Raw genomic sequence first — 113,603 nt, forward strand, 5'->3', positions numbered from 1 at the left:
GACAAAATTGGCCGGCACATGCAGCTTCATCCACCAGCTTTGCAGCGCAGGCACCAGCGGTTGGATCTCATGGGCCTGGCGCGCGACGGTGTACCACAGCAAAAAGCCCACCGAGGCGCTGACCACCAGCATCACAAAGCCGCCCAACGCCCGGGTCTGGTAGTGCGCTTCAAAGTAGAGGTAGAAAAGCGCCGTCATCCAGGCGAACAGCACAAACACTTCATACAGGTTGCTGACGGGGATATGGCCAATGTCCGGCCCCATCAGGTAGCTCTCATACCAGCGCGCCATCGTGCCCACCAGGGCCATCACAATGGCCAGCCAGGTCAGGCGGCTGCCGACGGCCGTCAGCGCCGATCCCTCGCCCTTGGAGAGCAGACCGATCCAGTAGAACACCGTGCTCATGAAGAACAGCACGCTCATCCACAGGATGGCCGACTGGCTGGAGAGGAAGTACTTGAGGCCAAACACCGTCTCCGAGCGGGCAATCTGGCCTGCGCCATCGACCCGGTAAAGGCCAATGGCCAGCAGCGACAGCGCGGCTACCGCCACCATCAACAGCTGCAGTGGCCGCCAGAACCAGCCCAGCCAGATAAAAAACGGCACCGAGGCGATCAGAATGCCTTTTTCATAGCCATCCATATGGTGGCCATACAAAAACAGGGCAAAACCGCCGCCAACGGCCAGTGCCAATGCAAACAGCCAGTCCCAGACCGAGCGGCTGCTGAAATAGCCGGGGTTGAGTTGCACCGTTTGGACCACGGTGCCCGCCTGGGCAGGCGGCAGGTTGGTGGAAGCAGTATTCATCGTTGTTCTCCGCTGGGGCTGGTACCCAGAAGCTTTTGACTCAGGCCCTCAAAATCACGGTCCACATCCAGGGTGCGGCGGTTGGTGGACAAGGCCATGCGCGCATCGGCACTGCCATCGGCGCGCGGCGCCAGCCAGACCCACAGGCGCCGGTCACGCACATAGAGCATCGCAAACACCCCCAGAATCAGGAACAGGCAGCCCAGGTACACGACCAGCTTGCCAGGGGCCTTGGCCACCTGGAAGACGCTGGCCTGCACCTGGTCAAACTGGGTCAGCTCAAACACCAGGGGCTCGGGGTACAGCAGCGCATCGCTGAGCGACAGCACCGACTGGGTCATGAAGCGCTGCGTCTGCTCATTGGGCTCCAGAGGTGCCAGGCCCTCGTCGGCCCGCGCCACCTGCATCAGCTCAAACAGCACACCATTCAGAATGCGCACCAGCACTTCACCCGCCTTGGCGCGTTCACCTTCGGGCACATTCTGCTCCATGAAGGCCGAAATCGCCTGCAAACCGGTGACGCTGCTCGCGCCCGTCTGGCCATCGCCGGCAAAAATCACCAGCGCCTTGAGGGCCGAGGCATAGAGTTGCTCGCGCAGCGCCGGGCGGCTTGCCTCCACGGCGCCTGCCACATACTGCTGCACGGCCCGCTCGCGCATCGCTGGCGTCTGCAGCGCTGCCTTCAAACGCAAAAAGCCCCGGTAGCTGGATTGGTCGTCCGCCGGAATGCGCAGGTAGCGGAACTGGTCGGCCAGGGTCTCGCGCACGCCCCAGAGGTAGACGGGCTGGCCATCACCCATGTCGACGGGCAGCATGTAGTTGTTGAACTCGCGCGCCTGGCCCGAGGCGTCGCGCAGCTTATAGCTGACGCTGGGGCCTACGTTGCGCAGATCGCGCGGCGTGGTCACCTTGTTGCCGGCGCCCAGGTGGTTGTCCAGGCTGGATCTCAAATCCACCTTGCGCACATCGGTGCCGCCTGGCGCCCCATCGCCCGGGTTGGCGCCCATGTTCTCCACATTGATGGTGCGCAGGCCGGTGAATTCCATCTCCAGCGGCGGCTGGCCTTCGCCCAGCTTGATCTGCGTGGAGGCACCCACTTCGCCCTGCACCTCAAAGCTCTTCATGCCCGGCACCAGCGGCACGGCGCGCAGCTGCAGGCGCGATCCGCCGTCTTCAAAGCTCGATTGGTAGATCTCGATGCCCTGGTAGCTCGCGGGATGGTTCACCTCGATGCGCTTTTCCACCGCAGCGCCGGTTTTCTTGTCATGCAACACCACCTCGCTGGCAAACAGCCGGGGCATGCCGGTGGAGTAGTACTCGACGATGAATTTCTTCAGCTCCACCGAAAACGGCAAGTCCTGCAGCAGGATGCCGTCTGACTGGTTGAGGATGGCCGTGCCCGACTGCGCGCCCTCGGCCACGATCAGGTTGCCACGGAAGGTCGGGTTGCTGGCGGATAACCGGTGCTGCTCGGGCACATCGGAAATCATGCCGCCGCCGCTGAAGGTGGTCTTGCCGCCCAGCAGCATTTGCGCGCGCACAATCAGATCGCCATCGAGCAGCCCGCCCAGGCAGATCAGCACAATGGCGCTGTGCGCTGCCAGATAGCCGATTTTGTGGGCGGCACCGGCCTTGGCCGCCACCATCCAGCCATCGCTGCGCTCTTGCAAGCGCACCTTCCAGCCGCTGCCGGCCAGCTGCGCGCCCACCCGCTGCGCGGCCTGGGCCGGGGTTTCTGCCAAATGGGCACTGGCCTGGTGGTGGAAGGCCTGCAGGCTTTGCACGCGCAAGTTCTCTTTGTACTGGCGCAAATCGGCCAGGTACTTGGGCGCATGCTTGGCAATGCACAGGCTGGTGCTGGTCACCAAAAACGCCAGGATCAGCAGGAACCACCAGGCGCTGTAGACCGCATTGAGCTTGAGTGACAGAAACAGCTGCGCCCAGAAAGGGCCAAACTGGTTGACGTAGTTGACGGCCGGCTCATGCTGGCGCAGTACCGTGCCGATGACCGAGGCAATGCAGATGATGGACAGCAGCGCAATGGCAAAGCGCATCGACGACAGCATCTCATAGACGGCACGGGTGCCCAACTGAGGCTGCAGCTGCGTTGGCGGGGGAGAAGATTCAGACATGGTACGACGCTATCGGTGAAAAGCAGGAGCAGGACCGCTGCTGCGCTGCCAGTCCGCACCCCATGGAGTCGCCACCAGAGTACAAGTTCGCAGAACGCCAAGTTTAGTCTGCAACCCTAGGGATAGCCCGGGGGCCCGCGAAATGCCCAGCAACACGCTCCATGTATTGGCGCGGGGGCATTGCCCGTAACGGTGGAGCGCAAACGCCCCAGCCACCCGCCTAGCGCAGGCCCGCAATATAGTCCGACACCGCCTTGATTTCCTTGTCGTTCATCTTGGCGGTGACGCCGGTCATCTGCAGGCTGTTGCCACGCTTGCCATCGCGGAAGTCATGCAAGGTCTTGCTGACGTAGTCAGCGTTCTGGCCAGACAGGCGCGGGTACTGGGCCGGAATGCCCGCACCATTGGGGCTGTGGCAGCCCGCGCAGGCGGCAATCTGGCGGTCGGGCAGGCCGCCGCGGTAGATGCGCTCGCCCAGGGCAACGGCGTCCTTGTCCTTGGCAAAACCCAGCTTGCCCGGTTTGCTGGCCAGCCAGGCCGAGATATTGAGCATGTCCGCATCCGACAGGCCGGCAACCATGCCCTGCATCACCGGGTCCTTGCGCTTGCCGGATTTGAACTCCTGCAGCTGCTTGAGCAGGTACTCAGGATGCTGCTGCGAGAGTTTGGGGTTGATGGCGATGGACGCATTGCCATCGGCATTGTGGCAGGCGACGCAGACGGCGGTGTAGCTGGCCTCCCCCTTGGCCAGGTCCGGCTTGGGCGAACGGTTGGGCGTCTCGGACGCCGAATACACAGAAACGGAAGAAAAAGCCAGTACAGCCGTTGTCAGCAAAGGGGCGATCAACTTCATATCGTGGGTCTTTGTCTGGTTTATGGGTATAAGGCCAAAGCGGCCAGATTCTACAATGATGCCTTAGATAGACTCGAACGCACATGACGACAACACCTAGTACCCCCCAAGCCGTTGCAGACACGCCAAGCCCAGGCATTGATGGCAAGGCGGCTTTGGGCTGGATGCACACCGCCCGCTTTTTCACCACCGCTGCGCAGTTGCACCAATTGCCTGTCGTCGATGTGCCCGAGTTCGCCTTTGTGGGCCGCTCCAATGCGGGCAAGTCCACATCGATCAATACGCTCACCCAGCAGAACCAGCTGGCCTTTGCCTCGAAAAAGCCCGGCCGCACCCAGCACATCAACCTGTTTTCGCTGGGCAAGAAGGGCGTGACCGATGCCGTGCTGGCCGACCTGCCCGGTTACGGCTATGCCGCCGTCTCGCGTGAAGACAAGAAGCGCTGGCAGCAAGTCATGGTGAACTACCTCGTCAGCCGCCCCAGCCTGACAGGTATTGTGCTGCTCTGCGACCCGCGCCTGGGCCTGACCGAGCTGGACGAAGCCCTGCTCGACATCATCCGCCCCCGCGTGGAGCAAGGTCTCAAGTTCTTGATTTTGCTCACCAAGGCCGACAAGTTGACCCGCGTCGAGCAGGCCAAGATCCTGTCCATCACCAAACTCAATGCCGGCGGCGGAGAGGTGATGCTGTTCAGCGCGTTAAAGAAGCAGAATGTGGACAAGGTCGCTCAGCTGCTGTGGCAGTGGTCGCACCCGGAAGGACTGGTCAGCCTGGAGGCCGCGCCTGCAGCGCCAGACGCCGCTGCAGACAAGCAATAAACTGCACGAACGCCAGCCAAGGCGCTCAACAACAAAGGCCCGAAAGGGCCTTTGTTGTTTATGCTTAGTTGTTTATGAATAGAGCGAAGGCTCGCCTTCGGGCCGGGTCTTGAAGCGCTTGTGCACCCAGTAGTACTGGGGCACCATGGTGCGGATTCGGGCTTCCAACTCACGATTCTGGCGCGTGGTATCAGCCACTACATCGTCAGTGGGAAAATCCTGCCAGGCCGGAGAGATGGTGACTTCGTAACCCTCCGGCGTCAGCCGCGTATACATGCCGATCACCTTGGCCTTGCCCAGCCGCGCAAAGCGCGACAGCGACGGAATGGTCGCTGCCACCTGGCCAAAATATGGCACAAACAGCGAGTCGCTCGGGCCAAAGTCCATGTCCGGCAACAGGTACAACAGCCCATGGTCCTTGCGCAGGCTGGCAATGATGGGCTTGATGCCGTCGTCGCGGTTGAGCATGCGCACATCGCCAAAGCGCTGGCGGCCCTTGCGGATCCAGGCATCGACATCGGCATTGGGCTGGGTCGAAAAGATCGACGTGAAGGGCCGGCTGCAGTAGATGGTGAGCGCCGTGCCCCCGGCATCCATGCTGTAGAAATGCGGCGCAAAGATGATGGTCGGCGTATCGCCTTCCAGCTCTTCGAGCGCCCCCGTCATGCGGGTGCGTTTCTCCAGCGTTTTTTGTGGTGCAAACCACAGCCAGCTGCGGTCCAGCCAGGTTTGGCAGAACACCACAAAACTCTGCTTGGCCCATGCCCGACGCTGCTCAGCGCTGGCTTCGGGAAAGCACAGCTCCAGATTGCGCAGCGCAATGCGGCGGCGCGATGGCACCAGATAGAACAGCACCCGACCCATCAACCAGCCCAGACCGCGCAAGACCGACAAAGGCAGGTGCGACATCAGCCACATCCACCCGATAAACAACTTACCCATGCTTTTGACCTTCCGAGGGAGCGGCAGCGAGGCTGCGCGGCTGCTTGTAGCGCGCATAGCCCCAGAGGTACTGCTCGGGACTGTCGCGGATCAAGCGCTCCATTTCCTGGTTGATCTGCAGCACGGCGGCCTCGGCCTCCTGGGCCAGCGGGGTCTGCAGGCCGCGCACATACAGATCAAAGCCCCGGCCCAGGGGCCGGCGCACACAGCGCGCCAATATAACAGCCGCGCCGGTCTGCTGGGCCAACTTGGCGGCCAAGGTCATCGAGTAGGCGGGCTTGCCAAAAAACGGCACCCACATGCCCTGGCCGTCGGGTGGCACCTGGTCGGGCAGCAGCCCCACGCTATGGCCTTGGCGCAGGGCCTTGATCATCTGCCGCACCCCCGCCATCGTCGTTGGTGCCGAGGCCAGACCGGGGCGCGCGCGCGCCGTCTCCATCAGCTTGGCCAGCCAGGCCTGGCGAGCCGGGCGGTACAGCACCGTGATGGGGCCGTGCACCACACCCCAGCGCCGCGCCATGTACTGGGCTGACAGCTCAAAGCAGCCCATGTGCGGGGTCAAAAACACAATGCCCCGGCCATCGGCCAACGCCTGCTCGATGACATCAGCCCCATGGATATCGCAGGGCAGCGGCGCGCCAAACCACAGGCGTGGCACCTCAGCTACCATGCGGCCGGCATGGGCTACGGCCTTTTTCACATCGGCAAAGCGGTAACCCGCCTGTTGGGCATTGGCCAGAAAGCGCCGGCGGTAGGTGGGCGAGGCCACGAAAGTGAGCCAGCCCAGGCCAGCGCCCAGGCCATGCAATAGCCACAACGGCAGCGCAGCAAATAGTCGAAACAAGAAAGGCATTAGAATGTGTCGGTCGCTGAGTTAAAGAGCAACTTGCAGGGCGACGTTAAAAACAAACTGCTAAAGCGTTCGCCAGGCTCCTTCAAGGCTCGGGCAACGCAATTGCCCAAGCTTTGAAGGAGTTTTTTGTTTATGGCAAACAGCGATTTTCTGTTTACCTCGGAATCAGTGTCCGAAGGCCATCCCGATAAAGTAGCCGACCAGATCTCTGATGCGATTTTGGACGCTATTTTCACCCAAGATCCACACAGCCGCGTGGCGGCAGAGACACTGACCAACACCGGCTTGGTGGTATTGGCAGGCGAGATCACCACCGGCGCCAACGTGGACTACATCCAGGTGGCCCGCGACACCATCAAGCGCATCGGCTACGACAACACCGACTACGGCATCGACTACAAGGGCTGCGCGGTGCTGGTGGCCTATGACAAGCAAAGCCAGGACATCGCCCAGGGCGTGGACAAGGCCAGCGATGACGAGCTGAACACCGGCGCTGGCGACCAGGGCCTGATGTTTGGCTATGCATGCGACGAAACGCCCGAGCTGATGCCCGCGCCGATCTACTACGCCCACCGCCTGGTCGAGCGCCAGGCCCAGCTGCGCAAGGATGGCCGCCTGCCTTTCCTGCGCCCTGACGCCAAGAGCCAGGTCACCATGCGCTATGTGGACGGCAAGCCCCACAGCATCGACACCGTAGTGCTGTCCACCCAGCACAGCCCCGACCAGTCGGAAACCGCCACCAAGATGAAGGCCAGCTTCACCGAAGCCATCATCGAAGAGATCATCAAGCCCGTGCTGCCGTCGGAATGGCTGCAGGACACCAAGTACCTGATCAACCCCACGGGCCGCTTCGTCGTCGGTGGCCCGCAGGGCGACTGTGGCCTGACCGGTCGCAAGATCATTGTGGACACCTACGGCGGTGCCTGCCCCCACGGCGGCGGTGCGTTCTCCGGCAAGGATCCAACCAAGGTGGACCGCTCTGCCGCCTACGCTGCCCGCTACGTCGCCAAGAACGTGGTCGCTGCCGGTCTGGCGCGCCAGTGCCAGGTGCAGGTGGCCTATGCGATCGGCGTGGCCCGCCCGATGAACATCACCGTCTACACCGAAGGCACCGGCGTGATCCCCGATGCCGACATCGCCAAGCTGGTGGCCGCGCACTTTGACCTGCGCCCCAAGGGCATCATCCAAATGCTGGATCTGCTGCGCCCGATCTACAGCAAGACGGCGGCGTATGGCCACTTTGGCCGTGAGGAGCCGGAGTTTACTTGGGAAAGAACCGACAAGGCAGCAGTGCTGCGCGCTGCTGCGGGCCTGTAAGGCCCCGAGCACAGCGAGTTTGTCGGTTCTTCGGCAAAGGCTCACATCGCTTGCGATGTGAAGGGCCGCCAGGCCCGGCCGAAGCCAAAGACCGCTGACAGCCAGCAGTGCTGCGCGCTGCTGCGGGCCTGTAAGGCCCCGAGCGCAGCGAGTTCGTCGGTTCTTCGGCGCAGGCTCACATCGCTCGCGATGTGAAGGGCCGCCAGGCCCGGCCGAAGCCAAAGACCGCTGACAGCCAGCAGTGCTGCGCGCTGCTGCGGGCCTGTAAGGCCCCGAGCGCAGCGAGTTTGTCGGTTCTTCGGCGCAGGCTCACATCGCTTGCGATGTGAAGGGCCGCCAGACCCGGCCGAAGCCAAAAAACCGACAAGGCTGCGCTGCTTCGTGCTGCTGCCGGTCTGAAGTAATTCAGGTCAGTCTTCGCAAGAAATCCGCTCGGAGTGATCCAGCGGATTTTTTCATGGGTGCTCGTCAGTCCAGCCAACGCATTCACAGCCCCCGCGCACTCAGCGCCAGCTGCAGCCTGAACTCCGGCCGCACCCGGTGCAGTTGCGCCGGCCGATGCGCGCCTCCGGCCTGCATTTGGCCCGGCACGGGCTCGAGCATGCCCAGCTCGTCCATCTTGCGGCGAAAGCTCACCTTGTTCAGCGGCTCGCCCAGAATGCTTTCATAGACCTGCTGCAGCTGCGGCAGGGTAAAGCTCTCGCCAAAGAAATGCACCGGCAGCGAGGAGTACTGGCTCTTGCTGCGCACCCGCGCCAGCGCTGCCTGCAGGATCTGCCCATGGTCAAACGGCAGCTGGCCGGTGGCAGCGACCGGCACCATCTTCAGCCCCTGCCTTGGCGTGGGGAGCTTTTGCTGCGGGATCAGCGCGCAATAGCTGATGGCGACCGACCAGCCGCGTGGGTCACGCGCCGGCCCGCTAAAAGTGGCCAGCTGCTCCAGGTACGCGTCTTCAATCCCCGCCTTGCTGCGCAGTACGCGGGCGGCACTGGCATGGGCGTCGGCGTCTTCTTGCGCATGGATGTAGCCGCCCGGCAAAGCCCATACCCCGGCAAACGGCGCGCGCTCGCGCTGCACCAGCACGACGCTCAGCACCCCGTCCACCAAGGTCAGCACCACCACGTCCACCGTGGTCAGCACCTGGATGGAGGCGGTTTCACTTTGCATCATTTCTGTACCAAGTCCTTTTCATGAAGGGCAGTATGCCGCTGCAGCTACCCAGAATCAATAAAAACATAGGCTTCATGCAAAAGATTTCCTGCAAGCCCTCTTCATTAGTTAGTTGCAAAAATATTTTAACAAGCGTAGACTGCCTCACATCGAAGGAGAAAGACATGCGCCAACGCACACAGCTGCTCATCATCGACCCGCAAAATGACTTTTGCGACCTGCCGCCAGCCTGGCTCCCCAGCAACGCGGCAAGCCCCGCGCCTTATGCCCCCAGCCTGCCGGTGGCGGGCGCCCATGCGGACATGCGACGCCTGGCGCAGTGGCTGCTGCAGCATGCCTCGCAGCTCGATGGAATCACCGTCACGCTCGACTCCCACCAGGCCTACGACATTGCCCACCCCGCCTTCTGGCAGCAAGGCGATGGCAGCCCGGTGCAGCCTTTTACCGCCATCACCGCTGCGCAGCTGCGCGAAGGCAGTTTCAGGCCTCGCAACCCGGACGAGCTGGCCCGTACCCTCGCCTACCTCAATGCGCTGGAAGCCCAGGGCCGCTACACCTTGATGGTCTGGCCGCTGCACTGCGAAATCGGCAGCATTGGCCATGGCGTGCATGCCGACATCCTGACCGCCTGCCGCCAATGGCAAAGCCAGCGCCAGCGCGCGGTGCGCCATGTGTTCAAGGGCATGAATCCGTTGACCGAGCACTACAGCGCCATCTGCGCCGAGGTACCCGATGCGCAAGACCCGGAAACCCAGTTGAACACCGCCTTGCTGCAGCAGCTGGCGCAGGCCGATACTTTGGTGATCGCCGGGGAAGCGGGCAGCCACTGCGTGCGCGCCACCACCGAGCACATCGTGCAGCATATGGCGCCGCTGTGGGGCGCGGAGGATTTCTCGCGCATTGTCCTGCTGACCGACTGCATGAGCCCTGTGGCCGGCTTTGAAGCGGCACAAGACACCTTTTTGCAGCAGATGCGCGCCCTCGGTGTACGCTGCTGCACCAGCACGGCTTTCAGCTTATAAGCCGTTTGGCCATTGGTGCTTGAGGGACAAGCGCTGATGGATCGTATTTTTGACAGAGAAAGACGCGGTATGCAGCCCATTATCACCAGCCTGCTCGACACCGATTTGTACAAATTCACGATGTGGCAGGCCATGCTCCATCGCCACCCGCAAACCCAGTCCACCTACCGCTTTGTCTGCCGCTCGCAGACCGAGTTTCCGCTGGTAGATCTGCTGGCCGAAGTGCGCGCCGAGATCGACGCGCTGTGCGCGCTGAAATTCAAGAAGGACGAGCTCGACTACCTGGCCAGCCTGCGCTTCATGAAAAGCGATTTCATCGACTTTCTGCGCATCTTCCAGTTCCAGCGTGATTTCATCGAGGTCGAGCCCGATGGTGACGGCCTGCACATCGTTGCCCATGGCCCCCAGGTGCATGTGATGGGCTTTGAGATCTTTGTGCTGTCCATCGTCAACGAGCTGTACTTCCGCCGCTTTGAGCAGGCCAGCGCGCTGGCCGAGGGGCGAAAGCGCCTGGGGGCAAAAATAGTGCGTCTGCAGGAGCTGGCACAAGAGGCCAAGCACCGCCACCCCTTTGAGCTGTTTGATTTTGGCGTGCGCCGGCGCTTTTCCGCCCCCTGGCAGCGCGAGGTGGTTCAGGCCTTTGCCACGCAGACCGCGCAGTGGTTCAAGGGCACCTCCAACGTGCTGCTGGCGCGCGACCTGAACCTGGTGCCCATTGGTACCATGGCCCATGAGTACCTGCAAAGCTACCAGGCCCATGGCGTGCGCCTGCGTGATTTTCAGATCGCCGCGCTGGAAGACTGGGTGCAGGAATACCGGGGCGACCTGGGCATTGCGCTGACCGACACCGTCGGCATGGACGCCTTCCTCGCCGATTTCGACATGTACTTTGCCAAGCTGTTCGACGGCTTGCGCCATGACTCGGGCGACCCCTACGAATGGGGCGAAAAGGCACTGGCCCACTATGCCAAGCTGCGTATCAATGCGCATGCCAAGCGCCTGGTGTTCTCCGATGGCCTGACCCTGGACAGCGCGCTGGCGCTCTACCAGCACTTTGCCGATCGTATCCAGTGCGGCTTTGGCATTGGCACCCAGCTGGCCAACGACATGGGCCTCAAGCAGCTCAACATCGTGATGAAGCTCACCCACGCCAATGGCCAGCCAGTGGCCAAGCTCAGCGACAGCCCAGGCAAGACCCTGTGCGACGACGAGACCTACCTGGCCTACCTCAAGCAAGTGTTCCATGTGACGCAGTAAGGAGCCGCGATGCTCAAGATCACCCTGGCCCAGCTCAACCCCACCGTGGGCGATATGGACGGCAACATCGACCAGATGCTGGCCGCCGCCCGCCAGGCGCAGGCTGAAGGCGCGCAACTGGTCGTGTTTGCCGAGCTGTCGCTGACCTCCTACTACCCCGGCGACCTGCTCGACGAGCCCGATTTTCTGGCCCGCGTCGATGCCGGCATTGCCCGCCTGTTGCAAGAGAGCCAGCAACTGCCCGATCTGCACTGGGTGCTGGGTGCGCCCACCCGCGCCGCCGGCCCCGGCAAGCATCTGCACAACAGCCTCTTGGTGCTGCACAACGGCGCCATCCGCCTGCAGTACGACAAGCAGCTGCTGCCCACCTACAACATCTTTGACGAGCGCCGCCACTTCGAGCCCGGCCGCGACGTGGCCAAGGTGCTGCGTATCGGCCAGATGCAGGTCGGCTTTCTGATCTGCGAGGACGGCTGGAACGACAGCGGCGCCGACTACGCCACCAACCCCTTCGAGCGCATGGCCGATGCTGCGCCCGATGTGGTGGTCAGCATCAATGCCAGCCCCAGCCACCTGGGCAAGCGCGAGGAGCGCCACCAGATCTTCAGCCATGCTGCGCGCCGCCATGGCCTGCCGATTCTGTATGTCAACCAGATCGGGGGCCAGGACCAGATCGTGTTCGATGGCGCATCGTTTGCGGTACAGCCCGAGCGCGGCATTGTCTGGGAGGCGCCGCGCTTTGTGCAAACCGTCTGCACGCTGGGCTTTGACAACGGCGACTTCTGCCTGCCCGATGGCACACGGCCCGCCACCCCTCCGGCAGAAGGCCTGCCGACGATGGAGTTCTACCGCCAGCAGACCATTCTGGGCCTGCGCGACTATGCGCGCCGCTGCGGCTTTCGCCAGGTGGTGGTCGGCAGCTCCGGCGGTATCGATTCGGCGCTGACCCTGGCCTTGGCGGCCGAGGCGCTCGGCCCCGAGAACGTGGTCGGCATCACCATGCCCTCGCGTTACTCCTCCAGCGGCTCGGTGGACGATTCGGTGGCGCTGTGCCGCAACCTGGGCATTGCGCTGCACACGCACCCGATTGCCGACTTGGTACAGGGCTATGCCCAGCAGTTCGAGACCAGCTTTGGCGCGCCCTTGCAAGGCCTGCCGCTGGAGAACGTCCAGGCCCGCATTCGCGGCACCATCCTGATGGAGTACAGCAATGCTTTTGGCCACCTGCTGCTGACCACGGGCAACAAGTCCGAGATCTCGGTGGGCTACTGCACCTTGTATGGCGACACCAACGGCGGCCTGGGCCTGATCGGCGACCTGTACAAGACGGAGGTGTTCGCGCTCGCGCGCCATATCAACGCCAGCGCCGGGCGCGAGATCATCCCCCGGGCCATCATTGACAAGCCGCCGTCGGCCGAGCTGGCCCCCGACCAGAAGGACGAGGACAGCCTGCCGCCCTATGCCGTGCTCGACGAGATCCTCAAGATCCTCATTGAAGGCCAGCGCCTGTCGAGCCTGGAGTACGACGCCGCGCGCCTCTTTGTCGATCGCTTTGTACAGACCGAGGCAGGACGCCAGACCCTCGCCAAGGTGCAGCGCATGGTCCACCGCAGTGAGTACAAGCGCCGCCAGGCGCCGCCCATCCTGCGCCTGCGCCCACGCGCCTTTGGCACCGGCCGGCAAATGCCGATTGCGGCCTACTACCCGTAAGACCCCTTTGCAAAACCGCCTGCCGTGCTCTGAACCTGGGCCCGGGCGATCCGCCTCCATCCCATTCGGCGCGGGTCTTGCAGAGGATCCTCAAAGGCAAAGGGCGGCGACCCGGCACATCCACAGCGCATAATCCCCAACCAGCACCCCAGCAGGCACCAAGACAACGAGACATGACCGCAGCTACCGAGCACTATGACCTGGCCGTACTGATTGGCCGCTTCCAGCCTCCGCACCTGGGCCATCTGGCCTTGCTGCAGCAGGCGCTTGCCCGCGCCAGCAGGGTGGTGGTGGTATTGGGATCTGCGCTGCAGGCCCGCAGCCCCAAGAACCCCTTCACCTGGCAAGAGCGCGCGCAGATGTTTGCTGCAGCGCTCAGCCCCGCCGATGCGGCGCGCCTGGTGTTTGTGCCCATCCGCGATTACTACGACGAGCCGCGCTGGGTGACCGCCGTGCGCGAGGCCGTCACCAGCCACAGCACGCCGGGCGCCCGCATTGGCCTGGTGGGCCATTTCAAGGACGAGAGCAGCAGCTACCTGGCCCACTTCCCCGGCTGGGAGCTGGTGAGCCTGCCGCGCCAGAACAGCATCGACGCCACCCCCATCCGCGACGCCTACTTTGGCACGCAAGGCGATGGCTCTGCAGCAAGCCTCGCCGCCTTGGCCGATATGCTGCCAGCCAGCTCGCTGCAGTTTCTGCAGCAGTTCCGCACCAGCGCAGAATACGCCGCGCTGCACACCGAATGGCAGATGCTGCGCCGCTACCATGCCTCCTGGGCGGCAGCGCCCTACCCGCCCATCTTTGTCACCGTCGATGCATTGCTGCGCTGCGGCAACGAGGTGCTGCTGATCCGCCGTGGCCATGCACCGGGCAAGGGCTTGCTGGCCCTGCCCGGCGGCTTTGTCGAGCCGCGCGACAGCCTGTGGCAATCCTGCCTGCGTGAGCTGCAGGAAGAGACGCATTGCGCGCTGGACGAGTCGCAACTGCAGGCCAGCCTGCAATCGGTGACCGTGTTCGACCACCCCGACCGCAGCCAGCGTGGCCGCACCATCACCCATGTGCACTATTTCGACCTGCAGCGCAGCCCCAAGCCTGCGGTGCGTGCCGACGATGATGCAGCCGAGGCCTTTTGGCTCAGCATCGATGCGATACGCGCCCGCGAGGCCGAGTTTTTTGAGGACCATTTCCAGATTCTGCAAAAACTGGTGGCAGCCTCACATTGATGGGCAACGTCAACGCAACGCTGGTGCAGCCTTCCTCCCCCAACAGCCAACCATGTAGGCCGCCCACAGTGCGGCCTGCATACACAGACTCACCAGGCTAACCCCCTGGCCATTGATCCATGACGACAGCGCTCCACATCCGCCCCGCCACCATCGACGACACCGACACCATCCTGCGCTTTGTGCGCGATCTGGCCGTCTATGAAAATGCCGAGCACGAGGTGCTCGCGACCCCCGCCCATGTGCACAAGACCATGTTCAGCGAGGGTGCCACGGCGCATGGCCTTATCTGCGAGCAGGAGGGCCAGGCCATTGGCTTTGCCGTGTATTTTTTCAACTACTCCACCTGGCAGGGGCGCAATGGCCTCTACCTGGAAGACCTGTACGTCGACCCCAGCCACCGTGGCAGCGGCGCGGGCAAGGCCTTGCTGCGCCATCTGGCGCGCATTGCCGTGGACAAGGACTGCGGGCGCTTCGAGTGGAGCGTGCTGGACTGGAACACGCCATCGATCCAGTTCTATGACAGCCTGGGCGCCAAGCCGCAGAGCGAATGGATTCGCTACCGGATGACCGGCGAGGCGCTGGAGGCCTTTGCCAAAGGGTGATGCATCACAGCGGCTAGCGCCGTGCACCATTCAGACCCCGCCAGGATGAGATGAAGCCAAGGCCCGCCCGGAGGCCCGGAGAGGCCGAGCCACCGCCTCAGACCGCTGCGGGGTCAAAATCCAGCTGGTAGTTTTGCGGGCCGCGTGCTGCGATCTTCAAGGCGCCCATGCGGTTGCCCAGTTCCACACAGGTGCGCAGCGGGCGGCCCTGCTCCAGGCCCCAGAGCAGACCACCGCGCCAGGCATCGCCGCAGCCGGTCGGGTCGACCACGGCCGTGGCCTGGATGCCAGGCACATGCATGCGCTCGCCGTTTTCCCACAGATCGCAGCCTTCGGCACCCAAGGTCACCATCAGGCCCTGCACCTGGGTAGAGATCTCGGCAAACGACAGGCCGGTGCGCTCGCTCAGCATCTTGCCTTCGTAGTCGTTCACCGTCACCCAGGTGGCCAGGCTGATGAAATGGCGCAGGTCATTGCCATCGAACATCGGCAGGCCCTGGCCAGGGTCAAACACAAAGGGAATGCCAGCGGCATGCAGCTGCTCGGCGTGCTGCAGCATGGCGTCACGCCCATCGGGCGCGACGATGCCAATGGCCGCGCCGCAGTCCTTGGTGATGGTGTTTTCATGGGCCTGCATCATCGCACCGGGGTGGAAGGCGGTGATCTGGTTGTTGTCCATGTCGGTGGTGATCATGCACTGGGCGGTGTAGTGGTCGTCGAGCTTTTTGATAAAGCGCGTATCGATACCCAGCTGCTTGAAATGCGCGACATAGCCGTCGCCATCATGGCCCACCACGGCCATTGGCAGCGCCTGGCCGCCCAGCAGGTGCAGCGCATAGGCAATATTGCCGGCGCAGCCGCCAAAATCGCGGCGCAAGGTCGGCACGAGAAAGGACACGTTCAGGATATGGATCTGATCGGGCATGATCTGGTCGGCAAAGCGGCCCGAAAATGTCATGATGTTGTCAAATGCGAGCGAGCCGCAGATCAGCGAAGCCATGAAGCTATTCTTTCTGTTATCAAAAATTCAAGGGTAGAACGCCAGCACGCGGTAGCCCACGACATCACCTGCCGCCTCTGCCACCTGGATGACCATCTCTGCCGTCCACTCGCCATGCGCGTCCAGCGCGGCAGGCGCCTGCAGCTCCTGCGGAGTCAGCACACGGCGCAGCACCAGTTTTTCTGCCGCGTCATTGAGGCTCAGCTCCAGCGCAGGGACCGCCACCGGATTGTCGGCACCATTGCGCAAGACCACGCGCAGCCGGAACTGGCGCGGCCCCACGGCGTTGAAGCTGGTGCTGTCGATAGACACGGCCTGCAGTTGCCTAGGCGGCGCAATCTCGCAGCCCGCGAGGCGGCAAGCGGCTTGCAATGCCGGGCGCCATTGGGGTTGGGCCAGGGCCAGGCGGTCACGCTGGGTCAGCGCGATCTGCAGCAGCAAGGCCGCCAACAGCAGCAGGCTGAGCAACAGCGACAGCACGACGACCCAGGGCTTGCGCCAGAAGGCCTTGCGCTTGGCGGCGCGCACAAAACCTGGCTCGGCCACGGCATCCATGCCGGCAGAAGCGGCTGCATCGGCCGCCGCAACGGCCTCATCCATCTGCGCCACATAGTTGGTCGGTGCAGCCAGCGAGGGCTCCCGCTTGCCGGCATCCAGGGTTCTGCCAGCCATCTCGGGCGCCAGCAGCAGCCCATCCTCTTGCCGCGCCGCCGGGCCGGGGGCGGACAGATCATGGGCGCTGCTCTGCCTCAAATACGGCGGAGGTGAAGCCGGCTCCTGGACCTGCAGCTCTTTTGCAGCAGGGGCAGCGGCAGCTGCCACCACATCCTCCACGACCAGCGGTGCGGCCTCATCCAGCAGCGCGGGCTGCGCTGGCTCTGGCGGCACAGGCGCTGGTACGGGCTTTTGGCGCTCGGCAATGGCCTCCAGCAGACGGCCCTCGCGGGCTTGCAGTTCCGCCAGGTCATCCGTCGCCGAAAAGTCCACCCGGCTGCTGCGCAGCGATTCCGGGCGCTGGTCCGCCATCGGCTGCCATTCGCTCTCCAGACCGCTGCGGTCCTGGCCTGCGGGTGGCGCGACAGGGGTCTGCGCCTGGGCCTCTTCCTCATAGGCCTGCATCCAGGACGAATCCACATAGCCCGAATCCCCGCTCGCATTGGCGCGGCGCGGAAACACCAGCACCGACAGCTCGGGCACCTGGGCGTTGGGGTTCACCTGCAGCGAGTTCTCCGTCCGCAGCACTGCAGCCCCCGCCTGCGCCGGCTCTGGGCTGGGCGTAGGGACAGCAGGCGAGGCCACCTGCGATGGAGCCACCACCGGGGCCTGCGTGGCGACAGCGGGATGCTCAGCCGGCGCCTGCGTGCCTGCGGGCGCTGCCGCCGGTGCACTGGCCGCCAGGTGTGTCAGCGCATCAAACACCGCCTTGCACTTGCCACAGCGCACCCAGCCATCGGAGATGCGCAATTGGTCATCCACCACCTTGAAGCGGGTCTGGCACTGGGGGCAACGCGTTATCTGGCTCATCGCAGTGGATTGTAGGGTCAGAAGTTCAGCGGCCTGTCCCGGTGGCGGAATCTGCTGCGCGCCGTGCTGTCATCAGCACCCAGCCGTCTTCGGTATCGGCCACGTCCAGCTGCAGATAAGGGGCGTAAGCGGCTTTCAGCTCATCGGTCTGGCGCTCCAGGATACCGGCCAGCACCAGGTGGCCACCCTGGGCCACATGGGCGCAGAGCAAGGGGGCCAGCACCTTCAGCGGCGTAGCCAGGATATTGGCCAGCACCGTCTGGTACTCGCCTTGCGCTGCATCAGGCAAGCCGGCGCGCAGCTGCACATGGTTGGCCTGGGCGTTGTATTCGGTCGATTCCACGGCAGCGGTGTCAATGTCCACCGCATCAATGTCCACCGCACCAAACTTGGCGGCGCCAATGGCCAAAATGCCGGAGCCGCAGCCGTAGTCCAGCACACGGCCCAGATCCTGGCCTTGCGCGCCGCGCTGCGCAATCCAGCGCAGACACATGCGGGTGGTGGGGTGGGTGCCGGTGCCAAAGGCCAGGCCCGGGTCCAGGCGGATGCTGCGGGTCGCGGCCGCTGGCAGCTCATGCCAGGTGGGCACAATCCAGAATTCCGGCGTGATATCCACCGGGGCGAACTGCGATTGGGTCAGGCGCACCCAGTCCTGCTCGGCCACCTCACGGATGCCCAGCAGGCTGCAGCCGGCAAAGAAATCCTGCAGCTGCAGCAAGCTCTGCGCCTCTTCGGCCGCAGCGCGCTGCGGGAACAGCGCCACGATGCGGCTGCGCTGCCAGCCATCCTTGGGCGGCGGCATGCCGGGCTCGCCAAACAGTGCCTGCTCGGCATCGGTCTGGGCATCGGCATCTTCGACCGAGACGCTGAGCGCATCGAGCGCATCCAGCGCTTCGCTCACGCTCTCGACCCGGTCTTCCGGGCACATCAGGCACAGTTCGTACATGACAGGGTTTCCTTAATGCAAAAAGCTGGCATTCCCTTGGAAATGCCAGCATCTATCACGATGAAAGGGGGCGCATCAACGCTTGCGCGCAGCCAGCCACTCTTCCAGATAGTGGATATTGGTGCCGCCGGCATTGAACTTGGCATCGACCATCAGCTCCGAATGCAGCGGGATATTGGTCGAAATCCCTTCGACCGCCGTCTCCAGCAGCGCAGTGCGCATGCGGGCGATGGCCTGCTCACGGGTGTCGCCATAGACGATCAGCTTGCCGATCATCGAGTCGTAGTTCGGTGGCACGAAGTAGTTCGCATACACGTGCGAGTCCACGCGCACACCCGGGCCGCCCGGCATGTGCCAGGTGGTGACCCGGCCAGGCGATGGCGTGAACTTGTAGGCATCTTCGGCGTTGATCCGGCATTCGATCGCATGACCGCGCATCTGCGCGTTGATCTGGCGCTGCGTGAACGGCAGTTTCTCGCCAGCGGCCACCATGATCTGGGTGCCGACGATATCCACGCCAGTGATCCATTCGGTCACCGGGTGCTCGACCTGCACACGGGTGTTCATCTCGATGAAGTAGAACTCGCCGTTTTCGTACAGAAACTCGAAGGTACCCGCACCGCGGTAGCCGATCTTCTTGCAGGCGGCCACGCAGCGGTCGCCGATCTTCTCAATCAGGCGGCGTGGAATGCCAGGGGCCGGCGCCTCTTCAATCACCTTCTGATGGCGGCGCTGCATGGAGCAATCGCGCTCGCCCAGGTAGACGGCGTTCTTGAACTTGTCGGCCATTACCTGGATTTCGATGTGGCGCGGGTTCTGCAGGTACTTTTCCATGTACACCGCAGGATTGCCGAACGCAGCACCAGCTTCGGCCTTGGTCATCTGCACGGCATTGACCAGCGCAGCCTCGGTATGCACCACGCGCATGCCACGGCCACCGCCGCCGCCTGCGGCCTTGATGATCACCGGGTAGCCGATGGCCTTGGCAATGCGGCGGATCAGCGCGGGGTCATCCGGCAATTCGCCATCGGAGCCAGGCACGCAAGGCACGCCAGCCTTGATCATCGCCTGCTTGGCCGAGACCTTGTCACCCATGATGCGGATGGACTCGGGCGTCGGGCCAATGAACTGGAAGCCGCTCTTTTCCACGCGCTCGGCAAAGTCGGCGTTCTCGGACAGAAAGCCGTAGCCAGGGTGGATGGCCTCGGCGTCGGTCACTTCGGCCGCCGAGATGATGGCCGGCATGTTCAGATAGCTTTGGGCCGACGGCGCCGGGCCAATGCAGACGGCCTCATCGGCCAGCTTCACATACTTGGCGTCGCGGTCCGCCTCGGAATAGACCATCACGGCCTTGATGCCCAGCTCGCGGCAAGCGCGCTGCACACGCAGTGCGATCTCTCCGCGGTTGGCAACCAGAATTTTCTTGAACATGGGCGAGGCCTTATTCAATGATGAACAACGGCTGACCAAATTCCACGGCCTGGCCGTTTTCGCCCAGGATCTGCTTGATCGTGCCGGACTTGTCGGCTTCGATCTCATTGAGGATCTTCATCGCTTCAATGATGCACACGGTGTCGCCTTCCTTGACCTGGCTGCCGACCTCAACAAAGGCCTTGGCGCCGGGAGCGGACGAGCGGTAGAACGTGCCCACCATCGGTGACTTGACCGTATGGCCTTGCGCCGCAGCGGGAGCAGCTTCTGCCGGCGCAGCGGCAGCAGCGGGGGCTGCTGCAGGGGCCGCAGCGGGCAACACGGGCGCCGCCATCACTTGCTGCACCACAGCGCCGCCGCCCTTCACAATGCGAACCTTGCCTTCTGCTTCGGTGATTTCCAACTCCGAGACATTCGATTCGGACACGAGATCGATCAGGGTTTTCAGCTTGCGTAAATCCATGGGAGCTCCAACGGCTAAAAAATCAAACAGGGCGCAAATTTACTCCAATTTCGCCCTATTTGACTCAATATCTTTGATTTTTGATCAACGGCACTACTGCCGTCCCGGCTTGCACACCTTATAGACTTGCCCAATTTTGCAAGTCAGATGCAAGAAGTTGCCCCATTTTACGATGTTGAACGTCACCTTGCCTACCAAATACCACTGTGAACGGTAGGCCGCCTGCGGAATTGCCCAGGTCGCGCGTCAGCTGCGTGCCACCCATGCCGGCAATCCCCACAGGGAAGGCCAGCGGCGTGCGCTGCAAAAAACGCTGCACCGCCGCATCCTGGTCCACCGCCAAACCCACCACCTGCCAGCCCTTGGCGCGCTGCGCTTCGTAGAACTGGTTGAGCATCGGCAGCTCTTCAACACAAGGCGGGCACCAGGTGGCCCAAAAATTCAGCAGCAAAGGCTTGCCCTGGAAGGCCTGCATGCGCACTTCGGTCTGCCCGCCAGGCGCAGCAAAGGCCTGGCTCCACAGCCCGTCCATCGCCGGGCCATTGGGCTCGGCCAAGCGGTGGCGCCACCAAGCCCAGCCCGCTCCGGCAGCCAAAGCGGCAGCCGCCACGCCACCGGTCAGCAGGCGCCGACGGCTGGCGGCGGCCTGCGGTGGCAAGGTTTGCGCTGCATCAACAGGTGCGCGTTCAGGTGTCGGCATGGGGCATCACTCCGTGGGTGGGGTCAGCAGGCGGCGCACCGCCTCCAGCGAGCCGCGCGGCGTGCGGCCCTGGGCATCGGGCTTCAAGGCGCCGCGCAGGTCATTCAGGTCGTAGACCAGGTAGTGCACACCAATGCTCTCATTGAGCGGTTTGCAAAAGCTGCTGATCGACAAGGCATCCACCGTCTCACCGTGGAAACCGTTGATCGACGATACCTCATAGCGCACGCCATGGTCAATCAGCGCAATCTCAGCCGATTTGGAGTCATCGCAGAACAACTGAATGTATATATCAGACAGGCGCGTGGCCGTACCATTCCAGACGGCACCTACCAGATAGGGCCGGAAAGCCTCCATGCGCTCCATCCACAGCACGGCCATCTCGCGCAATGCCCGCAACTCGGCGGGCTGGGTGTCGGCGCAGAACAGCTCCAGGTACTCGCGCACCGCCGCTTCCAGTACCTCGTTATCGGGCAGAGCGGTGCGGCCCGGCAGCCCCAGCTGCTTGACGGCGCGCTTCTTGGCCGGCCCCCACTCCAGGCCTTCCTCCACCACCATGCGTGCGGCGGTGTTGGCGATTTCCCAGCTTGCATCAGTCTTCATGCATTCCATTGTGTCGGATTTGCATGGCCCCTGCGGCACTTGCTTGCAATTACAGCCGCCCAGAGCGCGGCTTATATCCGGACGCGCCGTAGAATCGACGTCCATGCACATTCATATTCTGGGTATCTGTGGCACCTTTATGGGTGGCGTGGCCGCACTGGCACGCGAGGCTGGGCACAAGGTGACGGGCTGCGACAGCGGCGTCTACCCGCCGATGAGCGACCAGCTCCGCGCGCTGGGCATCGAGCTGATCGAAGGCTTTGGCGCCGACCAGCTCGCGCTGCAGCCCGATATGTACGTGGTCGGCAACGTCGTCAGCCGGGCGCGCCTGGACGATGGCTCGCCCAAGTTTCCGCTGATGGAGGCCATCCTCGACACCGGCGCTCCCTACACCAGCGGCCCCCAATGGCTGGCCGAGCATGTGCTGCAGGGCCGCCATGTGCTGGCCGTGGCCGGCACCCATGGCAAAACCACGACGACCTCGATGCTCACCTGGATTCTGGAGGCCGCCGGCCTGCAGCCGGGCTTTCTGGTCGGTGGCGTGCCACTCGATTTTGGCGTCTCTGCCCGCCTGGGTGCGCCCACCCGGCCCGGCGGTGGCGACCAGCGCCCCGTGTTTGTGATCGAGGCCGACGAATACGACACCGCCTTTTTCGACAAGCGCAGCAAGTTTGTGCACTACCGCCCCCGCACCGCCGTGCTGAACAACCTGGAGTTCGACCATGCCGACATCTTTGATGACCTGGCAGCGATTGAGCGCCAGTTCCACCACCTGGTGCGCACCGTGCCCGCCAGCGGCCGCGTGGTGGCCAATGGTGTTGAAGAGAGCCTGACCCGTGTGCTGCACCAAGGCTGCTGGAGCGAAGTGGTGCGCTTTGGCGCTGCCATCGACGACATGCGCGCCGAAGGCGACCCGTCGAACTTTGAAGTGTTCTATAAAGATGCGCCCGCCGGCAAGGTGCAATGGGGCCTGAGCGGCGTGCACAACCAGATGAATGCGCTCGCTGCCATCGCTGCGGCCCAGCATGTGGGTGTGGCGCCCGCAGAAGCGGCCCAAGCCTTGTCGCGCTTTCAGAACGTCAAACGCCGCATGGAATTGCGCGGCACCGCTGCCGGCATCCAGGTCTACGACGATTTTGCCCACCACCCCACTGCCATCCGCACTACCCTGGATGGCCTGCGCCAGCAGGTGGGCGCGCAAACCCGCATCCTTGCAGTGTTTGAGCCGCGCAGCAACACGATGAAGCTGGGCACGATGAAGTCACAGCTGCCCTGGTCGCTGGAATCGGCCGACCTGGCCTTTTGCCACACGGCCGGCCTGGACTGGGACGCCGCCCAGGCGCTGGCCCCCATGGGTGCCCGCGCCCAGACCGCAGGCAATATCGACAGCCTGATCGCCCAGGTGCTGCAGGCGGCCATGGCCGGAGACGTGATTGTCTGCATGAGCAATGGCGGCTTTGGTGGTATCCACGACAAATTGCTGCAGGCGCTTGCGGTCCGGGGTTGATAGGCCCGCCAACATCAAGAAAAAGGCGAGCCCCCAGCTCGCCTTTTTGCTGACAGAGACCTCAACATTAGGCCAGCGGCACCAGCATCATGGAGCCGTTTCCTGCGCACGCCTGCGTTTGGCCAGCTGACGGTAACCCATGGGTCCCAGCACCACGGCAGCTGCCAGCACCCATAGGATGGTGCAGACCGTGCTGGCCCAGAGGATGGTGACATCGCCATTGGTGATGGACAGCGCACGCCGCAGGTTTTGCTCCATCATCGTGCCCAGCACAACGCCCAGCACCATCGGCGCCATGGGCATCTGGAGTTTGCGCAGCAGGTAGCCGATCACGCCGATGGCGACGACCGCCATCAGGTCAAAGGTGGTGGCACTGATGGCATAGACACCGATAAAGCTGATGGCCAGGATACCCGGCACCAGCAGCCAGCCCGGGATGGACAGCATCGAGGCAAACACCCGCACCATCGGGATGTTCATCACCAGCAGCATCATATTGGCAATCAGCAGCGAGGCGATCAAGCCCCAGACCAGCGCGGGTTGCTGCTCAAACAGCACCGGGCCGGGAGTGATGTTGTAGAGCGTGAGCGCGCCCATCATCACGGCCGTCGTCCCCGAGCCAGGGATGCCCAAGGTCAGCATGGGGATGAACGAGCCGGTAGCGGCACTGTTGTTCGCCGCCTCAGGCGCGGCCAAGCCACGCATGTCTCCCTGGCCAAATTTGGCATCCGGGTCTTTGTCTTCTATATAGCGCTTCTCGTTGGCATAGGCCACGGCCGACGCCACGCTGGCGCCCGCCCCTGGCAATACGCCCATCACAAACCCGAGCAGGCTGCCACGGATGGTGCTGCCGGAGGTTAAGCGCAGCTCGCGCAGATTGAAGAGCTTGCGTTGGCTGGGCGGCACTTCCACGCTTTGGCCCGAGAGCTTGTTCTCCAGCATTTGCAGCATTTCCGCGACGGCAAACAAGCCAATGACAACGACGACAAAATCCAGACCATCGGCCAAGTGTGGGATATCGAAGGTATAGCGGTAAACGCCGGAGTTGGCATCCACCCCGATTGTCGCAATCGACAGCCCGATGGCCGCCGCCAGAACCCCTTTAATGGGTTGCTCCCCCAACAAGCTGGTGAGCGCACAGAAGGCAAACACCATCAGCACAAAGTATTCCGCCGGGCCAAACGCCAAGGCCCACTGCGCCAGAAAGGGCGCAAACGCGGCGATACCGACAATGGCGATGAGGGAGCCGACAAAGGAGGACCAGGCCGACAGGGACAGCGCCACGCTCCCCAGCCCCTGGCGCGCCAGCGGGTAGCCATCCAGCGTGGTCATCACCGCAGCCGCCTCGCCGGGCACATTGATCAGGATCGAGGTGATCCGGCCCCCGTATTCGGCACCCACATAGACAGCGGCCAGCAAGATCAAGGCGGTATCGGGCGGCAAGCCCATCGCAAAGGCGATCGGCACCAGCATGGCGACCCCGTTCGTCGGGCCCAGGCCCGGCAGCACACCGACGATGGTGCCAAAGAACGAGCCAATCAGCGCCACGAGCAAGTTGGTGCCCGAGAAGGCAACACCAAAACCCAGGGAGAGGTTATCCAGCATCGCGCTCATAGCAGCCCCTCCAGCCAGCCCAATGGCAGCACCACGTCCAGCAAGCGGTCAAAAAGAACATAAAACAGCACGCTCAGGCTGGTGCCGCCAATCCCGCACTGCAGCCAGCTGCCACCAAAGAGCCGGCCCACGCAGGCGGAAACCACGGCCGTGGCCAGCACAAAGCCGGCCCACTGGAACAGCCCGGCGTACACCAGCAACAGCGCCACCATCAGCGCAATGCGGCTGTTGGCCCCGGGCGGGTTGGGCGCAGCCGGGTTGCCGCCTTTCACGACAAGGCGCAGGCCACACAAGCCAATCACCGTGGCCAGCAACAAAGGAAAGGCGCGCGGACCCACCGGCTCGTAGGTAAATGCTGCCTCCAGCCCGTGTCCAAACCACGCCAGAAAGGCCGATAGCAGCAGCGCCGCCACGCCCAGGGTGCGATCATTGAGAACCATAGATATCTTTCCGCAAGATGTGCGAGTGCGGCGGACCAGGGTATCTGGCCGCCTTGTTCAAGCCCCATGGGCCATGGCTGGCAGGTGCCATGCCCAGGCAGGCCTTACTTGACCAGGTCCTACTTGACCAGGTCAAAGGACGTGGCCAGCTCGGTGTAGTGCCGGGTACGGGCCTTGATGTAGTGGTCGAGCTCGGGCCCCGTCTTGTTGAAGGGCATGAGACCCAGTTGCGCCTGGGCCTTGCGGAACTCCGGCGTGGCCATGGCTTTGTCAAACGCCTGCTGCCACCAGCGGTAGTCGGCATCCGATACCTTGGGCCCCACGTAGAAACCCCGGATGATCGGCCATTCGATATTGAAGCCCTGCTCGGCAGCGGTCGGCACGTCGGCCAGCTTGCCCGGCAAGCGTTCGGAGTGGAAGACCGCCAGCACGCGGATGGGCGCACCGCCTTCGAGCATGGTGACCGCCTCGGCCGCATCCCCCATGAAAGCCTGGACATGGCCGCCGCGCAGCGCCGTGACGGCTTCGCCACCGCCCTCAAAGGCAACGAAGCGCATTTTCTTGTAGTCCACGCCGGCGGCGCGCGCGGTCAGCGCTGCCTTCATCCAGTCCTGGCTGCCAATGGAGCCGCCCGCGCCCAGCACCACCTGGCTCGGATCTTCCTTGAACGCCGCCATCAGGCCCTTGAGATCCTGGTAGGGCGAATCCGCCCGCACCACGGCCACACCGTAATCCGCACCGACGGTGGCCAGCCAGCGCACATCATCGGCGCTGTACTTACCAAACTTACCCTGGGCCAGATTGAGCAGCGAGCCACTGGAGAAGGCAGCAATGGCGCTGCCATCTGCCGGGCGCTGGGTGATGATGCTGTTGTAGGCCACCGCACCAATGCCGCCAGGCATGTAGACGATGCGCATGGGTTTCTCGAGCGCCTTGGACTCGCGCATGCCCGTCTGGGCCAGGCGGCAGGTCAGGTCAAACCCGCCGCCAGGCTGGGCCGGGGCAATGCACTCCGGGCGGCGGGGCTCTGCCTGCGCCATCGCTGGCACCCAGGTGCTCGCTGCGATGACCGTGCTGATGAAAAGGCCTGAGGCCTGGCCTGATAAACGGCTTGCAAACATAGGCTTTGTCTCCTTTTTGGGCATGGGCGCTTTGGCCAAGGGGCAGCTGGCCAGAACCTGGCTGGCAGCGCTGGCCAAGCGTGGAACCTGGTCGGGCGAAGGATTGCCACCAAGGTAGGCAAAGACTAAACGTTTGCGGCTTTCAATAGCCTTTCAATTCGGGGTTATTCCCAGGTCAGCGGTGGTATGCGGCATGCGGAAGCTGCCGTGCAAACCCAGTTGCCCCTGCGCATCACGGCCATTGGCCAGCTTGAACTCGGCACCATGCATCTGGGCAATGGTCTGCACAATGGCCAGGCCCAGGCCCGCGCCCTGCTGGCGCTTGCCCGCAGCACCACGCCGAAACCGGCTGCCCGCCTGTGCCATGTCGTGCTCGCTCATGCCCCCGCCGCTGTCGATCGCCACCAGCGCGATGGACGACACGCTGGCCCGCAGCTGCACGGTGACCTGGCCACCGGCAGGCGTATAGCGGATGGCGTTGTCCACCAGGTTGCTGATCGCCTCGCGCAGCAGCCACCCCAGGGCCTGCACCTGCCACGCTCGGGAGTCATCGCCCAACCCCACCACATCCAGCCCCAGGTCAATTTGCTTGGCGCGCGCCAGCGGCCACAAAGTGGTGACCACCTGCTCCGCCAGCGCCCGCAGATCGACCTCGGCAAATTGCGATCGGATACTGGCAGCGGCCCCGGCATCTCGGGCGCGGGCCAGTGCCAGCATCTGCTGGGTCAGGCGCTCGGCCCGCCCCAGACCGTCTTGCATCGCATGCAGTGCAGCCCGCATCTGGGCCGGGTCCCGCTCACGCAATGCATAGCCTATCTGGGTACGCAGCAAGGCCAGCGGCGTGCGCAGTTGGTGGGAGGCGTCATCAAGAAACTGCCGCTGGGCCTGGGCGCTGTGGGCATAGCGTTCCACCAAGTGGTTCAACGACTGCACCAGTGGCTGCACTTCTGCAGGCAGGCTAGCCGCATCGATGGGCGAGAGGTCATCCCAGGCGCGCGCATCCAGGTGCTGGCGCAGCCGCTTCAATGGCCTGAGCGCACGCACCACGCCCGCCACCAGCAACACCACGCTGATACCGACCAGCAGCACATCGCGCAAGATGGCGCGCGTGACCATATGCCGCTGCACCAGCGCACGCTCCTGAAGATTCTCTGCCACCTGCACCACGATGCGGCTGTGCGGATTGCCCGCAACGGGCGGGTCCGCCAGCCGCGCCCAAGCGGCCACTCGGATGGGCTCGTTCAGGTACACCGCGTCATAGAACTGCGGCACGCCGAGTTCGAACTCGCCCTCGGGCAAAGGAAGCCCCGGGTTTCCGATTTCAACCAGTCCGTCCTCGGTCGCGACCCGGAAGTAGACCCTGCCGTTGACCGTCAACTCGAAGAATTCCAGCAGCAGATACGGCTGCTCCACACTCAAGCCGCCGCTGGCCGTGGCGATGTTGTAGTGGATCGCGCGCAACGCACCCGCCAGTGCCCGGTCATAGGCCTCGTCTACCTGGGAACGCAGGCTGTAGGTGGACCACAGCAAGCTGCTGCCCATGCCCAGCAGCAAACCCGGCACCAGCCACACCAGCAGCGCAGCCTTCAAAGAGCGGGCCCTATCACGCCAGCGGTGGCGCCACACAGCGCGGCCATTCAGAGCGGCGCTCCGCCAGATCATGGGTCTTGCAATGCAGCGCTGGTCACGCCACTGTCCTGCGTTTCTTCCAGGCAGTAGCCCAGACCGCGCAAGGTGACAATCTGCACGCCACGGCCCAAGAGCTTCTTGCGCAGGCGAAACACCAGTACCTCAATGACCTGAAGGTTCACATCCCGGTCTCCCAGGAAGACCCGGTCCAAAATACTTTGCTTGTTCACTGGCTCGCCGCTGCGCTGGATGAGCGCCAGCAACACCGCATGCTCTCGGGGTGTCACCGGCAAGGCATCGCCCGCCATCGAAAAGCGCTGCGCAGCGACATCAAACTGCAGCGGCCCGCAGGACAGCCGAGGGTGCTCGCGCCCGCGGCTGCGGCGAACCAGGGCCTGCAGGCGCGCCTCCAACTCATCGAGCAAGAAGGGTTTGGCCAGAAAGTCGTCAGCACCATTTTTGAGCGTGCCGACGCGCTCAGCCAGGGAGTCCCGCGCGGTCAGCACCAGGACGGGTGTGCGGTCATCGCGCTCGCGCATGCGCTCCAGCACGGTGCGGCCATCGATGCCAGGCAGACCCAGGTCCAGCACTACCGCATCAAAGTCTTCCTGCTGCAGGCGCAGATCTGCCATCTGCCCATCGCCCACCCAGTCCACGACGATGCCCGACTGCTGCGCCAACGTTCGGGCCATCCAGTGCGCCAGATCTTGTTCATCCTCCACCAACAGGATTCGCATCCACCCTCCCTCCCGAGATATCTGCCAGATGCACCCACGGTTGGAGAAACATCCTATTCAGCCTGCATTCATAGCCACTGGTTAACGATATATTCTCCACAATAGAAAAACCCACTCATTGGCGAGCGGGTTTTTGGCGTGGTGTGCGAACCCAGCGGTTCGCGCTTCGAGGTCAGGCAGGCAGTGAGAAAGGCGCTTAGAACGAAGCCGTCATGGCCTTGGTGTTCACCACCACCGTGGGCCGGCCCACCGCGCCTACGCTGGCACGGGCAAACTGCGCCAGCCATTGGGCATCGCCCAGCAGCGGGGCGCCAGCGGCCTTGGCAACGACGACGACCTTGTCGACGATCAGCACCTTGCCGCTGGCGCGCAGCGGCTCGCAGTCCATGCGCAGAAATTCCTGGTCCAGCCAGCGGCGCCCGTCCTCGTTGGACATGGCCTCCGCACTGTCAAAGCCATGGACAAACTCTTGGCCATCCTCGAGCAGAACCCGTACTTCATTGCGCATGACAATCCCTTATTGGTGGTGCAAACGGGGCAGGCAGCGGCCGCCCCAAAGCCGCCAGCTTACACCGTTGCAGCGGCGGTCTCCTCGGTATTTGCGCGCACGCGGCGGGCCTGCACCGCGTCGGACAGCTCGGCCAGCGTCTCCAGCGAGTCGTCCCAGCCCAGGCAGGCATCGGTGATGCTCTTGCCGTACTCCAGGCTGTCCGGGTCGTTCTTGCCCGGGGTGAACTTTTGCGCACCGGCTTGCAAGTGGCTCTCGATCATCACGCCGAAGACACTGCGCGAGCCGCCTTCGATCTGCTGGGCGATATCGCGCGCCACCTCTTTTTGCTTCTCGTGCTGCTTGCTGCTGTTGGCATGGCTGCAGTCCACCATCAAGGTGGCGGGCAGGTGCGCGGCCTCCAGGTCCTTGCAGGCAGCGGCCACATGGGCGGCGTCGTAGTTGGGGGTCTTGCCGCCGCGCAGAATCACGTGGCAGTTGGTATTGCCCTTGGTGTGCACGATGGCGACCTGGCCGTTCTTGTGCACCGACAGGAAATGGTGCGGGCGGCTGGCCGACTGGATCGCGTCAGTGGCGATGCGGATATTGCCATCGGTGCCGTTCTTGAAGCCCACCGGCGCCGAGATGCCCGAGGCCAGTTCGCGGTGCACCTGGCTCTCCGTCGTGCGCGCGCCAATCGCGCCCCAGCTGATCAGGTCGCCAATGTACTGGGGCGAGATCATGTCCAGGAACTCGCTGCCAGCGGGCACACCCTGGCGGTTGATCTCGATCAGCAGCTGGCGGGCAATGCGCAGGCCTTCGTCGATGCGGTAGCTCTCATCGAGGTAGGGGTCGTTGATCAGGCCCTTCCAGCCCACCGTGGTGCGCGGCTTTTCGAAGTAGACGCGCATGACGATCTCCAAGGAGCCTTCGTACTGCTTGCGCACAGCCTTGAGGCGGCGGGCATATTCCAGCGCGGCTTGCGGATCATGGATCGAGCAGGGGCCGATGATGACCAGCAGGCGGTCATCCGTGCCGGACATGATGTTGTGGATGTTTTGGCGGGTGTTGCTGATCAGCGCTTCAACGGGTGTGCCGTTGATGGGGAAAAAGCGAATCAGATGCTCGGGTGGCGGCAGCACAGTAATGTCCTTGATACGTTGGTCGTCGGTTTGGCTTGTTTTCTCGACACCGCGATACCAAGCATCGCTTGTGGGTTGGGCTTGCTGAGTCATCTGAGGATCCTGAATGTGTGGGTGGTTTATGCAACAAAAAACCGCCGGGCTTTTCAGCTTCGGCGGTTGTCTGGAGGTTTAGGTGCTCGCGCGCTTTTAGACCTCTCGTCCGCCTTGGACAGAGAACCAAAAGTAAAAGGTAAAAGCGCTACGTGCTTGCATGTTTTTCAATGTACCACATCTGCGGGCAGCGGAATCCATCATTCTGTATAAAACGCACAAAAATTGCAAAAAATAAGATTTCAAAGTTGAAATCACACCATTGCCTTGTCAATTTGTTTCTATACGCATTTTTATTGCGCAATAGAGAAATTCACACTGCAGAAAGATGTCTAAAAACAAACGCCTGCGCGGCAGAAACCGCGCAGGCGTTTGGTTGATTCTGGCGTTAGCCGCCGCCTAAGCAGCGGCTATTTGGGATGCTCAGGCCGTACCGCCCACCGTCAAACCATCGATACAAATGGTCGGCTGGCCCACGCCCACTGGCACGCTCTGGCCTTCCTTGCCACAGGTGCCCACGCCGCTGTCCAGGCGCATGTCATTGCCGATCATGCTGACGTGCTTGAGGCACTCAGGGCCGCTGCCCACGATGGTGGCGCCCTTGACGGGGTACTGGATCTTGCCGTTTTCCACCCAGTAGGCCTCACTGGCCGAGAACACGAACTTGCCGCTGGTGATATCAACCTGGCCGCCACCAAAGTTGGTCGCGTACAAGCCCTTCTTGATCGAGGCAATGATCTCCTGCGGATCCTTGTCGCCACCCAGCATGTAGGTGTTGGTCATGCGTGGCATGGGGATGTGGGCATAGCTCTCGCGCCGGCCATTGCCGGTGGGCTTGACCTTCATCAGCCGCGCATTCATCGCATCCTGGATATAGCCCTTCAAAATGCCGTCTTCGATCAGCACATTGCGCTGGGTCGGCTGGCCCTCGTCGTCCACATTGAGCGAGCCGCGGCGGTCAGCAATGGTGCCGTCGTCCAACACCGTCACACCCTTGGCCGCCACGCGCTGGCCAATCATGCCGCTGAACGCGCTCGAGCCCTTGCGGTTGAAGTCGCCTTCCAGGCCATGGCCTACCGCCTCATGCAGCAGCACACCGGGCCAGCCCGGGCCCAGGACCACGGTCATCACGCCAGCAGGCGCGGGGCGCGATTCCAGGTTGACCAGGGCCGCCTTCACGGCCTCGTCCACATACTGCTGCACCAGTGCATCGTCAAAATAGGCCAGACCAAAGCGGCCACCGCCGCCGGCCGAGCCCACTTCGCGGCGGCTCTTGCTCTCGGCAATCACCGTGACCGACAGGCGCACCAGCGGACGCACGTCGGCAGCCAAGGTGCCATCGGCACGGGCCACCAGCACCACATCGTGCTCAGCGGCGAGACCTGCCATCACCTGCTTGACGCGCGGGTCCTTGGCGCGGGCCAGCTTTTCGACCTTCTCCAGCAAGGCGACCTTGGCGGTGCTGTCGAGCGTGGAGATCGGGTCCAGATCGGGGTAGAGCGAGCGGCTCAGCGCAATCTTCTTGGCAGGCACCTTGACCTGGCGCGACTGGCTTTGCGCGCCAATGCTGCGCACCGTATGGGCAGCATCCAGCAGCGATGCCAGCGAGATGTCGTCCGAATAGGCAAAAGCCGTCTTCTCGCCGGACACCGCGCGCACGCCCACGCCCTGGTCGATCGAGAAGGAGCCCGTCTTGACGATGCCCTCTTCCAGGCTCCAGCCTTCGGCCCGGGTGTACTGGAAGTACAGGTCTGCATCGTCCACCTTGTGGGCGCGGATATCCGCCAGCGCGCGCGCCAGATGGCTGTCATCCAGACCAAAAGGCGTCAGCAGCAGGCTGCGCGCTATATCCAGTCGTTGTTCGGTAGAAGCCGCCAGCGGCTTGGCCACAGCAAGGTCAAAAGGTGCATTCATACAGGCGATTTTAGGGCTTGCGCAATGGCCGTGGGCCCATGCGTTGATTTGCGGCGGCCAGCAAGCCAGCAGCCACCTATCCCGTATCTGCGGCTGGCGGGGGTGTTTTCAATGGCAGAGCCCATTAAAGCCCGCCGCAACGGGGCTCATAGGCGCGGCGCCTGCTCCCGCGCCAGCTGGCGCTGCGATCGGGCGACCGACATCAAGATCCCCAGCGCCAGCCCCAGGGTGACCATGGCCGTGCCCCCATAGCTGACAAAGGGCAGGGGCACACCCACCACCGGCAGGATGCCGCTGACCATGCCCATGTTGACGAAGGCGTAGGTGAAAAAGATCATCGCCACCGCTCCGGCCATCAGGCGGCCAAACAAGGTGGGCGCGCGCATCGCAATGGCCAGGCCGCGCCAGACCAGCAGCAGGAAGAAAAAGATCAGCAGCAGGTTGCCGGCCAGGCCGAACTCTTCGGAAAACGCGGCAAAGATAAAGTCCGTGGTGCGCTCGGGGATGAACTCCAGATGGGTCTGCGTGCCGGCCATGAAGCCCTTGCCCATGAAGCCGCCCGAACCGATGGCAATCATTCCCTGGATGATGTGAAAGCCTTTGCCCAGCGGGTCCCGGGTCGGGTCGAGCAAGGTGCAGACGCGTTGGCGCTGGTACTCATGCAACACCACCAGATCCATGCCGTCTTCGCAAAGGTGGTGGCCATAGATGGCAATCAGCAGCAGGCCGATGACGCCAATCAGCACCGGCGGGATGATCAGTTTCCAGGACAGGCCGGCAAAATAGATTACCGCCAGGCCCGCAGCCATCACCAGCAGCGATGTTCCCAGGTCGGGCTGCTTCATGATCAGGCCGACCGGGATGACGAGAATCGCAAACGCGACGACAAAATCGGCCGGGCGCAAGGCGCCTTCGCGGCGCTGGAACCACCAGGCCAGCATCAGCGGCATCGCAATCTTCAGCAGCTCACTGGGCTGGATGACTATGCCCAGATTCACCCAGCGCTGCGCACCCTTCTTCGTGATGCCAAACAGCGCCACGGCGATCAACAACGCAACGCCCAAGCCATACAGCGGCAGCGCAAAGCTGGCCAACCGGTGCGGCGGGATCTGCGACACCACCAGCAAGATGCCCAGCGCCAGCAGCATATTGCGGCCATGGTCGGAGAAGCGGGTGCCATGGTCGAAACCGGCGGAATACATGGCCGTCAGTCCGATGGCTGCCAGGGCGCCGATGATGAAGATCAGCGGCCAGTCATAACCGCGCAGCATCGGCATGAGACGCTGGAACAGATTCGGTTTATCAAGAACTTCGGACATGGCCGCCATTATCTCTGCTTGGCACAGAATGGCCGCCAGCGCTAGCGGTAAAGACCGGTTTTACCTGTGTCACCCGAACCAAATCAATTCAACAAAACAACTAAGGTTGTCAACGCCTTAGCAGTGGTGGCCTCGGCGCTATCATTTGCGCATGACGACCACCCACTTGCTCTACCTGCACGGCTTTCGCTCCTCCCCCCAATCGGCCAAGGCCCAGCGCCTGCAGCGCCATATCGAAGACAACCACCCGCACGTGGTGTGGTCAGCCCCCCAGTTGCCCGCCTCGCCCCGGCAAGCGGCCGATCTGCTGCTGCAAACCACCCGCAGCTGGGCCGGCCTGCCACCCGAGAGCCTGGCGGTTGTCGGCTCCTCGCTGGGCGGCTTTTATGCCAGCTGGGTGGCCCAGCAGCTGCGCTGCAAGAGCGTGATGATCAACCCCTCGACAACGCCCTGGGTCACCTTGGCGCAGCACCTGGGCGAGCAAACGGCCTGGCACAACCCGGAAGAATCCTTTTACTTCCGCCCGGAATACCTGGACGAGCTGCAGGCGCTGAACGTCAACGGCCAGCCCCCTGCCGCCGCACAGCTGCTGATTGCCGCCATGGGCGACGAGGTACTGCACTGGCAGGACATGGTCGCGCGCTACCCCGCCGCTCAGCTGCTGCTGGACGAGGGCAGCGACCATGCGCTGTCCAACTTCGAGAGCTATCTGCCGCAGATCGACAAGTTTCTGGGCTGGTAAAAACCAGCGCCGGCTGGCCCGCCCGCGATGGGCCAGCCAGAACCCCCACGCAAAAAACCCTGTAGCCGCGCCCCGGCACCACCCAGCATGGGAAAATGCGCGGCTATGTATGCACTGTTTGACGACGCTGGCAAATTTCTGGCCGGCCGTATCCTCTCCGAAGCTGAGAGCTCCGCCCAAATTGAATTGGACTCCGGCAAACGGGTCAAGGTCAAAGCAGCGAACCTGCTTCTTAAATTTGACAAGCCCACACCTGCCGAGCTGATCGCGCAGGCGCAAACCCTGTCGGCGGACATCGACCCCCAGCTGGCCTGGGAGTTTGCGCCCGAGCAGGAGTTTGGCTTTGCCGACCTGGCGCGCGACTACTTCTCGGAGAACGCCTCGATCGCCGAACAGGTGGCAGCGCTCTTCACCTTGTTCGAAGCCCCGCACTACTTCCGCCGCGCCGGCAAGGGCCGCTTCAAGAAGGCACCGGCCGAGATCGTGCAGCAAGCGCTGGCCGCCATCGAGAAAAAAGCCCAGATCCAGGCGCAGATCGACGGCTGGGCAGCCGAGCTCGTCAACGGCGAGTGCCCCGCGCCTGTGCAGCAGCAGCTCTACAAGATCTTGTTTCGCCCTGACAAGAACGCGCCCGAGTACAAGGCCGTGGTCGAAGCCAGCCGCAAGGCGCAGCTCGCGCCGCTGGCGCTGCTGCAACAGGCCGGCGCTATCGACTCGTCCTACCAGTTCCACTGGCAGCGCTTTTTGTTCGACAACTTCCCCAAGGGCACGGGCTTTCCGGCCGTCACGGCGCCACTGCCGCCAGCCGATCTGCCGCTGGCCACGGTGGAGGCCTACTCCATCGACGACTCGGCCACGACCGAAATCGACGATGCGCTGTCGGTACAGGGCCTGGGCACCGGCCAGGTGATTGTTGGCGTGCACATTGCCGCGCCAGGTCTCGCGATTGAGCCGGGCTCGGCGCTCGACCATCTGGGCCGCAGCCGCTACTCCACCGTCTACATGCCGGGCTACAAGGTCACGATGCTGCCCGACGAAGTGGTGCAGATCTACACCCTGGATGAGGGCCGCGCCAACCCGGCCGTCTCGCTATACGTCACCTACGACGAAGCCACGCTGGAAGTGCTGAACAAGGAAACCCGCTTGGAGCGCGTGCCGGTGGTTAGCAACTTCCGCTACGACAAGCTCGACCACATCGCCACCGAAGCCTGGCTGACCGACCCGGCGCTGCAGGTCGAGGACACGCCCCAGCCGCTGCTGGACAAGCGCGACGAGCTGAGCTTTCTCTACCGCCTCTCGCGCCACCTCAAGGCCGGCCGCGAAGTGGTGCGCGGCAAGCCCGAGAACTTCAACCGCCCGGACTACAACTTCCGCCTGCAAGGCAATGGCGACCAGGTGCCCAACGGCAGCGAGACCGTGCAGATCTCCGTGCGCAAGCGCGGCGCACCGCTCGATCTGATCGTGGCCGAGGCGGCCATCGTCGCCAACAGCAGCTGGGGCCAGTTGCTGGCCGACTATGGCGTGCCCGGCATCTACCGCAGCCAGGCAAGCCTGGCACCCGGCATCAAGGTGCGCATGTCCACCAAGGCCTTGCCACATGCCGGCATCGGCGTCAAAAGCTATGTCTGGGCCACGTCGCCGCTGCGCCGCTACACCGACCTGGTCAACCAGTGGCAGATCATCGCCTGCGCGCGCCATGGCGCCACCGCCGCCCTGGTAGCCCCGTTCAAGCCCAAGGATGCGGAGCTGTTCTCCATCATCAGCGGCTTTGATGCCGCCTACAGCGCCTACAACGGCTACCAGGCCGGCATGGAGCGCTACTGGACCTTGAAATACCTGGCGCAGAACAGCATCAGTGACCTCACTGCAACAGTTATGAAGGAAGGCCCGGCAGGCAGCATGCTCGTGCGTGCAGATGAACTACCATTGGTGTTTCCGGTGCTGGGCGCGCAGAGTTTGCCGCGTGGTGCCCAGGTCCGGGTCAAGCTCGGCGAGATCGACGAGATCACGCTGGATGTGACCGGAACCGTGCTGGAGAGACTGGACGACGAACAGGCCAACCAGGCCGAGACAGAGTCGCCAGAAGACGAGGAGGAGGCTGTGGCTGGGCCCATCGCAATCGCGGTGGACATGGGCGACGGTGAGGACGCGGCGACTACAAAAACCGATTAACCCGGAACCGTGAAGTTTTTCCAATTTCTTCGATCGCTGTCCACGCTGCAACTGGCGCTGGCTGTGTCTGTGCTGGTGCACGCTGCCATCTTGAGCATCCGCTTTGTCGACCCCCAGGCCTTTGACCGGGTGTTCGAGGACACCCCGCTCGAAGTGATTCTGGTCAACGCCAAGTCCAACGACGCCCCGCCTGACAAGGCCCAGGCCGTCGCCCAGGCCAACCTGGCCGGTGGTGGTGAATCGGCCAACAGCCAGGAGCGCGCCACAAGCCCCATGCCCTACTCGGCCATCACCAACATGGGGGATGACTTTGAAGAGCGCCAGCGCCAGCTCGATGCCATGCAGGCCCAGCAGATGCAACTGCTGGCCGACCTGCGCAACCAGCTGGCCCAGTACCAGCCGCCCGATACGCGCAAGGCCAGCGCCTCGCAGGCAGAGGTCGAGCAGGAAGAAAAGCACCAGCAGCTGCTCAAGATGCTCGCCGAGATCGAAAAGCGCATCCACGAAGAAAACGCCCGCCCCAAGAAGCGCTACATCAGCCCCGCCACACGCGAGGAAGTGTTCGCCATCTACTACGACCAGCTGCGCCGCAAGGTCGAGGACCGGGGCACCAACAACTTCCCCGAAGCCGGTGGCCGCAAGCTCTATGGTGAGCTGGTGATGATCATGACCGTCAACCACGACGGCCGGGTGCTGGGCACCGAGGTCTACAAAAGCTCGGGCAACCAGCAACTCGACCGCCGGGCCGAGGCCATCGCCGTCAGCAGTGGCCCCTTTGGCCACTTTGGCCCCGCGCTGCGCGCCAAGGCCGACCAGATTGCCGTCGTCTCCAAATTCCGCTTCACCCGCGAGCAGACATTGGAAACGGCCAATTTGCAGTAAAGTGGCAGGCGCTTGAGCGCCATGCTGGCGGGCCCCCGTTGCGCCGCCACCGGGTGCCCAGCGCATGCCCTTTTTTCTGCCATGCGCGGTCAGCGCCTTCAGCGCGCAGCCGCCACGGCCCAGGCCCTTACGACCATGTCCCTTCCAGACCGCTATTGCGTGATGGGCAACCCGATTGCCCACAGCCGCTCACCCCGCATCCACACGCTGTTTGCGCAGCTGACCGACCAGGCGCTGGTCTATGAGGCTGAGCTGGTGGCACTGGATGGTTTTGACGCGGCCCTGCGCCACCTGGTGCAGGCCGGTACCCGGGGCATGAATGTGACCGTGCCCTTCAAGCTCGACGCCGCGCGCCTGGCCGACAGCCGCAGCGAGCGCGTGCTGCGTGCGGGTGCGGCCAACACCTTGGTGGTAGGCGCCGATGGCGGCATTCACGCCGACAACACCGATGGCCTGGGCCTGGTGGCCGATATCGTGCGCAATGCTGGCGTTGCACTGGCCGGCCAGCGCGTGCTGCTGCTGGGCGCCGGCGGCGCTGCTGCCGGCGCGCTGGCGCCGCTCATGGCCCAGGCACCGGCGCTGCTCGTGGTCTGCAACCGCACCCACGCCAAGGCGCAGGATTTGGTGGACCAGCATGCCGACCTGGTCCAGGGCTCGGCCACCCAGTTGCAAGCAGTCGAGGCGGGCGCACTCGATGGCCTCTTCGATGTCGTCATCAACGCCACCGCCAGCAGCCTCCAAGGCGCGGCCATCCCGGTGCCCGGCGCGCTGCTGCGCGCTGGCGCACTGGCCTACGACATGATGTACGGCCCCGCTGCCCAGCCCTTTTTGCAGTGGGCCGCGCAGCACGGCGCCCAGGGCCGCGATGGCCTGGGCATGCTGGTCGAGCAAGCGGCCGAGGCCTTTGCGCTGTGGCGCGGCGTGCGCCCCCCCTCCCAGCCGGTGCTGGCGCAGCTGCGCAGCGAACTGGCCGCCCACTGAGCGCAAGCGCTGATGGTCTCCAGCCCTCTTCCCGCCTTAGCCCGCAGGACCCGCCGATGAAAGCGATTGCGCGCTGGATCGGCTGGGCACTGCTGCTGGGCATCGCGCTGCAGCTGTTCTTTGTCGCCCGCATCGCAATGATGGCCAGTGTGGACCCGGCGTCGACCGCCTTTGAGCGCAGCGAAGCCTGGCGCCAGCTGCGCCAGGACGGGCGCCTGCACTGGCGCCAGCAATGGCAGCCCTTGTCGCAGATATCGGTCAACCTGCAGCGCGCGGTGATCGCCTCCGAGGACGACGACTTTGTCAACCACGATGGCGTGCTCTGGGATGCAATTGAAAAGGCCCGCGCGCGCAATGCCAAGGCCATAGAGCGCGCCGAGCAGCGCCGGGAAAAGGCCCTGGCACGCGCCCAGGCCCAGGCCGAGCGGCGTGGCGAGGCCTTTGACCCCAGCGCAGTGCAAGCCGGCCCGCCCGCCAAGATCATGGGCGGCTCCACCATCACCCAGCAGCTGGCCAAGAACCTGTTGCTGTCGTCGGAGCGCAGCCTGCTGCGCAAAGGCCAGGAGCTGCTGCTGACCTACACCCTGGAGTTCCTGCTGAGCAAGCAGCGCATTCTGGAGCTGTACCTGAACCATGCCGAATGGGGCGATGGCGTGTTTGGCGCCGAGGCCGCCGCCCAGCGCTACTTTGGCAAACCGGCCGCCCAGCTGAGCGCCTATGAAGCGGCGCGCCTGGCCGTCATGCTGCCCAACCCCAAGGGCGCCGACAAGAACCCCAACTCTGCCTACCTCAACCGCCGCACAACCACCATCGCGGCACGCATGCGCTATGCTGAGCTCCCCTGACCGGCAACCCCTCCGCCACCCGTTTTAAACCGCATGAGAATCCTTGGCATCGACCCTGGCCTGCAGACCACCGGCTTTGGCGTCATCGACGTCGATGGCCAGCGTCTGTCCTATGTGGCCAGCGGCACCATCCGCACCACCACGCTGAACCTGGGTGACCTGCCCGGCCGCCTGAAGATGATCTTTGACGGTATCTGCGAAGTCAGCCAGCGCTACCAGCCCGACATGGCCTCGGTGGAAATCGTGTTCGTCAACGTCAACCCCCAGTCCACCTTGCTGCTGGGCCAGGCCCGGGGCTGCGCGCTGACGGCGCTGGTGTCGCAGAACCTGCCAGTTGCCGAGTACACCGCACTGCAGATGAAAAAAGCCGTGGTCGGCCATGGGCGCGCTGCCAAGAACCAGATCCAGGAGATGGTGCGCCGCCTGCTGCAGCTGCCTGGCCTGCCCGGCACCGATGCGGCCGATGCGCTGGGCCTGGCGATCACCCACGCCCATGCGGGCCTGGCGATGGCGCGCATGGCCGAGGCCAGCCCCTTGCAACGCCGCCAGCACGCGATGTACAAGGCCGGGCGCAGCTACTAGGCAAGAACCCACCGGTGCCTCTGCGGCCTGGTGAGCCACCCCGCCTGCAGCGCGCAGGCAAAAAAAAACCTGTGCATCGCTAGCGCGCACAGGTCTGGCCGGCTACAGGCTCCTTATGCGTGGATCCGTGCGCTCCGTGAAGCAGCGCTCGGCACAAGGTGCAACCACCAAAGTAAGCTTTGGAGCGAGGCGCCACACAAAGGTTCGTTGTGGGCGCCATGCAAACCCTCAATTATCGCGACTTCGCAGCGGCTCAATAACCATTGATGACAATATTGGCGATCAGGCCTGTGCCAATGGCGATCAGCAGGTAGTCACCGCCATACTGGATCCATTGGTAGCCCCGGGGTGGCGCGCTGAGCCGGTGGCCGCGCCAATCGCCGACCACATAGCTGTAGCCACGGTACGGTGCTGGCACATAGCCGCCCCGGTACCAGTCATTGCGCGGGCCGATGCCACGGCCCCGGTCCGGCACAACCACGACACGGGGAGGTGGATGGTGGTCATGGCGGTACTCACGGCGCTGCTGCTCGCGGTAGCGGCGGTCCCGCTCGCGTTCGCGCTCCCAGCGGCGGTGGTCGGCATGGTCGCGCCGGTCATCGCGCTGGTAATGGCGGTCACCATGGCGTCCATCGGGCTGGGCCTGTGCAGGCGCGCTAAAAGCCAGGGCGCCGGCCAATGCCAGGGCCAGGCTGCCCATGCTGGCCAGGCGGCTAAAACGGCTTCGGTGCTTGTTCATGACGGAATCCTTTCTGATGAACCAGCGGCTGCTGGTGCGAGCGGCAAGCATGCCCCCATGCAGATTTAACGCCTGTCGGCGCGCCACCGTTTACCCGCAGCTGGATCACCGGGCTGGGATGTGTCATTTGTAAAGTGGGGGAAGAGGCGGCAAAGCCGCATGGACAGTGGGCGGGACCGGTAACGGACCGGCCGGGCGCAGGCCGGGGTTTACCGCACTTTACCTGCCGCGCAGAATGCCAAAGACCGGTTTTAGACCATGCGGCCCACAAAGAGCACCGCAAAGAACGCCAGGCCTGCGACCACGGTCCATTTGATCAGCAGCAGGGACCACTGGCGGTAGCGGCGCTGGCCGGTGCCCAGGTAAAAGCAAAAGCTGAGGGCCGCCATCAGCACCAGCAGCATGAAGATCCAGCGAAACAGCAGCATCCCGGGCGCGGCCTTACCAGGCGAGGGCCGACTGTGCAAAGCCCTGCGGGGCTTCACGCACATGGTCAAAGGTGACGATGTCCCAGGCGTCCTGGCGCTGCATCAGCTCGCGCAGCAGCAGGTTGTTGAGGCCATGGCCCGAGCGGAACGCGCTGTAGGCGGCCAGCAAGGGATAGCCCACGATGTAGAGGTCACCGATGGCATCGAGGATCTTGTGTTTGACGAACTCGTCGTCATAGCGCAAGCCGTCGCTGTTGAGCACCTTGTAGTCGTCCATGACGATGGCATTGTCCAGACCGCCGCCCAGCGCCAGGCCGTTGGAGCGCAGCATCTCGACATCCTTGGTAAAGCCAAAGGTGCGGGCGCGGGCGATATCGCGGCTGTAGTTGCCGATGCCCAGGTCGAACTCATAGGTCTGGCCGGTGGAATCGACAGCCGGGTGCGAGAAGTCGATCTCGAAACGCAGCTTGTAGCCGTGGTAGGGGTCCAGACGCGCCCACTTTTGCGCAGCGCCTTCGCCCTGGCGGATTTCGACCGGCTTGGTCAGACGCAAAAAGCGCTTGGGTGCGTTTTGCAGCTCGATACCGGCGCTTTGCAGCAAAAACACAAAGGACGCGGATGAGCCGTCGAGAATCGGGATTTCCTCGGCTGTCACGTCGATATAGAGGTTGTCGATGCCCAGGCCCGCGCAGGCCGACATCACATGCTCCACCGTATGGATGCGCACATCGCCCTTGCCCAGGGTCGAGGCCATGCGGGTGTCCACCACCGCTTCGGCGTTGACGGGGATATCGACCGGCTCGGGCAGGTCCACCCGGCGAAACACAATGCCCGTATTGGGTTGTGCAGGACGCAAGGTGAGCTCGACCCGCTGGCCGCTGTGCAGGCCCACGCCCACGGCACGGGTTAAAGACTTGATGGTTCGTTGCTGGAGCATAACTCGTTGATTTTACGCCGTACGCCCGCTTGGGACGCGCAAAAATGCCAATCACCCAGATAGTGCAAGCCTTGTAGGACAAACACTTGCCTTGCCGGCCAATCTGTGCACAAAGCCGCTGCCCAACTACTGCGTTGGCAGGCGGAGCGGACAGCGAACAACGACGCAGCCCTCTAATAACAACGCGCTGAGTCCCCGAAAGGTTTCAGCGCGTTGTATTCAAAGCCCAGTCCACCCCAAAGGCTGGACTGGCTTCAACGAAAGCCCCGCAAGGCAATCAGTCTGCCTGCTTGCGCAGGAAGGCGGGGATCTCCAGGTCTTCCATGCCGCTCGACGACATCGCATCGACGCGGGCCGAAGCCGCGTTGCGGCCGGTGCGCCAGACCGAGGGGGTCTTCTTGTCGGCAAAGTCGTTAGCAAAGGCATTGCCCATGGGCACCGCGTTTTGCACACCCAGACCCGAGACGGGGCTGTTGACCGACTGGGGCGTGTAGGCGATGTCGTCGGTACCGGTACGCAGACCTGCGCTGCCCTGGATGACCGAGATGGGCTGGCGCTTGGCCACGGGACGGGACAGGCCGGTGGCCAGCACGGTCACGCGGATCTCGTCGCCCAGCGTCTCGTCATAGGCCGCGCCAAAGATGACATGCGACTCTGGCGAGGCGTAGGCATTGATGGTGCTCATGGCCTGGCGCGATTCGGCCAGCTTCAGGCTGCCCTTGGTCGCGGTCACCAGCACCAGGATGCCCTTGGCGCCCGACAGGTCGATGCCTTCCAGCAGCGGGCAAGCAACCGCTTGTTCCGCAGCGATGCGTGCACGGTCCGGGCCGCTGGCCGTGGCCGTACCCATCATCGCCTTGCCCGGCTCGCTCATCACGGTCTTCACGTCAGCAAAGTCGACGTTGATGTAGCCGTGGTCGTTGATGATCTCGGAGATGCCGCCCACGGCGTTCTTCAGCACATCGTTGGCATGGGCAAAGGCCTGGTCCTGGGTGATGTCGTCGCCCAGCACATCGAGCAGCTTCTCGTTGAGCACCACGATCAGCGAGTCGACATTCGCTTCGAGCTCGCTCAGGCCGCCATCGGCATTGGACATGCGGCGCTTGCCCTCCCATTCGAAAGGCTTGGTCACTACGCCCACGGTCAGGATGCCCATTTCCTTGGCGACGCGAGCGATCACGGGGGCAGCACCGGTGCCGGTACCACCGCCCATACCGGCGGTGATGAACAGCATGTGCGAACCCACGATCGCAGCGCGGATGTCTTCGATCGCGGATTCGGCAGCCTCGCGGCCGTTCTCAGGCTTGCTGCCCGCGCCCAGGCCGGTCTCTCCCAGCTGGATCACGCGGTGGGCATGGCAACGCTCCAGCGCTTGCGCATCGGTGTTGGCCGAAATGAATTCGACACCTTGCACGCTGTTGGCGATCATGTGCTCGACCGCATTGCCACCACCGCCCCCGACGCCGATCACCTTGATCTGGGTGCCTTGGTTGAATGTGTTGCCTTCATACATTTCGATGGTCATTGCCTGCTCCTCTCGCTCTCGCGTCAACATGAGAAAAATGGGTTACGAATAATTCACTCTTTAATGAACAATGGATTGCTGGTGGCCCTTTAGGTCTCCAAGGGTCATACCCTTTGAGCCTTGAAGGGCTGCTTTGCGCCAGCCAACAAGTGGTGTCATGCATGGTTAAAAGTTCCCCACAATAAAGTCCTTCAAACGCCCAAATGCCGATTTCACCGAACCGGACTTCTGGGCCACCTTGTAGCCACGCATGCGGGCCATGCGGGCCTCTTCCAGCAGGCCCATGACGGTGGCAGCACGGGGCTGCGCAACCATCTCGGCCAGGGTGCCGGAATACTTGGGAATGCCGCGTCGCACGGGCTTGAGGAAGATGTCTTCCCCCAGCTCCACCATGCCTGGCATCACCGCGCTGCCGCCCGTCAGCACAATGCCCGACGACAGCACCTCCTCATAACCAGACTCGCGGATGACTTGCTGCACCAGCGAGAAAATTTCTTCGACGCGTGGCTCGATCACGCCGGCCAGCGCTTGCTTGCTCAACAGGCGCGGGCCCCGGTCACCCAGACCGGGCACATCGACCTGCGTGTCGGGATCGGCCAGCAGCTGCTTGGCGCAGCCGCTCTCGACCTTGATGTCCTCGGCGTCCTTGGTCGGCGTGCGCAGCGCCATCGCGATGTCGCTGGTGATCAAATCACCGGCAATCGGGATCACTGCCGTGTGGCGGATCGCGCCGCCGGTGAAGATCGACACATCGGTGGTGCCCGCGCCGATATCGACCACGCACACGCCCAGCTCGCGCTCGTCATCGGTCAGCACGGCCTGGCTGGAGGCGAGCGGGTTGAGCAGCAGCTGCTCGACTTCCAGCCCGCAGCGGCGCACGCATTTGATGATGTTCTCGGCCGCGCTTTGCGCCCCGGTCACGATATGGATCTTGGACTCCAGGCGCAGGCCGCTCATGCCGATGGGCTCGCGCACATCCTGGCCGTCGATCGCAAACTCCTGGGGCTCGACCAGCAGCAGGCGCTGGTCCGACGGAATATTGATCGCCTTGGCAGTATCGAGCACGCGCGCCACATCGGCGGCCGAGACTTCCTTGTCCTTGACCGCCACCATGCCGCTGGAGTTGATGCCGCGGATATGGCTGCCGGTGATGCCAGTGTAGACGCGCTGGATGTTCAGGTCGGCCATCAGCTCGGCCTCCTTAAGCGCCTGCTGGATGCTCTGCACCGTCGCATCGATGTTCACCACCACACCGCGCTTGAGCCCGTTGCTGGGCGCCACGCCCAGCCCTGCCAGCTTGAGCTCGCCATTGCCCAGCACCTCGGCGACGACCACCATGATCTTGGCGGTGCCGATGTCCAGGCCGACGACCACGTCTTTGCTATCTCGCGCCATAGTCAGTAGCCCTCGCTGATCAAGTGATTGGTATGGTTCATGTTTCGCATCTCTGTGTTTTATTTTTTGACTGGCGCCCGGCCCGCTGCCGAGGTGCCCGTGGTCACCCCTTGCATGCGCACCGCATAGCCCCCGGCATGGCGCAGATCCGCCGACGTCAGCGATGCCACGCTGCGTCTGTAGGTACCGGTGACTTCAGGCAAAGATTCAACAAATTTACGTACCCGCTCGCTCAGGACATCCTCCCGGCCCTGGCCCATCTCGATGACCGCGCCAGACTGCAAGGTGGCCTTCCAGCTGCCGCTGTTCGACTCGGCCAGCGCCACCAGCGCGTTGTCGAGCTTGGCGTAGATGGGCGCGAGCGCGCGGAACATGGCCAGTACCTCTTGGGAACGCCCAGCCGGGCCCGACAGGTGCGGCAGGTGCAGCAGATCGGGGTCGGCCGAGTCACCTTCAAACATCTGGCCTTCGCTGTTGAGCAGGCGGGACTCGCCCTCCGCGCCCCAGATCGCCGTCGCATCCTGCTCGGTGATCGTCACCGCCAAGGTGCTGGGGAACTCGCGCTTGATGCGCGCCTGGCGCACCCAGGGCGCCTGCTCGAAGATCCGCCGCGTCTCATCGAGGTCCATCGTGAAGAAGTTGCCTTTCAAGGACGGCATCACATTGGCCTGCAGCGACACGGCGCTGTTGTGTTCGAGCTCGCCCTGCACCACGATGCGCGCAATGCTCAGCGCCGGATGGTGGATGGCCCAGCGCACCCCAGCCAGCACCAGCAACGCGCCGCAGCCGAGGAACAATGCCGTGGCCAGCATGTTCATCAGCTTGACGTCGAAGGGGACTGGCATGGTCTGCTCCATGGATCTCATCTCCTTGTCTTACAGCTCCGCACCCTGGGCCGCATCGCTCGATGCATTGGCCAGCAGGTGCAAACACAGGTCTTCATAGCTCATGCCGGTGGCACGGGCCGCCATCGGCACCAGCGAATGGCTGGTCATGCCCGGCGAGGTATTGATCTCCAGCAGGAACAGCTGCTGGTCCGAGGCACGCACCATCACATCGGCACGCGACCAGCCCCGGCAGCCCAGGGTGCGGAAGGCCTTTTCCGCCAGGTCGCGGATCGCCGCTTCCATCTCGTCTGGCAGCTCGCTGGGGCAGAAATACTGGGTGGTGTCGGTGAAGTACTTGTTCTGGTAGTCGTAGTTGCCTTCGGGCGCGACGATCTTGATCACCGGCAGCGCCTGGGCGCTGCGGCCCTGGCCCAGCACCGCGCAGGTGGTCTCCATGCCCTCGATGAACTGCTCGCACAGCACTTCGGGGTCATAGCGGGAGGCCAGCGCATAGGCCTGGGCGCATTCTTCGGGGCTGCTGATCTTGGACAGGCCAATGGTCGAGCCCTCGCGTGCGGGCTTGACGATCATCGGCGCGCCCAGTGCGGCCAGCGCATCGCGCGTGTCCTGTTCGCTGGCGGCCATGCGCCACTCGGGGGTAGACAGGCCCTCAAAGCGCCAGATGCGCTTGGTCATGATCTTGTCCATCGCGATGCTCGAGGCCATCACGCCCGGGCCGGTGTAGGGAATGCCCAGCAGCTCCAGCGCGCCTTGCACCGTGCCGTCTTCGCCATGGCGGCCATGCAGCGCGATGAAGCAGCGCGCAAAGCCTTGCTTGCGCAGCTCGCCCAGGTCCTGCTGCGAGGGATCAAACGCATGCGCGTCCACACCCTTGGACTGCAGCGCAGCGAGCACGCCCTTGCCGGACATCAGCGACACCTCGCGCTCTGCCGAGCTCCCGCCCATCAGCACCGCGACCTTGCCCAAGGCCTTCACATCAATATTGTTCATGGTTTCACTCATACCGCGCTCCCCTGCGGCGCTACACGCTCTTGCCCACCCGCCAATGCCATCACCTTGGCGGCCACCGCACCAATCGATCCCGCGCCCATGCACAGCAGCACGTCGCCGTCCTGCGCCTGGTCCAGAATCTGCTGGGGCAGGCTGCTGATCTGCTCGACAAACACCGGCTCGACCTTGCCAGCCACCCGCACCGCGCGGGCCAGTGCACGGCTGTCGGCCGCCACGATGGGCGCCTCACCGGCTGCATAGACCTCGGCCAGCAGCACCGCATCGGCGCCGCCCAGCACCTGGACAAAGTCCTCAAAGCAATCCCGCGTGCGGGTGTAGCGGTGCGGCTGGAAGGCCAGCACCAGCCGGCGGCCTGGAAACGCGCCGCGCGCGGCCGCAATGGTGGCAGCCATTTCGACAGGGTGATGTCCGTAATCGTCAATAACCGTCAACTCGCCGCCGTTGGGCAGCTGGGCCTGGCCATAACGCTGAAAACGGCGCCCCACACCCTTGAAGCCTTGCAGCGCCCGCTGCAGCGCTGCGTCATCGATACCGATGGCAGCCGCCACACCGACCACGGCCAGTGCATTGAGCACGTTGTGCTCGCCGGGCAGGTTCAGCACCACCTCCAGATCGGGCAAGGCCTGGGCCAGGCGGCGCTGCACGGTAAAGCGCATCTGGCCGTTGTCGGCCTGCAGGTTCACCGCGCGGATCTGGGCGTTTTCGCCCAGGCCGTAGGTCGTGACCTTGCAGGCCACGCGCTCGATGATGTCGCCAACGGCCGGGCTGTCGATGCAGACCACAGCATTGCCATAAAACGGCATGCGGTTCAAAAAATCGACAAAGGCCGTCTTGAGCCGGCCAAAGTCATGGCCATAGGTGTCCATGTGGTCGGCATCGATGTTCGTGACCACCGCCATTACCGGCAGCAGGTTCAGGAACGAGGCATCGGACTCGTCCGCCTCGACCACGATGTACTCACCACTGCCCAGGCGTGCATTGGCGCCGGCGCTGTTGAGCTTGCCGCCAATGACAAAGGTGGGGTCCAGCCCCGCCTCGGCCAGCACGCTGGTCACCAGGCTGGTGGTCGTCGTCTTGCCATGGGTGCCGGCAATGGCGATGCCCTTGCGCAGGCGCATCAGCTCAGCGAGCATCAGCGCGCGCGGCACCACCGGAATGCCCATGGCCCGGGCGGCCACGACTTCGGGGTTGTCGGCCTGCACCGCCGTCGATGTCACCACCGCCTGGGCCTGGGCGATATGCGCCGCATCATGGCCCACAAAGGTGGTGATACCGGCATCGCGCAGATGCACCATGGTGCTGCTGTCCGACAGGTCCGAGCCCGAGACCATATAGCCCAGGTTGTGCAGCACTTCGGCAATGCCGCTCATGCCGGCACCGCCGATACCTACAAAATGAATGCGTTGGATGGCGTGTTTCATCGTGCCACCTCCACGCAGGCATCCGCCACTGCTTGGGCGGCTTCCAATTTCTGCATTTTCTTTGCCTTTTGGGCCATGTCCACCAGGCCCGCTCGCTGCATATTCTCTAGCATCTGAGCCAGGTTTTCCGGGGTCAACACGCTTTGTTGCACCAACCAGCCGGCGCCGGCATCCACCAGGAAGCGCGCATTGGCCGTCTGGTGGTCATCCACCGCCGCCGGGAACGGCACAAACACCGCTGCCGCGCCCACGGCGGCCAGCTCGGTCACCGTGCTGGCACCGGCGCGGCAGACGATGACATCGGCATCCGCATAGGCCTTGGCCGCATCGTCGATAAAGGGGGTGAGGCTGGCTTGCACGCCAGCGGCTGCGTAGTTGGCCTGCAGCGCGTCGATCTGCTTGGCGCCGCTTTGGTGCGTGACCACCGGGCGCGCCTCGGGCGCCATCAGCGCCAGCGCCCTAGGGACCACCTCGTTCAAGGCCTTGGCACCCAGGCTGCCACCCACCACCAGCAGCTGCAGCGGGCCACTGCGGCCGGCAAAGCGCTCAGCAGGTTCTGGCTGCTGCAGGAACTCGGCGCGCAGCGGGTTGCCCACCCACTGGCCGCCTGCAATCGCATGGGGGAAGGCGCTAAACACGCGCTGGGCCATGCGGGCCAGCAGCTTGTTGGCCATGCCCGGCACCGAGTTCTGCTCATGCAGCACGATGGGCACGCCGGCCAGCTTGGCCGCCAGACCGCCGGGCACGGTGATATAGCCACCCATGCCAACGACCACATCGGGGCGGACCTTGCGCAGCACGGCGCGTGCCTGCTGCAAGGCCTTCAACAGGCGCAGCGGCATGCCGACCAGCGACATGAGCCCCTTGCCACGCACGCCCGAGAACGCCACCCGCTCCAGCGCAAAGCCCTGGGGCGGCACCAGGCGCTCTTCCATGCTGTCGGGTGCGCCCAGCCAGTGCACGGTCCAGCCACGGCTGCGCAGCTCCTGGGCCACGGCCAGGCCGGGGAAGATATGGCCGCCGGTGCCGCCCGCCATGATCAGTGCCGTCTTGCCGCTCATGATCGCGCCCCCCCGGCACCCATGGCCTTGTTTTCGCAATCGATGCGCAGCACGATGGCAATCGCCACCAGGTTCATCAAGATCGCCGAGCCCCCGAAACTCATCAGCGGCAAGGTCAGGCCCTTGGTGGGCAAGGCGCCCAGGTTCACACCGGCATTGATGAAGGTCTGAAAGCCCAGCCAGATCGCAATACCCTGCGCCACCAGGCCGGAGAAGATACGGTCCATGCGGATCGCCTGGCGGCCGATCTCGACAATGCGGCGGATCATGAAGAAGAACAGACCCAAGAGCGCAATGATGCCGACCAGGCCCAGTTCCTCGCCGATCACCGCCAGCAAGAAGTCGGTATGCGCCTCGGGCAGCCAGTGCAGCTTCTCGACGCTGCCACCCAGGCCCACGCCAAAGATCTCGCCCCGGCCAATCGCAATCAGCGAATGCGACAGCTGGTAGCCCTTGCCCAGCGCATGCTTTTCGCTCCAGGGGTCGAGGTAGGCAAAAATCCGCTCGCGCCGCCATTCGGAGGTCATCACGATCAGCGCAAAGGCAGCCACCAGCACCAGCGCGATCAGGAAGAACATGCGGGCATTGACGCCACCCAGGAACAGGATGCCCATCGCGATCACGGCGATCACCATGAAGGCACCCATGTCGGGCTCGGCCAGCAGCAGCGCGCCGACGATGCCCACGGCCAGCCCCATCGGCAGCACCGCGCGGAAGAAGCGCTCCTTGACCTCCATCTTGCGCACCATGTAATCGGCGGCATACATGATGACCGCGATCTTGGCCAGCTCGGAGGGCTGGAAGTTCATGATGCCCAGCGACAGCCAGCGGCGCGCGCCGTTGACCACCGTGCCCACATGCGGGATCAGCACCGCAATGAGCAGCAGGATCGAGGCAATGAACAGCCAGGGCGCCCAGTGCTCCCAGACCTTCATCGGAATCTGGAAAGTGAGCACCGCTGCCACAAAGCCCAACCCCACGCTCATCAGGTGGCGCTGGAAGAAGTAGTAATGCGCGATCTTGCCAAAGCGCGGGTTGTCCGGCATCGCGATCGAGGCCGAGAACACCATGACGATGCCCCAGGACAGGATGGCCACCACCAGCCAGATCAGCACCTGGTCGGCACCAAAGATAGTGGTGGCACTCGATGGCGTCTGGCGGTATTCATTGCCGCCTACGCGCACCGGCAGGATATCGACAGGCTTTTCCCCGGCCGGCTTGAACCAGCCCGAGAACCTGCTGCGCAGTCCGGTCTCGGTGCTCATGGCTGCACCTCCAGACTAGTGCCGCGTTCCTCGGCCAGCGCCGCAACGGCTTGGCAGAAGACCTCGGCGCGGTGGCCGTAGTTCTTGAACATGTCAAAGCTGGCGCAGGCCGGTGACATCAGCACCGCGTCGCCCGCGACCGCCTTCTGGCTGGCCAGCAGCACGGCCTCATCCATGCTGGGCGCGTGCAGCAGCGGCACACCGGTGTCTGCCAGTGCGGCCTCGATCAGCGGCGCATCGCGGCCAATCAGCACCACGGCGCGCGCATAGCGCAGCACGGGCGCTGCCAGTGGCGAGAAGTCCTGGCCCTTGCCCTCGCCGCCCAGGATCAGCACGATACGGCGCTCGGCACCCAGGCCCATCAGCGCGGCCACCGTGGCGCCCACATTGGTGCCCTTGCTGTCGTCAAAATATTCCACATCGCTGACGATGCCGATGGGCTCGACCCGGTGGCGCTCACCGCGGTACTCGCGCAGGCCAAACAGCATCTGCGCAAAACCAGCGCCCGCCGCATGGCCCAGCGCCAGCGCTGCCAGCGCATTCATCGCGTTGTGGCGGCCCCGGATACGCAGCGCATCGGCAGGCATCAGCCGCTGCAGGAACACATCGTCAGCAGCTGTCTGGTTGCGCTTGTTGCTGGCGCTGTTGCCATCGTCCTGCGCACGCACCAGCCAGGCCATGCCGTTGACCACGTCCAGGCCATAGTCGCCCACCTGGGTCGGCAGATCCAGGCCAAAGCTGATGTGCGGGCGCAGCTGGGGGCGCTGCAGCTTGACCCGCACCGGTGGCGGCAGCATGGCCATCACGGCCGGGTCGTCGCGGTTGAGCACCATCAGCGCATCGCTGCCAAAAATCTTGGCCTTGGCGCCCGCATAGGCCTCCATGCTGCCATGCCAGTCCAGGTGGTCCTGGCTGATATTGAGCACGGTCGCTGCCGTCGGGTTGAAGGCATGCGCATCTTCGAGCTGGAAGCTCGACAGCTCCAGCACCCAGGCCTGGGGCAGGCTCTCGGAGTCAATGTGCTGCGACAGCGTATCGAGCAGGCTGGGGCCGATATTGCCGGCCACCGCCGTGGTCATGCCGGCATGCGCGAGCAATTGCCCCGTGAGCGACGTGACCGTGGTCTTGCCATTCGTGCCCGTGATCGCCAGCACCTTGGGTGCATAGCCATGGGCCTGGGCCAGCGACTGCAGCGCCAGGCTGAAAAGATCCAGCTCGCCGCTGACAGGCAAACCAATGGCGCGCGCCGCATCAACGACCGGGGCCACGGTCTCGGGGCTCAGGCCGGGCGAGCGGTAGACCACACGCACCGGCTGGCCATCGACCAGCGCAGCGGACAACACACCGGCGACAAAACGCACCTCCGGCAGCTCGCTGCGCAGCTGCGCCAAATGGGGCGGCTCCTCACGCGTATCCGCAACCGTCACCTGGGCGCCGCAACGCGCGCACCAGCGCGCCATCGCCAGGCCCGAGATACCCAAACCCAGCACCAGCACCTGCTGGCCCTTCAGCGGGTGCTCCTGCCCTTGGGGCCACTGTGCGGGCACCGGCGCATAGACCACCTCGGCCTCCTGGGGCTGCACATCCACCGCGGTCACCTCGCTGCTGGCCGCGTCCGACACACCGGGGTCGGCAAAGATCTGCGCGACAAAGGCCGCCGCATCCTTGGCGGCCGTCAGGGTCGACACATCGGGCACCGGGGCCATGTCCACCGCCGAGGCGTCGGCGGGTTGATTTACTGCAGCGTCCGCAGCATCGGTGGCCGCAGCGGCTGCACCATCCGCTGCGGCCTCCAGCGCGGCCTCATCGGTGGGCAAGGCCGCATCCGTGGTCGCAAGCGCTTGTGCCTGGACATCATCGCCAGCTGCTGCCACCTCAGGCTGCAACTCGGCAGGCTGCGCCAGCTCATTCGCAGCCACCGGCGCTACCGCTGGCGCCATGGGCGCAGCAGCGGCCTCTGCCGAGGGATCAAGGGGGTGGAGGTGCTCGGTTGACATGGTGCTCACCGCAGCTTCAAGGTAGACAGACCGATCAGACACAGCAGCATCGTGATGATCCAGAAACGCACAACGACCTGGGTTTCGCGCCAGCCGCTCTTTTCAAAATGGTGGTGCAAGGGGGCCATCTTCAACAAACGCCGGCCTTCGCCATAGCGCTTCTTGGTGTACTTGAACCAGACCACCTGCATCATCACCGACACCGCTTCGGCCACAAAGATGCCGCCCATGATGGCCAGCACGATCTCCTGCCGAACGATCACCGCGATCGTGCCCAGCGCACCGCCCAGTGCCAGCGCGCCCACATCGCCCATGAAGACCTGGGCCGGGTGGGTGTTGAACCACAGGAAGGCCAGGCCCGCGCCCGTCATTGCGCAGCAGAACACCAGCAGCTCGCCGGTGCCGCCAATGTGCGGGAACAGCAGGTAGCGCGAGAAATTGACGCTGCCGGTCACATAGGCGAACACGCCCAGCGCCGAGCCCACCATCACCACCGGCATGATGGCCAGGCCATCGAGCCCGTCGGTCAGGTTGACGGCATTGCTCGCGCCCACGATGACCAGGTAGGTCATGATCACAAAGCCCAGCACGCCCAGCGGGTAGTTCACCTGCTTGAAGAAGGGCACCATCAGGCCGGCGTTGGGCGGCAGATCCAGCGAAAAGCCCGACTGCACCCAGTTGACGAACAGGCTCCAGACCTCGGCATTGGTGTTTTCCGAGATACAGAAAACCAGGGCCAGCGCGGCGGCCAGTCCGACCATCGACTGCCAGAAATACTTCTCGCGCGAGCGCATGCCTTCGGGGTCCTTGTTGACCACCTTGCGCCAGTCGTCGACCCAGCCAATGGCACCAAAGCCCCAGGTGACGATCAGCACGATCCAGACAAAGCGGTTGGACAGGTCAAACCACAGCACGGTCGAGATGGTGATCGCCAGCAAGATCAGCACGCCGCCCATCGTCGGGGTGCCGCTCTTGCTCAAATGGCTTTGCATCGCATAGCCCCGGATGGGCTGGCCGATCTTCAGCGCCGACAAGGTACGGATGACCTTGGGGCCGGCCACCAGGCCGATCACCAGCGCCGTCATCGCCGCCATCACCGCGCGGAAGGTCAGGTACTGGAAGATGCGCAAAAAGCCGAACTCGGGCGAGAGGCTTTGCAACCAGCTGGCGAGCACAATCAGCATGCGGCCTCCTCATGGGCGTTCAGGCCCTTGTCTGCGCACGACTGCATCGCCTGCACCACTTGCTCCATCTTCATGAACCGCGAACCTTTGACCAACACACTGCCCAACTGAGGCATCAACTTGCACACCGCATCCTGCAAGGCAGGCATGCTCTCGAAATGCTGAGCACCAGCACCAAAGGCCTGGGCGGCCGACTGGCTTTGGGCACCCAAAGTAAACAACTGGGCGATGCCATGCTGCTTGGCCAGCGCACCGGCCTCGGCATGGAACCGGGGCCCTTGGTCACCCACCTCGCCCATATCACCCAGCACCAAGAGCTGGGCCGCGGGCAGCTCGGCCAGCACCTCGATCGCGGCCTGCACCGAATCCGGGTTGGCGTTGTAGCTGTCATCGACCACCGTCAGGCTGCGGCCGGCGATGGGCAGGGCCAGCGCACGCGAGCGGCCCTTGACCGGCTCGAACACCGACAGGCCCTGGGCAATGGCGGCCAGCGGCACACCGGCGGCATGGGCCGATGCGGCCGCAGCCAGCGCATTGCGCACGTTGTGGCGGCCGGCAATCTGCAGCACCACGGGCGCAGCGCCACCGGGCAGGTGCAGTTGCAAATGCCAGGCGCCCTCTTGCCACTGCACATCGCTGGCAAAAGCCTGGGCGCCATCGGCCTGCTCACCAAAGAGGCAGGTGGCCCGGCCGGCAGCCAGCGCTTGCCACAAGGGGGTATAGGTATCGCCAGCAGGGAACACCGCCACGCCATCGGCTGGCAGCGCGGCCAGCACGCTGCCGTTTTCGCGGGCCACGGCTTCGACCGTGTGCATGAACTCCTGGTGTTCGCGCTGCGCGTTGTTGACCAGGGCCACCTGGGGTTGCGCCATTGCGGCGAGCACGGCGATTTCGCCGGGGTGGTTCATGCCCAGCTCGACCACAGCAGCGCGGTGCGCAGCCGTCAGGCCCAGCAGCGTCAGCGGCACGCCGATCTCGTTGTTCAGGTTGCCACGCGTGGCCCATGCGGCATCGCCGGCATGCGCGCGCAGGATCGAGGCCAGCATCTGGGTTACCGTGGTCTTGCCATTGCTGCCCGTCACTGCAATCAGCGGCAGCGGAAACTGCGCACGCCAGCCGGTGGCCAGCGCGCCCAGCGCCGCCAGGGTATCGGGCACCACAATGCCGGGCAGGCCAGCCTCGGCCGGGTCGGCATGGCACAGCGCGGCCGCTGCACCTGCGGCCTGGGCCTGGGCCAGAAACTGGTTGGCATCAAAGCGTTCACCCTTGAGCGCCACAAACAAATCGCCCGCCTGCAGGCTGCGCGAGTCCGAGTGGACGCGCAGCAGCGGCACAGCACCATCCCCCACCAGCCGGGCCTGGGGGACAAGGGGCTCAATGAAGCCCAGCGCCTGCTGCAGGGTCATCATGCTCATAGGGATTCTTTCCGCTTGGCCAGCGCAGCATGGGCCTGCGCGGCATCGAGAAAGGGCAGCTTCACGCCGGCCACTTCCTGGTAATCTTCATGGCCTTTGCCGGCCAGCAGCACCACATCCTGGCTGGCGGCACGCAGCAGCACCTCGTCGATGGCGGCTGCGCGGTCGGCCTGTACATACCAATGCGCGCTGGGCGTCATGCCGCGCAGAATGTCGTCGATGATGGCCTGGGGCTGCTCGCCGCGCGGGTTGTCGCTGGTCACCACCACCTCGTCGGCACCGGCCTGGGCAATGCGGCCCATCAGCGGGCGCTTGCCGGCATCGCGGTTGCCACCACAGCCAAACACGCACCACAGCTGGCCGCCGCGCTGCACAGCCAGCGGGCGCAGCGCCTGCAAGGCCTTGTCCAGCGCATCGGGGGTGTGGGCGTAATCAATGGCCACCAGGGGCGCACCGGCCTGGCTGACCTGTTCCATGCGGCCCGGCACTGCAGCCAGCCCCGCGCAGGCCTGTGCAGCCTGCTGCAAGCTCGCCCCCAGCACGCGCAGGCTGGCCATCACCTGCAAGAGGTTGAGCACGTTGTACTGGCCAATCACCTGGCTGTGCAGGGTCACGGCAGCGCCTTCGGCGCCGGCCTCTACGACCTCGAACACCAAACCGCGCTCGCCCGCGCGGATGGCCTGGGCAGACAGACGGGCCTGGCTGGGGTTATCCACGGAGACGGTCCACAGATCGAGTGCGCCGCCGGCCAAGGAGGCCGCCAGCGCCGCGCCCCGCGCGTCGTCCAGGTTGACCACGGCCGACTGCAGGCCGGACCAGTGGAACAGAGCCTCTTTAGCGGCCCAGTAGGCATCCATGCTGCCGTGGTAGTCCAGGTGGTCCTGGGTGAAATTCGTGAAGATGGCCAGCCGGATACGGGTGCCGGCCAGGCGGTGCTCGGCAATGCCGATGGACGAGGCCTCGATCGCGCATGCGCCGTAGCCGGCATCGGCAAAGCTGCGGAAGGCGCGCTGCAGCAGCACCGGATCGGGGGTGGTCATGCCGGTCACATCGAGCTGGTGCGGCGGAATGCCCACGCCCAAGGTGCCGACCATCGCGCAGCCCCGGTGCGGCAGCACACCGGATTCGCACAGATGGCTCACCGCCTGGGCCAGCCACCAGCTGATGCTGGTCTTGCCATTGGTGCCGGTGACGGCCAGCACATCGAGCTGCTCGCTGGGCTGGCCAAACCAGGCGCTGGCCATCGGGCCGGTGGCGGCCTTCAAATCGGCCATCGCAGCGACGGGCATGCCTTGCAGATCAAACTGCTCCAGGCCGGCCTGCTCCACCAGGCAGGCGGCCGCGCCGCGCTGCACGGCCTGCGCCACATAGGCCCGGCCGTCATTGACGCCACCGGGCCAGGCGATAAAGGCGTCGCCCGCGTGCACCTGGCGGCTGTCGGTGTGCAAGGTGCCGCCGCGCACGCGCTCGCGCAGCCATTCAACGGCGGCGGCGGTGCTTGTGACAGTGGTCACGGTGGTGGTGGCGCTCATAGCGGCTCCTCCACATCGTTGGCCACAATCTGCGGCTTGACCGACATATCGGGCTGCACGCCCATCAGGCGCAAGGTCTGCTGCACCACTTCGCTGAACACCGGGCCAGCGACGGTACCGCCGTAAAAGCTGCCCTGGCTGGGCTCGTCGACCATCACGGCCACGATGATGCGCGGGTTCTCGATCGGTGCAATGCCGGTGAACCAGGCGCGGTACTTGCCTGCGGCATAGCCCCGGCCCTGCTGCTTGCGGGCCGTACCCGACTTGCCGCCGATGGAGTAGCCCACGGTCTGCGCCTTCTGGCCGGTACCACCCGGGCCGGCGGCCATCCACAGCATGTGGCGCACCAGCTCGGCGGTCTTCTTCGAGAACACCGGCGTGCCCGCAGGGCGGCCACTGCGCTTGAGCATGGTCGCCGGGATCACATTGCCGTCGTTCGAGAACACGGTGTAGGAGCGCGCCATCTGGAACAGCGAAGCCGACAGGCCGTAGCCGTAAGAGATGGTGGCCTGCTCGACCGGCTTCCAGCTCTTCCAGGGACGCAGGCGGCCACTGGCCGCGCCCGGGAAGGCAATCTGGGGCTTTTGCCCATAGCCCAGCGCCGAGTGCACATTCCACATCTCTTGCGGCGACATCTTCTGCGCCACCTTGAGCGCGCCCACGTTGGAGGACTTCTGGATCACGCCATCCACCGTCAGCGCACCATAGTTGTGGGTGTCGCTGATCGTGAAGCCGCCAATCGCATAGCGCCCGGGGGTGGTGTCGATGATCGTGGTGTTCTTGACCCGGCCCAGCTCCAGCGCCGTGCCCACGGTGATGGGCTTCATCGTCGAGCCGGGCTCGAAGGTATCGGTAATCGCGCGGTTGCGCAGCTGCTCACCGGTCAGGCGCGAGCGGTTGTTCGGGTCGTAGCTGGGGTAGTTGGCCAGCGCCAGCACTTCGCCGGTGTGGGCATCCATCACCACGACACTGCCGGCCTTGGCCTTGAAGGCGGCCACCTGGTCGCGCAGCTTCTGGTAGGCGAAGAACTGCACCTTGCTGTCGATGGACAGCTGGATGTCCTGGCCCTCTTGCGGCGGCGTCTCCACGCCCACGCCTTCGACGATGCGGCCCAGGCGGTCCTTGATCACGCGGCGCGAGCCGGCCTTGCCGCCCAGCTCGGTGTTGAAGGCCAGCTCCATGCCTTCCTGGCCCTGGTCTTCCACATTGGTAAAGCCCACGACGTGGGCTGCAGATTCACCTTCGGGGTACTGGCGCTTGTATTCCTTGCGCAGGTAGATGCCCTTGACATCCAGCGCCTTGATCTTCTGCCCGATATCCCAATCGAGCTGCCGCTTGATCCAGACAAAGGACTTGTCCTCATCTGCCAGCTTGGCATCGAGTTGCGCCAGCGGCATGCCCATCAGCTTGGCGATCTCGCCAATCTTGGCCTTGATCGCCGGATCGGCCTGGTCCACATCTTCGGGAATCGCCCAGATGCTGGCAGCGGGCACGCTGGACGCCAGAATCAGGCCATTGCGGTCGAGGATGCGGCCCCGGTTGGCCGGCAGCTCGATCGTGCGGGCAAAGCGCACTTCACCCTGGCGCAGGAAGAAATCATTGCCAATGACCTGCACATAGGCGGCGCGGCCAATCAGGCCGGTAAAGGCCAGTGCCAGACCAATCATGATGAAGCGGCTGCGCCACATCGGCGTGCGCTCGGCCAGCAAGGGGCTAGTGGAGTAGCGCATGTCCTTGCTCATGGGGCCACCGATCCGTTGCCTGGCTCAGGCACATACACCGTGACGGCTGGCGTGGCTGTCTGCATGCCCCACTTTTCGCGGGCGAGCTGCTCCAGCCGCAGCGGCGTGGCCTGGGCGCGCTTTTCCACCTGCAGGCGCTGGTGGTCCGTCTCCAGCTGGCGCGACTCGGCCAGTGCGCGGTCGAGTTCGGTGAACAGCTTGCGCGATTCATACTGCGACTGCACCAGCGCCATCGCGCTGATGATCGTCACCATGAGCAGCAGAATGTTCAGGCGCAGCAGCACAGCCACCCCCTGTTGCATGGTCCGGGCAGGCCGCGGCGCATCATGCCGCCACCTCGGTGCGTTCGGCCACCCGCATCACCGCACTGCGGGCGCGTGGGTTGGCCGAGACTTCTGCCTCACTGGGTTTGATGCGCTCGAGCGCCTTGAGCAGCATCGGCTTGGGCGCGGCAAAGGGTGCGCGACGGTCGAACACCTCTTTGGAATGCTTGGCAATGAACTGCTTGACGATGCGGTCTTCCAGCGAGTGGAAGCTGATCACCACCAGACGGCCGCCGGGAGCGAGCACCCGCAGACTGGCCTCTAGCGCCTGTTCGAGCTCTTCAAGCTCGGCATTAATGAAAATCCGAAGAGCCTGGAATGTCCGCGTAGCTGGATTTTGCCCAGCCTCGCGGGTCTTGACTGCGCCAGCCACGAGCTCGGCCAGATCGGCAGTGGTGGCGACTGGCGAGCCAGCCTCCCGCCGCGCAACAATCGCCTTTGCAATGGGCCCAGCAAACCGTTCTTCACCGAAGTCACGAATCACCTCCGCTATTTGCTGTGTTTCCGCCTCTTGCAACCACTCGGCCACACTCTGGCCTCGGGTGGTGTCCATGCGCATGTCGAGCGGGCCATCGAAGCGGAAACTGAAGCCGCGCTCGGGACTGTCGATCTGCGGGGAGCTGACCCCCAGATCCAGCAGCACGCCGGCCACCGAAGCGGCAGGCAGCTGCGCCATGTGGCTGAAGCCCTCATGGCGAATGGCAAACCGGGCGTCGGCAATCTTGCCAGCCTCGGCAATCGCCTCCACGTCCTTGTCAAAAGCAATGAGCCGGCCCTGGGCCGGCAGCTTGGACAGCACCAGGCGGGAATGCCCGCCTCTGCCAAAAGTCCCATCGACAAAGACCGGGTCCATCTCGACCCTGGCCTCCAACAAGGCGTCCACGGCCTCGTTGAGCAAGACGGTGGTGTGCAGGTAGTTCTTGGTTTCCACATGCACCTCAGAATGCAAAGTTATCCAGGGCGTCGGGCGGCAGATTCTGCAGGGCTTCGGCCTCCTGCTTCTCGTACGTCGCCTTGTCCCACAATTCAAAATGGCTGCCCATCCCCATCAGGATCGCGTCCTTGGTGATGTTGGCCGCAACACGCAGCTCGGGGGACACCAGCACACGGCCGGTGCCATCCATCTCCACATCCATCGCGCTACCCAGAAAAATCCGCTTGAGCACCTGCTCGCCCATCTTGACCTGCGCCATGCGCGCGCTGAAAACCGCCCAGGCATCCTGCGGGAAGATCATCAGGCAACCATGGGGATGGCGGGTAATGGTGAGCGTGGGTCCGGGCTTCGTCAGCGCGTCGCGATGCCGGGTCGGTATCGATAACCGACCTTTCGCATCAAGACTGAGTGAGGAAGCTCCTTGAAACACGGTGTGGACTCTGGTTGGGGTTTCGGAGGGAGTAAGTGCACTTTTTCCCACAAAACTGCACTTTTCCCCACTGTATCAGGAATTCCAGATCGCGCCACACTTCAACACAATGATTTGCAATGAAAATACAAGTAAATCAATAACTTATAACGCACTTCAAGCAAAAACCGCTATGAAATTCTTCTTATTTGATAGGCACTTACAATCGCCTCTATATCCAGACTCTTAGCAAAATTGACGCCATCAGGGATTACCATCTGATCGTCTTTTGTTACAAAACTAGATGTTCTCCTACAAGCCCACATGCGGCGGCTGGCCGAAAAGCAAGTGCCCGCCAACATGGGCGGGCACGCGGTTCAGAATGCGCGCTGCCGCGCACCTTATGGCTAGAGGATATAACGCGATAAATCCTCGTTTTGGCTCAACGAGCCCAGGCGCTGGTCCACATAGGCGGCGTCAATCACCACCGTCTGTCCGCCCAGCTTGGTGGCCCCAAAGCTGATCTCTTCGAGCAGGCGCTCCATCACCGTCGCCAGGCGGCGCGCGCCGATGTTCTCGGTGCGCTCGTTGACGTCAAAAGCGATGCGCGCCAGGCGCGTGATGCCGTCGGCTTCAAACTGCAGCTTCACGCCCTCGGTGGCCAGCAGCGCTTCGTACTGCTTGATCAGCGACGCATGGGTCTGCGTCAGAATGGCCTCGAAATCCTGCACCGACAGCGAGCCGAGCTCGACGCGGATCGGAAAACGCCCTTGCAGCTCGGGGATCAGGTCGCTGGGCTTGGCCAGGTGAAAGGCGCCCGAGGCAATGAACAGGATATGGTCGGTCTTCACGATGCCGTACTTGGTCGAGACGGCCGTGCCTTCGACCAGGGGCAGCAGGTCGCGCTGCACGCCCTGGCGCGAGACATCGCTGCCGCTGGTTTCCTGGCGCGTGGCGACCTTGTCGATCTCGTCGATGAAGACGATGCCGTTTTGCTCGAGGTTCTCGATGGCCCGGGATTTGACATCTTCCTCGTTCACCAGCTTGGCCGCCTCCTCATCGGTGATCAGCTGTAGCGCTTCGCTGATCTTGAGCTTGCGCACCTTGCGCTTGTCCTGGCCCATCTGGCTGAACATGCCGCGCAGCTGCTCGGCCATCTCCTCCATACCCTGGGGGCCCATGATCTCGAGCTGGGGCTTGGCCTCGGCCACCTCAATGTCGATCTCCTTGTCATTGAGCTCACCCTGGCGCAGCTTCTTGCGAAACACCTGGCGCGTGCTGGTATCGGGCGCGGCTTCACCGGTCCGGGCGGGCGGCAGCAGCGCATCCAGAATGCGCTCTTCGGCGGCGTCCTCGGCACGCACGCGCAGCTTCTTCACGTCCGATGCGCGGGTCTGTTTGACGGCCACCTCGGCCAGATCGCGGATGATGGCATCCACATCCTTGCCCACATAGCCCACCTCGGTGAACTTGGTCGCCTCGACCTTGATGAAGGGCGCATCGGCCAGCTTGGCCAGGCGCCGGGCGATCTCGGTCTTGCCCACACCCGTGGGGCCAATCATCAGGATGTTCTTGGGCGTGATCTCCTGGCGCAGGCCGTCAGCGACCTGCTGGCGGCGCCAGCGGTTGCGCAGCGCGATAGCGACGGCGCGCTTGGCATTGGCCTGGCCAACAATATGGTTGTCGAGTTCGGAAACGATTTCCTGGGGTGTCATCGAGGACATAGTGCAAAATCCGGTTGGCACCCGCCGGGCAACGGGTACAGCAGTCGATCAATGGGAGATGGGGCGGCAGGTGGCGCGCCGGCCTGCCAGACGCTCACAAGGTCTCAATCGTGTGGTGCATATTGGTGTAGATGCACAGCTCGCCGGCGATGCCCAGCGATTTGCGCACCACCTCTTCAGCCGACAGATCGGTGTTGTTCAACAGCGCCTTGGCCGCCGAATGCGCATAGGCGCCGCCCGATCCAATGGCCACAATGCCCTGCTCGGGCTCCAGCACATCGCCATTGCCAGTGATGATCAGCGATGCCGAATGGTCAGCCACCGCCAGCATGGCTTCGAGGCGGCGCAACACGCGGTCGGTGCGCCAGTCCTTGGTCAGCTCGATCGCTGCGCGGGTCAGCTGGCCCTGGTGCTTGTCCAGTTTGGCCTCGAAGCGCTCAAACAAGGTGAAGGCATCGGCCGTCGCGCCGGCAAAGCCGGCCAGCACCTTGCCGCCATAGAGCTTGCGCACCTTGCGTGCGGTGCCCTTGACGACGATGTTGCCCAGGGTGACCTGGCCGTCGCCGCCAATAGCGACCTGGATGCCTTGCGGCGTTTCGCGCCGAACGCTGAGAATGGTTGTGCCGTGATACTGTTCCATAGTCTTGCCTATATGGAGCCTGGCCCGGGTTTTCCAAGGCGGAGGCGGCGCAGCAGGCAGAAAAAAACGCACCCGCAGGTGCGTTTGTTGCCCACTCGCGCTGCCCCATCAGTTTTCCCGCTGGTTGACGATGGAGTGCTCGTTGATGCCGATCAGGTTGAAGAACACGGCATTCAAGCGGTGCAGGTTGCCAAAACGCACCAGCACGTTTTTCTGTTGGCATTCGGCCACCCAGTTGAGCACCGAGCCGGCCGCGACAAAGTCGATGCGCATCAGGCGGTCGCAGCGTACCGTGAACGGCATGCCCGGCTCCACCATCGGCGTGAAGGTGTCGAGCTGCCGAGAGACATCCCCTTCGACAATCCCTTCGAGCACGGCCTGCGGGCTGTCGGCGACCACCGGCTTTCTCTCGGGCAGATCAAAGCCCAGCGACATATCCGGCGCAGCGGGAGCACCAGAGCGTGTGCTGTCGCTGCTGGTTTCGGCCCGGGGCGCGACCCAGGATGGCGGCGATACCTCGTAGGTGATGCAGTAATCGAGCGCGGCCGCTTCAAAATCCTGCTCCAGCTGCAGCAAACGCAAAAAGGCCATGCGCAGCGACCAGCGCTCCTGGGCCACCGCGTTGTCGCCCACCGGCGTTTGCGCCTCCAGCACCGAGAGCAGATGGTCTGCCCCGACAAAGACCAGGCGCGCATCGGGCTGGTCCGCCCATGCACGGAACTGGGCCAGCAGCGCGGCGACCACCTCATCACGCACCTCGGTCACGCGGGACCAGTTCAGCGTCCAAGGGGGCGCATAGCGCTTGAGATTGCCTTGCAGGCCGCTGAGTGCCGCGCTGCTGAGCACCGGAGGCGCCTGCCAGTTGAGCAGCCGCACCTCTTGCGCGGAGGTGTCGCCCGCCTGCAGCGCCTTGGCACCCAGCTCTTGCGGCATCGAGAACCACACGGGTGCTGAGCGCCCATATTTGCTGGCAAATTCAATCGCGTGGAAATCAAACCTGGTCTGGTCACCGGTAGCGCGGTACAGGTCAAACAAGGTCAGCCAGATCGTCAGCTGCCCCATCAGATCGCCACGGCGCTGCTGTACCAGGGCCAGCAGCGAGGCCTCGGCCCCGGCTGCATCGCCGTTGGCAAACAACACGGCTGCTTCTTCCAGATCGGTATCGTGGATGAACCGGCCCGACTCGACCTGGGCATCAAAGGCGGCCGCGGGCAAGGCCGCAGGGGCGGCTGGCGGCAGCGCCACCGGTGCAGCGGCGGGTACCACAGGCACGGCTTCGGCCAATAAGGGCGCCGCAGCAGATGCAGCGGGCACCGGCGCACTGACCGGCGTGGCCTCGGCAGGGGCAGGATCGGCCGCAGCCGCAGCGGCGTTGTCGCCGGACCACCACTGCTTGGACATCTGCCGCTCGATCTGGTTGATTTTCTCGATGGTGTGCGAGGGATGGGCATGCTTGCCCGCCGCAGCGGCTGCGGCGTCGGGCGCCACCCCGCCTTCGAGCATGGCCGCCGAGCTGGCGGCCCCATCGGCGCCAGCGCTGCTGGACTTGTTGGCTTCGCGCCGGATCTTGCGCAGCTGGTCGAACTCCAGCTTGCGCACAAAATCATTGCGGCGCTTGCGCTCCATGATCTCCTTGAGCGCCTGCTTGGAAAACTGCGCTTCAGGGTTCTCCGGCTCCGGCGTCTTGTCCAGCTCCGACCACTGCGTGGTGGGTTTGGTTACAAAGCGCACCACCTTGGACAACAAACCCTTGGTTGGCTTTTGAGCCTCACTCATGGTTACTCCCTCCCCTTGTGTGTCCGGTGCGCTGCCCCAGCCTCAATCACCAAACATTTTTTGTTTCAATTCACGGCGCTGCTGCGCTTCCAGCGACAAAGTGGCCGTAGGACGCGCCAGCAGACGGCCCACCCCGATGGGCTCGCCCGTCTCGTCGCAGTAGCCATAGTCGCCCGCATCGATGCGGCTGATCGACTGGTCGATCTTCTTCAAGAGCTTACGCTCACGGTCGCGCGTGCGCAAGACAAGCGCATGCTCTTCCTCAATGGTAGCGCGGTCTGCTGGATCGGGCACGACCACGGTGTCTTCACGCAGGTTTTCCGTCGTGGCATCGGCATTGAGGTGGATGCCGGTCTTCAGCTCCACCAGCTTCTTGCGAAAGAACGCCAGTTGGATGTCGTTCATGTATTCGCTCTCCGGCATCGACAGCACCTCATCGTCAGTGAGGGTGTCTACCGTCTTGGACTTCCAAGCATTGGCCAGCTTGGCGTCGCGTTTAGGGATGGTTTGCGTAGTGGTAGGCATAGTTCTCTCGACTGGCTAGCGCAGTTCTTACATGCGACGGATGTCCGTCTCGTTACAAAAGGTGCAAAGCCCGGCAGGCTCCGCCCCCTGATCAACTTGCCCGCGTCCCACAGGGACCCAGGCACATCTATGAAGTCGGGCCGGTGCCCGCAACTCCGTCATCTTGCAGGCCACCCCGGCCAGCACCTGGCAGGGTAAAGCTCGCTTGCACAAGCCTCCTTCTCCTTCAGCGCCGTGTCCAACAGGCCAAAGCCCCTCAAACACTGCGCTCTCTCATCGAAATCTTCAGGACGAACCACGGAAACCGTATCTCGCCGCATGCCTGCTTTGCTGCATTTCGGGCCGCGATTGTATATGGCATCGCTGCACAGCAACAAGTGGATGCAGCCCGGATGCAACGGGGGGTTTCCCCGGGGTCTCATCCCCGGGCCGCCCCTCGCGGGCGATCAGGCCTCCACCACGCACTGGTCCAGGCCCTGGCGCAGGATGTCCTGCGGCAGATCAATTCCGATGAAGACCATCTTGCTCTGGCGGCGCTCGTCGGCAGCCCACTCGGGGCCCAGATCGCTGCCCATCAGCTGGTGCACGCCCTGGAAAATCACCTTGCGGTCGGTGCCCTTCATCGCCAGGACCCCCTTGTAACGCAGCATGCGCGGGCCATAAATGTTCACAATGGCGCCCAGGAAGTCTTCCAGCTTGGCGGGATCAAAGGCCTTGTCCACACGGTAGACAAAGCTTTTCACATCATCGTCATGGTGGTGGTGGTGCGGGTGGTTGCAGTGCTCGCCATGCGCGTGGTCGTGCCCGCAGTTCTCGTCGTGCACATGGCCGTGGCTATCGCCGTGGTCATGGTCGTGGCCGCAATGCTCGTCATGCACATGGCCGTGGTCGTGGCCCTCTTCCTTGAGGAAGTCCGGGTCGATGTTGAGCGTGGCATTGAGGTTGAAGCCGCGCAGATCGAACACGTCCTTGAGCGGCACATCGCCAAAATGCACGGCACGGATCGGTGCGCGCGGGTTCATGTGCTTGAGGCGGTGGACCAGCGCGTCCTTGTCGGCCTCGGTCACCAGGTCGGTCTTGGACAGGAAGATCTGGTCGGCAAAGCCCACCTGGCGGCGCGCCTCCTGGCGGGTGTCGAGCTGCTGGCCGGCGTGCTTGGCATCCACCAGCGTGATGATGGAGTCGATCAGATAGGTTTCGGCGATTTCTTCGTCCATGAAGAAGGTTTGCGCCACCGGGCCGGGGTCGGCCAGGCCCGTGGTTTCGATCACGATGCGCTCGAAATCCACCAGCCCCTTGCGGCGCTTGGCTGCCAGCAGCTGCAGCGCTTCGCGCAAGTCCTCACGGATGGTGCAGCAGATGCAGCCATTGCTCATCTGCAGAATCTGTTCCTTCGATTCGGTCTTGAGGATGTCGGTATCGATGTTCTCTTCGCCGAACTCGTTCTCGATCACGGCGATCTTCATGCCGTGCGACTCATGCAGCACGCGCTTGAGCAGCGTGGTTTTGCCCGAGCCCAAGAAGCCCGTGAGGATGGTGACTGGAATGAGTGACATAGGACCCCTGATAGTTACACAAAAGGCAGCGATTACAAGCCGCGCCCCGCGCCAGGCTTGCCCGCCCACGGCCCAGCGCACAAGCTCAGGCCTTTGTATCAAACACCGTTATATGGGGCCATGGCAGGCAATATCAAGACAGCCACAGGTAATTTCTGTGGCGATGCCGACAGCGGGCTATTGTGGCATGTTTTGCAAGCCGATCACATTCAGGCATGCGCCGGTTCAATCCCAAGCCGCAAAACAGAAATCTGCTATCAAATCTATAACAGATCGCTGCCAGGCTGCTGCCTGTGGCCACCGTCCCGCCCCCGAGCGCGTCAGAACCGCTCGTAGCCTTGCAGGTAGCGCCACTGCCCCTGGGGCAGCTTGCTCAGCGAAATCCGGCCGATGCGCAAACGCTTCATGGACAGCAGCTCCAGGCCCAGCGCTGAACAAATGGTCGGCAGCCATTCGGGCGCGACCCGCTTGAGCGCGAACCGCAGATGGGTTTCGTTCTGCCAGCTGGCCTTGAGGGGCGGCAGGCGCTCGACATCCACATACAGCCCCTGGGCCAGCAAGGCCAGGCCATCGTCGATGATTTGCCCCTGCACCTCGACCAGGCATTCCTGCTCGAGCAAATCCGCTTCTTCGCTCAGATGGCGGATGATGCGCGGGTCCTGGCTGTAGACCACCAGGCCGCTGGCAGCGCGCGGGATGGGCAGCAAAAACTGCTGGTGGCGAAAATGGCGCGCCACGGGCCGGGCAGGCTGGGGGGTATCGACATCGGCCAGGTTATCGGGCGTCAGCAGGTCCAGCGCACTGAGGCCCTGGCGCCCGGGCTCGAGCGCGCGCAGGCTGTAGCCCGCAGGCTTGTGCAGCAGCAAGGTGACCGGCTGGATCGGGCGCAGATCGGCGCCGCGCTGCAGCAGCACGGTCTGGCTGGGCAGCACACGGGCGCCCGGAGTGTCCTGGATCTGGCCATCCACCGTCACAAAGCCAGCATCGATATAGTGCTCGGCTTCGGCGCGCGAGCAACCGATGTCGCTGGCCAGGCGTTTGGACAGGCGGATGGCTTGGGGGTCTTGGGCTTGCATGGGGCAGCAACTGTGCGGCGTGGCGCGGCAACGCGCGATCCGCTCCTTAAAAAATAGCAAAAGCTCTGCAATCACAGAGCGCAAACGCCATTTTAATCGCCGCCCATCGCCAGCGCCCGATCGGCGCTTTGCGGCCTTGCCTTTGACCCGGTGGGGACTTCAGGCCGGCGCAAAACGCAGGCGAAACCGCGCGCCGCCCCGCGACGAGCTCTCGGCCAGCGCCACCCCGCCTTGCAGCTCGGTCAGCGCCTGCACGATGGACAGCCCCAGGCCCGAGCCCTCCCGCTTGCGCCGGCCCGGGGCCATCGCAAAGCGCCGGAAGGGATGCGTGCGCAGCTCCTGCGGCAGCCCCGGCCCGGCATCGCTGACCAGCAGCTCGATCCAGATATGCCCCTGTGCATCGCGCAGGTTGCGCACCTCCACCTCCAACCAGTGCCCGCTGGCCGCGTGGCGCACGGCATTGCCCACCAGGTTGGCAATGATCTGGCGCATGCGCAACGGGTCGGCACGGATGGTGCTGACCGCATCGTCCTCGGGCAGCACTTGCGACAGCACCATCTGAGCGTGCTGCAGTTGGGGCTGCAATTCCTGAAGACTTTCGCGCACCAGTGCCCCCAGGCTCAGGCGCTCCTTGCGCAGCGACATCTCACCGGCCTCGGCCATCGCCAGCGTATGCAGGTCGTCAATCAAGCGGCCCAGGTGCTCGGTCTGCGCCAGCAGCAGCCGAAACTCCTGATCGCTGGGCGCAATGACGCCATCGCACATGGCATGCAAATGGGTCTTGAGCACCGACAGCGGCGTGCGCAGCTCATGCGAGATGGAGGCGGCCGACGCCTGGCGCTCGGCATTGAGCTTTTGCAGCGCGTCGATCATCGCGTTGAAGGTGTGCACCACTTCCTTCAACTCACCGTGCGCGCCCTCTTCCACCACGCGTGTCGAGCTGAAGTCACCGTGCGCCACGCGCTGCGCCACCTCCACCATCGACGCCAGCGGCCGGGTGATATAGCGCGAGACGAAAAAACCCATGGCCAGGCCAAACGGCAGGCAGACCAGCAGACCGATGAACAGCGACACCTGCTCGCCAAAGAACACCTCGCCACGCCAGTATTCGCCATAGATCTGCATGGCACGCGGGCTGTTGTCCAGGTCGCGCTCGATCAGGTCGTCCAGCTCCACCCGCACCGCGCTGGGCAGGCTTTGGTAGAACTGGTTGTACTGCACCGCATTGAAGGCCCAGGCACAGGCGCTGAGCAGCGCAATGGTGCTGAGCAGCGTGCCGGCAATCCAGAAGCCAAAGCGGACCCAGATGCGGTTCAGTCCCCGGGCCATAGGCGGTACCCAATGCTGCGCACGGTCTCGATCAGCTCCTCCTGGCCGGCCAGCTGCAATTTGCGGCGCAGCTTGGACAGGTGCGAGTCGATCACCCGCTCCAGTGCGTCGCTCTCGGGCAGGCACTGCTCGATCAGCTGCGCGCGTGAAAAACAGCGCCGCGGCTGGGAGGCCAGCAGGGCCAGCAGCCGGAACTCGGTCAGGGTCAGCGGCAACGGTGTTGCCTGGCCCTGCGCGTCGTAGACCCGGGCACTGTGCTCGGCGGGGTTGATCTCCAGCGCGCCCACCCGAATGGGCGCCATCGGTGCAGCGGGGGCCTTGGGCTGGCTGCGGCGCAACACGGCGCGCACGCGCGCCACCACTTCGGCGGGGTTGAAGGGCTTGACCACATAGTCATCGGCCCCCAGGCGCAACGCCACGAGCTTGTCCACGTCATCGGCCAGCGCCGTCACCATGATCACCGGGGTCTGGCCCTGGTCGCGGATGAAGCGCAGCACATCGACCCCGTCGATGCCGGGCAGGTGGATGTCGAGCAGCACCAGGTCGGGCTGGTTTTGGCGAAAAAGCTGCAAGGCCTGCTCACCATCGCGTGCAAACAGCGTACGCAGACCGTCGCGCTCCAGGTAGGCGACCAAAATCGTGGCAATGCCTGGCTCATCCTCCACGACGAGCACCAGCGGAGCGGCCACAGGTGGCGTAGGTAGTTTCATGGCAGACACCATCGCAAGTAGGTTCCAGCGGCGCCTCACAGGGCGCCCAAAAGCGGTTGAAGCAAGCCATTATGACCGTGCCGCTCGCCCGCTGCACGCCTTGGCGGCCTCCATGTTTTCTCCATCATTTGTGCAAGCTTACGCAAGCTTGGCAGGGTTGAATGGCCCGCATATTTGTCCTGCCTCTGCGGTCAGGCCGCCCCGGTCTGCACCGGCCAAGAACCGACTCCATTGCACGTGAAACCCTTGTTCTGCAAAACACTGCTGGCGCTGGCACCTGCCGCTTTGCTGGCCGGTTGCATGACGCCTGCGCAACCCCCGCTCAACCCCGACACCCCGGCACAGTGGCGCCAGGCGGGCGGCAGCGCACCCCATGCGCATGCCGTCAAGGCCGCCGACCTGAGCGCCTGGTGGACGCTCCTGGGCGACCCGGCACTGGACAAGCTGGTGGAGCAAGCACTGGCCCAGAACCTCGATTTTGCCCAGGCGCAAGGCCGGCTTGAGGCCCAGCGAATTTTGCTGGGCACGGCCACCGCCGCCTACAAGCCAGCGTTCAGCGCCGGCGTGCGCACCTTGCAGGATGTGGCCGCCCTCGACTCCTACTTCCACGCCAGCCTGGACATGGGCTGGAACCTCGGCTTGTTTGGGGCCTATGAATCCAGTGCGCTCGATGGCCAGGCGCAACTGCTCGATGCCCAGGCACAGCTGCAGGCCGCCAGGGTCCAGCTGGTCTCCCATGTGGTGCAGCGCTATCTGGACATCTGCGTGGCGCAGCAGCAACGCTTTGTGCTGGACCAGCAGCTGCAGCTCGATGCGCGCCGGCTGCAGCTGCAGCAGGTGCGTGTGCAGCAGCGCATGGGCAGCGCCGAGCAGGTGCAGCAAGCCCATCTGGAGCTCAACCGCAGCCGCGCGCAGGAGGCCGATCTGCTGCAGCACCAGGCACGCGCAGCGCATGCGCTGGCTGCACTGCTGGGCCGCAGCGAGCCCGAAGCCGCCTGGCTGGCCACTTCCAGCACCCCCCACATCCCCAGCGCCACTGCGCTGCGCCTGCAAGTACTGCCCGCCGAGCTGCTGCGCAGCCGCCCGGCCATCCTGGCGGCCGAAGCCGCGGTGCAGCGCGCCGCCGCCGCAGCGGGCCTGTCGAACTCGGCGCTCTACCCCCGCTTTGCGCTGGGGGGCTCATTGCTGTACTCCTACAACCTGACGCAGAACCGCCGCTCCAGCTCCAACCAGGTGCCCTCGCTGGGCCCGGTGATCGACATTCCGCTGTTCGACTGGGGTCGACGGCGCGCGCAGGCCGATGCCGACGAGCTGGAGATGAACAACGCCGTCAAGGCCTACCGGCAAAGCGTGCTCGACGGCGTTGCCGATGTGGAAACCGCGCTGGCCGGCCTCACTGCCCAGCAGCAACGCCAGCAATCGCTCGATACCCAAACACCGCTGCTGCGCAGCCGCGCCCAACAGCTGCAGCGCCGCCAGCAGCTGGGCCTGGCCAGCGAGCTCGATACGCTGGAGCCCCGCCGCCAGCTGCTGCTGCACGCAAGCCAGCAGAGCGTGGCGCAAGCTGCTCAGGCGCTGGCCTGGGTGGCGCTGTTCCAGGCGCTGGGCGGCGCCCCACTGCCGCCGCAAACCCCACCCGGCACCGCAGGGGCCACGCCATGATTGCGCTGGCCCGCAAAACCCTGGTCTACGAATGGCGCCGCTTTGTCCCCTCGGTCTTCGCGGTGGGCTTTGCCGGTGTGCTGCTGGTGATGCAGGCCGCCCTGGTGCTGGGCATTTTCAGCTCGGCTGCCATCTACATCACCGCCAGCTCGGCCGACCTCTGGGTGGGCTACCCCGGCACGCAGAGCGTGAACTTTGGCCGCAACATCGGCCCCGATGTGGAAATGCGCCTGCGCATGGACCCGGACATCCGAGCCGTCGAGCCCTTTGTCTGGGTCGATGGCGACTGGCGTTCCAACCAAGAGGCAGGCCAGGGCGCCGGCGCGGTGTCGGTCTACCTCTCGGGCATTTCCACCGCCGGCACGGCCATGGTGTTCGATCGGGTCATTGCGCCCTGGCAGCGCAAGCTACTGCGCGAGCCCGGCGCCGTCATCGTCGACCGCGCCGATCTGGGCAGCCTGGCCACCCAGGAAGGCGGTACCGCCTGGATCAACAACCACCGTGTGCGCGTGGTCGCCGCCGTCGATGGCTTGCGCGGCCTGGGCGGTGTCAACGTGCTGGCATCGCTGGAGAGCGCGCACCAGATCGCTGGCAGCTCGCCCAGCCAGGGCAGCACCTACCTGCTGGCCCGGGTGCGCAAAGGTGTGGACAACCAGGCTGTGCAGCGGCGCCTGGGCAGCGAAGCGCGCAGCTTTGGCCCGCACGAGGTCTGGACTGCCGACAGCTTTGCGCACCGCTCCCAGCGCTACTGGATGCTCGATACCGGCGCGGGTGCTGGCGTGCTGTTCATGGCCATCGTCGTCTGCCTGGTCGGCGCGGTCGTCACCAGCCAGTCGCTCAAGAGCGTGGTCGCGGGCTCGGTGCGCGAATACGCGGTACTCAATGCGCTGGGCGTCAGCCGCGCGGCGCTGGGCCGGGTGGTGGTGGAGCAGGCCTGCTGGATCGGCGCTGCCGGCCTGCTGCTCACCACCATCGCCAGCGTGGCCCTTGTCTCGCTCGCCCAGGTCTACCGGGTGCCCGTTGCGCTCAACCTGCAAGCCGTGCTGGCCTGCGCTGCCCTGGTGGCCACGTTGGCGCTGCTGTCCGGCCTGGGCGCGATGCGCGTGCTGCTGCGCACCGACCCGGCCACCTTGCTGCGCTGAAGGACATCGCCATGCCCTCCCCTATCCCCTCCCCTCCAACACCCAGCCTGCAGGCCGTCGGATTGCGCAAGACCTATGTCTCGGGCGCGATCCGCATCCAGGTCCTGCAGGATCTGTCGGTAGATTTGTACGCCGGCGAGCTGACCCTGATATCCGGCCCCTCGGGCTGCGGCAAAAGCACCTTGCTGTCGCTGATGTCGGGCCTGCTCACCCCCGATGACGGCCAGACCTTTGCGCTGGGCCAGAACCTGACGACCATGCCCGTGCGCGAGATGGAGCGCTTTCGGCTGCTGCACACCGGCTTTGTGTTCCAGGGCTTCAACCTGTTCCCGGCGCTGACGGCGCTCGAGCAGGTGCAGCTGCCGCTGGGCTACCTGGGCATGCGGCGCGCCGAGACCTTGAAGCGGGCCCAGGATGCGCTCGATGAAGTCGGCCTGTCCCACCGCGCCCACATGCGGCCAGCCGAGCTTTCGGGTGGCGAAAAGCAGCGTGTGGCCATTGCCCGGGCGCTGGCCAAGGCGCCCCAGCTCTTGTTCGCCGATGAGCCCACCAGTGCGCTGGATGCCGAGAGCGGACAACGGGTGATCGACATCCTTCACCGCGTCGCGCGCAGCCATGGCACCACGGTGCTGTGCGTCAGCCACGACCCGCGCCTGGTCGGGCACGCCGACCGCGTACTGAATATGGAAGACGGTGCCGTCTACAGCGACCGGCGCCAAAACACCCTGATGGAGAACCCCGCGTGACCAAGATTCCCGCAACCCCCTGGCCCTTGCCGCAGGCCTGGCAGGTGCTGGGCCTGCTCTGCCTGGCTGCAGGCGGGCTCGCCGGCTGCTCACCGGCATCGGACAGCCCCCCCGCGCCCAGCACCAGCCAGCAGCACCAAAGCCCAGTCGCCGTAGCCCGGGGCAAGATTGAGGTCGACGGTGGCCTGCTGGAGCTGGCCACCGCCATCGATGGCACCGTCCAGCAGATCGCCGTGCGCGAGGGCCAGCAGGTGCAGGCCGGCCAGCTGCTGCTCAAGGTCCAAGACGAAGACCTGCGCGCCGAGCTGGCCGTCGCCCAGTCCTCGTACCGCCTGGCCCAGGCCAAGCACAAGGCCCTGGCCGCCAAGCTGCCGCTGCTGCAGACCCAGCTCCAGCGCCTGCAGGCCGCCGCCCGCGATGGCGCAGCCGATCTGCAGGACGTGGACAACGCCCAGGCCGCGCTGCGCAATGCGCAGTCCGAGACCGAGGTGGCACAGGCCGAGGTGCAGCTGATGCAGACCAAGACCCAGCAGCTGCGCGAGCGCCAGCGCCTCTATGCGCTGCATGCGCCGGAAGCGGCCACCGTGGTGCATCTGCGCGCCCAGGTCGGCAGCCAGGTACATACCAGCCAGGCGGCAATGCGCCTGCTGCCGCTGCGCCCGCTGCGCATCCGCGCCGAGCTCAACGAGAGCTTTGCCGGCACGGTGCAAAAGGGCATGCGCGCCAGCGTGGTGCTGGACAACGACAGCGCCACCGCGCTGCCCGAGGCCCGGGTGCTGCGCATCAACCCCATGTACGGGCCGTCGACCTTGCAGGACGACGCCCAGCGCGGCCCGCTGCGCGTGGTCGAGTGCGTGCTCGAGTTCGAGACCGCCCCCATCCATGTGCGTGTAGGCCAGAACGTGAGAGTGAGCTTCCATGAATAAATACATGCTTGCGCAGGCGCCCGCTTGCCACAACACCACGGGCTGGATGGTCCAGTCCGACTTTGACGGCACGATCAGCCTGGTCGATGTCACTGACAGCCTGCTGCAGCGCTTTGGCCGGCCCGGCTGGACTGACCTGGAAGACGCCTGGGAGCGCGGCGAGATCGGCTCGCGCGCCTGCATGCAAGGCCAGGTCGCGCTGCTGGACATGAGCCAGCAGCAGCTGGACGCGCACCTGGACAGCATTGCGATCGACCCCGGCTTCCCCGGCTTTGTACAGGCAGCGCAGGCGCTGGGCCTGCGCATGCAAGTGGTCAGCGACGGCATCGACTACGCCATCGAACATGTGCTGGCACGCCACGGCCTGGGCCATCTGGAGGTGATCGCCAACCGCCTGCTGCAGCAGGACACCCGCCGCTGGTCGCTGGAATCCCCCTGGGCCAGCCCGCACTGCAAGCGTGCCAGTGGCAACTGCAAATGCGAGCGCCTGGCCACGCAGAAAGCGCTGGCCGGCCGGGTGCTGTATGTGGGCGACAGCAGCTCGGACTTCTGCGTCTCGCACGAGGCCGACTATGTGCTGGCCAAGTACCGGCTGATCGGTCACTGCGAGCGCCATGGCATCGCCCATGCACCGTTCCAGGGTTTCAGCGATGCCACGCCCTGGCTCCTGCAGTTCATGCAGCAGCAGGAGGCCCTCGCATGAAGGCCAATGACGCACTCGCCCGCCATCTGGCCAGCCAACCCCAGGAAAGAGCGGCAGAAGCGGCCTTGCAGACGCTGTGCCTGACGCCCCATGAATTCGTCATGCCCGGCTCCGGCGCTGCCGCGCGCACCGGCGTGCTGTTGGTGCACGGCCTGACCGGCACCCCCGCCGAGATGCGCCTGCTGGCCAAGGGCCTTCACCGCGAAGGCTTTACCGTCTATGCGGTGCAACTGGCCGGCCACTGCGGCAGCATGCAGGACCTGGTGCAGACGCGCTGGACCGACTGGCTCGCCAGCGTGCAGTCGGCGCTGCTGCGCTTTGGGCCCCATGTCGACCGGGTCGTCGTCGGCGGCCTGTCGATGGGCGCCTTGCTGTCGCTGGCGGTAGCCACCTCCCACCCGCGCCAGGTGGCGGGGGTGGCTGCGCTGTCCACCACGTTCCGCTATGACGGCTGGAGCATTCCCAGCTACACCAAGCTGGCCTTTTTGCTGCCGCTGTTCCGCCTGCTGGGCATTGGCCGCCACCGCGTGTTCATGGAAGCACCGCCCTACGGCATCAAGGACGAGGCCTTGCGCGCCAGGGTTGTCGCGCAAATGCACGGTGGCGACAGCGCTGCCGCGGGCCTGCCCGGCAATCCCTGGTGGTCCATCATCGAGCTGCGCAGGCTCTCGGCCCATGTCCGCAGCCACCTGCGGGATTTGCGCGCGCCATGCCTGGCCATCCACGCCAAGGAAGACGACATCTCCCACCGCTCCAATGCCGAGGACATCGCCGCTGGCGCCGTCCATGCGCAGGTCGAGGTCGTGCTGCTCGACAACTGCTACCACATGATCACCATCGACCGCGAGCGCCGCACGGTGATCGCCAAGGTGCATGACTTTGTAGCCCGCCTTGGTGGCATACCAACACAGGCCGCCACCCATGGGCACTGAGATCACCCCCCTGGTCATCAGCCTGTGGCTGGTCAATGTGCTGGTCGACAGCGGCGGGCAGCTGGCTTTCAAGGCCGCCGCCAGCCAGACCCCGGGCACGGCCACCGGCATGGCGCACTGGCGTTTCATGCTCGTGCGCCCCTGGATCTGGATCGGCGGCGCCTGCTATGTGATCGAGTTTGTCGCCTGGCTGGCCTTTTTGTCGCTGGTGCCCCTGTCCGATGGCGTGCTGCTGGGCAGCATCAACATCGTGGCCATCATGGTGGCCGGGCGCATTCTGTTCAAGGAAAAGCTCGCACCGATGCGGGTCGCGGGCATTGTGCTCGTCTCCATTGGCGTGGCTGTCGTGGGCCTCAAGGGGTGATGGCATGAAACGCTTTTACCTGGTCGGCTTTCTGGTGCTGATGGCCTTTGACACGCTGGCCCAGCTGAGCTTCAAGAAGGCAGGCGATGCCGCGCTGCCGCTGGAGTTCAGCCCCTCCTGGCTCTGGCGCGTGTTTGCCCAGCCCTGGATCTATGGCGCGCTGGTCGGCTATATCGGCGCCTTCTTCACCTGGATGCATCTGCTGCGGCGCGCGCCGGTCGGCCCGGCTTTTGCCGCCTCGCACCTGGAGATCATCTCGGTGCTGCTGCTGTCGCACTATCTGTTCCAGGAGACCATCGGCCTGCCCCAGATTCTGGGCTGCGCGTTCATCATCGCCGGCATTGCCTGCCTGGCGGTGAGCGAAGCCCAGTACCATGGCGCCGCCGAGCCGGCAGAGAAGTTGGCACAGGGCCCGGCGGACAGCGCGGCAGGCGCCCGCGCGGCCGCCCGCTGATGGCAGGCAACCGCCAGGGCCCCCAGCGATGACTGCGCGCCGCATCACGGTACCGCCCACCGCCGGCCTGCCACTGCAGCTGGGCGATCTGCGCCCCTGGGGGGACCCGCGGCTAGACCGGGCGCTGGCCACCTGGCTGGGCGTGGACGAGGTGCTGCTGGAGTGCTCGGGCACCTCCGCGCTGATGCTGGCATTGCGAACCCTGCAGCAGCGGGCCCCCGAGCGCTGCGAAGTCGTGGTGCCCGCCTACACCTGCCCGCTGGTGGCCATGGCTGTGGCGCAGTGCGGCCTGCAGCTGCGGCTGTGTGATCTGTCGCCCGACCGCCTGGACCTGGATGGCAACGCGCTCGACGCGCTGCTCAGCCACCGCACCCTGGCCGTGGTACCCACCCACCTGGGCGGCCGGGTGGCCGATGTCGCGAGCCTGCTGCCCCGCGCCCAGGCCTGCGGCGCCTATGTGATCGAAGACGCCGCCCAGGCCCTGGGCGCCCGCGTGCACGGCCGCAGCGTGGGCTTGCAGGGCGATATCGCGCTGTTCAGCCTGGCGGTGGGCAAAGGCCTGAGCACCTATGAAGGCGGCGTGCTGCTGGCACGCGAGCCGGCGCTGATGGCAGCGCTGCGCGCGCAGCACCAGCAATCCATACGGCCCCACCTCGCCTGGGAACTGCGCCGCAGCCTGGCGCTGCTCGGATACGCCGCAGCCTATCGGCCGGCGCTGCTGGACGCCGTCTACGGCGCCCCCTTGCGGCGCAGCCTGGCGCGGGGCGACTGGGTGGAGGCGGCCGGCGATGGTTTTGACAGCCAGATCCCGCAGCACAGCCTGGGCGCCGGGCGCCAGCGCGTAGCCCTGCGCGCACTGGTGCGGCTGCGTGGGCACTGGGAGCAGGCGCAGCAACAGGCGCAGCGGCGCGGAGCCCAGCTGCGCGCCCTGCCGGGTGTGGAGGTGGTGGACGATGCCGCGCCCCAGGCGCAGGGCATCTGGCCGGTGATTCTGCTGCGCCTGCCCAGCGCCGCCCAGCGCGATGCGCTGATGCAGGCGCATTGGGCGAGCAGCTGGGGCCTGTCGCTGCCCTTCAGCCAGGTGCTGCCCGACTACGCGCGCTACGCGCCCCTGCTGGGCGAGGCCCTGCACGACCCGGTGCCGCAGGCCCGCGACTGGGCGCAGCGCCTGCTGGCCATCAGCAACAGCGCCTGGCTCAGCGATGCGCTGTTTGCCCAGCTGCTGGCGGCGCTGACGCGGACGCTGACAAGGCCGCCAGCAGCCGCTGGTTGAGCGCATGCTGCCCTGCCTGGGCCTGCGCCAGCGCCTGTGCATCCATGGCCGTGTCCTGCCCATCACCGGCACTCAGCCAGCGCTTCCACCAGGTGGCATAGCGCCACGAAGACACATCGCCGGTGATATCGCTGCCCACGAGCTGGCCCTCCAGCGCTGCAATGATGCCCAGCGCCTGCGCCTCGCGCATCTGGCCCTGGTCCCAGTTGGTGGTGACCACGTCGGTGGCAAACACATCCTTGTCGATGCTCAGGTAGGTGCTTTGGCGCTCGCGCGCCAGGGTTGCCGCCAAGGCATCGGTCAACGCATCGAGGCTGGGGAAGGCGCGAAAGGCAGCGGACAGGCCCAGGCGCCGCGCCCAGCCGGTATCCACGCCGCAGCTCCAGTAGCTGAGCTTGCCGCCACGCAGCGGGCCCAGGTAGTTCTCCCAGGCGTGGCCGGCGCCAATGTCAGCGGAGGTGATGCCCGCCACATGCACATGCGCTACCGCCGGGTGCATGGCAATGCGCCGCACCCAGGAGCCGCAGTGCACACCCCAGGGAAAGCGCATGTTGTCGGGGTGGTTGTCCAGCACCACCACGCGCAGCGGGCGCGCCGCTGTGTAGCCCTGGCGCGCGATGCAGTGCTCGATCAGCAGCCAGGACAGGTGGTGGAAATCGCCACTGCCCATCCAGGTCGTGCCATGCTGCGCGGGCAGCTGCGCCTGCACATGGCGGCGGAACTGCTGGTAGCGGCCCAGCGATGACCCAAAACGGATCGCCTCCTGCCAGTCGCCCAGCGGCAGCCGCAGCTCGCCGGCCAAGGGGCCGACAGAGCCATCGACATTGAGCACCAAGGGGGTCATCGCTGCTCCTGCCATGCGCGGTCACTTTCAAAATGCCGGGAAAACCGCCGCCCCAAGGCCCGAAGCAGCGGGTTGCGGATGTAGACCGCATGCTGGGTAAACGTGAAGCTGGCGCCCAATTGCGCCTTGACCTCGGGATCGGTCCAGCCGGCCACATAGTGTGACAGGCCGCATTCGAGCGCATATTCCAGGTTCACCATCCAGCTGACGAAGTACAGGTTGGTCTGGCGCGCACGCGGGTAGGACAGGCCGATGTATTTGTCGACCAGGCGCCCATCATGGGCAAAGCACAGGTTCCAGCCCAGCAGGGCACCATCCTGCGCATCGCGGTACTCGAACACCAGGCCCTGGTTGCTGGCGTCGCGCAGCACCGCGGCAAAAAAGCTGCGTGTGAGCTTGTCGAAATGCAGCGTGCTTTGTGCATACACGGCCTCGAATAGCGCGTAGTAGGCATCGACCAGCTGCTCGTCGTCAAAGGCCGGGCCGGTGGGAATGCGGCGGATCTGCAGCTGGCTGCGGCTCTTGAGCTTGCGGCGCAGGTCGGAGCGCCGGTTCTTCGACAGCCGCGCCAGGTAGGCATCGATGCGCTCGAAATCGATAGGGACATAGGCCAGCGCCTGGCCTTCGACCAGGATGAAGCCCTGGTGCTGGAGCGCCTGGGCCAGCCGGCGGGCATCGGCATTGTCGGCCGGAGGCAGCAGCGGCGAGTCCTGCGGCAGGTCCTTGACGACGGTCAGCATGCAGCGCCCCGCGTGGCGGCGCAGCTCACCAGCGAGCTTGTCCATCGCCACCTCCGGGGGCAGCACCAGGTACTCGCTCAGTGTCGAGCCGACAAAATCGGTGCGCAGCCGCAAGCGCTGCGCCAGCCAGGCACCGCCGGGCAGCCGTAGCACCCAGCGCTTGACGGCCGCGTCGGCCGTGGTCAGCAGATCGAAGGGCGCGCGAAAGGCCGGAAACGGCCGGTCCGAGCGCACCACAAAGCCCTCGGGCGGATGCGCGGCAAACTGCCCGATCAGTGCCGAGGGCTCCAACTGGTTGCGCGCAGGGCGCAGTGGCTCGCTCAAGCGCAGGACCGCTTGGCCAGGCTGATCAGCTGGTCGAGCATCACCAGCGCTTCATCGATCTCGCTGCGGCTGATCATCAGCGATGGCGCGAAGGTGATCACGTTCTTGTAGTAGCCGCCCACGTCCAGCACCAGGCCGCGTCGTTGGCCCTGGTATTCGAGCTTGCCTTCGAGGCCCAGGTCCACCATCTTGTCGAGCAGCGCCTTGTTGGGGGTAAAGCCGTCTGCCGTGCAGATCTCGGCGCGCAGCGCCAGGCCCATGCCGTCGACATCGCCGATTTCCGGGTGGCGCTTTTGAAGCTGGCGCAGACCATCGAGGAAATAGGCCCCCGACTCGCGCACCTGGCGGCCAAAGTCCATCTCGTGCGTCATCTTCATCACTTCCAGGCCCAGCGCCGTGCCCAGCGGATTGGAGGCAAAGGTCGAATGGGTCGAGCCTGGCGGGAACACCGTGGGGTTGATCAGCTCTTCACGGGCCCACAGGCCCGACAGCGCGTTCAAGCCATTGGTCAGCGCCTTGGCAAACACCAGCACATCGGGCTTGACGCCAAAGTTCTCCACCGACCACAGCGTGCCGGTGCGCCAGAAGCCCATCTGGATTTCGTCGACTACCATCAGCACGCCATGGTCGTCGAGCACCTTCTTGAGGCCCTTGAAGAAATTGGGCGGTGGCACGACGTAGCCGCCGGTGCCCTGGATCGGCTCCACATAGAAGGCCGCGTACTCGCACTGCTGGGTCTTGGGGTCCCAGACGGCGTGGTATTCGTTCTCGAACTTGCGCGCAAACTCCTGCACGATGGACTCCGCATATTCTTCGGAGGTCATGCCCTTGGGGCGGCGGAAGGGGTAGGGGAAGGGAATGAACTGCGCGCGGTCGCTGAAGTGGCCAAAGCGGCGGCGGTAGCGGTAGCTGGAGGTGATGCTCGACGCCCCCAGGGTGCGGCCATGGTAGCCACCTTCAAACGCGAACATCAGGCTTTTGCCATGGGTGGCATTGCGCACGACCTTGAGCGAATCCTCAATCGCCTGGGCACCGCCCACATTGAAGTGCACGCGGCCTGGCATGCCCCATTTTTTCTCGGCATCTTGCGCAATGAACTTGGCCAGCTCGATCTTGGTCGGGTGCAGGTACTGGCTGGCCACCTGGGGCAGCTCGCGCAACTGCTCGATCATCTTGTCTTCCAGGCGCTTGTTCTTGTAGCCGAAGTTGACGGCCGAGTACCACATCTGCAAATCCAGGTAAGGCGTGCCGGCCTGGTCAAACATGTAGCTGCCCTCGCAGCCGCTGAAGATCTTGGGGGGGTTGACGTAGTGAACGGTGTCGCCAAAAGAGCAGTATTGCGCTTCGTCAGCCAGCAGTTGTTCGGTATTGAAAGTCACGGCACAGGGCTCCAGTTTTGAGTGCCGCCAGTCTGGCCCTGCAATGTTGTGGCTCCGCCTACATTGTTTGTAGGATTGATGGAGATCTTGCCCGCTTGATGGAGCACGGCCTGCGCCCGGTTTGGCGCTGGCCGATACTGGGTGTACCATGGTCGCAACCAGGGCGCCCCCAGAGGCGGCCCGTGCATTTGAGCCGCAGACATCCTATCCATGAATAGTCCACACAAACGTTTTTCGATGATTCGCGAGTTCCACCTCGCTGACTGGTTCACCTTGGGCAATGCCGTCTGCGGCGTGGGCGCGCTGTTCTCGGCGATGACCTTTCTGGAGACCTCGGACCGCCGGCACATCTACTTTGCCGCCGCCCTGGTGCTGGCCGCGCTGGTCTTCGACATCTTTGATGGCCGCATTGCGCGCTGGCGGCAAAAGTCATCGGCGATGGGGCGCGAGCTCGATTCGCTCGCCGATGTGATCTCGTTCGGTGTGGCGCCAGCCATCATTGCCTATGCCTGCGGCATGCAAGGCCTGTGGGACCGCATTGTGCTGGGCTACTTTGTGGCCTGCGGCGTCTCGCGCCTGGCGCGCTACAACGTGACCGCAGAATCACTGTCAGAGGGGCCATCGGGCAAGGTGAAGTATTTCGAAGGCACCCCCATCCCCACCTCGATCGTGCTGGTGGCCCTGCTCGCGCTGGCCGCCGTGATGAACGCGGTGCGCGCCGATCTGTGGTTTGGCAAAGTGCTGATCGGCGGCTTTACCCTGCACCCGCTGGTGCTGCTGTTTGCAGTCTCGGGCTCGCTGATGATCAGCCGTATCAAGATCCCCAAGCTGTAAGAACCTGTTCAAAGTCCCTACGCAGCCGCGTTGGAGTGCAATCGGGATGAGTTCGAAGGGGTGGAACGCAGCTTGCACCGGGGTGCAAGCAAGAGCCAGCGCGCAGAAATCGCCCGATTTCACTCCAACCCGTAGGGACAGTGGCTTTGTGGGCGCCCGGCAAGGGGTGCCCGACTAGGGCCGCCCGGGCAGGGGCGGTCTGCATTGTTGCAAATCCTCGCAATAGCTGGGCTATTGCTGCGGTGTTGCGCGGCTGGGCCCCCCCTAGCATCCCCTCCCACAAAGACACTGTCGCGGCGCGAGGAGACATTGAACAGGTTCTATGCACTTGGGCGCAAGGCCCAAGCCTGCCTCACATCCCGCGAATATGCTCCACATGCGCCAGCAGTGAGCGCTTGGCCACCGGCCAAAGCCGCTCGGGCGTGTCGGCATAGGCGATGGCCACCCAGTCTTCCGGCGTGCCATCGGGCGCCTGGGCCATGGCATCGCGCACCTTCTCTTCGCGCGCCATGCGGTGCGCATGCAGCTTGGCAATCACCTGCAGCGGCTGGGCCAGCACATAGCCATGGGCCGGCAGGATAAAGCCGATCTGCCCTTGCTCGCAGGCGCTGGCCAGCTTGGCGAGCGATGCCAGGTAGAGGCGCATATTGCCGTCGGGCGGGTCCACCACCGTCGTGCTGCCGTTCAGGATATGGTCGCCGCTGAACAGCAGGCCGTCTTCTTCCAGCACCAGGCAGACATGGTTGGCCGCATGGCCTGGCGTGTGCAGCACGCGCAGGCTGTGGCTGCGCGCCGGGTCGCTAGGGTGTGCCAGCTGCAGCACCTGGCCGTCCTGCAGCGCCTGGTCCGGCGTGAACTGGCTGCCGGCCCTTGCAGTGCAGGCAGAAGCCAGCCCCCAGATCACCGGTTTGCTGCGCCCTGCCTGGGCCACCAGCGCCTGCAGCGGCGCCGCGCCCGGTGAGTGGTCGGGATGCGAATGGGTGCAGACGATGGCGCGGATATCGCCCCCGGTGGCGGCCAGGATGCGCGCCAGGTGCGGGTCGTCCTGCGGCTGCGGCTTGGGGCCGGGGTCGACCACGATGTAGCCGGTCTCGGCATCACCGACCAGATAGGTGTTGGTGCCCGGGCCGGTCATCGTGCCGCCGTTGTCGGCCGTCAGGCGCTGCACGTTCTTCAACAGCGGCACCGGCTGAGCGCTCTGCCAGCCCAGCGCATGGTGCAGCTGGCCATCGGGGCAGACCAGGGCCAGCTCGCCATAGGCAGTCTCATGCTCCATAAAACGCCGCACCTCGCCATCGACCATCGCGCCACGCGGCATCGACTGCCACAGCCATTGGCCCGGCTGCACCTGCTGCAGCGCCTGCAGCACATCAAGCAGCGCCTGCACCGTGGGGTAGGCGGCCAGGCGCTCCAGGGTGACCCGGGTGGGGAACATCACCGTCATCTGCCCATCGGCTGCGCGCTGCAAGGCCTGCGCGGGGTGCACCCACAGCGCCTCGAACTGTTCGGTGTCGTCGGTGACCGGTTCCTGGCCCTCGGGCATGCGTGCCACGAAGAAGGGCACATCAAAGCGGATCGGTATTTCCTGCGCGGCCGTCCATCGTGCCAGCGGCCACAGCATATCGGCCGCCAAGGTCAGCCCCAGCGCCGCGCACTGGGGCAGCAGCGGCTGGCTGCGGTCCATGCCCGCCACCTCGGCCTGGCTGGCCCAGCGGCCATCGGCGTGGCGGGCCAGCAGCACGCCCATCTCCTCCAGGCTCTCGCGGATCGCGGCCTGGGCATAGGTCAGCTCCTCGGTGGTCTGCGCCGTGCGGCGCGCCAGCAGGTCGTGGTGCAGGGCATCGCTGGCATCGACGGCGCCACCGGGGAACACATAGTGCCCCGCCGCAAAGCGGGCCTGGTCGGAGCGGCGCGACATCAGCACCTCCAGCCGCGTCGCACCCGGCCCGCCTTGGGGGTCTGGCGCATCGCGCAGGAACAAGGCCGTGGCGGCTGCGCGGGCCGGTGCGGGCTCGCGTTGCGCATGGAGAAGCTGGCTGGAACGGGTCATGGGGCCATTATCAACACTTGCATGGCCGGGCTGTGTCACCGGCAGGGCGGGCGGGGCTGGCGCAGGCCCCAGACTGTCCGCATCTGCAACCTCGGCGCACGCCACGGTTGACAGCTTCTTGCGCCCTCTGCCCCGTTGCGCATCGGACCGGGCCCAAAAAGCGATAATAGCCAGATGGACATCCGTTTTACCAAGATGCAAGGCGCCGGCAATGATTTTGTCGTGCTCGACGAGACCGCCGGCCCGCTGGGTCTGCGTGCCGACCAGTACCGCTTTCTGGCCGACCGCCATTTTGGCGTGGGCGCCGACCAGATCCTGACGGTGCGGCCCTCGCCCGCCCCTGGGATCGATTTCGAATACCTGATCCACAACGCCGATGGCGGCGAGGTGGAGCAATGCGGCAATGGCGCGCGCTGTTTTGCCCGTTTTGTGTATGACAAGGGCCTGACCGACAAGCAGGCGATCCGGGTCCAGACCCAAAAAGGCGTGATCGCCCCCGAGTTGATGGCCGATGGCCGCGTCACCGTGAACATGGGCCAGCCACGCCTGGTGCCAGAAGACGTCCCCTTCAACACCAGCGGCCTCACGCCGGTGGCCCAGCACCACACGCAGAAATGGCCGTTGGCGCTGCAGGTGCCGGTCGATCCAACTACCGTGTTCATCGTGCCCGTGTCCATGGGCAACCCGCATGCGGTGATGCTGGTCGACGATGTGGATACCGCGCCGGTCGAATCCCAAGGCCCGGTACTGGAATCCCACCCGCGCTTTCCCGAGCGCGTGAATGTCGGCTTTTTGCAGGTGCAAACGGCGCATCAGGTGCGGCTGCGGGTGTTCGAGCGCGGCACCGGCGAGACCCTGGCCTGCGGCACCGGCGCCTGCGCGGCGGTGGTGGCCGGCATTGAGCTGGGCCTGCTGCAAAGCCCGGTGGATGTGCAGACCCGGGGCGGCCTGCTGACCATTGCCTGGAGCGGCCAGGCCGCCGACCCGGTGATGATGACCGGCCCGGCCACGACGGTGTTCGAAGGTGAGATCAGCATTCCGGACTAGTCTTAGCGCGGCATACTGCGGTGACCGAACGAGGAGACGGCGAACAGCCGATACGAGAGAGACCGATGAGCGCAAACAACCAGGTTCCCCCCATTACCGAAGAAGACATCGCCGAGTTCCTGGTGCAGACACCGGATTTCTTCGAGCGCCAGGCCCAGGTACTGACCGGCGTGCACATGGTCAGCCCCTACGGCAACCGCACCGTCAGCCTGCAGGAGCGCCAGGCCGAGATGCTGCGCGACAAGATCAAGGGCCTGGAGCACCGCATCATGGACATGATGCGCAACGGCAGCCAGAACCACCACACCATCGACCGCATCCACCACTGGACCTGCGATGTGGTCAAGACCCGCAACCCGCTGCAGCTGCCCGAGGTGATTGCCGAGAGCTTGATGCAGCACTTCGAGGTGCCCCAGGTCGCGCTGCGGCTGTGGGATGTGGCCGAGACCTACCTGAACGAGCCCTTTGCCCAGGGCGTGAGCGCCGATGCCCGCAGCTTTGCCAGCTCGCTGTCCACCCCCTACTGCGGCCCCAATGTTGGCGTCGAGCCGGCCGGCTGGCTGCCCGACAGCGCCCAGGTGCAGTCGGTGGTGCTGCTGCCGCTGCGCGATGGCGCCATCCTGGGCGACACGCCTGCCTGGGGCCTGCTGGTACTGGGCTCGCCCGATCCGGCCCGCTTCCAGGCCGACATGGACACCGACCTGCTCGAGCGCATTGGCGAGATCGCCGCCAGCGTGCTCTGCCGCCTGCGCTAGTTCCCATGGACACCGCCGCGCTCAGCGCCCCCATGCTCCAGTACCTGGAGCATGTGCGCGTGCAAAAGCGGCTGGCGCCACGCACCCACACGCTCTACACGCTGGATTTGCAGCGCCTGTCGGCCATGGCGGCCGAAGCCCATACCGAGGTGCTGCAGCTCGGCCCCCAGCACATCCGCCGCTTTGTCGCGCAGATGCATGCGGCTGGCCGCAGCGGCCGGGGCATTGCGCTGATCTTGAGCGGCTGGCGCGGCTTTTTTACCTGGGCCGGCCGCGAAGGCCTGGTCGAGCGCAACCCGGTGCAGGATGTGCGCGCCCCCAAATCCCCCAAGCCGCTGCCCAAGGCCTTGTCGGTCGACGATGCCGTGCGCTTTGCCGAATCCAGCCAGGCCCAGGGCGACCCCTGGGTGCAGGCGCGCGACAGCGCGATGGTTGAGCTGCTCTACGGCAGTGGCCTGCGTGTGGGCGAGCTGGTGGGCCTGGATACCGCCGCCAGCGTGCAGGCGCTGGGCTGGATCGATAGGGACGCAGCCGAGGCCCATGTGCTGGGCAAGGGCAGCAAGCGCCGCGTGGTGCCGGTGGGCAAGGCCGCGCTGGCCGCGCTGCAGGCTTGGCTGGCCGTGCGCGACCAGGTGGCGCCCTGCGATGCGGCGCTGTTCATCGGCGTGCGCGGCGCCCGCCTGTCGGCCGCCAGCGTCTGGCAGCGCCTGCGCGAGCGCAGCCTGGTTGCCGGCATGACCACCCCCGTGCACCCGCACATGCTGCGCCACTCCTTTGCCAGCCATGTGCTGCAGTCCAGCCAGGATTTGCGCGCCGTGCAGGAGCTGCTGGGCCACGCCAGCATCACCACCACCCAGGTCTATACCCGGCTGGATTTTCAGCACTTGGCCCAGGTCTACGACCAGGCCCATCCGCGCGCCCGTAAAAAGGACTGAGTCCGCCGAGCTCAAAAAGACAAAACGGCCACCGATCTACATCGGAGGCCGTTTTATTCAAGATCAAAGTGTGAAGTCTGCCGATAAGCCGGATTCTGTGCACCTGGGTTGCCCCAGGCGTGACCGCCATTACTCTGGGCCGGGTGTCGCCACCACGGCTCGACGCTACCTACCCGCCAACTCTGCGGAACCACATCAACGCTGGCCTACTTGGTATTGCTGCGCGTAGAGATTGCCCGTTTCACCCCGAGTGGTTTACCTTGCGGTACGCCCCCCGGACTCGTCTCTGTTGCTCTGATCCTCACCTCACGGTGGGCAGCCGTTAGCTGCTACGCTGTCCTGTGCAGTCCGGACGTTCCTCCAGTGCGGCCTTTCGGCACTAGCACCAGCGGCGGTCTGGCAGGCTTCACAGGCGTGATTATTCCACCGAATGGCGCCTGCCCGCGCGAGCCGCACAAAAACTGCAGGCCGCCGCCGGGGTAAATGCAGTGTTGCCGCCCTACTCCGCCACCGCGCTGCTGAACTCACGCCGGAACTGCTCGGGCGGCATGCCCGCTGCGCGCTGGAACATCGCGATAAAGGCCGAGGCCGTGCTGTAGCCCAGGTCAAAGGCAATCTCCTGCACCGTCCGGCCCTGGCCCAGCGCATCCACCGCGCAAAGGTGGCGCAGGCGCTGGCGCCATTCGGCCAGGCCCATGCCCAGCTCCTGGTGGCAGTGGCGCGCCAAGGTGCGCTCGGTCATATGCACCGAGGCCGCCCACTCGGCCATCGTGCGGCGGCTGCCGGGCTCGGCCTTGAGGGCATCGAGCACGCTGACGAGCGCCCGGGTCTGGGCGGCGGGCAAAAAACTGTGCTCCGAGGGCGCCAGCCGCAGCTGGTCCACCATCACTTCGGCCAGGCGCAGGTCCTCGGGCGCCGCGGGCCGGCGTATGTCGCGCTGGGCCAGATCGGCCAGGATGCTGCGCACGATGGCGCTGATGCGCAGGATGCAGGCCTGCTGGGGCAGGCCCGTGCACAGCGCTGGCTGCACATAAAACGAGCGGTAGACGGCAGCCTGCGGCACATAGCAGTTGTGCTCGACGGCCGGCGGTATCCAGATGCCGTACTGCGGCGGCGCCACCAGCTGCCGGCCCTGGGTGACGATGGTCATCGTGCCATGCGAGGTGTAGTTCAGATGGCCCAGCCGGTGGCGGTGCGCATCGGCAAAACTGCCGGCGGCAAACTCGTCGTAGCGCACCAGATAGGGTGCGGTCTCCTGGTCCACGTCGTAGATCTTCAGTGCCTGGCCTGTCGCCATCGTGGCTCCTTGCAGCATCCGGCCAGCGCAACATGTCTGGCTTGGTGCATCAAATGTCTGATTACAGCTATAGGCTTTAAACCTGCCACAGCGATGATAGCAGCCAGACGTTTTTAAGTTCTACTCCCATGCAATACCTGTATCCGCTGCTCGCGGTCCTGATCTGGTCGGGCAACACCGTCGTCAGCAAACAAGCCGCTGGCGCCATCGCCCCCATTGAAATCGGCTTTTTGCGCTGGGTGCTGGCGGTGCTGCTGGTCACCCCCGTGCTGCTGCCGGCGGTCTGGCGCAACCGCGAGGCCATCCGGTGCCATGCCGGCCAGATCCTGGTGCTGGGCATTTTGGGCATGGTGGTCTACCAAAGCTGCGCCTACTTTGCCGCCGCGTACACCACGGCCACACACATGGGCATCATCCTGACCCTGTCGCCGCTGGTGGTGCTGGGCATCTGCGTAGGCCTGCTCGGCCAGGTGCTGACGGCCGGCGGCGCCATCGGCTCGGTGCTGGCCTTTGCCGGGGTGGTGCTGGTGATCAGCGAAGGGCATCCCGCATCGCTGCTGGACCACGGCATCAACCGCGGCGATCTGCTGATGCTGCTGGCCTGCCTGGCCTATGCGGCCTACAACATCCTGCTCAAGCGCTGGGCCATGCCGCGCGTGCCCAGCTGGCAGCTGCTGTACCTGCAGATGGTGGTGGCCATGTTCGCCCAACTGCCGTTCTACCTGGCCTCGCCCAAGGTCGGACTCAATGCGGACAACTGGTACCTGGTCGCGTATGCCGGCACCATGGCCTCGATTGTGGCCACCTGGATGTGGATGACCGCTGTCGCCAAGCTCGGGCCCAGCCGCTCGATCATGTTCTTCAACCTGACCCCGCTGCTGACGGCGCTGATCGCCTCGGCCTGGGCCAAGGAGCAGTTGCACAGCTACCTGTGGATCGGCGGGGCGATGACCATTTTGGGCGTGCTGCTGGCCGAGTTGTGGAAAACGCCACTGCGCCGCGCCAGGGACGCGGCCAGCAGCGTGGTCTGACCTTTCAGCCCATCGACAAAAGGTCGTAGATGATCCTGGCCATCAGCGCCAGCAGGCCACAGACCGATACCAGCATCAGCCAGGGCGCCCAGACCTTGTCGCGCCAGGAAAAGCCCAGCAGCAGGCTGACGCAGCAGACGCCCAGCAGAACCAGGGTGGTGTTGAAACTCAGCAAACGGCCTCCTTGCACGGCGATGATGTTCAGTGCCCATCTTCGGTCGATGGGCTGCTGGCGGTATTGACAGCCATCAAGGAAAGACCGGTGGGCGGGTGTCTGTAGTCCCATGTCGTTAAGAACATCTTGGACATATTGATATTCCAGCCGGAATGATCAACTGCGTCACAATGGTTCAGCTATTTCCACCCCCTTGTTCATCCTGATCCGCTGGAGGCACCATGAAAGTTGAGAATATTCTGCACACCATTGGCAATACGCCGGTGGTCCATATCAACCGCTTGTTCGGCGCTGGCGCCCAGGTCTGGATCAAGTCCGAGCGCAGCAATCCCGGCGGCTCCATCAAGGACCGCATCGCGCTGGCGATGATCGAAGATGCCGAAAAGACCGGCGCGCTCAAGCCCGGCGGCACCATCATCGAGCCCACCAGCGGCAACACCGGCGTGGGCCTGGCGCTCGTCGCCGCCGTCAAGGGCTACAAGCTCATCCTGGTGATGCCCGAGAGCATGTCCATCGAGCGCCGCCGCCTGATGCTGGCCTATGGCGCCAGCTTTGACCTGACCCCCAAGGAAAAAGGCATGAAGGGCGCGATCGCCCGCGCCGAAGAGCTGGCCGCCCAAACCCCAGGCTCGTGGATTCCGCAGCAGTTCGAAAACCCGGCCAACACGGCGGTGCATGAGCGCACCACCGCCCAAGAGCTGCTGGCCGATTTCCCCGATGGCATCGATGTGCTGATCACCGGTGTCGGCACTGGTGGCCATTTGTCGGGCGTGGCCCATGTGCTCAAGGCCAAGTTCCCGCAGCTCAAGGTCTATGCCGTCGAGCCCACCGCATCGCCCGTCATTTCGGGCGGCCAACCAGCCCCCCACCCGATCCAGGGCATTGGCGCCGGCTTTATCCCGCGCAACCTCGATACCAGCGTGCTCGACGGCGTGATCCAGGTCGATGCCGAGCCCGCCCGTGAATACGCGCGCCGCGCGGCCCGCGAAGAAGGCCTGCTGGTCGGCATCTCGTCGGGTGCCACGCTGGCCGCCATTGCACAAAAGCTGCCCGATCTGCCCCCCAACGCCAAAGTGCTGGGCTTTGCCTATGACACCGGCGAGCGCTACCTGTCGGTGGAAGGCTTTCTGCCGGCCTGATCACCGCCCACGGCGCTCCGCCCACTGCTGCCCCTGGCCTCCTGGCCAGGGGCTTTTTTATTACCTATCGTCACATCAAAATAGATAAGGCTGGTTAATTTCGGGGAGCAGCCGTGCCATATTGCAGGCCGGGCGCGTTTTTCACCCCGGGTCTTTGCCGGCTCTCTTCTGCCGCCATTCCGATGGGTTCATACCCGGCCCCTGGCCAAGGCTACGCACCCGCTCTTCCACCCCGAAATACCACAACACCAAGGAGGCTCAGTGATGCAATTTTCCTGGAACGATCCCACGGCGATCATGTTCGCCATCTACCTGGTGGCCATGCTCGCCATCGGCTGGCTCGGCTACCTAGGCACGAAGAACCTGTCCGACTACATCCTGGGCGGCCGCAGCCTGGGCAGTTTTGTGACTGCACTCTCGGCCGGGGCCTCGGACATGAGCGGCTGGCTGCTGATGGGCCTGCCCGGGGCCATCTACGCCACCGGTCTGTCCGAATCCTGGATTGCGATCGGGCTGGTCTTCGGCGCCTACCTCAACTGGTTCTTTGTAGCTGGCCGCCTGCGCCTCTACACCGAGCGTGCCGGCAATGCGCTGACCTTGCCCGACTACCTGGCCAACCGCTTTGAGGACCGCAGCAACGTGCTGCGCATCGTTACCGCGCTGGTCATCCTGGTGTTCTTCACGCTGTACTGCGCATCGGGCGTCGTTGCAGGCGCGCGCCTGTTCGAGAACATGTTCGGCATGCCCTACACCACCGCGCTGTGGGTGGGCGCAGCTTGCACCATCGCCTATGTGCTGATTGGCGGCTTTCTGGCCGTGAGCTGGACCGACACCATCCAGGCCTCGCTGATGATCACCGCGCTGCTGCTGGCACCGGTGATTGCCTGGCTGGCCGTGCAGGGCCAGCTGCAGCCCGGCCAGGACCTGCATGCCATCGTCGCGGCAGAAAAGTTCGATCTGCTGCGCGGCGCCAGCGTTGCGGGCATCGCCTCGCTGCTGGCCTGGGGCCTGGGCTACTTTGGCCAGCCGCATATCCTGGTGCGCTTCATGGCCGCCTCATCGGTGCAGACCATTCCGGCCGCACGCCGCATCAGCATGGCCTGGATGGTGCTGTGCCTGGGCGGTGCCGTGGCGGTGGGCTTTATCGGCATTCCGTATTTCGCCGCCCACCCGGAAGGCGCTGCCGCGGTGAACGCCAATGCCGAGACCGTGTTCATGGAGATCACCAAGCAGCTGTTCAACCCCTGGATTGCCGGCGCCTTGCTGGCCGCCATCCTGGCTGCGGTGATGAGCACCTTGTCCTGCCAGCTGCTGGTGTGCTCCAGCGCGCTGACCGAAGACATCTACCGCGTCTTTGTGCGCAAGCAGGCGAGCCAGACCGAGCTGGTCTGGGTGGGCCGCGCGATGGTGCTGCTGGTAGCGCTGATTGCCATTGCCATTGCGAGCAACCCCGAGGCCAAGGTGCTGGGCATGGTGAGCTACGCCTGGGCGGGTTTTGGTGCAGCCTTTGGCCCGGTCATCATCCTGTCCTTGTTCTGGAGCCGCATGACGCGTGGCGGCGCACTGGCCGGCATCATCGTCGGGGCCGTCACCGTGCTGGTCTGGAAGCAGCTTGGCTGGCTGGGCCTGTACGAGATCATCCCCGGTTTTGCCTTCGCCTGGATCGCCGCTGTGGTCGTGAGCCGCATGGGCCCGCCGCCTTCGACCACCATGCAGCAGGCCCATGCCGATGTAGAGCGCGAGTTCTCCCAACTGCAGCGCTGATCGCCTCTTAGTACCCCAAAGCAAAGGCCGCTCCGAGGAGCGGCTTTTGCTTGGGGCAGCGAGCCTTACTTGGCCACCACCACGCCAGCGTCCGAGGTCTCCTGCGCGATGGCCTGGGCCACCTTACTCACGCCCGAGCGCTTGCGCCAGGCCGACCAGGTCACGGCAGCGAGCAGGAACAGGCTGATGCAGACAAAGGTCGCGCTGATGGGGCGCTGCATGAAGACCATCATGTCGCCACGGGACAGCAGAAGCGCACGGCGGAAGTTCTCCTCCATCATCGGCCCCAGCACAAAGCCCAGCATGATGGGGGCGACAGAGAAGTCCAGCACCATCAAGACGGCGCCGATGATGCCGAAGGCCAGCACCTCCCAGATATGGAACAGGCTGTTTTGCGTGGTGAACACACCCACTGCAATGAAGAACATCGCCGAAGGGAACAGGTACTTGTACGGCACGGCCAGCATCTTGACCCAGACGCCGATCAGCGGCACGTTCAGAATCATCAAGATCACATTACCGATCCAGAAGCTGGCGATCAGGCCCCAGAAAATGTCCGGATGCTCGGTGATCAGCTGAGGACCGGGCTGAATGCCCTGGATCAGCAGCGCGCCCAGCAGCAGCGCCATCACCGCATCACCGGGAATGCCCAGGCTCATGGTCGGGATGAAGTCCACCTGGGTCTTCGAGTGCGCGGAGGCCTCGGGGGCTGCCACGCCAGCGATCATGCCGGTACCAAAACGGCTTGGGTCCTTGGCCACCTTTTGCTCCAGCGCATAGGCGATGAAGGTGGTGATGGTCGGGCCCGTGCCGGGCATCGCACCAAACAAGGTGCCCACGGCCGTGCCGCGCACCATCGGCCAGAAGGCTTCCTTGAGCTCGGCCATCGAAGGGCGCATGTCACGGATGCGCATCTTGGTGTTGCTGGTGATCGCCTTCATCTTGTTGACGTTGAGCAGGAAGTCGGCAATACCGAACAAGCCCATCGCCACCGCCACCATCTCCAGGCCATCGCTCAGGTCCGGGATGTCGAACGCAAAGCGGAAGGTGCCGCTGTTCACGTCGGTGCCAACGATGCCGCAGAGCAGGCCGAACAAGGTCATCGCCACGCCCTTGAGCGGCGAGCCGCGCGACATGGTCGAGCCCGCCAGCAGGCCCAGCAGCATGATGGAGAACAGCTCGGCCGGGCCAAACTTGAACGCGATCGTGGTCAGCAGTGGCGAGGCGAAGATCATCACGATGATGCCGACCGAGGCCGCAAAGAACGAGCAGATCATCGTGATCCCCAGCGCCGTTCCGCCCTTGCCCTTCTTGGTCATTGGGTAGCCGTCCAGGCAGGTCACTGCATGGGGCGGGTGCGATGGCAGGTTCAGCAAGATTGCGCCGATGGCGCCGCCGTACTGGGAGCCGTAGAAGATACCGGCCAGCATCAGGATGGCAGGCACCGGATGCATGGTGTAGGTCAGTGGCAGCAGAATGGAGATCGCCGACAGCGCGCCCATGCCCGGCAATACGCCGATCAGGTTGCCCACCAGCACGCCGAAAAACGACCACATCAGGTTATGGCCCTGGAAGGCGATGCCAAAGCCGTACCAGAGGTCTTGCAATGCTTGTCCCATGGCTTACATCCCCCACCTGACCAGCGGCATCTGCACCTGCAGCGCCCACCAGAAAATCACCACGGCGACGATCATCATCGACATGGCCAGCACGAAGCAGGCCATCACGCTGTTGCTGCGGTCACCCAAAGCACAGATAAACACGATGGCAAAGGTCGCGGGCAGCAGGCCCAGGTATTCGCCACAGAAGTAAAAGGCAATGGTGCCCAGGATGATGCAAGCAGCGCCCCGGAAATCGGGAATCTCATGCTTGTGTCCCACCAGCGCCGCCTCGTCGCCGGTGCCTGTTTTCTTGGCGTTCAGCGCGATCAGCACGCCCGTGAGCGCCAGCAAAATGCCGACCGCAAACGGGAAGTAGCCCGGACCCATGTGGGCCAGCGAGCCAATGTTGTAGCTTTGCGCCGCATAGGCCGCGCTGCCACCGAGCAGGATCATCAGCGCGCCGCCGTAGTAATCCTTGTTGTAGTTCTTGCCGCCGGCGCTCATGGCCGCTCCTTGGCGGGCGCCCGGCGCCCCTGCACACCCGCAAGGGTGGACCTGTGTTGACCCATGTTCGTCTCCTTTTCTTACAACTTGCGCGGAAAGTCTAGAAAACGAAGCTGCCAAACACCTGCCAAATGTCAGAGGGGGCCGCAAAATACGTAAATCTACTTAGCGAAAACAGTCCCGCAAAGGACAGCGCGCTCAGGCGGGATCGCGGGCCACAGGCAGGCGCACCAGGGCGGTCAGCCCCCGGCCGGCAACGCCATCACGGGCCTCGCCATCGTCCAGCAGCAGCTCACCGTGGAAGCGCTGCACATAGGCCCGGGCAATGGCCAGGCCCAGGCCCGATCCGCCCGGCGCCTGCGCAGCATCAGGCTGCAAGCGGCTAAAGCGCGCAAAGGCGCGCTCACGGTCCTCGGGCGCAATGCCGGGGCCGTTGTCCTGCACGCGGATCTGCACCCAGGCCCCGTCACGCTGCACCGAGACATTGATGCGGCCCCGGGCTGGCGTGTAGGCAATCGCGTTGTGCACCAGGTTGGCCAGCAGCTCATAGACGGCGGTGGCGGGGGCCTGCACTGCTGCGGCCATCGCGGCGCCCGGGTCGGCCTCGCCCTCGGCATCGCCCTCAAAATCCTGGCCACGCACATCGATCCAGCCCAGGTCCTGCTGCTTGTCCAGCGCCAGCGGCAGGTAGGCCAGCACCACCTCACGCGCCACCGTATTGGCGTCGCAGACCTCGCCCTCCCGGGCCTGCTGCACGGCAGGCTGGCTGGCATGGGCCAGCGCCAGCAGCTGCTCGGACACGCGGCGGCCGCGCTGCAGTTGCTGGAGCATGCTGCGCAAGCTCGCCTGCACGGCCTCGGGATCGGTCTCGCGCAGCGCATAGGCGGCCTGCGTGCTCAGAATGGCCAGCGGCGTGCGCAGCTGGTGCGAGGCATCGGCCAGAAACTGGCGCTGCTGGGCCAGCGCATCGCGCTGCTGCGCCAGGTGCAGGTTCATCGCATCAACCAGCGGCCGCACCTCACCGGGCACGGCCTCGGTGGCCAGCGGCTGCAGGTCATCGCTGCGGCGCTGCTGCACGGCGCGGCGCAAGGCCTGGAGCGGGCGCAGGCCCCAGGCCACGCCCAGCCACACCACCAGAACCAGCACCAGCAAGGTGCGCCCATCGCGCAGCAGGCTGTCCCACATCAGGCTGCGCACCGTGCGCTCAATGCCGGCGCTGGTCTGCGCCGTCTGGATCAGCACGCGCCACTCCTGGCCCGACTGGTCATGCAGCACCCGCAGCAGCGCCAGCACCCGCACCGGCTGGTGGTCCACTTCAGCGGCGTACGACACCCGCGTGTCATCGTCTGCCGCGCGGAATGGGCGGCTGGGGTCGGCCGGGTCATGCGCGGGTTCTGGGAACTGGGCGGCGCCCAGCAACAGGCGCTGCTGGGCCCCGTCGGGGGTTTGCATCTGCACCCGCAAAAACTTGCGCCGGCTGCTGAGCACCTCGAACATCGAGATGATGTGCAGGGGCTCGTCCAGGCTCAGCTGTCCGTCACTGTCCCAACGCAGGTTGTCCGACAGCGCCTGGGCCGGCTCCAACAGACTCTGGTCATAGGCGCGCTCGAGCTCGCGTGCCAGGCTGACGCTGTCGCGCCAGCTGTCGAGCACCAGCAGGGCCATCAGCACGGGCACCAGCACCCAGAGGAGGCGCAAACGCAGGCCCGGGGAAGAACGCAGGCGCCAGCCCATGGTGGTCAGGAGGAAAGTGGATTGCCCGGGCTTTTGGGCACCAGGGTTTCGAGCATGTAGCCCAAGCCCCGCACGGTCACGATATGCACATCGCCGCCCGCGAGCTTGCGCCGCACCCGGTGCAGCACCTGCTCGATGGCATCGGGGCTGACGCTGCTGTCCTGCGGGAAGACCTTGGCCGTCAGCTTGGACTTGCCCACCGGCGCGCCGGTGCGCGCCATCAGCGCTTCGAGCGCTGCATGCTCACGCGGCGTCAGCGCCAGCATCTGCTCGGCCAGCCAGAAGGTGCGGTGGTTGCTGTCGTAGCGCAGCGAGCCGCATTGCTGCATGGCCTGCACCCGGCCCTGGCTGCGCCGGTGCAGCGCCGCCAGGCGCGCCTCCAGCTCGGCCACATCGAAAGGCTTGGTCAGGTAGTCATCGGCTCCCCGGTGCAGGCCTTCGACGCGGTCCTGCACCGCCCCTTGCGCGGTCAGCACCAGCACCGGCTCACGCCGGCCCTGGCCGCGCATGGCCGAGAGCCAGTCAAAGCCATGCTGGTCGGGCAGTTGCAAATCGAGCACCACCACATCAAAGGGGCCGTCAGGCAGCAGGCGCGTGGCCATCGCCGCATGCGCGGCATGCACCGCCTCGATGTTCGATTGTTTGAGGGCGCGCACCAGCCAGGCGGCCATCTCCAGCTCGTCTTCAATCAGCAATATGCGCATGCTTGCTCGCCAGAATTCAGGGGTTCAGAAAACCGCGATCATACGTCGCTGGGCAGCGGTATCCAGCGCCCCTTGATCTCTACTCCTGGATAGGCGATGGAATGCCGGGCGTGGGCACTGGTGGTGGTTGTACCGGGGCGGGGTCTTTGACAGGCGGGGCTTCCGGGTGCCGGGGGTCAATATGCATCAAGGGCTCCTTGCAGGTGATGTTGCGATTGTGCCCAGGCCCGGCAGGGCGCGCTGTCAGCAAACGCCCTGCCGCCACGCCGCAGTCAGCGCGCCAGCACCGGCGCCAGCGCCTTGCCGGTATGCGTGCCCGCGTGGACCAGGTCCTCGGGCGTACCAGTAGCAACAATGCGGCCACCGGCATTGCCGCCCTCGGGCCCCAGGTCGATCACCCAGTCGGCCTCGGCAATCACATCCAGGTCATGCTCGATGACCACCACACTGTGGCCGGCATCGACCAGGCGGTGCAGCACATGGATCAGCTTGTCAACATCGGCCATGTGCAGGCCCACGGTGGGCTCATCGAGCACATACAAGGTGTGGGGCGCCTTGTTGCCCCGGCGCGTGATGTCATCGCGCACCTTGGTCAGCTCGGTCACCAGCTTGATGCGCTGCGCCTCGCCACCCGACAAGGTGGGCGACGGCTGACCCAGGGTCAGATAACCCAGGCCCACATCCTGCAGCAGCTGCAGCGGATGGGCGATGCTGGGCATGCTGGCAAAGAACAGCACCGCCTCGTCGACCTCCATCTGCAGCACTTCGCCAATGCTCTTGCCGCGCCAGGTGACCGCCAGCGTTTCGGGGCTGAAGCGGGCGCCATGGCAGACCTCGCAAGGCACCTTCACATCGGGCAGAAAGCTCATCTCGATGGTGCGCATGCCCTGGCCCTCGCAGGCCGGGCAGCGGCCTTCGCCGGTGTTGAAGGAGAAACGCCCGGCCGCATAGCCGCGCGCCTTGGCCTCCAGCGTCTCAGCAAACAGCTTGCGGATCGTGTCCCAAAAACCGATATAGGTCGCAGGGCAGGAGCGCGGCGTCTTGCCAATCGGCGTCTGGTCCACTTCCAGCACCCGGTCGATGCCCTCAAAGCCCTGCAGGCCCTTGCAGCCCAAGAGCGCCGGCGCCTTGCCGGCATCCATGTCATCGCGCCCCGCCTTGGTGGCGCGCTGGCCGACCCAGGCGGTCACATTGGTGAGAAGCACATCGCGCGCCAGCGTGGATTTGCCCGAGCCCGACACCCCCGTCACGGCCACCAGGCGCTTGAGCGGTACGCGCACATCCACGTTCTGCAGGTTGTGCAGGTGGGCGCCCAGCACGGACAGCCAGTGCAGCGGCGCCATCGCATCGGCGCGGGCCGGCGCGGCCAGCGCGGCATTGGCCTGGGCGCTGTCGGCGGCCAGCGCGGCAGCGGCGTCGGCGGCGATCTGCTTCTTGGTGCGCTTTTTGGCGACGGGCGCTGCGTCGTCTGCGGGCGATGACAACACCGCATCGGCCACGCCATGCACCAGGCGGCGCGGCTGGAAGGGGTGGCGCATCGCATGCAGCAGGTAGCGGCCGGTCTGCGAGTCGGCCGCATCCATCACATCCTGCGTCGTGCCTTGGGCCACCAGGCGGCCGCCGCGCTTGCCGGCGCTAGGGCCGATGTCGATCACATGGTCGGCGCGGCGGATCGTGTCCTCGTCATGCTCCACCACCACCAGCGTATTGCCCTTGGCGCCCAGCTTGTGCAGCGCGTTGAGCAGGATATGGTTGTCGCGCGCATGCAGGCCAATCGTGGGCTCGTCGAGCACATAGCAGACGCCTTGCAGATTGCTGCCCAGCTGCGCGGCCAGGCGAATGCGCTGCGCCTCGCCGCCCGACAAGGTGGGCGCGCCCCGGTCCAGCGTCAGATAGCCCAGGCCCACCTCTTCCAGAAAGGCCAGGCGGCTGTGGATCTCGGGCACCAGGTCGCGGGCGATATCGCTTTCGCGGCCCGACAGCACCAGGCCCTCGATCCAGAGCCGCACATCGGTGACCGACAGGCGGGCGATCGACGAGATCGACTGGCCGTGGAACAGCACCGCACGGGCGGTGGCATTGAGGCGCGTGCCCTGGCAGGTCGGGCAGGTGGTTTCGCCCACATCCTCGGCCTCGGGCTCTTCAAAGCTCTGCTCGCGGCCCCGGTTGTCCTGGCTCATCACCGAATCGTCATAGACCTTGCGCTGGTCCTTAGTCAGCTTGACGCCGGTGCCCACGCAGTCGGGGCACCAGCCATGCTTGCTGTTGTAGGAGAACAAACGCGGGTCCAGCTCGGCATAGCTGGTGGCGCAGACCGGGCAGGCGCGCTTGGTGGAGAACACCTGCAGCTGGCCAATGGCGGATGTGTCGCTGCCCGTCTGCATCGCCGCTTCCAGGGTGCCGATGGCCGAGAGCACATGCAGCACGCCCTTGCCCAGCTCCAGCGCCGTGGCGAGCTTGTCGCGCAGCAGGGCCTCGTTCTCGGGCCTGATCTCGATGCTGGCCACCGGCAGCTCGACCGTGTGCTCCTTGAAGCGGTCCAGGCGCGGAAAGCCGGTGGTCGGCAGGAACTGGCCATCGACGCGCAGATGGGTGTAGCCACGCGGCCGCGCCCAGTCCGCCAGCTCGGTGTAGACGCCCTTGCGCGCGACCACCAGCGGGGCCATCAGGCCAATGAGCTGGCCGCGGTACTGCGTCATCAGCTGCGCGGCAATGCTCTCGGGGGTTTGCGGCTGGACCGCTGCGCCATCCTTGGTGCAATGCTGCACGCCCAGCTTCACGTAGAGCAGGCGCAGAAAATGCCAGACCTCGGTCGTGGTGCCCACCGTGGATTTGCGCCCGCCGCGCGAGAGGCGCTGCTCGATCGCCACCGTCGGCGGGATGCCGTAGACCGCATCGACCTCGGGGCGGCCCGCCGGTTGCACGATGGAACGCGCATAGGCGTTGAGCGATTCGAGGTAGCGGCGCTGGCCTTCGTTGAACAGGATGTCAAACGCCAGGGTCGATTTTCCCGAGCCCGACACGCCGGTGACGACGTTGAACTTGCCACGCGGAATGTCCACGCTCAGGTTCTTCAGGTTGTGCTCCTTGGCATTGATGATCTGAATGCTGTTGCCCGGCCCGGGCAGCGCCGCAGCTTGCGCTGCAGGCGCCAGCGCATAGGCCGGCCGCTGCTCGCGCACTTCGTGGGGCTGGCCATCGCCGCGCTCACCCAGCATGGCCAGCTCGTAGTCGCGCAGCGCCTGCGCGGTGTAGGAGCGGCCGGACTTGCGCACCTCCTCGGGCGTGCCCTCTTCCACCACCTTGCCGCCGTCTTCGCCAGCATCGGGGCCCAGGTCGATCAGCCAGTCGCTGGCACGGATCACATCGAGGTTGTGCTCGATGACGATCAGCGAATGGCCGGCTTCGAGCAGCTTGCGCAGTGCGCGCATCAGCTTGGCAATGTCTTCAAAATGCAGGCCGGTGGTGGGCTCGTCAAACAGGAACAAGGTGCCCTTACGCGCCAGCGTTTGCTTGGATTTGGAGGCGCTCTTGGCGGCCTCGGCCAGAAAGCCGGCGAGCTTGAGGCGCTGGGCCTCGCCACCCGACAAGGTCGGCACCGGCTGGCCCAGCTTCACATATTCCAGCCCCACATCGACGATGGGCTGCAGCGCGCGAATCACCTCGCGGTCCTTGGCGAACAGCGCGGCCGCCTCGCTGACAGTCAGTTCCAGCACATCGGCCACGTTCATCAAGCGGCCATCGCGCTCGATGCGCACTTCCAGAATCTCGGCGCGGTAGCGCTTGCCGTCGCAATCTGGGCAGCGCAGGTAGACGTCGGAGAGGAACTGCATCTCCACATGCTCAAAGCCCGAGCCGCCACAGGTCGGGCAGCGGCCATCACCGCTGTTGAAGCTGAACTTGCCGGCGGTATAGCCGCGCTGCAAGGACAGCGGCGCGGTCGCAAACAGCTCGCGCACCGCATCCCAGGCGCCCACATAGCTGACCGGGTTGGAGCGCGCGGTCTTGCCAATCGGTGACTGGTCAACAAAGACGATATCGGACAGGTGGTCAGCGCCCAGCAGGCGCTGGTGCGCGCCAGCCAGCTCGGTGGGCTTGCCAAAATGGCGCATCAAGGCAGGGGCCAGCACGTCCTGAATCAGTGTGGACTTGCCCGAACCCGACACGCCGGTGACCACCACCAGGCGCTGGAGCGGAAAATCCACCGACACGTTCTGCAGGTTGTGCTCGGTCGCGCCTTCCAGAATCAGGCGCGGCGTGCTCTCGGTCACCATGCGCTTGGCGCCCATGCCCACCTGCTTGCGGCCGCCCAGGTAGGCACCAGTCAGCGTATCGGCATGGCGCAGCTCGGCCGGGGTGCCGTCAAACACGATCTGGCCGCCCTTCTCGCCCGGGCCTGGGCCCATGTCGATCATGCGGTCGGCGGCAAACATCACCGCCGGGTCGTGTTCCACCACCACCAGGGTGTTGCCGGCATCACGCAGCCGCTTCATCGCGACGGTGATGCGCTCCATATCGCGCGGGTGCAGGCCGATCGAGGGCTCGTCCAGCACGAACAAGGTGTTGACCAGCGAGGTGCCCAGGGCCGTGGTCAGGTTGATGCGCTGCACCTCGCCACCACTCAGCGTGCGGCTCTGGCGGTCCAGGGTCAGGTAGCCAATACCGACATCGCAGAGGTAGAGCAGGCGGTTGCTGATTTCCTCATGCAGCAGGCGCAGCGCCTGCGCGTCGCCATCGTTGCTGCGGCGGATATCCATGCTGGCAAAGAACTGGCGCAGCCGCACGATGGGCAGCAGCATCAGGTCGTGCAGGCTCAGGCCGGGCAAGGCCTCCAGCTGCTCGCGGCTCCAGGCCACACCGCGCGGCATGAAGCGCTGGGCCGGCGGCAAGGCCGCATCGGCATCGGCCTTCGATCCCACGCGCCACAGCAGGCTCTCGGTCTTGAGGCGTGCACCGCCACAGACCGGGCACGGCGTGTAGCTGCGGTACTTGGACAGCAAGACGCGGATATGCATCTTGTAGGACTTGGTTTCCAGGTACTCGAAATAGCGGCGGATGCCGTACCACTGGCGGCTCCAGTTACCGTCCTTGTAGCCCTCTTCGCCATGGATGACCCAGTCCTTCTGCGCCTCGGTCAGCTTGGCCCAGGCGGTGTCGCGGGGAATGCCCTGCGCCTCGGCATGGCGCATCAGATCGTCCTGGATCTCCTTCCAGGCCGGCGTCTGGATCGGCTTGATCACGCCGGTGCGCAAGGTCAGCTTGTCGTTGGGAATCACCAGGCCCCAGTCCACGCCAATGACCCGGCCAAAACCCCGGCAGGCATCGCAGGCGCCCACGGCCGAGTTGAACGAGAACATCGACGGCGTCGGCTCGCGGTAGCGCAGGCCGCTTTCCGGGCAATGCAGACCGGAAGAGAACTTCCACAACGCGGGCTCGGCGGCGTTGCCGTCCGCACCGGCCTCGGCCATGGCATAGACCGTCATCTGGCCGCTGCCGCGCTTCAGGGCCACCTCGATGGCCTCGATCACGCGCGCCTTCTCGGCCTTGCTGAGGCGAAAGCGATCCGCCACCACATCGAGCAGCTTGACCCTCTGGGGCGCCTCTACCGCGGCCTGCTTGCCGGCCTTGGGCTTTTTCTTGCTGCTGTCCACGGCCGCTGCCTGCCGCACCACATCGACCTCGCGCTCGGCCTGCACCTTGGTAAAGCCACTGGCCGACAGCCACTGCTCGACCTGCTCGGCGCTGGTGTTGGCCGGCAGCTCGACCGGAAAGGTGATCACGATGCGCGGGTCATCGGCCTGGCTGCGCTGCAGCAACTGCTCGTAAATGCTCTCGGGCGTGTCATGCTGCACCGGCAAGGCGGCCTGCTGGTCAAACAGATGGCCGGCGCGTGCCACCAGCAGCTTCAGGTGGTCGTTGAGCTCGGTCATCGTGCCCACCGTGGAGCGCGAGCTGCGCACCGGGTTGGTCTGGTCAATCGCAATGGCGGGCGGCACGCCTTCGACCTTGTCCACGGCCGGCTTGTCCATGCGGTCCAGAAACTGGCGCGCATAGGCGCTGAAGGTTTCAACATAGCGGCGCTGACCCTCGGCATACAAGGTGTCGAACACCAGGCTGGATTTGCCCGAGCCGCTGGGCCCGGTCACCACGGTCAACTCCCCCGTGCGGATATCCAGATCCAGATTCTTGAGGTTGTGCTGACGCGCACCACGGATGCGAATGATTTCCTGAGACATACCGATGAGCTATCCAGTAATTCGTTGGCGCAGTCCAGCCGCCGGATAAGCAAGCCCCCATGCGCAGTGCCAGGGATGCCCAAACTCGGAAGGCCGACACGACTGCGTGGGGGCAAAATGATCGTGAGCAACCATTCTAGGGAGTTCATTCCTCGGCTGAATCAGCTCGCGGCAAAGCCCTGCAAAACACTGTACATATTTACAGATATTAGCAAATGGTGATGTATCCGAGCCGCAGGCTTGGGCGGCACAAAAAAACCCGCCATCTCTCGAAGGCGGGTTGGGAAGCAGGAGCGCGCCGGGCGCCCAAGGCTTGCTTAGAAGTTGTGGCGGATACCCGCAGCGAAGGTGCTGAAGTCGGCGCCGGAGATGCCGGTGGCGTAGCTGGCGTTGGCCTTGTTGTCGACCTTGGTGTAGCCAGCGTACAGCTTGGAGCGCTTGCTCAGGTTGTAGTTGTAGCCCAGGATCAGCTGGCGTGCGCCGCTGTTGCTGACGTCGTCCCACTTGCCAGCCCAGCCGAAGCCAGCGACAAACTCGGAAGCGCCCATGGTGTACATACCGGTCACGCGCGCTGCATTGCGCTTGCCGCGCAGCTCTTCGTCAGAGCGTTGGTAGTAAGCGCCCAGTTGGAAGGCGTTGATGGTGTAGTGCGCGCGCAGGCCCAGTTGCTTGTCGCCACCGACCTTGGTGAAGCCTGCACCCAGGGCCAGAGGACCGCTTTCCCAGTTGGCAGCCAGGTCGTAGCCGTGCTTGTCGTTGGTGCCAGCAGCCTTTTCGTGGAACGAGGCAGCGCCTTCAATGGTCAGGCCGCCCAGGAACACGGGAGTGCGGTAGGCGATCTTGTTGGAGTCGCGCATCACGTAGCTGTACAGCGCGTCTGACAGCGAACCAGTGTCGTGGTTAGGCTGGTCCAGCACGCCGTAGTCAGCCACTGCATAGTAGGACTCAGCGGTGAAGGTACCCAGACGCAGCATACCGAAGTTGCCCGCCAGGTTCACTTCGCTTTGGCGGCGGAAGGTCAGGCCACCAGCGGAGCCGGTGCCCGAGCCGTCGTCCGAGTTGAAACCCGATTCCAGCACGAAGCCAGCCTTCAGGCCGCCACCCAGGTCTTCCGTGCCACGGAAACCGATACGCGATGCGTTGTTGAACAAACCGGTGGTGGAGACATCGCCCACCTTCTGGCGTTCCACCGAGGTGTTCACACGGCCATAAACCTGCACGCTGCTTTGAGCCAGTGCAGCAGTAGAGCCAGCAACGGCCAAGGTGGCAATCATCAAACGATTCAGTGAACGCATAGTGTCCTCGGGGATGTAGTCATTAAAAATGGTTGGACGGTGCTGTTGGGGTCCGCTCAGGGCAGGTTTCAGCCCGTCACATAATGTTAATTCTAGGCGGCAGACTCCGGAAAACGCGCTGAATATCTTGCAGTTTTTGCGAGAGTGACGCATCGCTACCACACTTATGTGACACACCCTGGTATTAACCATGAGATACCAAACCGCCCAGAAAAAAACAGCACCCGAAGGTGCTGTTGGGAGGTGAAGGCCAGGGGTATCAGGCCATCTGCATACTCGGGGCCATCTCGCAGTCATGCGGTTCAGTCGTTCGCGTAAATATCCACATCCTTGGTTTCACGCACGAACAAGGTACCGATCACGAAGGTGATACCGGCGATGATGATGGGGTACCACAAGCCGTTGTACATGTTGCCGGTCTGCGCGACGATCGCGAAGGCCGTGGTGGGCAGCAGACCACCGAACCACCCATTGCCGATGTGATAGGGCAGCGACATGGAGGTGTAGCGGATGCGGGTCGGGAACATTTCCACCAGCATCGCGGCAATCGGTCCGTACACCATGGTCACCAGCAGCACCAAGTAGGTCAGCAGCACCACAGTCAAGACCTTGTTGGTCTTGGCGGGGTCGGCCTTGGCTGGGTAGCCGTCCTTGGCCAGGGTCTCGGCGACAGCCTTCTTGAACGCACCGTCCTTGGCCTTCAGATCGTCGCCACTGAGGCCCGCAGCCGAGTAGCTGGGGATGGTGTCGTTGCCGATCTTGATGATGGCCGTCGTGCCGGCAGGCGCCGCCTCGGTTTCATAGCTCACCGAATTGGCCGCCAGCAGTTGCTTGGCCACGTCGCAGGAGCTGGTGAACTTGGAGGTGCCCGTCGGGTTGAACTGGAAGGAGCACTCGGCCGGGTTGGCCACGACCACGACCTTGTTCTTGGCTTGCGCCGCTGCCAGATCGGGGTTGGCCGCTTCGGTCAGCATCTTGAACACGGGGAAGTAGGTCAGCACGGCCAGCAGGCAGCCGGCCATGATGATGGGCTTGCGGCCGATCTTGTCGGACAATGCACCAAAGATCACGAAGAACGGGGTGGCGATCAGCAGGGCCACGGCAATCATCAGATTGGCACTGACGGCATCGACCTTGAGCTGCTGGGTCAGGAAGAACAGCGCATAGAACTGGCCGGTGTACCAGACCACGGCCTGGCCAGCGGTCAGGCCGATCAGCGCGAGGATCACGATCTTCAGGTTCTTCCACTGGCCAAACGATTCGCGCAGCGGTGCCTTGGAGGTTTTGCCTTCGGCCTTCATGCGCTGGAACGCAGGCGACTCGGACAAGGTCATGCGGATCCACACCGACACGCCCAACAGCAGAATCGACACCAGGAACGGAATGCGCCAGCCCCAGTCATTGAAGGCAGGCTCGCCCATGGCGGTACGCGTGCCTAGAATCACCAGCAGCGACAGGAACAGGCCCAGGGTCGCCGTAGTCTGGATCCAGGAGGTGTAGGCACCGCGCTTGCCATGCGGCGCATGCTCGGCCACATAGGTGGCCGCACCGCCGTATTCACCACCCAAGGCCAGACCTTGCAGCATGCGCAGTACGATCAGGATGATGGGCGCTGCCACGCCAATGCTGGCGTAGTTGGGCAAGATACCGACGATGAAGGTCGATGCGCCCATCAGCAAGATGGTGACCAGGAACGTGTACTTGCGCCCGATCATGTCGCCCAGCCGGCCAAACACCAGCGCGCCGAAGGGGCGCACGATAAAGCCGGCAGCAAAGGCCAGCAGCGCAAAGATGAAGGCGGAGGTTGGGTCCAGTCCGGAGAAGAACTGTTTGGCGATGATGGCCGCCAGCGAGCCGTAGAGATAGAAGTCGTACCACTCAAAAACGGTGCCGAGTGACGAGGCGAAGATGACCTTGCGCTCCTCCTTGGTCATCGGCCGTGCTGCTGCACTGGTTGCCATGCTGTTGTCTCCTTGTAGTGTTGCCGCTCTTTTGTTTGGCGGACACTGCATTCTTCAAGCAAGCGCTGACCCAAGTCTGACGGTTTTCCAACACAAGCTTGCAATCTGCTGACAATTCGCTGACAAAATCCAGCGCAACCCGCACAAAGCGTTTTGCGATGCGGAATATCGCTGCACTGCAGCAGCGACCAAGGGAAAGTCCCAGGGCGGGCAAAACCGCTGGAAGGGGCATTTTCAGCAGCGCAGAAGCCGGAAATCAGCGCTTGGCCAAACCGGAGGGGCGGTCTGCTGCCGCATCCCATTGGCCATCCGCAAACCAGGCGTCGCCATTCAGGTAGGCGCTCAGCATCGGCAGCCCATCCAGGCCCCAGAACAGCTTGCCGTCCAGCACCATGCTGGGCACGCCAAACACGCCGGCGGCGGCCGCCGCATCGGTATTGCTGCGCAAGGCCTGCTTGGCCTCCTGCTCGGCCGCGTCGCCATGGCGCAGCTGCTCAGCCAGGGCTTGCTCCAAGGCCGGCAGGCGCTGGGCATCGAGCGCATCGGCGCCACCCAGCCAGACATGGCGAAAGATGGCATCGGCCGTGAAGCGGTTGATGCAGCCGCCCTGGCCCGTGCGCAAGGCCAGGCGCAGCAAGGGCAAGGGGTTGAAGGGGTGCTGGGCGGGCATCTGCAGCCCACAGCCCAGGCTGTGGCCCAGCCAGCTGGCATGGCGGTAGGTCCATTCGCGCTTGCCGGCAATGCCGGCTGGCCCCGGGTTGGCATGCTGCTGCAGCAGCGCCCCCAGCAAGACGGGCCGGTAGCGCACATGCACGCTATGGCCCTGCAACGCCTGCGGCAGCGCATGGAAAGCCAGCCAGGCGTAGGGAGAGACAAAGTCCAGGTAGAAATCGATGCTTTTCATACCCGGCTCCTGTTAGGGCGTCGGCACCAGCGGCCGGCCATTGCTGCCCAGGCCCGCACGGCCCAGCGCCTGCAGCCAGATCTGCTGGCGCTCTGCGGTGTCAGCCTTGGACCAGGCACGGATCTCATCGATCGAGCGGTAGCAGCCGATGCAGTGGCTGCGGTCCGCATTCATCTTGCACAGCGACACGCAGGGCGATGGCACGACATCGTTGTAATCGGCGGCAAAGGCGCCAGTCACCCGCACCTGCTTGGTGCGGGCTGCCAGCGGCGCGGGCGAGGCCACAGGCAGCTCCACCGGCTTATCCATTTGTTCCGTCATGCCGCCTCCTTGACCACATCGGCCACCGGCGCGCCGGTCAGCGCTTCCAGATCGGCCGGGGCCAGCGCAAACACGCCATTGGGGTGGCCGGCCGCTGCCCAGATCTGTTCAAAACGGAACAGCTCGCGGTCAATCAGCGTAACGGGCTGGCTCACATGGCCGACGGGCGATACACCGCCAATTGCAAAGCCGGTACGGCCCTTGACAAACTCCGCATCCGCGCGGCCCACCGGGCCGACCAGCGCCGCCACCTTGGCCTCGTCCACGCGGCAGTCGCCCGAGGTGATGACCAGCACGCAGGCGTCATCGCTCTTGCGGCGAAAAATAATGCTCTTGGCAATCTGGCCCAGCGCAATACCCAGCGCATCGGCCGCCTCCTGGGCCGTGCGCGCCGAGACTTCCAGCATCTGCGGCCCATGCGGATGGCCCTTGTCCTGCAGCACCCTGGCTACCCGCTGCACCCCTTCGGGCAGGCTCAGCAACTCCGCTCCACACATGGTTCAACTCCTTGTTAAGCGACGATTGTGCCGTTTAGCAGGCTCCGCTGCAGCGCAGCGGGCATTCGCGAGCCCGCGCTGGGCGATCAACCCGCGCGCTTGTTCATCAGCGCTACGGCCACGCGCGAATTGGGCTTGCGCTGCAAAAAGTCGCTGATGTAGACGCCCGCATCGACCAGCTTGTCCAGGTCAATGCCGGTCTCGATGCCCATGCCATGCAGCATGTAGACCAGGTCTTCGGTGGCGACATTGCCGGTCGCGCCCTTGGCATAGGGGCAGCCGCCCAGACCGGCGATGGATGACTGGAAGTTCCAGATACCCAGCTCCAGCGACGCGAGCGTATTGGGCAGCGCCTGGCCGTAGGTGTCGTGGAAATGCCCGCTCACCTGGTCCAGGTTGAAATACTGCAAGGTCGCTTCCAGCGCCTTTTGCACCTTGATCGGCGTGCCCACGCCGATGGTGTCGGCGACATCGACGCGCTCGACGCCAATGCCCTTCATCAGCTCGGCGAGGTAGGCCACGCGCGAAGGCGCAATCTCGCCCTCATACGGGCAGCCCACGGTGCAGCTCATCGCGCCACGCACCGCAATGCCGGCGGCCTTGGCCGCTTCCACCACCGGCGCAAAGCGCTCGATGCTCTCGGCAATCGAGCAGTTGATATTGCGCTGGCTGAAGGCTTCGCTGGCCGCGCCAAACACCACGATCTCATCGGGCTGGGAGGCCACGGCCGCTTCATAGCCCTTCATGTTCGGGGTCAGCACCGAATAGCGCACCCCGGCCTTGCGCGCCAGCCCCGCCATCACCTCGGCGTTGTCGCCCATCTGCGGCACCCACTTGGGGCTGACAAAGCTGGTCACCTCGATCTCGGTCAGGCCCGCATCCTGCAGGCGGTGGGTGAGCTCGATCTTGACGGCAGCCGGCACCGGCGATTTCTCGTTCTGCAGGCCATCGCGCGGGCCGACATCAATCAATTGGACACGTTGGGGGTAGCGGGCCATGGGGCGTCTCCTGGGGTATTTCTTAAAAACGGGGGGCGGAATCAGTATCCGCGATCGGCATAGACCATGCCGCCAGGCTTCTCTCCGGCAGCAAAGGCCCGCAGCTTGTGCAGGATCTGCTGCAAGGTCTCTTCGGGCAAGGTGCGGGCGGAGCTGTGCGGCGTGATGCGGATCTGCGGCTGCTGCCAGAACGGGTGCTCGGCGGGAAGGGGCTCGGTGCAAAACACATCCAAGGTGGCGCCTGCCACCTGGCCGCTGTCCAGCGCGGCCAGCAGGTCGGCGTCGACCAGGTGCGCGCCGCGCGCCACATTGATCACATAGGCGCCCGGCTGCAGCTGCGCCAGCAGGCCGGCATTGATGATGTTCTCGGTCTGCGCCGTTAGCGGCAGCAGGTTGACGAGGATACGCGTGGCACGCAGAAAGTCCGGCAGCTGCGCGCTGCCGGCAAAACACTGCACACCGGCGATCTGCTTGGGCGAGCGGCTCCAGCCGCGCACCGGAAAATCAAACTGCGCCACCGCCTGGGCCACGCGCTCGCCCAGCACACCCAGGCCCATCACGCCGACGGGAAAATCGCTGCGCAAACGCAAGGGCTGCTGTGCCCAGACGCCCGCGCTTTGCTGGGCCCGGTACGGCGCCAGGTCACGGAAATGGTCGATCACCGCATGGCAGACATACTCGGCCATCTGCACGGCCATGCCGGCGTCTTCCAGACGCAGCACCGGCACACCGGCGGGCAGCTGGCGCGCAAACAGCGCATCGACACCAGCGCCCATGTTGAAGATCGCCTTGAGGCCGGCGCCTTGCTCGTCGAACAGCTGCTGCGGCGGCTTCCAGACCAGCGCGTAATCGGCCTGCACCATGCCGGGCGTCCAGCCACGAGCCTCGGCCTGGGGGAGGTGCAGGCGAATCGCATCCAGCCAGTGCTGCAGGTCGTCGCTGTCGGTGTAGACGAGAATTTTCATGGCCGGCATTTCAGCACAGAAAAGGGTGCCGCGCCGTCACAGACAGCGCAGCGGCACCCTTTAGGACGCAGCGACCTGCAACTTCAGCAGTTCTGCGCCTTCGGTGACCTGGTCACCGGGCGTAAACAGCAGCTCCAGCACCTCGCCATCGGCCGGGGCGGCAATGGTGTGCTCCATCTTCATCGCCTCCATCACCGCCAACGGCTGGCCCTTGCTGACCTTGTCACCGGCCTTGACCGCAAACGACACCACCTTGCCCGGCATCGGGGCCGTCAGGCGCCCGCCTTCGCTGCCAGCGTCACCGGCATGGGCCAGCGCATCAATGGCGGTGATCTCGGCCGCGCCGCGTGGTGCGAACACATGCACCACCTCGCCCTGCTGCCAGGTCTGCACCTGGTCGCGCTGGCCGTTGAACTGCAGCTCCACCAGCTCGCCGTTGGGACTGAACTGCAGCGGGCCCGTGGCATCGCCCACCGTCAGCACCAGGCCAGCAGCCTCATAGCGCAACGCCGCCTGCAACTTGTCGCCGCCAAACTCAAAGTCAAAGCGCCGCTCGGTCACGCCATGCGATTGCCAGCCATCGCGGCGGCTGAAGGGGTCGTGGCTCTCGGTTGCGCGCTCCTGCAGCAGCTCGGCCACCACGGCAGCGGCCGCAGCGGTGTCCAGGCCCAGGCCGCGCTGCTTGAAGAGCCGTGCCTCTTCGCGCTGGATCAGCGCCGTATCGAGCTTGGCCTGGCCAAACGAGGGCGTGGCCAGGATATGGCGCAGGAACTGCACATTGGTCTGCAGGCCGACAATGCGCACCGCAGCCAGCGCCGCATCCAGCCGCGCCAGCGCCTGGGCACGGTCTGCGCCGTGGACGATGAGCTTGGCAATCATGCTGTCGTAGAAGGGGCTGATGGCATCGCCTTCGCGCACGCCATCGTCAATGCGCACATCGCTGATTGCAAAACTGCTGCAGTCGGGCTTGCGGTAGACATGCAAGGTGCCGGTGGCGGGCAGGAAGTTGTTGTCCGGGTTCTCGGCGCAGATGCGCGCTTCGATCGCGTGGCCGCTGATCTTGAGCTCGGCCTGCTGCTTGGGCAGCGGCTGGCCGTTGGCCACCAGCAGTTGCCACTGCACCAGGTCTTCGCCGGTGATGGCCTCGGTCACCGGGTGCTCCACCTGCAGGCGCGTGTTCATCTCCATGAAGTAGAACTTCATCGCCTCGGGCTGGTCGTAGCCGCCGGGCTGCTCGACGATGAATTCCACCGTGCCCGCGCCCACATAGCCCACGGCCTTGGCAGCGGCCACCGCCGCCTCGCCCATCTGCTGGCGCAGCGCGGCGGTCATGCCCGGCGCTGGGGCTTCTTCCAGCACCTTCTGGTGGCGGCGCTGCACCGAGCAGTCGCGCTCGAAGAGATACACGCAGTTGCCTTGCGTGTCGCCAAACACCTGGATCTCGATATGGCGGGGGCGCAGCACGTATTTCTCGATCAGCACCGCATCGTTGCTGAAGCTGTTGATGGCCTCGCGCTTACAGGACTCCAGCGCGGCAGCAAAGTCTTCGCTCTTTTCCACCAGGCGCATGCCCTTGCCACCGCCGCCGGCGCTGGCCTTGATCAGCACCGGGTAACCGATGCGGTCGGCCTCCGCGTGCAGCATGGCCGGGTCCTGGCCCGCGCCGTGGTAGCCGGGCACCAGCGGCACGCCGGCCTTTTCCATCAGCTGTTTAGATTCGGCCTTCAGGCCCATCGCGCGGATGGCATTGGCCGGCGGGCCGATGAACACCAGGCCCGCAGCGGCGCAGGCGACGGCAAAGTCTTCGTTCTCGCTCAAGAAACCGTAGCCGGGGTGGATGGCTTGCGCGCCGGTGGCCTTGGCCGCCTCGATGATGCGTTCCCAGCGCAGGTAGCTGTCCTTGGGGGCGCTTCCACCGATATGCACGGACTCGTCGCAGGCGGCCACATGCTTGGCATGGGCGTCCGCGTCGGAGTAGACGGCCACGGTCTTGACGCCCATGCGGCGGGCGGTAGCGGCGACGCGGCAGGCAATCTCACCACGGTTGGCGATCAAAATTTTCGAGAACATAGAACAATCTCCTCAGTCTTCTTCCCTGACCCCAGCCCGCCTTCGCAAGCCCCCGGTCAATATCGTTGGTGATCCGCGCCCGTGGCGGCCAGGGCCACCGGCTCTTCATGGCCCAGCCACCGGCGAATCCGGCGCACCACGGCCCGCAAAAACTTCCACAACACCCAGGTCATCACCCACATCAGCACCAGCACCACGGCCAGCGCCAGCGCAAACACCAGCGGGTGGTGGATGGCCAGCCACACCGCGCCGATCGAGACCCCGTCTTCGACCAGGCTCGCGCCCCAGTTGGAGAACGGCTCCGGGCTGGTGTTGATGGCCGCGCGCGTCGTGGTCTTGGCCACCTGGCTGCTCAGCGCCAAGGTGCCGCCCATCAGGGCCGCCGCTGTCGCCATCGTCGCGTTGTCGGTGCCAAACACGCTGGCCGCCAAGGCCGCACCCGCTGGCACCCGCACCACGCTTTGCACCACATCCCAGACCGAATCCACGCCGGGGATCTTGTCGGCAAAGAACTCGACAAACAGCAGCGCGCCACTGATGAACAGGATCACCGGCTGCTGCAGCACCGTCAGCCCACCGGGCAGCTGCAGCACGCCGGTGGCGCCCAGCATGCCCGTCACAAACACCACCGCATACAGCCGAAAGCCACTGGCCCAACCGAGCGCAGCTGCCAGCGCCATCAGCTGGCCCCAGTCCCACTGCGCCATGGCCTGGCCCATCTGGCCGGCCACCTGGCCGACCTGGTCGGCCGCCTGCCCCACCGTGTGTGCGGTGTCCTTGTCCAGATGCAGGCCCATGCCGTGCAGCCAGTTGACGATGGTGTTCCAGATATCCATGGTGGTGCTCCTCAGTGCCAGTCAGCAAACGCGCTGTTTATAGCGCCAATGCCCGCTTGCTGTCTGCCATCCAAGGCCGCTTTAGGGCTGCATCAGCCTCCCAGCCAGCTGGGTTTGCGTTTGTTCAAGAAGGCCTGCACGCCTTCCTTGCCTTCGGCGCTGGCGCGGATATCGGCGATGCCGGCCACGGTCTCGGCGATCAGCGCTTCGTCCACCTCACGGCCGGCCACATCGAGCACCAGCTTTTTGCAGGCCTGTACCGCTGCCGGGCTGGCGCTCAGCAGGTGCTTGAGCAGGCCGTCCACGGCGCTGTCCAGCGCCTCAGCCTCCACCACCTGGTGCACAAAGCCGGTGCGTAGCGCTTCGGCGGCGTCAAAGCGCTCACCGGTCAGAAAGTAGCGGTGCGCCGCACGCGGGCCCATCGCGCGGATCACATAGGGGCTGATCGTGGCCGGGATCAGGCCGATCTTCACCTCGCTGAGGCAAAAACCGGCGTGGCTGGCCGCCACCGCCATGTCGCAGCAGGCCACCAGGCCCATGCCACCGGCGTAGACATCGCCCTGCACCCGCGCAATCGTCGGCTTGGGGCAGGTGTAAATGACGCGCAGCATCTCGGCGAGCTTGCCCGCGTCGACCAGGTTTTCCTCGCGGGTGTAATCGGCCATCGCGCGCATCCAGTTCAGGTTGGCGCCAGCGCAGAAGGCCGGGCCTTCGGCGGCCAGCACCACGGCGCGGACCGGGGCCTGCGCACCCACCCAGCTGAAGGCGCGGGTGATGTCGGCAATCACCTCATCGCTGAAGGCATTGCGCACATCGGGCTGGGTCAGGGTGATGGTGGCCACCGGCCCAGTGGCTTCGACGGTCAGAAATGTACTTTTCATGGTGTCCTCTCTGTCTCAGAGCCTTACATGCGGAAGACGCCGAATCGGGTATCTTCGATCGGTGCATTGCGCGTGGCCGCCAGGCCCAGCGCCAGCACGCGGCGGGTATCGGCCGGGTCGATGACGCCGTCATCCCACAGCCGTGCCGAGGCGTAGTAAGGGTGGCCCTGGTCCTCGTACTGCTGGCGGATGGGCGCCTTGAAGGCCTCCTCCTCTTCCGCCGTCCAGGCGCCGCCCCGGCCTTCGATGCCATCGCGCTTGACCGTGGCCAGCACGCTGGCCGCCTGCTCGCCGCCCATCACGCTGATGCGTGCGTTCGGCCACATCCACAAAAAGCGGGGGCTGTAGGCGCGGCCACACATGCCGTAGTTGCCGGCGCCAAAGCTGCCGCCGATGATGATGGTGAACTTGGGCACGCTGGCCGTGGCCACCGCCGTCACCAGCTTGGCGCCGTGGCGGGCAATGCCCTCGTTCTCGTACTTGCGGCCGACCATG

The 113,603-nt window shown here is 64.7% G+C and carries 100 protein-coding genes and 1 other RNA gene (2 of these 101 only partly in view); 30 read left to right on the forward strand and 71 right to left on the reverse strand.

From position 1 onward, the window contains the following. The 3 genes from ccsB to F0Q04_RS21995 all read right to left on the reverse strand — a co-directional run. Positions 1-807 carry the 5' portion of a c-type cytochrome biogenesis protein CcsB gene (ccsB, locus tag F0Q04_RS21985; protein WP_116926462.1) on the reverse strand. Its footprint begins 567 nt before the window's first position, so only the first 807 of its 1,374 coding nucleotides appear in the window; its start codon is at positions 805-807; its stop codon lies off the left edge, out of view. After that, a complete protein-coding gene (locus F0Q04_RS21990) occupies positions 804-2,939 on the reverse strand; it encodes a cytochrome c biogenesis protein ResB (protein ID WP_182343532.1) in 2,136 nt (711 codons plus the stop codon). The genes ccsB and F0Q04_RS21990 overlap by 4 nt, the downstream gene beginning before the upstream one ends. Before the next feature lie 220 nt (positions 2,940-3,159). Beyond that, the gene (locus F0Q04_RS21995; RefSeq protein WP_116926463.1) at positions 3,160-3,792 is read right to left on the reverse strand and encodes a c-type cytochrome; all 633 of its coding nucleotides are present in this window, start codon (positions 3,790-3,792) and stop codon (positions 3,160-3,162) included. A gap of 83 nt (positions 3,793-3,875) precedes the next feature. On the opposite strand from F0Q04_RS21995, the gene yihA reads away from it, so the two are divergent. Then, positions 3,876-4,610, forward strand: coding sequence for a ribosome biogenesis GTP-binding protein YihA/YsxC (gene yihA, locus F0Q04_RS22000; protein ID WP_116926464.1), 735 nt, complete (start codon positions 3,876-3,878; stop codon positions 4,608-4,610). 72 nt (positions 4,611-4,682) lie between these two features. Here the strand turns inward: yihA and F0Q04_RS22005 are convergent, their stop codons facing one another. Next, positions 4,683-5,552, reverse strand: coding sequence for a lysophospholipid acyltransferase family protein (locus tag F0Q04_RS22005; protein WP_116926465.1), 870 nt, complete (start codon positions 5,550-5,552; stop codon positions 4,683-4,685). Beyond that, positions 5,545-6,405, reverse strand: a complete 861-nt coding sequence (locus tag F0Q04_RS22010; protein ID WP_182343534.1) for a lysophospholipid acyltransferase family protein — start codon at positions 6,403-6,405, stop codon at positions 5,545-5,547. The genes F0Q04_RS22005 and F0Q04_RS22010 overlap by 8 nt, the downstream gene beginning before the upstream one ends. A gap of 132 nt (positions 6,406-6,537) precedes the next feature. Here F0Q04_RS22010 and metK point away from each other — a divergent pair, with 132 nt between their 5' ends. Then, complete coding sequence (metK, locus tag F0Q04_RS22015) at positions 6,538-7,722, forward strand: methionine adenosyltransferase (RefSeq protein ID WP_021026133.1); 1,185 nt, start codon at positions 6,538-6,540, stop codon at positions 7,720-7,722. A gap of 486 nt (positions 7,723-8,208) precedes the next feature. Here the strand turns inward: metK and F0Q04_RS22020 are convergent, their stop codons facing one another. Continuing rightward, entirely contained in the window at positions 8,209-8,889 is a 681-nt protein-coding gene (locus F0Q04_RS22020) for an NUDIX hydrolase (protein ID WP_232539435.1), read from the reverse strand. Between the two features lie 167 nt (positions 8,890-9,056). On the opposite strand from F0Q04_RS22020, the gene F0Q04_RS22025 reads away from it, so the two are divergent. From F0Q04_RS22025 to F0Q04_RS22045, 5 genes are all read left to right on the forward strand, one after another. Then, positions 9,057-9,914: a cysteine hydrolase gene (locus tag F0Q04_RS22025; RefSeq protein WP_182343537.1), complete on the forward strand. Its 858-nt coding sequence runs from the start codon at positions 9,057-9,059 to the stop codon at positions 9,912-9,914. A gap of 69 nt (positions 9,915-9,983) precedes the next feature. Then, positions 9,984-11,171: a nicotinate phosphoribosyltransferase gene (gene pncB, locus F0Q04_RS22030; protein WP_021026135.1), complete on the forward strand. Its 1,188-nt coding sequence runs from the start codon at positions 9,984-9,986 to the stop codon at positions 11,169-11,171. A gap of 9 nt (positions 11,172-11,180) precedes the next feature. After that, complete coding sequence (locus F0Q04_RS22035; RefSeq protein WP_182343539.1) at positions 11,181-12,881, forward strand: NAD+ synthase; 1,701 nt, start codon at positions 11,181-11,183, stop codon at positions 12,879-12,881. A 173-nt stretch (positions 12,882-13,054) separates the two neighbouring features. Beyond that, entirely contained in the window at positions 13,055-14,104 is a 1,050-nt protein-coding gene (locus tag F0Q04_RS22040; RefSeq protein ID WP_182343541.1) for a bifunctional nicotinamide-nucleotide adenylyltransferase/Nudix hydroxylase, read from the forward strand. A gap of 119 nt (positions 14,105-14,223) precedes the next feature. Beyond that, positions 14,224-14,709 carry a GNAT family N-acetyltransferase gene (locus F0Q04_RS22045; protein ID WP_182343543.1) on the forward strand — a complete coding sequence of 162 codons (486 nt, stop codon included), beginning with the start codon at positions 14,224-14,226 and terminating at the stop codon, positions 14,707-14,709. Between the two features lie 97 nt (positions 14,710-14,806). Here F0Q04_RS22045 and F0Q04_RS22050 read toward each other — a convergent pair whose 3' ends face one another. The 7 genes from F0Q04_RS22050 to F0Q04_RS22080 form a co-directional block, all read right to left on the reverse strand. Further along, positions 14,807-15,709 carry a carbohydrate kinase family protein gene (locus F0Q04_RS22050; RefSeq protein ID WP_182343545.1) on the reverse strand — a complete coding sequence of 301 codons (903 nt, stop codon included), beginning with the start codon at positions 15,707-15,709 and terminating at the stop codon, positions 14,807-14,809. Positions 15,710-15,736: 27 nt separating this feature from the next. Beyond that, positions 15,737-17,233, reverse strand: a complete 1,497-nt coding sequence (locus F0Q04_RS24125) for a zinc-ribbon and DUF3426 domain-containing protein (RefSeq protein ID WP_232539436.1) — start codon at positions 17,231-17,233, stop codon at positions 15,737-15,739. 25 nt (positions 17,234-17,258) lie between these two features. Continuing rightward, positions 17,259-18,179 (reverse strand): 50S ribosomal protein L11 methyltransferase, encoded by a 921-nt coding sequence (prmA, locus tag F0Q04_RS22060; protein WP_021026144.1) that lies wholly within the window; start codon positions 18,177-18,179, stop codon positions 17,259-17,261. Between the two features lie 75 nt (positions 18,180-18,254). After that, entirely contained in the window at positions 18,255-19,610 is a 1,356-nt protein-coding gene (accC, locus tag F0Q04_RS22065) for an acetyl-CoA carboxylase biotin carboxylase subunit (protein WP_021026145.1), read from the reverse strand. A 10-nt stretch (positions 19,611-19,620) separates the two neighbouring features. Then, complete coding sequence (gene accB, locus F0Q04_RS22070) at positions 19,621-20,073, reverse strand: acetyl-CoA carboxylase biotin carboxyl carrier protein (RefSeq protein ID WP_021026146.1); 453 nt, start codon at positions 20,071-20,073, stop codon at positions 19,621-19,623. 118 nt (positions 20,074-20,191) lie between these two features. Next, positions 20,192-20,773 carry a TlpA disulfide reductase family protein gene (locus F0Q04_RS22075; protein WP_116926475.1) on the reverse strand — a complete coding sequence of 194 codons (582 nt, stop codon included), beginning with the start codon at positions 20,771-20,773 and terminating at the stop codon, positions 20,192-20,194. Between the two features lie 6 nt (positions 20,774-20,779). Continuing rightward, positions 20,780-21,376, reverse strand: coding sequence for a hypothetical protein (locus tag F0Q04_RS22080; RefSeq protein ID WP_182343547.1), 597 nt, complete (start codon positions 21,374-21,376; stop codon positions 20,780-20,782). A gap of 103 nt (positions 21,377-21,479) precedes the next feature. Between F0Q04_RS22080 and mpl the strand changes: the two genes are divergently transcribed. Continuing rightward, on the forward strand, positions 21,480-22,883 hold the full coding sequence (gene mpl, locus F0Q04_RS22085) for a UDP-N-acetylmuramate:L-alanyl-gamma-D-glutamyl-meso-diaminopimelate ligase (RefSeq protein ID WP_182343549.1): 1,404 nt from the start codon (positions 21,480-21,482) through the stop codon (positions 22,881-22,883). A gap of 87 nt (positions 22,884-22,970) precedes the next feature. On the opposite strand, the gene F0Q04_RS22090 is transcribed toward mpl, so the two are convergent. The 9 genes from F0Q04_RS22090 to rodA form a co-directional block, all read right to left on the reverse strand. Further along, positions 22,971-24,497, reverse strand: coding sequence for a tripartite tricarboxylate transporter permease (locus F0Q04_RS22090; protein WP_182343551.1), 1,527 nt, complete (start codon positions 24,495-24,497; stop codon positions 22,971-22,973). Further along, on the reverse strand, positions 24,494-24,937 hold the full coding sequence (locus F0Q04_RS22095; protein ID WP_182343553.1) for a tripartite tricarboxylate transporter TctB family protein: 444 nt from the start codon (positions 24,935-24,937) through the stop codon (positions 24,494-24,496). Before F0Q04_RS22095 ends, F0Q04_RS22090 begins: the two co-directional genes overlap by 4 nt. A 119-nt stretch (positions 24,938-25,056) precedes the next feature. Then, a complete protein-coding gene (locus F0Q04_RS22100; RefSeq protein WP_232539708.1) occupies positions 25,057-25,977 on the reverse strand; it encodes a Bug family tripartite tricarboxylate transporter substrate binding protein in 921 nt (306 codons plus the stop codon). Between the two features lie 234 nt (positions 25,978-26,211). Then, positions 26,212-27,648: a sensor histidine kinase gene (locus tag F0Q04_RS22105; protein WP_182343557.1), complete on the reverse strand. Its 1,437-nt coding sequence runs from the start codon at positions 27,646-27,648 to the stop codon at positions 26,212-26,214. A 68-nt stretch (positions 27,649-27,716) separates the two neighbouring features. Further along, entirely contained in the window at positions 27,717-28,424 is a 708-nt protein-coding gene (locus F0Q04_RS22110) for a response regulator (RefSeq protein WP_182343558.1), read from the reverse strand. A gap of 196 nt (positions 28,425-28,620) precedes the next feature. Then, positions 28,621-28,932 (reverse strand): hypothetical protein, encoded by a 312-nt coding sequence (locus tag F0Q04_RS22115; RefSeq protein ID WP_021027764.1) that lies wholly within the window; start codon positions 28,930-28,932, stop codon positions 28,621-28,623. A 59-nt stretch (positions 28,933-28,991) separates the two neighbouring features. Beyond that, positions 28,992-30,146 carry a 3-deoxy-7-phosphoheptulonate synthase gene (locus tag F0Q04_RS22120; protein ID WP_182343560.1) on the reverse strand — a complete coding sequence of 385 codons (1,155 nt, stop codon included), beginning with the start codon at positions 30,144-30,146 and terminating at the stop codon, positions 28,992-28,994. A gap of 423 nt (positions 30,147-30,569) precedes the next feature. After that, positions 30,570-32,060, reverse strand: coding sequence for a metalloprotease TldD (tldD, locus tag F0Q04_RS22125; protein ID WP_182343562.1), 1,491 nt, complete (start codon positions 32,058-32,060; stop codon positions 30,570-30,572). A 146-nt stretch (positions 32,061-32,206) separates the two neighbouring features. Then, on the reverse strand, positions 32,207-33,379 hold the full coding sequence (gene rodA / locus F0Q04_RS22130; RefSeq protein ID WP_116926555.1) for a rod shape-determining protein RodA: 1,173 nt from the start codon (positions 33,377-33,379) through the stop codon (positions 32,207-32,209). A gap of 151 nt (positions 33,380-33,530) precedes the next feature. On the opposite strand from rodA, the gene F0Q04_RS22135 reads away from it, so the two are divergent. From F0Q04_RS22135 to ruvC, 6 genes are all read left to right on the forward strand, one after another. Then, positions 33,531-34,121, forward strand: a complete 591-nt coding sequence (locus tag F0Q04_RS22135; RefSeq protein ID WP_116926484.1) for a YqiA/YcfP family alpha/beta fold hydrolase — start codon at positions 33,531-33,533, stop codon at positions 34,119-34,121. A gap of 105 nt (positions 34,122-34,226) precedes the next feature. Beyond that, positions 34,227-36,293, forward strand: a complete 2,067-nt coding sequence (locus F0Q04_RS22140) for a ribonuclease catalytic domain-containing protein (RefSeq protein ID WP_116926485.1) — start codon at positions 34,227-34,229, stop codon at positions 36,291-36,293. Positions 36,294-36,302: 9 nt separating this feature from the next. Further along, entirely contained in the window at positions 36,303-37,175 is an 873-nt protein-coding gene (locus F0Q04_RS22145) for an energy transducer TonB (protein ID WP_182343564.1), read from the forward strand. A gap of 135 nt (positions 37,176-37,310) precedes the next feature. Further along, a complete protein-coding gene (gene aroE / locus F0Q04_RS22150) occupies positions 37,311-38,156 on the forward strand; it encodes a shikimate dehydrogenase (protein ID WP_182343566.1) in 846 nt (281 codons plus the stop codon). Between the two features lie 56 nt (positions 38,157-38,212). Further along, on the forward strand, positions 38,213-39,001 hold the full coding sequence (locus F0Q04_RS22155; RefSeq protein WP_116926488.1) for a transglycosylase domain-containing protein: 789 nt from the start codon (positions 38,213-38,215) through the stop codon (positions 38,999-39,001). A 33-nt stretch (positions 39,002-39,034) separates the two neighbouring features. Further along, complete coding sequence (gene ruvC / locus F0Q04_RS22160; protein WP_182343568.1) at positions 39,035-39,583, forward strand: crossover junction endodeoxyribonuclease RuvC; 549 nt, start codon at positions 39,035-39,037, stop codon at positions 39,581-39,583. A 253-nt stretch (positions 39,584-39,836) separates the two neighbouring features. On the opposite strand, the gene F0Q04_RS22165 is transcribed toward ruvC, so the two are convergent. The 26 genes from F0Q04_RS22165 to F0Q04_RS22290 form a co-directional block, all read right to left on the reverse strand. Then, on the reverse strand, positions 39,837-40,322 hold the full coding sequence (locus F0Q04_RS22165; RefSeq protein WP_232539437.1) for an RcnB family protein: 486 nt from the start codon (positions 40,320-40,322) through the stop codon (positions 39,837-39,839). A gap of 251 nt (positions 40,323-40,573) precedes the next feature. Further along, the gene (locus F0Q04_RS22170) at positions 40,574-40,750 is read right to left on the reverse strand and encodes a hypothetical protein (RefSeq protein ID WP_165841206.1); all 177 of its coding nucleotides are present in this window, start codon (positions 40,748-40,750) and stop codon (positions 40,574-40,576) included. Positions 40,751-40,763: 13 nt separating this feature from the next. Further along, entirely contained in the window at positions 40,764-41,687 is a 924-nt protein-coding gene (gene lpxC, locus F0Q04_RS22175; protein WP_021026172.1) for a UDP-3-O-acyl-N-acetylglucosamine deacetylase, read from the reverse strand. Positions 41,688-41,964: 277 nt separating this feature from the next. Then, the gene (ftsZ, locus tag F0Q04_RS22180; RefSeq protein WP_021026171.1) at positions 41,965-43,212 is read right to left on the reverse strand and encodes a cell division protein FtsZ; all 1,248 of its coding nucleotides are present in this window, start codon (positions 43,210-43,212) and stop codon (positions 41,965-41,967) included. 165 nt (positions 43,213-43,377) lie between these two features. Next, a complete protein-coding gene (gene ftsA, locus F0Q04_RS22185) occupies positions 43,378-44,607 on the reverse strand; it encodes a cell division protein FtsA (protein WP_021026170.1) in 1,230 nt (409 codons plus the stop codon). 59 nt (positions 44,608-44,666) lie between these two features. Beyond that, positions 44,667-45,452, reverse strand: coding sequence for a cell division protein FtsQ/DivIB (locus F0Q04_RS22190; protein ID WP_232539438.1), 786 nt, complete (start codon positions 45,450-45,452; stop codon positions 44,667-44,669). A 30-nt stretch (positions 45,453-45,482) separates the two neighbouring features. Beyond that, complete coding sequence (locus F0Q04_RS22195) at positions 45,483-46,445, reverse strand: D-alanine--D-alanine ligase (protein ID WP_232539439.1); 963 nt, start codon at positions 46,443-46,445, stop codon at positions 45,483-45,485. 8 nt (positions 46,446-46,453) lie between these two features. Then, positions 46,454-47,887, reverse strand: coding sequence for a UDP-N-acetylmuramate--L-alanine ligase (gene murC, locus F0Q04_RS22200; RefSeq protein ID WP_116926492.1), 1,434 nt, complete (start codon positions 47,885-47,887; stop codon positions 46,454-46,456). Beyond that, positions 47,884-48,948 carry an undecaprenyldiphospho-muramoylpentapeptide beta-N-acetylglucosaminyltransferase gene (murG, locus tag F0Q04_RS22205; protein WP_116926493.1) on the reverse strand — a complete coding sequence of 355 codons (1,065 nt, stop codon included), beginning with the start codon at positions 48,946-48,948 and terminating at the stop codon, positions 47,884-47,886. Before murG ends, murC begins: the two co-directional genes overlap by 4 nt. Continuing rightward, complete coding sequence (gene ftsW / locus F0Q04_RS22210) at positions 48,945-50,213, reverse strand: putative lipid II flippase FtsW (RefSeq protein ID WP_116926494.1); 1,269 nt, start codon at positions 50,211-50,213, stop codon at positions 48,945-48,947. The genes murG and ftsW overlap by 4 nt, the downstream gene beginning before the upstream one ends. Then, the gene (gene murD / locus F0Q04_RS22215; protein ID WP_232539440.1) at positions 50,210-52,210 is read right to left on the reverse strand and encodes a UDP-N-acetylmuramoyl-L-alanine--D-glutamate ligase; all 2,001 of its coding nucleotides are present in this window, start codon (positions 52,208-52,210) and stop codon (positions 50,210-50,212) included. Before murD ends, ftsW begins: the two co-directional genes overlap by 4 nt. Positions 52,211-52,215: 5 nt before the next feature. After that, positions 52,216-53,394 (reverse strand): phospho-N-acetylmuramoyl-pentapeptide-transferase, encoded by a 1,179-nt coding sequence (gene mraY / locus F0Q04_RS22220; protein WP_116926496.1) that lies wholly within the window; start codon positions 53,392-53,394, stop codon positions 52,216-52,218. Next, positions 53,388-54,803 (reverse strand): UDP-N-acetylmuramoyl-tripeptide--D-alanyl-D-alanine ligase, encoded by a 1,416-nt coding sequence (locus tag F0Q04_RS22225; protein WP_182345856.1) that lies wholly within the window; start codon positions 54,801-54,803, stop codon positions 53,388-53,390. The genes mraY and F0Q04_RS22225 overlap by 7 nt, the downstream gene beginning before the upstream one ends. A gap of 2 nt (positions 54,804-54,805) precedes the next feature. Then, on the reverse strand, positions 54,806-56,341 hold the full coding sequence (locus tag F0Q04_RS22230; protein WP_182343570.1) for a UDP-N-acetylmuramoyl-L-alanyl-D-glutamate--2,6-diaminopimelate ligase: 1,536 nt from the start codon (positions 56,339-56,341) through the stop codon (positions 54,806-54,808). Beyond that, on the reverse strand, positions 56,338-58,071 hold the full coding sequence (locus tag F0Q04_RS22235) for a peptidoglycan D,D-transpeptidase FtsI family protein (protein ID WP_409935107.1): 1,734 nt from the start codon (positions 58,069-58,071) through the stop codon (positions 56,338-56,340). Before F0Q04_RS22235 ends, F0Q04_RS22230 begins: the two co-directional genes overlap by 4 nt. 8 nt (positions 58,072-58,079) lie before the next feature. After that, on the reverse strand, positions 58,080-58,364 hold the full coding sequence (gene ftsL / locus F0Q04_RS22240) for a cell division protein FtsL (RefSeq protein WP_116926558.1): 285 nt from the start codon (positions 58,362-58,364) through the stop codon (positions 58,080-58,082). A 43-nt stretch (positions 58,365-58,407) separates the two neighbouring features. Then, a complete protein-coding gene (rsmH, locus tag F0Q04_RS22245) occupies positions 58,408-59,337 on the reverse strand; it encodes a 16S rRNA (cytosine(1402)-N(4))-methyltransferase RsmH (protein ID WP_339519836.1) in 930 nt (309 codons plus the stop codon). 7 nt (positions 59,338-59,344) lie between these two features. After that, positions 59,345-59,770 carry a division/cell wall cluster transcriptional repressor MraZ gene (mraZ, locus tag F0Q04_RS22250; protein WP_182343572.1) on the reverse strand — a complete coding sequence of 142 codons (426 nt, stop codon included), beginning with the start codon at positions 59,768-59,770 and terminating at the stop codon, positions 59,345-59,347. A gap of 386 nt (positions 59,771-60,156) precedes the next feature. Beyond that, the gene (hslU, locus tag F0Q04_RS22255) at positions 60,157-61,473 is read right to left on the reverse strand and encodes an ATP-dependent protease ATPase subunit HslU (protein ID WP_116926499.1); all 1,317 of its coding nucleotides are present in this window, start codon (positions 61,471-61,473) and stop codon (positions 60,157-60,159) included. 94 nt (positions 61,474-61,567) lie between these two features. Further along, on the reverse strand, positions 61,568-62,113 hold the full coding sequence (gene hslV / locus F0Q04_RS22260; protein WP_116926500.1) for an ATP-dependent protease subunit HslV: 546 nt from the start codon (positions 62,111-62,113) through the stop codon (positions 61,568-61,570). A gap of 108 nt (positions 62,114-62,221) precedes the next feature. Further along, positions 62,222-63,889, reverse strand: a complete 1,668-nt coding sequence (locus F0Q04_RS22265; RefSeq protein ID WP_182343574.1) for a hypothetical protein — start codon at positions 63,887-63,889, stop codon at positions 62,222-62,224. Positions 63,890-63,931: 42 nt separating this feature from the next. After that, complete coding sequence (gene dksA, locus F0Q04_RS22270; RefSeq protein WP_027010726.1) at positions 63,932-64,414, reverse strand: RNA polymerase-binding protein DksA; 483 nt, start codon at positions 64,412-64,414, stop codon at positions 63,932-63,934. Positions 64,415-64,860: 446 nt separating this feature from the next. Continuing rightward, positions 64,861-65,970, reverse strand: coding sequence for a CobW family GTP-binding protein (locus F0Q04_RS22275; protein ID WP_116926502.1), 1,110 nt, complete (start codon positions 65,968-65,970; stop codon positions 64,861-64,863). A gap of 320 nt (positions 65,971-66,290) precedes the next feature. Then, entirely contained in the window at positions 66,291-67,046 is a 756-nt protein-coding gene (locus tag F0Q04_RS22280) for an RNA pseudouridine synthase (protein ID WP_182343576.1), read from the reverse strand. A 159-nt stretch (positions 67,047-67,205) separates the two neighbouring features. Next, the gene (locus F0Q04_RS22285) at positions 67,206-68,375 is read right to left on the reverse strand and encodes a HAMP domain-containing sensor histidine kinase (RefSeq protein ID WP_116926504.1); all 1,170 of its coding nucleotides are present in this window, start codon (positions 68,373-68,375) and stop codon (positions 67,206-67,208) included. Then, positions 68,360-69,085 (reverse strand): response regulator, encoded by a 726-nt coding sequence (locus F0Q04_RS22290; RefSeq protein WP_182343578.1) that lies wholly within the window; start codon positions 69,083-69,085, stop codon positions 68,360-68,362. Before F0Q04_RS22290 ends, F0Q04_RS22285 begins: the two co-directional genes overlap by 16 nt. 237 nt (positions 69,086-69,322) lie before the next feature. On the opposite strand from F0Q04_RS22290, the gene F0Q04_RS22295 reads away from it, so the two are divergent. From F0Q04_RS22295 to F0Q04_RS22335, 9 genes are read left to right on the forward strand one after another with little or no spacing between them, the layout of a single operon-like run. Continuing rightward, positions 69,323-70,747 (forward strand): TolC family protein, encoded by a 1,425-nt coding sequence (locus F0Q04_RS22295; RefSeq protein WP_409935108.1) that lies wholly within the window; start codon positions 69,323-69,325, stop codon positions 70,745-70,747. Continuing rightward, positions 70,744-71,889 (forward strand): ABC transporter permease, encoded by a 1,146-nt coding sequence (locus F0Q04_RS22300; protein WP_182343580.1) that lies wholly within the window; start codon positions 70,744-70,746, stop codon positions 71,887-71,889. Before F0Q04_RS22295 ends, F0Q04_RS22300 begins: the two co-directional genes overlap by 4 nt. Positions 71,890-71,900: 11 nt before the next feature. Beyond that, entirely contained in the window at positions 71,901-72,635 is a 735-nt protein-coding gene (locus tag F0Q04_RS22305; protein ID WP_182343583.1) for an ABC transporter ATP-binding protein, read from the forward strand. Next, entirely contained in the window at positions 72,632-73,561 is a 930-nt protein-coding gene (locus F0Q04_RS22310; protein ID WP_232539442.1) for an HlyD family secretion protein, read from the forward strand. Before F0Q04_RS22305 ends, F0Q04_RS22310 begins: the two co-directional genes overlap by 4 nt. Then, a complete protein-coding gene (locus F0Q04_RS22315; RefSeq protein ID WP_232539443.1) occupies positions 73,554-74,264 on the forward strand; it encodes an MtnX-like HAD-IB family phosphatase in 711 nt (236 codons plus the stop codon). Before F0Q04_RS22310 ends, F0Q04_RS22315 begins: the two co-directional genes overlap by 8 nt. Next, positions 74,261-75,196 carry an alpha/beta hydrolase gene (locus tag F0Q04_RS22320; RefSeq protein ID WP_116926507.1) on the forward strand — a complete coding sequence of 312 codons (936 nt, stop codon included), beginning with the start codon at positions 74,261-74,263 and terminating at the stop codon, positions 75,194-75,196. Before F0Q04_RS22315 ends, F0Q04_RS22320 begins: the two co-directional genes overlap by 4 nt. Further along, on the forward strand, positions 75,186-75,560 hold the full coding sequence (locus F0Q04_RS22325) for an EamA family transporter (RefSeq protein ID WP_182343585.1): 375 nt from the start codon (positions 75,186-75,188) through the stop codon (positions 75,558-75,560). Before F0Q04_RS22320 ends, F0Q04_RS22325 begins: the two co-directional genes overlap by 11 nt. Before the next feature lie 4 nt (positions 75,561-75,564). Continuing rightward, entirely contained in the window at positions 75,565-76,014 is a 450-nt protein-coding gene (locus tag F0Q04_RS22330) for a DMT family transporter (RefSeq protein WP_182343587.1), read from the forward strand. Between the two features lie 28 nt (positions 76,015-76,042). Then, a complete protein-coding gene (locus F0Q04_RS22335) occupies positions 76,043-77,287 on the forward strand; it encodes a DegT/DnrJ/EryC1/StrS family aminotransferase (RefSeq protein WP_182343590.1) in 1,245 nt (414 codons plus the stop codon). On the opposite strand, the gene F0Q04_RS22340 is transcribed toward F0Q04_RS22335, so the two are convergent. The 3 genes from F0Q04_RS22340 to F0Q04_RS22350 are packed head-to-tail and all read right to left on the reverse strand — an operon-like array spanning position 77,211 to position 80,574. Then, positions 77,211-78,131: a hypothetical protein gene (locus F0Q04_RS22340; protein ID WP_232539444.1), complete on the reverse strand. Its 921-nt coding sequence runs from the start codon at positions 78,129-78,131 to the stop codon at positions 77,211-77,213. The two genes, F0Q04_RS22335 and F0Q04_RS22340, sit on opposite strands and share 77 nt — an antisense overlap. Further along, positions 78,128-79,195: a GNAT family N-acetyltransferase gene (locus tag F0Q04_RS22345; RefSeq protein ID WP_232539445.1), complete on the reverse strand. Its 1,068-nt coding sequence runs from the start codon at positions 79,193-79,195 to the stop codon at positions 78,128-78,130. Before F0Q04_RS22345 ends, F0Q04_RS22340 begins: the two co-directional genes overlap by 4 nt. Further along, positions 79,192-80,574 carry an aspartate aminotransferase family protein gene (locus F0Q04_RS22350; protein WP_182343593.1) on the reverse strand — a complete coding sequence of 461 codons (1,383 nt, stop codon included), beginning with the start codon at positions 80,572-80,574 and terminating at the stop codon, positions 79,192-79,194. Before F0Q04_RS22350 ends, F0Q04_RS22345 begins: the two co-directional genes overlap by 4 nt. 210 nt (positions 80,575-80,784) lie before the next feature. Here F0Q04_RS22350 and pssA point away from each other — a divergent pair, with 210 nt between their 5' ends. Beyond that, entirely contained in the window at positions 80,785-81,408 is a 624-nt protein-coding gene (gene pssA / locus F0Q04_RS22355; RefSeq protein WP_182343595.1) for a CDP-diacylglycerol--serine O-phosphatidyltransferase, read from the forward strand. 352 nt (positions 81,409-81,760) lie between these two features. Here pssA and F0Q04_RS22360 read toward each other — a convergent pair whose 3' ends face one another. Next, positions 81,761-83,458, reverse strand: coding sequence for an MBL fold metallo-hydrolase (locus F0Q04_RS22360; RefSeq protein WP_182343597.1), 1,698 nt, complete (start codon positions 83,456-83,458; stop codon positions 81,761-81,763). A 174-nt stretch (positions 83,459-83,632) separates the two neighbouring features. Here F0Q04_RS22360 and dapF point away from each other — a divergent pair, with 174 nt between their 5' ends. The 3 genes from dapF (at position 83,633) to F0Q04_RS22375 (ending at position 86,195) form a co-directional block, all read left to right on the forward strand. Further along, positions 83,633-84,505, forward strand: a complete 873-nt coding sequence (gene dapF, locus F0Q04_RS22365) for a diaminopimelate epimerase (RefSeq protein WP_116926513.1) — start codon at positions 83,633-83,635, stop codon at positions 84,503-84,505. A gap of 65 nt (positions 84,506-84,570) precedes the next feature. After that, the gene (locus F0Q04_RS22370; RefSeq protein ID WP_116926514.1) at positions 84,571-85,260 is read left to right on the forward strand and encodes a DUF484 family protein; all 690 of its coding nucleotides are present in this window, start codon (positions 84,571-84,573) and stop codon (positions 85,258-85,260) included. 5 nt (positions 85,261-85,265) lie between these two features. Continuing rightward, the gene (locus tag F0Q04_RS22375; protein ID WP_182343599.1) at positions 85,266-86,195 is read left to right on the forward strand and encodes a tyrosine recombinase XerC; all 930 of its coding nucleotides are present in this window, start codon (positions 85,266-85,268) and stop codon (positions 86,193-86,195) included. A gap of 68 nt (positions 86,196-86,263) precedes the next feature. Here the strand turns inward: F0Q04_RS22375 and rnpB are convergent. Continuing rightward, positions 86,264-86,603: RNase P RNA component class A (gene rnpB / locus F0Q04_RS22380), an RNA gene on the reverse strand. Between the two features lie 91 nt (positions 86,604-86,694). Next, the gene (locus tag F0Q04_RS22385) at positions 86,695-87,492 is read right to left on the reverse strand and encodes an AraC family transcriptional regulator (protein WP_116926564.1); all 798 of its coding nucleotides are present in this window, start codon (positions 87,490-87,492) and stop codon (positions 86,695-86,697) included. Positions 87,493-87,620: 128 nt separating this feature from the next. Between F0Q04_RS22385 and F0Q04_RS22390 the strand changes: the two genes are divergently transcribed. Next, complete coding sequence (locus F0Q04_RS22390; protein ID WP_182343601.1) at positions 87,621-88,523, forward strand: DMT family transporter; 903 nt, start codon at positions 87,621-87,623, stop codon at positions 88,521-88,523. Between the two features lie 4 nt (positions 88,524-88,527). On the opposite strand, the gene F0Q04_RS22395 is transcribed toward F0Q04_RS22390, so the two are convergent. Beyond that, positions 88,528-88,809 carry a hypothetical protein gene (locus F0Q04_RS22395; RefSeq protein ID WP_232539446.1) on the reverse strand — a complete coding sequence of 94 codons (282 nt, stop codon included), beginning with the start codon at positions 88,807-88,809 and terminating at the stop codon, positions 88,528-88,530. A 110-nt stretch (positions 88,810-88,919) separates the two neighbouring features. Between F0Q04_RS22395 and cysK the strand changes: the two genes are divergently transcribed. Beyond that, on the forward strand, positions 88,920-89,837 hold the full coding sequence (gene cysK / locus F0Q04_RS22400; RefSeq protein WP_182343603.1) for a cysteine synthase A: 918 nt from the start codon (positions 88,920-88,922) through the stop codon (positions 89,835-89,837). Positions 89,838-90,101: 264 nt separating this feature from the next. Next, positions 90,102-91,601, forward strand: coding sequence for a sodium/proline symporter PutP (gene putP / locus F0Q04_RS22405; RefSeq protein ID WP_182343605.1), 1,500 nt, complete (start codon positions 90,102-90,104; stop codon positions 91,599-91,601). A gap of 65 nt (positions 91,602-91,666) precedes the next feature. Here putP and F0Q04_RS22410 read toward each other — a convergent pair whose 3' ends face one another. The 16 genes from F0Q04_RS22410 to F0Q04_RS22485 form a co-directional block, all read right to left on the reverse strand. Beyond that, the gene (locus F0Q04_RS22410; RefSeq protein ID WP_116926518.1) at positions 91,667-93,220 is read right to left on the reverse strand and encodes a tripartite tricarboxylate transporter permease; all 1,554 of its coding nucleotides are present in this window, start codon (positions 93,218-93,220) and stop codon (positions 91,667-91,669) included. Positions 93,221-93,223: 3 nt separating this feature from the next. Further along, complete coding sequence (locus F0Q04_RS22415) at positions 93,224-93,706, reverse strand: tripartite tricarboxylate transporter TctB family protein (protein ID WP_232539447.1); 483 nt, start codon at positions 93,704-93,706, stop codon at positions 93,224-93,226. A gap of 198 nt (positions 93,707-93,904) precedes the next feature. Further along, entirely contained in the window at positions 93,905-95,440 is a 1,536-nt protein-coding gene (locus F0Q04_RS22420) for a sensor histidine kinase (RefSeq protein WP_182343607.1), read from the reverse strand. A gap of 5 nt (positions 95,441-95,445) precedes the next feature. After that, on the reverse strand, positions 95,446-96,144 hold the full coding sequence (locus tag F0Q04_RS22425; protein WP_182343609.1) for a response regulator: 699 nt from the start codon (positions 96,142-96,144) through the stop codon (positions 95,446-95,448). Between the two features lie 272 nt (positions 96,145-96,416). Continuing rightward, the gene (gene uvrA, locus F0Q04_RS22430) at positions 96,417-102,380 is read right to left on the reverse strand and encodes an excinuclease ABC subunit UvrA (protein WP_182343611.1); all 5,964 of its coding nucleotides are present in this window, start codon (positions 102,378-102,380) and stop codon (positions 96,417-96,419) included. A gap of 317 nt (positions 102,381-102,697) precedes the next feature. After that, entirely contained in the window at positions 102,698-103,675 is a 978-nt protein-coding gene (locus tag F0Q04_RS22435) for a porin (RefSeq protein WP_116926522.1), read from the reverse strand. A 302-nt stretch (positions 103,676-103,977) separates the two neighbouring features. After that, complete coding sequence (locus F0Q04_RS22440) at positions 103,978-105,636, reverse strand: MFS transporter (RefSeq protein WP_116926523.1); 1,659 nt, start codon at positions 105,634-105,636, stop codon at positions 103,978-103,980. Between the two features lie 256 nt (positions 105,637-105,892). Then, positions 105,893-106,540 (reverse strand): DsbA family protein, encoded by a 648-nt coding sequence (locus tag F0Q04_RS22445; RefSeq protein ID WP_182343613.1) that lies wholly within the window; start codon positions 106,538-106,540, stop codon positions 105,893-105,895. A gap of 12 nt (positions 106,541-106,552) precedes the next feature. Then, positions 106,553-106,861 (reverse strand): DUF1289 domain-containing protein, encoded by a 309-nt coding sequence (locus F0Q04_RS22450; protein ID WP_232539448.1) that lies wholly within the window; start codon positions 106,859-106,861, stop codon positions 106,553-106,555. Continuing rightward, a complete protein-coding gene (locus F0Q04_RS22455; RefSeq protein ID WP_116926526.1) occupies positions 106,858-107,358 on the reverse strand; it encodes a YbaK/EbsC family protein in 501 nt (166 codons plus the stop codon). Before F0Q04_RS22455 ends, F0Q04_RS22450 begins: the two co-directional genes overlap by 4 nt. Positions 107,359-107,444: 86 nt before the next feature. Further along, on the reverse strand, positions 107,445-108,356 hold the full coding sequence (locus tag F0Q04_RS22460; protein ID WP_182343616.1) for a hydroxymethylglutaryl-CoA lyase: 912 nt from the start codon (positions 108,354-108,356) through the stop codon (positions 107,445-107,447). 41 nt (positions 108,357-108,397) lie between these two features. Further along, positions 108,398-109,321: a 2-hydroxyacid dehydrogenase gene (locus F0Q04_RS22465; RefSeq protein ID WP_182343618.1), complete on the reverse strand. Its 924-nt coding sequence runs from the start codon at positions 109,319-109,321 to the stop codon at positions 108,398-108,400. Between the two features lie 60 nt (positions 109,322-109,381). After that, positions 109,382-111,391 carry an acetyl-CoA carboxylase biotin carboxylase subunit gene (locus F0Q04_RS22470; RefSeq protein WP_182343620.1) on the reverse strand — a complete coding sequence of 670 codons (2,010 nt, stop codon included), beginning with the start codon at positions 111,389-111,391 and terminating at the stop codon, positions 109,382-109,384. A 56-nt stretch (positions 111,392-111,447) separates the two neighbouring features. Beyond that, positions 111,448-112,227: a DUF4126 domain-containing protein gene (locus F0Q04_RS22475; protein WP_116926529.1), complete on the reverse strand. Its 780-nt coding sequence runs from the start codon at positions 112,225-112,227 to the stop codon at positions 111,448-111,450. A gap of 92 nt (positions 112,228-112,319) precedes the next feature. Beyond that, positions 112,320-113,108, reverse strand: a complete 789-nt coding sequence (locus tag F0Q04_RS22480; protein WP_182343622.1) for an enoyl-CoA hydratase/isomerase family protein — start codon at positions 113,106-113,108, stop codon at positions 112,320-112,322. Between the two features lie 23 nt (positions 113,109-113,131). Next, positions 113,132-113,603 carry the 3' end of a carboxyl transferase domain-containing protein gene (locus F0Q04_RS22485; RefSeq protein WP_182343624.1) on the reverse strand. The gene runs 1,136 nt beyond the window's last position, so 472 of the gene's 1,608 nt are visible here — the last part of the coding sequence; the start codon falls outside the window, past its right edge; it ends in the stop codon at positions 113,132-113,134.

It is taken from the genome of Comamonas koreensis (genome assembly GCF_014076495.1).
Taxonomy (GTDB): domain Bacteria; phylum Pseudomonadota; class Gammaproteobacteria; order Burkholderiales; family Burkholderiaceae_C; genus Comamonas; species Comamonas squillarum.

Excerpts from the sequence above, each read along its gene's own strand:
- mraY (WP_116926496.1), bottom strand. The coding sequence starts at position 53,394 with ATGCTGATTGTGCTCGCCAGCTGGTTGCAAAGCCTCTCGCCCGAGTTC.
- F0Q04_RS22360 (WP_182343597.1), bottom strand. The coding sequence starts at position 83,458 with ATGACCCGTTCCAGCCAGCTTCTCCATGCGCAACGCGAGCCCGCACCG.
- F0Q04_RS22235 (WP_409935107.1), bottom strand. The coding sequence starts at position 58,071 with ATGCGCTACTCCACTAGCCCCTTGCTGGCCGAGCGCACGCCGATGTGG.
- F0Q04_RS22410 (WP_116926518.1), bottom strand. The coding sequence starts at position 93,220 with ATGGGACAAGCATTGCAAGACCTCTGGTACGGCTTTGGCATCGCCTTC.
- F0Q04_RS21990 (WP_182343532.1), bottom strand. The coding sequence starts at position 2,939 with ATGTCTGAATCTTCTCCCCCGCCAACGCAGCTGCAGCCTCAGTTGGGC.
- F0Q04_RS22090 (WP_182343551.1), bottom strand. The coding sequence starts at position 24,497 with ATGAGCGCGATGCTGGATAACCTCTCCCTGGGTTTTGGTGTTGCCTTC.
- ftsW (WP_116926494.1), bottom strand. The coding sequence starts at position 50,213 with ATGAGCACCGAGACCGGACTGCGCAGCAGGTTCTCGGGCTGGTTCAAG.
- F0Q04_RS22155 (WP_116926488.1), top strand. The coding sequence starts at position 38,213 with ATGAAAGCGATTGCGCGCTGGATCGGCTGGGCACTGCTGCTGGGCATC.
- F0Q04_RS22335 (WP_182343590.1), top strand. The coding sequence starts at position 76,043 with ATGACTGCGCGCCGCATCACGGTACCGCCCACCGCCGGCCTGCCACTG.
- F0Q04_RS22230 (WP_182343570.1), bottom strand. The coding sequence starts at position 56,341 with ATGAGCGCCACCACCACCGTGACCACTGTCACAAGCACCGCCGCCGCC.
- metK (WP_021026133.1), top strand. The coding sequence starts at position 6,538 with ATGGCAAACAGCGATTTTCTGTTTACCTCGGAATCAGTGTCCGAAGGC.
- F0Q04_RS21995 (WP_116926463.1), bottom strand. The coding sequence starts at position 3,792 with ATGAAGTTGATCGCCCCTTTGCTGACAACGGCTGTACTGGCTTTTTCT.
- ruvC (WP_182343568.1), top strand. The coding sequence starts at position 39,035 with ATGAGAATCCTTGGCATCGACCCTGGCCTGCAGACCACCGGCTTTGGC.
- F0Q04_RS22135 (WP_116926484.1), top strand. The coding sequence starts at position 33,531 with ATGACGACCACCCACTTGCTCTACCTGCACGGCTTTCGCTCCTCCCCC.
- F0Q04_RS22465 (WP_182343618.1), bottom strand. The coding sequence starts at position 109,321 with ATGAAAATTCTCGTCTACACCGACAGCGACGACCTGCAGCACTGGCTG.
- F0Q04_RS22390 (WP_182343601.1), top strand. The coding sequence starts at position 87,621 with ATGCAATACCTGTATCCGCTGCTCGCGGTCCTGATCTGGTCGGGCAAC.
- F0Q04_RS22325 (WP_182343585.1), top strand. The coding sequence starts at position 75,186 with ATGGGCACTGAGATCACCCCCCTGGTCATCAGCCTGTGGCTGGTCAAT.
- pncB (WP_021026135.1), top strand. The coding sequence starts at position 9,984 with ATGCAGCCCATTATCACCAGCCTGCTCGACACCGATTTGTACAAATTC.
- F0Q04_RS22455 (WP_116926526.1), bottom strand. The coding sequence starts at position 107,358 with ATGTGTGGAGCGGAGTTGCTGAGCCTGCCCGAAGGGGTGCAGCGGGTA.
- F0Q04_RS22140 (WP_116926485.1), top strand. The coding sequence starts at position 34,227 with ATGTATGCACTGTTTGACGACGCTGGCAAATTTCTGGCCGGCCGTATC.
- F0Q04_RS22040 (WP_182343541.1), top strand. The coding sequence starts at position 13,055 with ATGACCGCAGCTACCGAGCACTATGACCTGGCCGTACTGATTGGCCGC.
- F0Q04_RS22460 (WP_182343616.1), bottom strand. The coding sequence starts at position 108,356 with ATGGCCCGCTACCCCCAACGTGTCCAATTGATTGATGTCGGCCCGCGC.
- F0Q04_RS22170 (WP_165841206.1), bottom strand. The coding sequence starts at position 40,750 with ATGCTGCTGTTTCGCTGGATCTTCATGCTGCTGGTGCTGATGGCGGCC.
- F0Q04_RS22285 (WP_116926504.1), bottom strand. The coding sequence starts at position 68,375 with ATGGCCCGGGGACTGAACCGCATCTGGGTCCGCTTTGGCTTCTGGATT.
- rodA (WP_116926555.1), bottom strand. The coding sequence starts at position 33,379 with ATGTCCGAAGTTCTTGATAAACCGAATCTGTTCCAGCGTCTCATGCCG.
- F0Q04_RS22080 (WP_182343547.1), bottom strand. The coding sequence starts at position 21,376 with ATGAAGACTGATGCAAGCTGGGAAATCGCCAACACCGCCGCACGCATG.
- F0Q04_RS22165 (WP_232539437.1), bottom strand. The coding sequence starts at position 40,322 with ATGAACAAGCACCGAAGCCGTTTTAGCCGCCTGGCCAGCATGGGCAGC.
- F0Q04_RS22190 (WP_232539438.1), bottom strand. The coding sequence starts at position 45,452 with ATGCCAGTCCCCTTCGACGTCAAGCTGATGAACATGCTGGCCACGGCA.
- F0Q04_RS22415 (WP_232539447.1), bottom strand. The coding sequence starts at position 93,706 with ATGAGCGCCGGCGGCAAGAACTACAACAAGGATTACTACGGCGGCGCG.
- F0Q04_RS22280 (WP_182343576.1), bottom strand. The coding sequence starts at position 67,046 with ATGCAAGCCCAAGACCCCCAAGCCATCCGCCTGTCCAAACGCCTGGCC.
- F0Q04_RS22425 (WP_182343609.1), bottom strand. The coding sequence starts at position 96,144 with ATGCGCATATTGCTGATTGAAGACGAGCTGGAGATGGCCGCCTGGCTG.
- murG (WP_116926493.1), bottom strand. The coding sequence starts at position 48,948 with ATGAGCGGCAAGACGGCACTGATCATGGCGGGCGGCACCGGCGGCCAT.
- F0Q04_RS22225 (WP_182345856.1), bottom strand. The coding sequence starts at position 54,803 with ATGATGACCCTGCAGCAGGCGCTGGGCTTCATTGAGCCCCTTGTCCCC.
- F0Q04_RS22370 (WP_116926514.1), top strand. The coding sequence starts at position 84,571 with ATGAGCGCAAACAACCAGGTTCCCCCCATTACCGAAGAAGACATCGCC.
- F0Q04_RS22320 (WP_116926507.1), top strand. The coding sequence starts at position 74,261 with ATGAAGGCCAATGACGCACTCGCCCGCCATCTGGCCAGCCAACCCCAG.
- mpl (WP_182343549.1), top strand. The coding sequence starts at position 21,480 with ATGCACATTCATATTCTGGGTATCTGTGGCACCTTTATGGGTGGCGTG.
- F0Q04_RS22195 (WP_232539439.1), bottom strand. The coding sequence starts at position 46,445 with ATGAACAATATTGATGTGAAGGCCTTGGGCAAGGTCGCGGTGCTGATG.
- putP (WP_182343605.1), top strand. The coding sequence starts at position 90,102 with ATGCAATTTTCCTGGAACGATCCCACGGCGATCATGTTCGCCATCTAC.
- F0Q04_RS22005 (WP_116926465.1), bottom strand. The coding sequence starts at position 5,552 with ATGGGTAAGTTGTTTATCGGGTGGATGTGGCTGATGTCGCACCTGCCT.
- F0Q04_RS22075 (WP_116926475.1), bottom strand. The coding sequence starts at position 20,773 with ATGCCGACACCTGAACGCGCACCTGTTGATGCAGCGCAAACCTTGCCA.
- accB (WP_021026146.1), bottom strand. The coding sequence starts at position 20,073 with ATGGATTTACGCAAGCTGAAAACCCTGATCGATCTCGTGTCCGAATCG.
- F0Q04_RS22435 (WP_116926522.1), bottom strand. The coding sequence starts at position 103,675 with ATGCGTTCACTGAATCGTTTGATGATTGCCACCTTGGCCGTTGCTGGC.
- F0Q04_RS22440 (WP_116926523.1), bottom strand. The coding sequence starts at position 105,636 with ATGGCAACCAGTGCAGCAGCACGGCCGATGACCAAGGAGGAGCGCAAG.
- tldD (WP_182343562.1), bottom strand. The coding sequence starts at position 32,060 with ATGAATGCACCTTTTGACCTTGCTGTGGCCAAGCCGCTGGCGGCTTCT.
- F0Q04_RS22290 (WP_182343578.1), bottom strand. The coding sequence starts at position 69,085 with ATGAAACTACCTACGCCACCTGTGGCCGCTCCGCTGGTGCTCGTCGTG.
- F0Q04_RS22275 (WP_116926502.1), bottom strand. The coding sequence starts at position 65,970 with ATGTCACTCATTCCAGTCACCATCCTCACGGGCTTCTTGGGCTCGGGC.
- uvrA (WP_182343611.1), bottom strand. The coding sequence starts at position 102,380 with ATGTCTCAGGAAATCATTCGCATCCGTGGTGCGCGTCAGCACAACCTC.
- F0Q04_RS22265 (WP_182343574.1), bottom strand. The coding sequence starts at position 63,889 with ATGAGTGAGGCTCAAAAGCCAACCAAGGGTTTGTTGTCCAAGGTGGTG.
- F0Q04_RS22035 (WP_182343539.1), top strand. The coding sequence starts at position 11,181 with ATGCTCAAGATCACCCTGGCCCAGCTCAACCCCACCGTGGGCGATATG.
- F0Q04_RS22385 (WP_116926564.1), bottom strand. The coding sequence starts at position 87,492 with ATGGCGACAGGCCAGGCACTGAAGATCTACGACGTGGACCAGGAGACC.
- F0Q04_RS22110 (WP_182343558.1), bottom strand. The coding sequence starts at position 28,424 with ATGCGAATCCTGTTGGTGGAGGATGAACAAGATCTGGCGCACTGGATG.
- pssA (WP_182343595.1), top strand. The coding sequence starts at position 80,785 with ATGAATAGTCCACACAAACGTTTTTCGATGATTCGCGAGTTCCACCTC.
- F0Q04_RS22300 (WP_182343580.1), top strand. The coding sequence starts at position 70,744 with ATGATTGCGCTGGCCCGCAAAACCCTGGTCTACGAATGGCGCCGCTTT.
- F0Q04_RS22050 (WP_182343545.1), bottom strand. The coding sequence starts at position 15,709 with ATGGCTTCGCTGATCTGCGGCTCGCTCGCATTTGACAACATCATGACA.
- F0Q04_RS22375 (WP_182343599.1), top strand. The coding sequence starts at position 85,266 with ATGGACACCGCCGCGCTCAGCGCCCCCATGCTCCAGTACCTGGAGCAT.
- accC (WP_021026145.1), bottom strand. The coding sequence starts at position 19,610 with ATGTTCAAGAAAATTCTGGTTGCCAACCGCGGAGAGATCGCACTGCGT.
- dapF (WP_116926513.1), top strand. The coding sequence starts at position 83,633 with ATGGACATCCGTTTTACCAAGATGCAAGGCGCCGGCAATGATTTTGTC.
- lpxC (WP_021026172.1), bottom strand. The coding sequence starts at position 41,687 with ATGCTCCAGCAACGAACCATCAAGTCTTTAACCCGTGCCGTGGGCGTG.
- F0Q04_RS22480 (WP_182343622.1), bottom strand. The coding sequence starts at position 113,108 with ATGAAAAGTACATTTCTGACCGTCGAAGCCACTGGGCCGGTGGCCACC.
- F0Q04_RS22025 (WP_182343537.1), top strand. The coding sequence starts at position 9,057 with ATGCGCCAACGCACACAGCTGCTCATCATCGACCCGCAAAATGACTTT.
- ftsA (WP_021026170.1), bottom strand. The coding sequence starts at position 44,607 with ATGGCGCGAGATAGCAAAGACGTGGTCGTCGGCCTGGACATCGGCACC.
- F0Q04_RS22475 (WP_116926529.1), bottom strand. The coding sequence starts at position 112,227 with ATGGATATCTGGAACACCATCGTCAACTGGCTGCACGGCATGGGCCTG.
- F0Q04_RS22315 (WP_232539443.1), top strand. The coding sequence starts at position 73,554 with ATGAATAAATACATGCTTGCGCAGGCGCCCGCTTGCCACAACACCACG.
- dksA (WP_027010726.1), bottom strand. The coding sequence starts at position 64,414 with ATGCCTACCACTACGCAAACCATCCCTAAACGCGACGCCAAGCTGGCC.
- F0Q04_RS22470 (WP_182343620.1), bottom strand. The coding sequence starts at position 111,391 with ATGTTCTCGAAAATTTTGATCGCCAACCGTGGTGAGATTGCCTGCCGC.
- F0Q04_RS24125 (WP_232539436.1), bottom strand. The coding sequence starts at position 17,233 with ATGAGCCAGATAACGCGTTGCCCCCAGTGCCAGACCCGCTTCAAGGTG.
- murC (WP_116926492.1), bottom strand. The coding sequence starts at position 47,887 with ATGAAACACGCCATCCAACGCATTCATTTTGTAGGTATCGGCGGTGCC.
- F0Q04_RS22115 (WP_021027764.1), bottom strand. The coding sequence starts at position 28,932 with ATGCGCAATGAAGTACGGGTTCTGCTCGAGGATGGCCAAGAGTTTGTC.
- cysK (WP_182343603.1), top strand. The coding sequence starts at position 88,920 with ATGAAAGTTGAGAATATTCTGCACACCATTGGCAATACGCCGGTGGTC.
- aroE (WP_182343566.1), top strand. The coding sequence starts at position 37,311 with ATGTCCCTTCCAGACCGCTATTGCGTGATGGGCAACCCGATTGCCCAC.
- F0Q04_RS22020 (WP_232539435.1), bottom strand. The coding sequence starts at position 8,889 with ATGCAAAGTGAAACCGCCTCCATCCAGGTGCTGACCACGGTGGACGTG.
- F0Q04_RS22095 (WP_182343553.1), bottom strand. The coding sequence starts at position 24,937 with ATGGTTCTCAATGATCGCACCCTGGGCGTGGCGGCGCTGCTGCTATCG.
- F0Q04_RS22395 (WP_232539446.1), bottom strand. The coding sequence starts at position 88,809 with ATGGGACTACAGACACCCGCCCACCGGTCTTTCCTTGATGGCTGTCAA.
- F0Q04_RS22100 (WP_232539708.1), bottom strand. The coding sequence starts at position 25,977 with ATGGCGCAGGCAGAGCCCCGCCGCCCGGAGTGCATTGCCCCGGCCCAG.
- F0Q04_RS22045 (WP_182343543.1), top strand. The coding sequence starts at position 14,224 with ATGACGACAGCGCTCCACATCCGCCCCGCCACCATCGACGACACCGAC.
- F0Q04_RS22330 (WP_182343587.1), top strand. The coding sequence starts at position 75,565 with ATGAAACGCTTTTACCTGGTCGGCTTTCTGGTGCTGATGGCCTTTGAC.
- ftsZ (WP_021026171.1), bottom strand. The coding sequence starts at position 43,212 with ATGACCATCGAAATGTATGAAGGCAACACATTCAACCAAGGCACCCAG.
- F0Q04_RS22340 (WP_232539444.1), bottom strand. The coding sequence starts at position 78,131 with ATGACCCCCTTGGTGCTCAATGTCGATGGCTCTGTCGGCCCCTTGGCC.
- F0Q04_RS22305 (WP_182343583.1), top strand. The coding sequence starts at position 71,901 with ATGCCCTCCCCTATCCCCTCCCCTCCAACACCCAGCCTGCAGGCCGTC.
- murD (WP_232539440.1), bottom strand. The coding sequence starts at position 52,210 with ATGTCAACCGAGCACCTCCACCCCCTTGATCCCTCGGCAGAGGCCGCT.
- hslV (WP_116926500.1), bottom strand. The coding sequence starts at position 62,113 with ATGGAACAGTATCACGGCACAACCATTCTCAGCGTTCGGCGCGAAACG.
- yihA (WP_116926464.1), top strand. The coding sequence starts at position 3,876 with ATGACGACAACACCTAGTACCCCCCAAGCCGTTGCAGACACGCCAAGC.
- F0Q04_RS22420 (WP_182343607.1), bottom strand. The coding sequence starts at position 95,440 with ATGGGCTGGCGCCTGCGTTCTTCCCCGGGCCTGCGTTTGCGCCTCCTC.
- prmA (WP_021026144.1), bottom strand. The coding sequence starts at position 18,179 with ATGTACGAACTGTGCCTGATGTGCCCGGAAGACCGGGTCGAGAGCGTG.
- F0Q04_RS22445 (WP_182343613.1), bottom strand. The coding sequence starts at position 106,540 with ATGAAAAGCATCGATTTCTACCTGGACTTTGTCTCTCCCTACGCCTGG.
- F0Q04_RS22010 (WP_182343534.1), bottom strand. The coding sequence starts at position 6,405 with ATGCCTTTCTTGTTTCGACTATTTGCTGCGCTGCCGTTGTGGCTATTG.
- hslU (WP_116926499.1), bottom strand. The coding sequence starts at position 61,473 with ATGTCCTCGATGACACCCCAGGAAATCGTTTCCGAACTCGACAACCAT.
- F0Q04_RS22450 (WP_232539448.1), bottom strand. The coding sequence starts at position 106,861 with ATGACGGAACAAATGGATAAGCCGGTGGAGCTGCCTGTGGCCTCGCCC.
- F0Q04_RS22120 (WP_182343560.1), bottom strand. The coding sequence starts at position 30,146 with ATGACTCAGCAAGCCCAACCCACAAGCGATGCTTGGTATCGCGGTGTC.